The following is an 86,868-nucleotide window of genomic DNA, read 5'->3' as shown; positions in this document are numbered from 1 at the left end:
GATGGGCGGAAGAGTGTTCAGCGCTTCCCGCTGGGCCGGCGTCAACGCCTGGTACTGCGACTTGACGATCTCGATCTGCACCTGCAGCTGACTTTGCTTGGATTGCAGGTCGGCGCGCACTGCGGCGGCCTGCTCGGCGGCGGTCTTGGCCTCGGCGGCCGACTTCGCGGACTCCTTCTCGGCCGCTACGGCCTTCGCACCAGCGGAGCGGAAGTTCTTCATCTGCGTGGACATTTCGGTCGCCATCACCCGCTGCACGGCGAGCTGATCGATCAGCTGCTGTGGCGAACCGGCCGTCAGGATGGCGTCCACACCCGAAGTGCGGCCACCCATGTATTGGGCTGCAGCAACCTTGTTGACCGAACCTTGAAAGGTTGCCAGCTGAGATTCGGCAGCGCCGACCGCCGCGGCGTCATCGGCATGCTTCTTTTCCGCAGCTTCTTGTGCAGCAAGCTTATTGTTCAGATCCAGCTGCGCCGAGTGCATGGCCTCGGTGGTCTGCTCGGCCTGGCGCGACAGTTCATTGAGCTTTGCCAGCGCGTCATCCGCGGGATCCGCGTGCGAACTGGCGGCGAGAAATCCGGCGAACAGGGTCAAGCCCGCAATTGCACCTGCAAAAGGTCGCTTGACACGACTTGTGGGCCGATGCGCGCGGTCGTGCCTCAAGTGTTTGTCCTTACAACTGGCGATGGCGAGCCGCCTCGAACTGCTCGAAGGTCTCAGATAGGTTACGAAACGGCATCGGCCTTGTCCAACAGAAGCTGCCAATTTAACAGCCCGGTCTGGGAATTTTCCTGTGCGCCAGCGGATGCGTGTCGTCAGGCGACGCCGGACCTGCCGTCCCGGTGAATCGGCACGAGCCGCAGCCGCGGCGCAAGGCCCACGTCAGCCAGCACTTCCAGGGCCCGACGCTCGTCATCGAGCAAAGTTTCCGGAACGCCGAGCAGCACGCTGACGACACAGTCCTGACAACCCGGGCCACGTACCGCGCAATCGTCGCAGTCGATGGTCACGCTTCCCGCGCGCGGCTCGCCGGTGTCGGGCTCGTCGGCGTAGGACCAGTTGTCCCGCCGCAGTCCGCTCATGTTGACCGTCCTCTCGATCGGTGTTGGGCGCACCGTATCGCCGGGTACCGACAAGCCCCACGCGTAGCGCGTGGCAGCCGCACCTTGTCGGTGCCAGTACCTACGGTCACTGCCATGGGCCAGCGCACCACTGCCGACGCCGAGCAGCTGGCGCTGAGTTTCGACCCCACCTTCGATTCGGTGTCACTCGCTGACACCACCTTCGTCGTGGTGGACCTGGAGACCACCGGTGGCCGGGCCACCGCCAAGGCCCCGGGTGCGGGCTACGACGCCATCACCGAGATCGGCGCGGTCAAGGTCCGCGGCGGCGAGGTACTCGGTGAGCTGGCCACCCTGGTCGACCCGGGTCGGGCGATTCCACCCCAGATCGTCGAGCTCACCGGGATCACCACGGCGATGGTGCGCAACGCGCCGCGCATCGAAGCGGTGCTGCCGTCGTTTCTGGAATTCTCCCGGGGCGCAGTGCTGGTCGCCCACAACGCCGGGTTCGACATCGGCTTCCTACGCGCGGCGGCCCAACGTGCGCAGCTCGGCTGGCCCCGGCCACCTGTGCTGTGCACGGTGAAACTCGCCCGCCGTGTGTTGACCCGCGACGAGGCGCCCAGTGTGAAGTTGTCGGCGCTGGCCCGGTTGTTCGGTGCGTCCACCACGCCGACCCACCGCGCGCTCGACGATGCCCGCGCCACCGTCGACGTCCTGCACGCACTGATCGAACGCGTCGGCAACCAGGGCGTCCACACCTACGCCGATCTCCGGTCGTACCTACCCGATGTCACGCCGGCGCAGCGTCGTAACCGTTCTCTGGCCGACGGGCTGCCCAACCGCCCCGGCGTCTATCTGTTTCGCGGGCCCTCCGGCGAGGTCCTCTATGTGGGTACCGCGGTGGATCTGCGCCGGCGGGTCCGGCAGTACTTCACCGGTGCGGACCCGCGGGCCCGGATGAAAGAGATGGCCTCGCTGGCTGTCGCGGTCGATCACGTCGAGTGCGCGCATGATCTGGAGGCCGGGGTTCGCGAGCTCCGCCTGCTCGCCGCCCACGCGCCGCCCTACAACCGGCGCTCCAAAGCCCCGCAGCGATGGTGGTGGGTGGCAGTCACCGACGAAGCCTTCCCACGACTGTCGGCGGTGCGGAACCCGGGCCCCCGCAGCGCTTTCGGACCGTTCTCGGCCCGATCCGACGCCGTACAGTCGGCGGCTCTGGTGGCCCGTTTCACCGGCCTGCGCACCTGCACGGCCCGCTTCGGGGCGGCCGGTCGGCACCGCTGCCCCGAGGTGGAGCTGTCACCGTGCCCGGCGCCCCAAGACATCGATGCCCACGCGTACGCGGCCGCAGTCGAGCGTGCCTGCGCACTGATCGACGGCACCGACCACGCCGCGATGACGGCCGCGCTCGACCACATCGGTGAGGTGGCGGCCGCCAGACGGTACGAGACCGCCGCCCGGCTCCGCGATCATGCCGCGGTTGCCATCGAGGCGCTGTGGCGCGGGCAACGGCTACGCGCGCTGGCCGAGGTGCCCGAACTGGTGGCCGCCCGCGGCGATGGCCGCGGCGGCTGGCATTTCGCGGTGATCCGACACGGCCAACTGGCCGGGGCGGGTACGGCACCGCGCGGGGTGCCGCCGATGCCGGTGGTCGACGCGATCTGCGCGGCTGCCCAGGTGATCCTGCCGACCGCAACGCCTTTGGGCGGCGCACTGGTGGAGGAGACCGCACTCATCGCCCGGTGGCTGGCCACCCCGGGCGTCCGCATCGTGCGCACCGACATCGGATACGCCACCCCGATCGGCTCGGCCGGTCGCTTTGCGGCGTGGGCGGCCACCGCCCGTTCGGCCCGGCTGGCCGCCGACCAACAGCAGAACTCAGAACTGCAGGCTGAACCGCACCCAACGCGCGAGCAGTTGTTCGGCCGCACCGGAGTCGATCGCCTCGGTGGCCCGCGCCAAACCGGCCTCCCACGCCGGAACCCACTGGGCGTCGCTGGCTAGCCCCGCATGGGCGACCATCGCCCCCGCCGCGTTGAGCACGACGGCGTCGCGTACCGGTCCCTTGGCCCCGCCCAGGACCGCCCGCGCCTCCGCCGCGTTGGCGGTGGCGTCGCCGCCCACGAGCTCACTGATGTCGGCCCGCTTGAAACCGAAGGCCGCCGGGTCGAACTTCAACCGGTCCACGGTGCCGGCCTGCACGCGCCAGATGGTGCTGGTGGTCGTCGTGGTCAACTCGTCCAGGCCGTCGTCACCGTGCACCACCAACACACTGGAACCGCGGGCGGCATACACGCCGGCCATCACCTCGGCCAGATCGTCGAACGCACAACCGATCAACCCGGCACGCGGTGAGGCCGGATTGGTCAGCGGCCCGAGCAGATTGAACACCGTCGGAACGCCGATCTCCCGGCGCACCACCGAGGCGTGCCGGTAGGACGGATGGAATTGCGGCGCGAAGGCGAACCCGATCCCGACCTCGGCGACGCTGCGCGCCACTTCTTCCGGCCCCAGGTCGATCCGCACCCCGAGCGCCTCCAACGTGTCGGCACCGCCCGACAACGACGACGCGGCCCGGTTGCCGTGCTTGATCACCGGGACACCGCACGCGGCCACCACGATGGCCGCCATCGTCGACAGGTTCACCGTGTTGGCGCCGTCGCCGCCGGTGCCGACGATGTCCACCGTCGCGGTCCCGATCTGATCGGTGGGCACCCGGCGGGCATGCGACAGCATGATGTCGGCCAACTCGCCGACCTCACCCGAGGTCGGCCGTTTCATCTTCATCGCCACCGCGAAGCCGGCGATCTGAGCCGGGGTGGCCACGCCGGTCATGATCTGGTCCATCGCCCATCCCGCGTAACCGTTGGGCAGGCTCTGCTCGGTGGTCAGGCGTCCGAGGATGAGCGGCCACGTCGGCTCAGGATGAGAGCGCGACGCGGAGCCGGACGGGGACGGGGACTGCGGTGAAGATCCAGAAGACACCGCCGAATGCTATCGCTGTGACCATCCGAATCCAGGGTCGCGGGGAACCGAACGCGACACGTTTACGACCAATTGCTCGACCCGGGTGGAGATCGACAACTACAAAGCGTCATACTTGCGGATGTGACGAGCGCTGTAGGTACCTCGGGAACGGCAATCACGTCGCGCGTTCATTCGCTGAACCGGCCGAACATGGTCAGTGTCGGCACCATCGTGTGGCTTTCCAGTGAACTCATGTTCTTTGCTGGACTGTTTGCGATGTATTTCACGGCGCGCGCCCAAGCTGGTGGAGACTGGCCGCCCGAGCCAACCGAACTCAATTTGGCCCTTGCCGTACCGGTGACGCTGGTGCTGATCGCGTCATCCTTCACCTGCCAGATGGGCGTGTTCGCCGCCGAGCGCGGCGACGTGTTCGGGCTGCGCCGGTGGTATGTGATCACGTTCCTGATGGGCCTGTTCTTCGTACTGGGCCAGGGATACGAGTACATCCACCTGGTGGAGCACGGCACCACCATCCCGGGCAGTGCCTACGGATCGGTCTTCTACCTGGCCACCGGTTTCCACGGACTGCACGTGATCGGCGGTCTGGTTGCCTTCATCTTGCTGCTGGCCCGCACCAAGATGAGTAAGTTCACGCCCGCGCAGGCCACCGCAGCGATCGTCGTCTCGTACTACTGGCACTTCGTCGACATCGTCTGGATTGCGCTGTTCGCCACCATCTACTTTGTCCGATGATCGGCTCGCCAAAGCGTCCGATGATCGACTCGATGAGAAGGGGTTCGATGACCAGCAAGTCGCGCCGACGGCTGCGCCGGCGATTGTCAGCAGGTCTGCTGCTGTTGATCGGCCTGTCAGTCGCAGGTGGTGTTGCGGCCACGCTGACACCTACACCGCAGGTTGCGGTCGCCGACGAATCGCAGTCGGCGCTGCTGCGCACGGGTGAGCAACTGTTCGACACGTCGTGCGTCTCGTGCCACGGCGCCAACCTGCAGGGTGTGCCCGATCGCGGGCCCAGCCTGATCGGCACCGGCGAGGCCGCGGTGTACTTCCAGGTGTCGACGGGGCGGATGCCCGCAATGCGTGGTGAGGCCCAGGCACCGTCCAAGCCGGAACACTTCGACGAGTCGCAGATCGATGCACTCGGCGCCTTCGTGCAGGCCAACGGCGGCGGCCCGACCGTGATCCGCGACGAGAACGGCGCGGTGGCCCAGGAGTCCCTGATGGGGTCCGATGTGGCCCGCGGCGGCGACCTGTTCCGGTTGAACTGCGCGTCCTGCCACAACTTCACCGGCAAGGGCGGCGCGCTGTCCTCCGGTAAGTACGCCCCCGACCTCGGGGACGCCAACCCGCAACAGATCTACACCGCGATGCTGACCGGGCCGCAGAACATGCCCAAGTTCTCCGACCGGCAGTTGTCGCCGGAAGAGAAGCGCGACATCGTCGCCTATGTCCGCGAATCGGCCGAGACGCCCAGCTACGGCGGCTACGGGCTCGGCGGCTTCGGGCCGGCTCCCGAAGGCATGGCGATGTGGATTATCGGAATGGTGGCCGCCATCGGTGTGGCCATGTGGATCGGGGCACGCGCATGAGTCAGGACGACCCGAACAACAAGGGTGATATGAAGGGCACCGACACCCCGGGTCAGACCGGTGTGCCCGGGCAGCCCACCGACGCCGAACTGGCGAACATGTCGCGTGAGGAACTCGTCGACCTCGGCGGCAAGATGGACGGCGTCGAGACCATCTTCAAGGAGCCGCGCTGGCCGGTTCCCGGCACCAAGGCCGAGAAGCGCACCGAACGGATGGTCGCGTACTGGCTTCTGCTGGGCGGGCTTTCGGGCCTGGCGCTGCTGCTGGTCTTCCTGTTCTGGCCGTGGGAGTACAAGCCTTTCGGTTCCGAAGGTGAGTTCCTCTACACGCTGGCCACCCCGCTGTACGGCCTGACCTTCGGTCTGTCGATCCTGTCGATCGGCGTGGGGGCGGTGCTGTTCCAGAAGAAGTTCATCCCCGAGGAGATCTCGGTCCAGGAGCGTCACGACGGGCGCTCCCCCGAGCTGCACCGCAAGACCATCGCGGCCAACCTGACCGACGCCCTGGAGGGCTCGACCGTCAAGCGCCGCAAGCTGATCGGTCTGTCGCTGGGCATCGGCCTGGGTGCATTCGGCGCCGGCACCCTGGTGGCCTTCATCGGCGGGTTGATCAAGAACCCGTGGAAGCCCGTGGTGCCCACCGCCGAAGGCAAGAAGGCCGTGTTGTGGACCTCGGGGTGGACGCCCCGATTCCACGGCGAGACCATCTACCTGGCGCGCGCGACCGGACGTCCCGGCTCGTCGCCGTTCGTCAAGATGCGGCCCGAGGATCTCGATGCCGGTGGCATGGAGACCGTGTTCCCCTGGCGTGAGTCTGACGGCGACGGCACCACCGTCGAGTCCGAGCACCACTTGACCGAGATCGCCATGGGTGTGCGTAACCCGGTGATGCTCATCCGCATCAAGCCGGCCGACATGCCCCGCGTGGTCAAGCGGAAGGGCCAGGAGAGCTTCAACTTCGGTGAGCTGTTCGCCTACACCAAGGTCTGCTCGCACCTGGGCTGCCCGTCGTCGCTGTACGAGCAGCAGACCTACCGCATCCTTTGCCCGTGCCACCAGTCGCAGTTCGACGCGTTGCACTTCGCAAAGCCCATATTCGGTCCGGCTGCGCGCGCGTTGGCGCAGCTGCCCATCACCATCGACAAAGACGGCTACCTCGTCGCCAACGGCGACTTCGTCGAACCCGTCGGACCGGCATTCTGGGAGCGCAAATCATGAGCCCTGACCTTGCCAAGATCGCTGCCGCACAAGGCGATGCGATCGATTCCCGTTACCATCCGTCGGCGGCGGTGCGCCGGCAGCTGAACAAGGTGTTCCCCACCCACTGGTCCTTCCTGCTGGGTGAGATCGCGCTGTACAGCTTCATCGTGCTGCTGATCACCGGTGTCTGGCTGACGCTGTTCTTCGATCCGTCGATGGCACACGTCACCTACGACGGTGTGTACCAACCCCTTCGGGGTGTACAGATGTCGCGGGCCTACGAGTCCGCACTCGACATCAGCTTCGAGGTGCGCGGCGGTCTGTTCGTCCGCCAGATCCACCACTGGGCCGCACTGATGTTCGCCGCGTCGATCATGGTGCACATGGCGCGCATCTTCTTCACCGGTGCGTTCCGCCGTCCGCGTGAGGCCAACTGGGTGATCGGCTCGCTGCTGCTGATCCTGGCGATGTTCGAGGGTTACTTCGGCTACTCGCTGCCCGACGATCTGCTGTCCGGTATCGGTCTGCGTGCCGCGCTGTCGTCGATCACCCTTGGCATGCCGATCATCGGCACCTGGCTGCACTGGGCGCTGTTCGGCGGGGACTTCCCCGGCGAGATCCTGATCCCGCGCCTGTACGCCCTGCACATCCTGTTGATCCCGGGCATCATCCTGGCCCTCATCGGTGCCCACATGGCGCTGGTGTGGTTCCAGAAGCACACCCAGTTCCCCGGCCCCGGCCGCACCGAGACCAACGTGGTCGGTGTGCGCGTCATGCCGGTGTTCGCGGTGAAGTCGGGTGCGTTCTTCGCGATCATCACCGGCGTGCTCGGCCTGATGGGCGGCTTGCTGACGATCAACCCGATCTGGAATCTGGGTCCCTACAAGCCGTCTCAGATCTCGGCCGGTAGCCAGCCCGACTTCTACATGATGTGGACCGAGGGTCTGGCGCGTATTTGGCCGGCCTGGGAGTTCTACCCGTTCGGCCACACCATCCCCGCGGTGGTCTGGGTCGCGTTGATCATGGGCGGCGTGTTCGCGCTGCTGATCGCCTACCCCTTCATCGAGAAGAAGGTCACCGGCGACGACGCGCACCACAACCTGCTGCAGCGTCCGCGCGACGTTCCGGTGCGTACGGCGATCGGTGCCATGGCGATCGCGTTCTACATGGTGCTGACCCTGGCCGCGATGAACGACATCATCGCCCTGAAGTTCCACATCTCGCTGAATGCGACCACCTGGATCGGTCGTATCGGCATGGTGGTGCTGCCGGGCATCGTGTACTACATCGCCTACCGCTGGGCCATTTCGCTGCAGCGCAGTGACCGTGAGGTGCTGGAGCACGGCATCGAGACGGGCATCATCAAGCGCCTGCCGCACGGGGCGTACGTCGAGTTGCACCAGCCGCTGGGACCGGTCGACGATCACGGCCACCCGATCCCGCTGGAGTACCAGGGTGCTGCCCTGCCGAAGCGGATGAACAAGCTCGGCTCGGGTGGTGCACCCGGCACCGGCAGCTTCCTGTTCGCCGATCCGGCCGTCGAGCACGATGCGCTCACCGAGGCGGCCCACGCCTCCGAGCACAAGGCGCTCACCGCGTTGCGGGAGTACCAGGAGCAGGACGGTAACGGGAAGCCCAACGGTCACCACTGACCACTCCCCTACCCTGAACAATCGCCGCAGCTCTCTTCGGAGAGTTGCGGCGATTGTCTTATGTGAGGTGTGCCGGTATTGGTCTAGGGCTGATCTCGGGCTGATCTAAGGCTGACGGTCCACCGAGATTGCAGACAGGGACAAGATTGGCGACGATCTTGTCCCTGCGTGCAATCTCGGTGCTGCCGGACCCTCACGGGAGGTAACAGCCAGAGCAATTCACGCGATCCTGGATCTCAGCTGGGCGGATCCGCCGCACCGCGATCGGCAACGCCGGATGTGGGCAGAAAGAATTGAGAAAGAACTACGCCGAGAGACGGTCGAGCTCGCGCAGCGCCACGATCAGCAGCGCCACGACGCCCGCGGTGACCACACCGACCAGGCCGTAGAGGCACCAGGCCAGCGCATTGCTGCCGGTGGCCATCAGGTAGGTGGCCAGCCCGACGGCCGCGGTCCCGATGCCCAAGGCGCAGGTGACCGCCAAGGTGAACCGCAGCCACACCACCGCGGCCGCGGCGGTCGGCGCCCCGTTGTCTGCGGCGTAACGGCTCATCGAGACCGGTGCGGCGCGGTAACTGCCACCGATGGGACGCGGTGAGCGGGCCGGCGGCTGCGGCCGCCGTCCTGGCTGACGGTTGTCGGCCTGGGCTCGCGCCCGCAGCAACAGCGGCACCGCCGCAGCGATCACCACTACGGACAACCCGATCACGGTGTAGAGCACCCACGGGGTGTCAGCGCCTTCGGAGCCTTGCGGGTGGCTTCGGCCCAAGTCGACAAGGGCGACCACCGCGGCCACCCCGGCTCCCAGGGCAGCGAGCCAGACCGCGGCGCACGCGCCCAGCAAGACCCGGTCGGTGTTCTCGAGTTCGCTGATCGGACTGGTCATCAGCAGGCTGTCTGTGCCGAATTGTTGGCATTGGAGGAAAGCACGGTCCCGTCACTGGCCGTGATCGAGCAGTTCAGCCTGCTGACCAGAAAGAGGCTGGAGGCCTCGACCGAACCCACGTCCGAATTGGAGATCGGCGTCATCGTGAAGGTCCACGGGATATAGACGTTGCGCAGCGTGCGCCGGTTTCCGTTGCCGTCGACATAGGTGATCGTGATGATGTCACCCGGCGCCTTGGTGCCCGTCACCGAATACGTGACCTGACGCGGTCCGGCATGCGTCGTGGTCGTGGTGGGCGGCGGAGTCGTCGTACTCGGAGCCGGCGGCGGGGCCTCACTGGTCGGGGCCGGCGGAGGCGGCGGCGGCTCGGTCACGGTCACCGTCTCGGGCGGCGGCGGAGGCGGCAGCTCCTCCGATGTCGGCGGGGGCGGCGGCGGAGGCGGTGTGGTGGTGGTGATCTCGTCTTGCACCGGCGGCCTCGACGTCGTCGTACTGGGCTTGGGCGTCGCGAGGTTGTCGGTTTCGCTGTCGCGGGTCACCAGCGCAGCCACCGAGGCTACGAGCGCCACCGCTGCGATGATGGCCGTGATACCGACCACCCACGGCCAGCGCGGCGGCGGGGCGGTGTCGACGAGTTCGGTCGCCGGGTCGTAGTCGTCGTAGTCGTAGAGCGCCACGTCGGCGGGCACGTACGGCCCGCTGGTGAACTGCTCGGACTCCGGCGCGGAGTACGCCTGTGAGTAGAACTCCGTCTCACCGGCATCCGCGTCGGCACCCGACACCTGTGTTGCGTCCTCGGGTGCCGAATGCTTTCCGGCTTGCTGATCCGGCACGTCAGAACCGGAGGCACCCGGTTCCGGGGGATTCGGCCCGCTCATCTACGCCTATCCTTCTCGACAACTTCGCTGCCACGCGGATCGAACGGAGCCGTTCGCTGGTGACAGCGCCCCGGCAACATTACCCAACGGGGAGAGGCCGGTCAGTCCGGCGCTGCCGGTGGCGGATGAAGTGACGACCCGATTGTGACCTTGATCAGGCCACAATCGGCACGTCGTCGGACGGGTCAGTGCTTCTCAGGACCCCAGTAGTACTCGAAGACCAGGCCACCGACTGCCATCAGCACCAGGCAGATGCCGGCGACCATCAACCAAGGCAGCCACAGGGCGGTGCCCACCGCAACGACCGAGAAGGCCAGCGCGATCAGGATCGGCCACCAGCTGTGCGGCGAGTAAAAGCCCAGTTCGCCTGCGCCGTCGCTGATCTCGGCGTCCTCATAGTCCTCGGGGCGGGTGTCGAGGCGACGGGCCACGAAGCGGAAGAACGTTCCGGTGATCAGGGTCAGACCGGTGGTGAGCGCCAGGGCGGTGGTACCGGCCCACTCGACGCCACCAGTGGCGAACATCGCCGTCAACACGCCGTACACGACCGCCGACAACGCGAAGAACGCCGTCAGGATCTCGAACAGTCGAGCTTCAATATGCATTGCGTGTAGCCCCTACTTGCTCGCCTGCGGTGCCTGCTCACCGCGTCGGGTGTCGAACGGGTGAGTGGTGATGGCCAGCGGCGGCTGGTTGATTGCCGCCAACGCCTCAGCATTGGTCTTGCCCGCGCTGCGCTGATCGATGTAGGCCTTGAAGTCGTTGGGCTCGACGACCCGGACCTCGAAGTTCATCATCGAGTGGTAGGTGCCGCACATCTCGGTGCAGCGCCCGACGAACGCGCCGGTCTGCTCGATCTTGCTGACCTGGAAGATGTGATCCGAGTGGTTGGCCACCGGCTCGGGCATCACGTCACGCTTGAACAGGAACTCCGGCACCCAGAAGCCGTGGATCACGTCCGCGGAGTTGAGCTGGAATTCGACGCGCTTGCCGACCGGGAGCACCAGAACCGGGATCTCGTTGGAGGTGCCCAGCGTCTCGATCTTGTCGAAGTTCAGGTAGGTGCGATCCTCGGGGTTGAGGCCACGCACAGCGCCGACGCGCTCGTGACCGTGCTCGTCCTTGCCCTCCGGCTTGGAGGTCATCGCGGCCTTGCGCTCCGGATCGGCACCGTCGTAGTCGAACGACCCGTCGGCGAAGTCGATCTTCTGGTAACCGAACTTCCAGTTCCACTGGAAGGCGGTCACGTCGATGACGACCTCGGGGTTGGGATCCTTGTGCAGCATGCGCTCCTGGACCACCACGGTGAAGTAGAACAGCACCGAGATGATGAGGAACGGGATGACCGTCAGGGCCAGCTCGAGCGGCATGTTGTAGCCGAACTGGCGCGGAAGCTCGGTGTCACCCTTCTTCTTCCGGTGGAACGCACTCGACCAGAAGATCAGAGCCCACACGATGGCGCCCACGACGAAGGACGCAATCACGGAGCCGATCCACAGCTCTCGGTTGAGTTTGCCCTCCGGGGTGATACCCGTCGGCCAGCCGAGCGCGAGTGCGTCCTGCCAGCTGCAGCCGCTCAGCAAGAATGCCGAGCCACCCAGGACGATTGACAACAACGCCGCTCGGGCCACCGCCTTAAGCCCGCGAGGTGTCACGTTGGCGCCTCCTAGATCGGTATTTCGCGACCGCGACCGGTCGTTGTTTTGCGAATACTACGCAGCGTAGACCACGCCCGTACACGGGAGCGAAGCGACTGGCGCAACAGCGCGGGTGGTGGTCTACCGAACCCGTCGGATCAGACATACTGGCGCGGTGTGCGGACTGCTCGCCTTGGTAACTGCCCCCTCCCACTCGACCCAGGCTGACGCCTCCCCCAGCCCCATATCGGAAGCCGAATCGCGGCTGGTCGACGCCGTGGCGAACGCTTCGCACCTGATGCGTCACCGCGGTCCCGACGAGCCGGGCACCTGGGCGGACCCGGCCGGCGCCGGAGCGGACGGCTCCGGGGACGGCACCGTGGTGCTCGGCTTCAACCGGCTGTCGATCATCGACATCGCCCACAGCCATCAACCGTTGCGCTGGGGCCCGGCCGATGCGCCGGACCGGTACGTGCTGGTGTTCAACGGCGAGATCTACAACTACCTCGAACTCCGCGAAACGTTGACCGCCGAACACGGTGCGGTGTTTCACACCGACGGTGACGGCGAGGCCATCGTCGCGGCGTACCACCATTGGGGTCCCGACGCGCTGCACCGGCTGCGTGGCATGTTCGCGTTCGCGCTGTGGGACACGAAAGAGCGCGAGTTGTTCTGCGCTCGGGATCCCTTCGGCATCAAACCGCTGTACCTGGCCACCGGCCCGGGCGGGACCGCGGTCGGCAGCGAGAAGAAGTGCCTGCTGGACCTGGCCGGCCTGCTGGGGCTCGACCTGGGCATCGACGAGCGGGCCGTGCAGCACTACACCGTGCTGCAGTACGTGCCCGAACCCGAGACGCTGCACCGCGGGATCCGCCGGTTGGAGTCCGGTAGTTACGCGCGGTTGAAACCCGGTGGGCGCCCCGAGGTGACGCGCTATTTCGTCCCGAAGTTCAACGCCGTGCCGTTCGTCAAGGGCGCCGAGCAGTCCCGCTACGACGAGATCACCGCCGCGCTGGAGGATTCGGTCGCCAAGCACATGCGGGCCGACGTGACGGTCGGTGCGTTCCTGTCCGGCGGGATCGACTCGACGGCGATCGCCGCGTTGGCGATGCGCCACAACCCCCGGCTGATCACGTTCACCACCGGATTCGAGCGCGAGGGCTTCTCCGAGGTGGACGTGGCGGTGGCCTCCGCCGAAGCGATCGGCGCCCGGCACGTCACCAAGGTGGTCAGCGCCGCGGAGTTCGTCGAGGCGCTGCCCGAGATCGTGTGGTACCTCGACGAGCCGGTGGCCGACCCGGCGTTGGTGCCGCTGTTCTTCATCGCCCGTGAGGCGCGTAAGCACGTGAAGGTGGTGCTGTCCGGTGAGGGCGCCGACGAGTTGTTCGGCGGCTACACGATCTATCGGGAACCGTTGTCGCTCAAGCCTTTCGACTATCTCCCCCGGCCGGTGCGCAAGTCGTTGGGCAGGGCGTCCAAGCCGCTGCCGGAAGGGATGCGCGGCAAGAGCCTGCTGCACCGCGGCTCGCTGACGCTGGAGGAGCGCTACTACGGCAACGCCCGCAGTTTCTCCGACGACCAGTTGCGCGCGGTGCTGCCGCGGTTCCGGCCCGACTGGACGCACACCGACGTCACCGCCCCCGTGTACGGCGCGTCGCAGGGCTGGGATCCGGTGGCCCGCATGCAGCACATCGACCTGTTCACCTGGCTGCGGGGCGACATCCTGGTCAAGGCCGACAAGATGACCATGGCCAACTCGCTGGAGTTGCGGGTGCCGTTCCTGGATCCCGAGGTGTTCGCGGTGGCCTCGCGGCTACCGGTCGATCAGAAGATCACCCGCTCGACCACCAAGTACGCATTGCGGCGCGCGCTGGAACCGATCGTCCCGGCGCATGTGTTGAACCGGCCCAAACTGGGCTTCCCGGTGCCGATCCGGCACTGGTTGCGCGCCGGTGAGCTGATGGACTGGGCCTATGCGATGACGGCCTCGTCGGGGGCCGGCCAGTATGTCGACTTGGCTGCGGTGCGCACCATGCTCGATGAGCACCGCAGCGGCGTCAGCGATCACAGCCGCCGGCTGTGGACGGTGTTGATCTTCATGCTGTGGCACGCCATCTTCGTCGAGCACAGCGTGACCCCCCAGATCAAGGAACCGCACTACCCGGTCCAGCTGTAGCCGGGCCGACAGTCCGGCCCGGCCCTGACCGGGGCCGGGTCAGCCGGCCAGCGCCTTGCCGATCTCGGCACCGGCCTCGGCACCGTAGGCGTCGGACAGCCGCTGCACCGCCTCGGCGGCGTCCCAGGTCCATTCCTGCGGGCCCGTCGCCTCCAGCACCAGCACCGCCACCAGGGAGGCCAGCTGGGCGGAGCGTTCCAGGCCCAACCCGGCACTGCGCCCGGTCAGGAAGCCGGCACGGAACGCGTCGCCGATGCCGGTGGGGTCGGCCTGATGCTTCTCGGGCACCACGTCGACGTGCACAAACGTGCCGTCGGAGCTGACCAGGTCGACGCCCTTGGCGCCCAGGGTGGTCACGCGCATACCGATCTGGCTCATCACCTGCGCCTCACTCCACCCGGACTTCTGCAGCAGCAGGTCCCACTCGTAATCGTTGGTGAACAGGTAGGCCGCGCCGTTGATGAGCTTGCGGATCTCCTCACCCGAAAGCCGGGCCAGCTGCTGGGACGGGTCGGCGGCGAAGGCCAGGCCGAGCTTCCGGCACTCCTCGGTGTGCAGGAACATCGCCTCGGGGTCGTTGGCGCCGATGATCACCAGCTCCGGCGTGCCGATCCGCTCGACCAGCGCGGCCAGGGAGATGTTGCGTGCCTCGGACATCGCACCCGGGTAGAACGAGGCGATCTGGGCCATGTCCTCGTCGGTGGTGCAGACGAAACGTGCGGTGTAGGCGGTCTCGGAGATCAGCACACTGCCGCAGTCCACGCCCGCGTTCTGAAGCCAGGTCCGGTATTCGTCGAAATCCTGTCCGGCCGCACCGACGAGGGCGACGTCGCCGCCGAGCGCGCCGATCGCGAACGCCATGTTTCCCGCGACACCGCCACGGTGGATCACCAGATCGTCGACCAGGAAGCTCAGCGACACCTTCTGCAGGTGGTCAGCCAGCAGCTGCTCGGAGAACTTCCCCGGGAACCGCATCAGATGGTCGGTCGCGATGGATCCGGTCACTGCGATGGTCACGAATGTCACCCTTCATTTTGTTAAGTCGGCTACATAAACCCTACTCACGCAGCCCGGTGGCCAGTCTGAGCCACGGTCGCACTTTTCGGGTTGCGCTAACCTGCGTATAACCGTATTCCCGGTCACCGTAGACGGCTGACCCACCTCCAGATCACGCGGGAGCGCCCATAGATGACTGGTTCATACCAGTACCCCGAGCACATTCCGCCCCAGCAGTATCCCGAGCAGATACCGTCCGTTCCTCCGGTCTACCCGGGGACGATGCCGCCGCCTGTTCCATACCCCAGGCGTCGGTGGCCCAAAATCCTGGCGGCAGTGCTGGCGGTGGTCGCGCTGGCAGGCGTGCTGATCGCGGTGTTGACCTCACGAGGCGGCCGTTCTGCGGCGCCGGAGGCGGTCTCGGACGCCAAAGCTCAGGCGGCGATCCAGGAATATCTAGACGCCCTGGTCGAAGGGGATGACGAAACCATCGCGCGCCACACGTTGTGCGGGCTGTACGACGGGGTGAAGGACCGCAAGGCAGATCTCGCGGTGGCCGGCCTGGCCAGCGACGCTTTCCGCAAGCAGTTCAGCCACGTCGAGGTGACCGGCATCGACAAGAACGTGCCGTGGTCCACCACGCAGGCGCAGGTGCTGTTCACCATGAAGGTGGCCCCGGCCAGCGGATCGGCACGCGGGCAGCGCCCCATGGACGAGGAACAACAGGGCGTGGCGCAGCTGCTGGTACAGAGAGACGGAAAGAACGAGCAGGTGCTGGTGTGCTCGTACGTGCTGCGGACCGGCGGTCAGTACTGACCGCCGGTTGTCAGCTCACGTCAGTTGAAGGAGTCGCCGCAGGCGCAGGAGCCGGTGGCGTTGGGGTTGTCGATCGTGAAGCCCTGCTTCTCGATCGAGTCGACGAAGTCGATGGTGGCGCCCTGCACGTACGGAGCGCTCATCCGGTCGACGGTCAGATTGACGCCGCCGAACTCAGCGGTCAGATCACCGTCGAGCGTCCGGTCGTCGAAGAACAGGTTGTAGCGCAGGCCGGCGCAGCCGCCCGGCTGCACCGCGATACGCAGCGCGAGGTCGTCGCGGCCTTCCTGGTCCAGCAGCGCCTTCGCCTTCGACGCCGCGGCGTCCGTCAGGGTCACACCGTGGGTCTCGGTGGAGGTGGCGTCCTGAACAGTCATAGCTCTCCCTAAGCATCCCTGGGCATCTCTGATGCCGGTACAGCTGAAGTACGTCGCAAACACGTGGAGGAAACCGCGCGTCTACTACCTCAACGGTACCTTGTTCCGCCGCTATTCCCGACTTATCCACAGGCCGGGGCATGTGGCCAGCACACATTCGACGGGCAGTAACCTGGCTGGCGTGAAGCTGCTGGGCCGTAAGAAGGACAACGAAGGCGAACCTGCCGGGACCGACGAGGTCACGGGCACCGTGTCCGCCGAATCGACTTCCGCATCATCGTCGCCGGCAGGCGGCACCGCGCCCAAGGGCAGGCCGACACCCAAACGCAGCGAGGCCACCAAGCGACGCGGGCCGGTTGCCCCCGCTCCCCTGACCGCCGCCGAGGCGCGGCAGCGTCGCAAGGAACTGCGTGGGCCCAAGCTGTCGAAGGAAGAGCGCAAGATCGAGCGGATCACCCGTCGCGCCGACATGGCCGACCGCCGCGAGAAGATGATGGCCGGCGACGAGGCCTATCTGCTGCCGCGGGACAAGGGCCCGGTGCGCCGCTATGTCCGCAACATCGTCGACGCCCGTCGCAACGTGCTGGGCCTGTTCATGCCGGCCGCGCTGGCGATGATCTTCTTCATGCTCGCGCTGCCCTCGCTGAAGTTCCAGCAGATCCTGTCCTACGCCATGCTGATCCTGGTGGTCATCATGCTCATCGACGGACTGATCGTGGGCCGCAAGGTCAACCGCATGGTGGACGAGAAGTTCCCCGACAACACCGAAAGTGGTTTCAAACTCGGGCTTTACGCGGCCAGCCGGGCGTCGCAGCTGCGCCGCATGCGCGCGCCGCGACCGATGGTCAACCGCGGCGACAAGATCTCTTGATGGCCGTTGGGGCGGCCTGAGGCGTGCGGACCCTGGTGCTCGGCGGTATCCGGTCGGGAAAATCACAGTGGGCCGAGGCGGCCGTGACGGACGCGGCCGGGGACCACGTGCCCGTGCGATACCTGGCCACCGGCCCGGCCGTAGACAGCGACGGATCCTGGGCTCAGCGCGTGCGCGCACATCAGGTCCGCCGGCCGGCGCACTGGCGCACCGTGGAGACCACCGACCTGGCGACTGACCTGGCCGGTGATCCCGATACCGCGACGCTTGTCGACGACATCGGCGGTTGGCTGACAACGGCCATGGACCGCCTCGGCGCCTGGGCGGGAGCACCGGTGCACGACGAGGTGGATGCACTTCTGGAGGCGGTCGAGGCATTCGCCGCTCCCCTGGTCCTGGTCAGTCCCGAGGTCGGGCTCACCGTGGTGCCCGCCACCGAGGCGGGCCGCCGGTTCGCCGACGAATTGGGCACGGTCAACCAACGCCTGGCCGCGGTGTGCGACCGGGTGGTACTGGTGGTGGCCGGCCAGCCGCTCACGGTGAAGGAGCCGTCATGACCGAATTCGATGCGTCCTTCGCCCCGATCGCCGAGCCGGATCCCGAGGTGGCCGCCAGCGCACGGGCCCGGCAGGCGCTGCTGACCAAACCGCCCGGCTCGTTGGGCCGGCTCGAAGATCTCTCGGTCTGGGCGGCCGCCTGCCAGGGCGTGTGTCCACCGCGCGCCCTCACCCGGCCCCGGGTGGTGGTCTTCGCCGCCGACCATGGGGTCACGGCGGCGGGCGTCTCGGCGTTCCCCTCGGCGGTGACCGGGCAGATGGTGGCCAACTTCGACGCCGGCGGTGCCGCGATCAACGTCATCGCCGAGGTGGCCGGGGCGTCCGTACGGGTGGTCGACATCGCCGTCGACTGCGACGAGCCACTGTCTGCCGCGATCGGCGCGCACAAGGTCCGGCGCAGCTCGGGCAACATCGCCGTCGAGGATGCGCTCAGCCGCGAAGACGCGCTGGCTGCACTCACCGCGGGGCGCCGGATCGCCGACGACGAGGTGGACGGCGGCGCCGACCTGCTCATCGCAGGCGATATGGGTATCGGAAACACCACGGCGGCAACGACTCTGGTGGCCGCGCTGACCGGGGCCGAACCGGTGGTGGCGGTGGGCCGCGGCACCGGGATCGACGATCCCGGGTGGATGCGTAAGGCCGCCGCGGTGCGCGATGCGCTCTACCGGGCACGGGATGTGACGCGCGATCCGTTGGGTCTGCTGCAGGTATGCGGCGGTGCCGATCTGGCCGCGATGGCGGGTTTTCTGGCCCAGGCAGCGCTGCGACGCACCCCGGTGTTGCTCGACGGTCTGGTGGTGACGGCCGCGGCCCTGGTGGCCGAACAGTTGGCACCGGGCGCACGGGCGTGGTGGCAGGCCGGTCACCGGTCGACCGAACCAGCCCACAGTCTGGCGCTGTCGCACCTGGGGCTGGAGCCGATCGTCGACCTCGACATGCGCCTGGGCGAAGGCACCGGCGCGGCGGTGGCGCTGCCCATCGTGCGGGCCGCGATCGCCACGCTGGCCTCGATGGCCACCTTCGCCGAAGCCGCAGTAGCCGGACCGCCTGAATCAACACCATGATCACCGCGCTCGGCGGGGCCTTCGCGTTCGGCACGGTGCTGCCGGTGCGCACCTCGGCCGGCATCGGTCGGGGCGCGCTGACCGCGCTGCCGGTGGTGGGCCTGATACTCGGCGCGCTGGCGGCGGCGGTGGTGGCCGGTGGCCAGTGGGCCTTCGGCACCGGCACTGCACTTCCCGGTCTGCTGGCCGTGGCCGTCCTGTTGCTGGTCACCCGTGGACTGCACATCGACGGGTTTTGCGACACCGTTGACGGCCTGGGTTGTTACGGCCCGCCGGAGCGGGCACTTACGGTCATGCGCGAGGGGTCCGCCGGGCCGTTCGGTGTGGCTGCGACGATCATCGTGATCGGTTGCCAGGCAATGACTTTCCATCAGATCAGCGCCGTTGCCACCGTAGTCGCCGTCGCCGCGGGACGGGTCGCGGCGGTGGCCGCATGCCGACGGTCGGTGCCGGCAGCGGCAGGTAGCTCACTCGGCGGTGCGGTGGCAGGCACCCAGCCGGTTGCGGTGGTGATCGCCTGGCTGGTCGTGGTCGCGGCGCTCGCCGCCTGGGCGGGGCCGCGGGTGTGGCAGGGCCCGGTGGTGGTCCTGGTCGCGGTGGGCGCTTCGGTGCTCTTGGTCGCCCACTGCGTGCGCCGGTTCGGCGGCATCACCGGCGATGTCCTCGGCGCCGCAGTCGAGGTGACGACGACGTTGACCGCGCTGGGGCTGGCGGTCGGCTAGTTCAGCCGGGCCATCCAACCGTGCGTGTCGGCGAAGGTGCCGCGCTGGATCCCGGTCAGGGTGTCGCGCAGCGCCATCGTGATCTCGCCGGGTTGCCCGTCGGCGATGGTGAACTCCTCCGGCGAATCGGAATTGCCGTACTTCACCTTCGACACCGGGGTGATCACCGCGGCGGTGCCACACGCGAACACCTCGGTGATCTCGCCCGCGGCGGCCTTCTTCTGCCATTCGTCGACGTCGATCTTGCGTTCCTCGACGGCGAAGCCGGCATCGGTGGCCAACTGCAACAAGGAATCTCGCGTGATGCCCGGCAACAGCGAGCCGGACAGCTCAGGGGTGACGAGCCGGGCTGAGCCACCGCTGCCGAACACGAAGAACAGGTTCATCCCGCCCATCTCTTCGACGTAGCGGCGTTCGAGCGCGTCCAACCACACCACCTGATCGCAGCCGTTCTCGGCGGCTTGGGCCTGCGCCAGCAGCGAGGCCGCGTAGTTGCCGCCGAACTTGGCCGCACCGGTGCCCCCGGGTGAGGCCCGCACGTACTCGTGCGACAGCCACACACTGACCGGCTTGACGCCGCCCTTGAAGTAGGCCCCGGCCGGGGAGCCGATGACCAGGTAGCGGTACTCGTTGGCCGGACGCACGCCGAGCCCGGGCTCGGTGGCGATCACGAACGGTCGCAGATACAGCGACTCCTCGCCGCCGGCGGCGGGCACCCACTTCTCGTCGACCGCGATGAGCCGGCGCAGCGAATCGATGAACACGTCCTCGGGCAGTTCCGGGATGGCCAACCGCCGCGACGAGGCACGCAACCGCGCCGCGTTGGATTCCGGCCGGAACGACACGATCGAGCCGTCGGCCCAGCGGTACGCCTTGAGCCCCTCGAACACTTCCTGCGCGTAGTGCAGCACGATGGCCGACGGATCGAGCTCGATCGGCCCATACGGGATCACCCGCGGGTCGTGCCAGCCCTGACCGTCGGTGTAGTCGATGGCCACCATGTGGTCGGTGTGGTACTTGCCGAAACCGGGGTTGGCCAGAATGGATTCGCGTACCGCATCGGTCGCCGGATTCGCGTTGGCAGAAACCGTGAACTCGAGCTGGCCGCTAGTCATGCAGCGATTGTATCGCCCGAGCGCCAGCCGATTTACCCGCGGGAGCGGGGCCTCAGCGGGTGTGCGGGGTCACGAACGGTGGCTTGACCACCTCGCATTCGACGGCGCGGCCGCGCACGTCGACGCTCACCCGCTGCCCGTCGGCGATGTCGTGGTCGGTGTCGATGAGGGCCAGCGCGATACCGACTTTCAGGGTGGGCGAGAACGTCCCCGACGTCGTGGTGCCGATCCGGACGTCCTCCGTTACCCCAGGACCCAGCACCGCGAGATCCGCACGCAACACCCCGCGACCGACCGCCTTCAGCCCGCGCAACACCCGGGCCGGCCCGGCCTCCTTCTCGGCCAGTAGTGCCTCGCGTCCCCAGAAGGCGTCCTTCTTCCACCCGACCGCCCAACCGGTGCGGGCCTGCAGCGGCGAGATGTCCAGCGACAGCTCGTGGCCGTGCAGCGGATAGCCCATCTCGGTGCGCAGCGTGTCACGGGCGCCCAGGCCCGCGGGTTCTCCCCCGGCCTCGCGCACCGCCGCCAGCAGCGCGTCGAACACCACGCCGGCGCGGTCCCAAGCCGGCAGCAGCTCATAGCCATGCTCGCCGGTGTAGCCCGTACGGCAGACCCGAACGAAGACGCCGTCGTATTCGGCGTCGGCATACCCCATGTAGTCCATCTCGGTGGGCAACCCGAGCGCGGCGAGCACCTCGGCGGATTTCGGCCCCTGCACAGCCAGGACCGCATAGGACCGGTGCTCGTCGGTGATGGTCAACCCGTCCGGGGCGTGCTTGCGCAGTTCGGCGACCACGGCCGCGGTGTTGGCGGCGTTGGGCACCAGGAAGATCTCGTCGTCGGAGACGTAGTAGGCGATCAGGTCATCAATAACCCCCGCCACGCCTCCGTTGTCTTTGCAGCACAGCGTGTACTGCGCCTTGCCGGGGCCGATCCGGTTCAGGTCGTTGGTGAGGGCCGAGTTCACGTAGGCCGCCGCACCGGGTCCTTTGACCAGCGCCTTGCCGAGGTGACTCACGTCGAACAGGCCGACGGCATCGCGGGTGGCGTTGTGCTCGGCGACGGTCCCGGCGTACGACACCGGCATCAACCAGCCGCCGAATTCGGCGAAGCTGGCGCCCAGTTCGCGGTGGCGGTCTTCCAGGGGTCCGTGCAGCAGGTCGTCACTCACGAGATCACCCTAAACCGCGGGCCGGACCGGGCCGTCGGACTGCACACTTGTCTGGTGGTCGATTTCGATGCCCTTGAGGCCGCCGGGATCGCCGGCGCCCGGGCGCGGGCCGGCCTGATCGAGTATCTGGACGGGCTCGGTTTCACCGCGGAGGAGATGGTGGAGGCCGAGAAGCGCGGCCGGCTGTTCGGGCTGGCCGGAGACACGCTGCAGCGGTCCGGCCCGCCGGCCTACAGCCTGCGGACGGCTGCCGACGCGCTAAGGCTGCCGCTGGACGACGTCACGCACTTCTGGTCAGTGCTCGGGCTCACGGCCGCCGATCCCGATCAGCGGACGCTGAGCGAGGCGGACGTCGAGGCGCTGGCGACGTGCGCCGCGATGAGGGACGGACTGGGCGACGACGCGGCAGCCGGCCTGCTGCGGGTGGTCGGTGCGGCCATGGCCCGACTGGCCGAGGCCGAATCCGCGGTAGTTCGCACCGGCCGGCCCGATCTCTGGATCACCCACAGCCACGACGAGCTCACCACGGCGCGGACCTACCACGCGGTCGCCCAGCTAATCCCCCGCATCGGCACGATGATCGACGCGGTGCACCGGCACCATCTGTCCGGCGCGCGAACATACTTCGAGGGTGTCCAGCCTGACCCGTCGGCCACCGTCGTGTGCGGTGTCGGATTCGTCGACCTGTCCGGTTTCACCGCACTGACCCAGCTGCTGACGCCCGCCGAGTTGTCGATGCTGCTCAGCGAGTTCAGCGCCACCGTCACCGACGTCGTCCAGACCGACGGCGGCCGGGTGGTGAAGTTCATCGGCGACGCGGTGATGTGGGTCAGCGCCACCCCGCAATTGCTGGCCCAGGCCGCGGCCGACCTGATCAACCATCCCCGTGCCCGCGAGAGCGGGATGGGTGTGCGCGCGGGCCTGGCGTTCGGCGCGATGCTGGCAATCAACGGGGACTACTTCGGCAGCCCGGTCAACCTGTCCGCACGGCTGGTCGCCGCGGCCCGGCCGGGCCAGATCCTGGCTGACGCCGGATTGCGCGACGAGCTGCCCGACTGGCCGGCCGTCGAGCAGGACCCGTTGACGCTCAAGGGTTTCAATGCACCGGTCCTGGCCTACGATCTACAGCGGGCGCCGCCTACCGCATGAGCCGCGGTTGGCGTGGCTAGGCTGAGGCCTGTGAGTCCTGCAGATCCCGGTTACCAGACACCCACCGTCACCGTCAGCTCCTCGCTGCCCCGCGAGGGGGTGGCCGAGGCCGTCCTCGTCATCGGCGTCGTCAGTGACGAGGCGGGCCCGAAGATCCTGTCGCCACAGCCCTACCTCGACGACGAGGCGGTGGCGGCAGTCGAATCCGGCCTGCAGGCGCTGGGCGCCACCGGCGGTGAAGGCCAGACGCATCGGCTGGTCGTCGCCTCGCTTCCGGTGGCCAGCGTGCTCACCGTGGGTCTGGGCAAGCCGCGCGACGAGTGGCCCGCCGACGTGATCCGCCGGGCCGCCGGTACCGCCGCGCGCGCCCTCGACAAGGTCGCCACGGTGGTGACGTCGCTGTCGGCGATCGATCCCGAGGCCGCCGTCGAGGGCCTGATCCTGGGCGCCTACCGCTTCGACGACTTCCGCAGCGAAAAGACCGCGCCCAAGGATTCCGGCCAGACCGCCATCACCGCGCTGACGGCCGACGAGAATGCCGAGCAGTCCGTGCAGCGGGCAGTCGATGTGGCGTCGGCGGTCGCGACGGCCCGGGACTTCGTGAACACTCCCCCCAGCCATCTCTTCCCGGCTGAATTCGCCGATCGGGCAAAGGCTTTGGGTGAAGCGGCCGGTCTCGAGGTCGAGGTGCTCGATGACGAGGCCCTGGCCGAGGCCGGGTACGGCGGCATCGTCGGGGTGGGCAAGGGATCCTCCCGGCCGCCGCGCCTGGTCCGGTTGATCCATCGTGGCGGTGCGGGCACCAAGAGGGTCGCGCTCGTCGGCAAGGGCATCACGTTCGACACCGGCGGCATCTCGATCAAGCCGGCCGCCAACATGCACCACATGACGTCCGACATGGGCGGCGCGGCGGCGGTCATCGCGACCGTGGTGCTGGCCGCCAAGCAGAAGTTGCCGATCGAGGTGATCGCGACCGTGCCGATGGCCGAGAACATGCCGTCGTCGACCGCGCAGCGTCCCGGCGATGTGCTGACCCAGTACGGCGGGATCACGGTCGAGGTGCTCAACACCGACGCCGAGGGCCGGCTGATCCTGGCCGACGCGATCGTGCGGGCCTGCGAGGACGACCCGGACTACCTGATCGAGACCTCGACGCTGACGGGCGCGCAGACAGTCGCGCTGGGTGCCCGCACGCCCGGGGTGATGGGCAGCGACGAGTTCCGCGACCGGGTCGCGACGCTGTCGCAGTCCGTGGGCGAAAACGGTTGGGCCATGCCACTTCCCGAGGAGCTCAAGGATGAGCTCAAGTCCACGGTGGCCGATTTGGCCAACGTCAGCGGATCCCGCTTCGCCGGGATGCTGGTGGCGGGCACCTACCTGCGTGAGTTCGTCGCCGACGGGGTCCAGTGGGCGCACATCGACATCGCCGCACCGGCCTACAACACCGGCGGCCCGTGGGGTTACACCCCCAAGGGTGGCACCGGTGTGCCGACGCGGACGATGTTCGCCGTGTTGGAGGATATAGCCGCGAACGGCTGATTGAGCTTGAGCCGTGAACGGCTGATCCCATGCCCCCGCCGAATGTGAACACGATGGCGCGATATCTCGGCAATCTCGCCATCGTGTTCACGTTGGGCGTAGGTCTCGTCGGGTGCGCGGAATCGTCGGACACCGCAAGCCCCGCTTCCTCGAGGGCACCGTCGCCGACGACCACCACGCAGCCCTCCCCCGGCGGCGCGCAGCCGCGGCTCGCGACAGACCCGGCGCAACTGGCGGACGATCTGGTATCCGACGAGCGGGCCCTGCGCAATCGGTCGACGCCGGAGCCTGCGCTCACCCAAGCTGCCCGGCGTCAGCAGGTGGCCTACCGGGCCATCGGCCGCCATCCTGAGTGGGACGGCATCATCCGGCCGCGTATCCCCGCCGATCTGATCGCGTTCTACGACCACAACGTCGACGCGCGGCGGCAGCTCGCCACGCTGGCCGAACCGCGAGACACGTTGCCCGCCTGGCGCATCGAACCGCCGCCGCCGGCCGAACTGCTGCTTGATTGTTACCGCGAGACCGAGGCAGCCTCCGGCGTGGGCTGGAACTACCTGGCCGCGATCAACCTGATCGAAACGCATTTCGGCAGCGTGCGAGGAACCAGCCTCGCCGGGGCGCAGGGGCCGATGCAATTCATGCCCTCCACGTTCGCGGCCTACGGCGCGGGCGGCGACATCAACGCGCCCCGCGACAGCATCCTGGCGGCCGGTCGTTACCTGGCCGCCAACGGATTTGCCAACGATCCGGACCATGCCCTGTTCCGGTACAACAACGCCGACGCGTACGTGCGTGCGGTCCACGCCTACGCCGCGGCGCTCGCAGCCGATCCGGCGGCGTTCGGCGCGTTCTACCGTTGGGACGTCTACTACGTGACCACTGCCGGCGACGTCCTGCTGCCGATCGGGTATGCGACCGAATCACCCATTCCGGTAGGCGAATACCTCGCCACCCATCCGCAGTAGCGGCTAGAGCGACCCGGACCGCGCCACCCGGCGCAGTGCCGAGGGCACGAGCCGCGCCAGCCCATAGGCCGCATAGGCCTCGGGGGTGACGGGGCGGATCGCCTGATCCTTGACGACGGCGGCGACGATGGCCTTGGCCACCTTCTCCGGACCGTAGCGCCGCGCGGCGAAGGCCTTCTTGGTCCTGGCCCGCAACTGGTCGATCTGGCCCTGCTGCTCGGCCGGGACGTCGAAGCGGGTGGTGTCGATAATGTTCGTGTCGACGACGCCCGGGCAGATCGTGGTCAAACCGATTCCGGCCGAATCCAATTCGGCACGCAGGCAGTCCGAGAACATGAACACCGCCGCCTTGCTGGTGGCGTAGGCGTTCATCGACGCCGACGGTGAATAGGCGGCCATCGACGCCACGTTGACGATGTGGCCGCCGGTGCCGCGCTCGACGAGACGCCGGGCGAAAGACCGGCAGCAGTTCACCACACCGCCGAAGTTCACCTCCAGCACGCGGTCGTACTGATCGGCGGGGGTGTCGAGGAATTTTCCCCCATGGCCGATGCCGGCGTTGTTGACCACCACGTCGGGCACGCCGTGGGTGATGCAGACCTGTTCGACGAAGGCCTCGACCGCCTCGGCGTCGGCCACGTCGAGCTGGTAGGCGTGTGCCACGCCGCCGGCCGCGATGATCTCGTCAACTGTGGCCGCTGCGGCATCTTTGTCGATGTCGCTGACCACCAGTTCGGCACCCTGGGCCGCGAACGCCAGCGCGGTGGCCCGGCCGATGCCGCTGCCCGCCCCGGTCACGGAAACCAGTGTGTCGCCGAAGGGTTCGCGGGCCCGCCCGATCTGTGCGCGGCGCAATGCGCGGGCCGCCGGGGCCCCCTCGATGTGGTCGATCAGCTCGGCCGTCGCGTTGGCGATGGCACGCCAATGCGAGAACGGTGCCCAGTGACCGGCTTTGAGGTCGCGGCGCCACAGCAGCGGCACCCAGGTGGATTCCTCGTCGTAGCCGTGGCCTCGCACCACCGGGTCGTGGTCGTTGCAGATCAACTGCACCGGCACTGTCACGTAGTGATCTTTGCGCAGCGTGGTGAACGATCGGATTGCGTTGGCGGGGTAGATCTTCAGCGAGTTCGCCGCATCGGTGTCGAGTGTCTCGGACTGGTACTTGGGGCCGGGGGTGTCGATGGCCTGCAGTCGACGCGCAGCCCCACGGCGCATCAGAGCCGGCGCGATCACCGGCACCGAGAACGGGATCCAGTAGCTGAACCGCGAGGCCAGATCCAGCGCCCTGGCGAACTGGATGGGCCGGTACGGCCGGGCCAACCGACGGCGCACGAACGACCCGTAATGGTCGGTGCTGGGACCCGACACCGAGGTGAAGGACGCCACCCGCTCGGCAGCACCCGGGCGGCTGAGGTACTCCCATGCCCCCACCGATCCCCAGTCGTGCGCCAGCAGGTGGACCGGACGGTCGGGGCTGACCGCGTCGATGACCGCGGACAGGTCATCGGCGAAGCGGTCCATGCGATAGGCGGCGACGCGTTTGGGTACATCCGAGGCGCCGGCACCGCGGTTGTCGTAACGGACGATGCGGTAGCGGTCGCCCAGTTCGCCCGTCACCCCGTTCCACAACACGTGCGAGTCGGGCCATCCGTGGGCCATCACCAACGTGGGGCGCTCCCGATCCCCTTGTTCGTAAACCGCGATACGGGTCCCGTCCGAGCTGACGACGAAGCGCTGCATGTCCACCCCTCCACGAGGTAACTGTGACTAACAGTATCCAATACCTCAGGTATCGGCTGTCTTGACTCTAACGGTCGTCGAGCTCCTGCCGCAGCGCGCGTTGCCGTTCGATGCGTCGCCGCGCGTCGTAGTCGCGCATGCGTTGGGGATAACCGACCTTCTGCACGTCGTAGACCGGGATCTGCAGCCGGTCACTGAGGCGACGCGCGCCGGCCTCACCTCCGGCGCGGCGCCGGGTCCACTCCCCGTCGGCGGCGACGAGGACGACGGTCACCTCGGTGACGGTGGTCCGGGGCTCGACGAATGCCTCGACGCCGACGTGATCGGCCACCCACTGCTGCAGATATCGCAGATCCTCAGCCCGATCTCCGCCGGATCGGCGCGCCGGGCGACCGCGGCGAAACGCGTCGAACAGCCCCAACGCAACACTCTCCTCAATTCTGCGGAAGTTCGGCGAACTGCCCTGCACACCTACATCCGATAGTGCCAGAGCTCGCGGTAACCCTGAGTGCGTGCGAATGGTGCTGCAGTGACAGGATGGTTCCGACAATCCAGTTAGGTGCCGCACCCAGTGCACCCAGCTGTGGTAAGCCAGAGTTCGAGTCGTCACATGACCGTCTGAGGAGTCAATACACATGGCCATCTCCGTCCAGATGCCCGCGCTAGGTGAGAGCGTCACTGAAGGGACCGTCACCCGTTGGCTTAAACAGGAGGGCGACACCGTCGAACTCGACGAGCCGCTGCTGGAGGTGTCCACGGACAAGGTCGACACCGAGATCCCGTCCCCGGCCGCCGGCGTCTTGACCAAGATCGTCGCCCAGGAGGACGACACCGTCGAGATCGGCGGGGAGCTCGCAGTCATCGGCGAGGCCGGCGAATCGTCGGGGGCGTCGGCGTCCGCAGAGCCGGAATCCAAGCCCGAGCCCGAGCCCGAACCGCAGGCCACCCAGCCGTCGGCCGCTCCGTCCGAGTCCCCCGCGCCGGAGCCTGCCGCCCCGGCCAAGCCGGCCGCGTCGGGATCGGCCACCACGGTCACCATGCCCGAGTTGGGCGAGTCGGTCACCGAGGGCACCGTCACCCGGTGGCTCAAGAAGGTCGGTGACTCCGTCGGCGTGGACGAGCCGCTGGTGGAGGTGTCCACCGACAAGGTCGACACCGAGATTCCGTCCCCGGTTGCCGGCACCCTGCTGGAGATCACCGCCGAAGAGGACGACACCGTCGCCGTCGGTGGCGAGCTCGCCAAGATCGGGGAGGCCGGTGCGGCCCAGGAGCCGGCTCCCGAGCCCAAGCCCGAACCGAAATCCGAGCCGAAGCCGGAACCCAAGCCCGAACCGAAGCCGGAGCCGAAGCCCGAGCCCAAGCCGGAGCCCAAGGCCGAGCCCAAGCCCGAACCCAAGGCCGAGCCCGCCGCAGCCGGTGACGGCTCGCCGTATGTCACGCCGCTGGTGCGGAAGTTGGCCTCGGAGAACGGCGTCGACCTCGCCCAGGTGAAGGGCACCGGCGTCGGTGGTCGTATCCGCAAGCAGGATGTGCTGGCCGCCGCGGAAGCGAAGAAGGCTCCCCCGGCCGCGTCGGCGCCCGCCGCTGCGGCCCCTGCCGCCGCCGCACCCGCGGCCTCGGCCACGCCGGCCCCGGCGCTGGCGCATCTGCGCGGAACCACGCAGAAGGCCAACCGAATTCGCCAGATCACGGCCAAGAAGACGCGCGAATCCCTGCAGGCGACGGCGCAGCTGACGCAGACCCACGAGGTCGACATGACCAAGATCGTGGCGTTGCGTGCCCGGGCGAAGGCCGACTTCGCCGAGCGCGAGGGGGTCAACCTCACGTATCTGCCGTTCATCGCCCGCGCCGTCATCGATGCGCTCAAGGCGCACCCGAACGTCAACGCCAGCTACAACGAGGACACCAAGGAGATCACCTACTACGACGCCGAGCACCTCGGCTTCGCGGTCGACACCGAACAGGGTCTGCTCTCCCCGGTGATCCACAACGCCGGTGACCTGTCGCTGGGCGGGCTGGCGCGCGCCATCTCCGACATCGCGGCCCGTGCCCGGTCGGGCAACCTCAAGCCCGACGAGCTGGCCGGTGGCACGTTCACGATCACCAACATCGGCAGCCAGGGTGCGCTGTTCGACACGCCCATCCTGGTGCCGCCGCAGGCGGCGATGCTGGGCACCGGCGCGATCGTCAAGCGCCCGCGGGTGATCTCCGATGAGTACGGCAACGAGTCGATCGGTGTGCGGTCGGTGTGCTACCTGCCGCTGACCTACGACCACCGACTGATCGACGGCGCCGACGCCGGCCGATTCGTGACCACCATCAAGCGCCGGCTCGAAGAAGGTGCATTCGAGGCCGACCTCGGGCTGTAAGGGCCGTTAGGAGGGGCTCCCCACTGTGGCGGACGCCGTCATCGCGATAGCGGGATCGTCCGGTCTGATCGGTTCGGCGCTGGTTGCCGCACTGCGCGCCGCCGATCACCGGGTTCTCCGAATCGTTCGCCGGGCACCGTCGAACGGCGACGAGTTGTTCTGGAACCCCGATACCGGAGAGTTCGATGCCGACGCCATCCGCGGCGTGCACGCGGTGGTGAACCTCTGCGGCGTCGGGGTCGGCGACAAGCGGTGGTCGGGCGCGTTCAAACAGAGCCTGCGCGACAGCCGCATCGGGCCCACCGAGGTGCTCGCCGGCGCCGTCGCCGACGCCGGGGTACCGGTCCTGGTCAACGCCAGTGCCGTCGGCTACTACGGCGATACCCGCGGTCGGGTGACCGACGAGACCGCACCCGAGGGACAAGGTTTCCTGGCCCGGCTGTGCGCGGACTGGGAGGCGGCCACCGCTGGGGCCGTGGCCGCCGGCGCCCGGGTGGTGCTGCTGCGCACCGGTCTGGTGATGTCGCCCTCCGGCGGCATGGTGAGCCGCCTCAAGCCGCTGTTCTCGCTGGGCCTGGGCGCGCGGTTGGGCAACGGCCGGCAGTACGTTCCGTGGATCAGTCTGGAGGACGAGGTCCGTGCCGTGCTGTTTGCGATCTCGAACGAAAGTCTCTCGGGCCCGGTCAATCTCACCGGCCCCGCGCCGGTCACCAACGCCGAGTTCACCGCGGCGCTGGGCCGGGCGGTCAACCGGCCCGCTCCGGCGATCGTGCCGGGTTTCGCCTTGCGTGCCCTGGTCGGCGAGATCGCCGATGAGGGCCTGCTGGTGGGCCAGCGGGCGATCCCGGCCGCATTGGAGCGCGCCGGTTTTACTTTCCACCACAACACCGTGGGTGAGGCGCTGGCGTACGCCACCGCACCCAAAGACGCATGACCCGGGTCGCCGCGCAGCGGGGGCGTACGGTCGAGCCTGTGACGTCCATCCGCTCAAGCGCCGGGCCGGTCGAGGTGCGGCGGATGGGCGTGATCAAATACCAGGACGCTTGGGCGCTGCAGCGTGAGATCGCCGACGCCAGAGTCGCCGGCGGGCCCGACACCCTGTTGCTGCTGCAACACCCCGCGGTGTACACCGCCGGCAAGCGCACCGAGCCGCACGAACGCCCGGTGGACGGCACACCCGTCGTCGACACCGACCGCGGCGGCAAGATCACCTGGCACGGTCCCGGCCAACTGGTGGGCTACCCCATCATCGGGCTGACCGAGCCGCTGGATGTGGTGAATTTCGTTCGGCGCCTTGAGGAAGCACTCATCCGGGTATGCGCAGACCTCGGTCTGAAGACCGGCCGGGTCGAGGGACGCTCCGGGGTCTGGGTGCCAGGCGATGAACTGCAGCCGGCCCGCAAGGTCGCCGCGATCGGTATCCGGGTATCCCGCGCCACGACTCTGCACGGCTTCGCACTGAACTGTGATTGCGACCTGTCCGCGTACTCCTCGATCGTGCCGTGCGGCATCGCCGATGCGGGAGTCACGTCGCTGACGGCCGAGTTGGGCCGTCACATCACGGTCGAGAACGTCACCGATCGCGTCGCCGCCGCGGTGTGTGACGCGCTCGACGGCCGTCTCGAAGTTGCCCTGAACGTAGGATGAATCTGTGAGTGTCGTTCCAGAAGGTCGAAAGCTGCTGCGTCTGGAAGTGCGGAACGCGCAGACGCCCATCGAACGCAAGCCACCGTGGATCAAGACGCGGGCCAAGATGGGGCCCGAGTACACCGAGCTGAAGGGTCTGGTGCGACGCGAAGGCCTGCACACGGTGTGCGAGGAGGCCGGCTGCCCCAACATCTTCGAATGCTGGGAGGACCGGGAGGCGACGTTCCTGATCGGTGGCGAGCAGTGCACCCGCCGCTGCGACTTCTGCCAAATCGACACCGGCAAGCCGGCCGAGCTGGACCGTGACGAACCGCGCCGGGTGGCCGAGAGCGTGCAGGCGATGGGCTTGCGTTACTCCACCGTCACCGGGGTGGCCCGCGACGACCTGCCCGACGGCGGAGCCTGGCTGTATGCCGAGACCGTGCGCTACATCAAGCGGCTCAACCCGAACACCGGCGTGGAGCTGCTGGCGCCGGACTTCAACGGCAACCCCGACCAGCTCGAGGAAGTGTTCGAGTCACGCCCGGAGGTGTTCGCGCACAACGTCGAAACGGTGCCGCGCATATTCAAGCGCATTCGTCCGGCCTTCCGTTACGAGCGCAGCCTGGACGTCATCACCGCGGCCCGCAACTTCGGCCTGGTCACCAAGTCGAACCTGATCCTCGGCATGGGCGAGACCATCGACGAGGTGCAGACGGCATTGCAGGACCTCCACGAGGCCGGCTGCGACATCGTCACCATCACCCAATACCTGCGGCCGTCACCGCGGCATCACCCGGTCGAACGCTGGGTGCATCCCGACGAGTTCGTGGAGTTGTCGAGCTACGCCGAGGGCCTGGGATTCGCCGGCGTCCTGGCCGGACCGCTGGTGCGTTCGTCGTACCGTGCGGGCCGGCTCTATGCGCAGGCCGCACGGGTTCGGTTCGCGGATCGTCCCCCCGTATCCTGAAGTAATGGCGAAAACCCGCACTGCCGCAGAAACGAAAGCGGCAAAGGCCGAGGCGAAGGCTGCCCGTAAGGCGGCCTCCAAGCAGCGGCGTAGTCAACTGTGGCAGGCATTCCAGATGCAGCGCAAAGAGGACAAGCGCCTGTTGCCGTACATGGTCAGCGCCTTCGTGCTGATCGTGGCTGCCGCGGTGGTCGCCGGTGTACTCATCGGTGGGTTCACCATGTACACCCTGATCCCCCTCGGTGTGGTGTTGGGCGCGCTGGTGGCGTTCATCATCTTCGGCCGCCGGGCCCAGAAGTCGGTGTACGCCAAGGCCGAAGGCCAGACCGGCGCGGCCGCCTGGGCACTGGACAACCTGCGCGGCAAGTGGCGTGTCACGCCGGGCGTCGCGGCGACCGGGCACTTCGACGCCGTGCACCGGGTGATCGGCCGGCCCGGCGTGATCTTTGTCGGCGAGGGTTCGGCCAACCGGGTCAAACCTCTGCTGGCCCAGGAGAAGAAGCGCACCGCACGGCTGATCGGCGACATCCCGATCTACGACATCGTGGTCGGCAACGGCGAGGGCGAGGTCCCGCTGTCCAAGCTGGAGCGTCATCTGAACAAGCTGCCGGCGAACATCACGGTCAAGCAGATGGATTCCGTCGAGTCCCGGTTGGTGGCGCTCGGCACCAAGACCGGCCCCGCCGGGTTGCCCAAGGGCCCGATGCCCGCGGGCGCGAAGATGCGCGGTGTCCAGCGCACCGCGCGCCGGCGCTAGCCAGTTCTGCACCGCCGAGTGTGACGAAGATCGCGAGGATTCCGAAGAATCTCGCGATCTTCTTCACGTTCGGGTCGCGCTAGCGGCGCACCACGGCGGTGTGACTCGCCAGGTCGTGCAAGCCACGCAGATCGCGGTCGGAGACCAGCGGCGGGATCACCAGGGCGATCAACACCACCCGCAGGAATGCCCGCACGATGCCGATCCGGTCGCGGCCGTCAGCAGGCACCACCGCCAGCCCGACGGCGAGCTGCCCCGGCGTGAACGAGAACAGCCGCACCGCGATCGTGCCGATCACCATCCAGACCACCAGCACCGCCGTGGACAGCATGGGAAGCGATACCAGCCCCATCGCCATGGCCAACCCGGCCAGCCCGTAGGCCACCAGCCAGTCGATGCAGAGCGCGCCGACGCGCCGCCCCATCCGGGCCAGCGACCCGGACCCGGACTCGGGCAGGCCGAGCCGCTCACCGGGGTATTTACCGCGGCCGTCTGGTGCGTCATTCCCGTCGCCGGCGTCGAACGGACCGGGTCCGGATAGCCAAGTTCCCATGGTGCGGGCCATAGGGTCAGAATAGGCGTGACCGGTTACGTGCCCGTCGGTAGCTCATGTCACACATGAACGTCATTGCGTAACTTGCGCGCAACATATGGTTGACGACTGCGCAACATCGTGTCCTTAGCGTCAACCCGCGGGTTACCAGTAAAGGAGAACACTGAAGTGGCAGAAAAGACGTCCGACGACATCTTCAAGCTGATCAAGGACGAAAACGTCGAATACGTCGACATTCGCTTCTGCGATCTGCCCGGAGTCGTCCAGCACTTCTCGATCCCGGCAACGGCGTTCGACGAGAGCGTTTTCGAGGACGGCCTCGCGTTCGACGGCTCCTCGGTCCGCGGCTTCCAGTCGATCCACGAATCCGACATGATGCTGCTGCCGGACCCCGACACCGCGCGCATCGACCCGTTCCGCGCCGCCAAGACGCTGAACCTCAACTTCTTCGTGCACGACCCGTTCACCCGTGAGGCCTACTCGCGTGATCCGCGCAACGTGGCCCGCAAGGCGGAGAACTACCTGGCCAGCACCGGTATCGCGGACACCTGCTTCTTCGGGGCCGAGGCCGAGTTCTACATCTTCGACTCGGTGCAGTTCGACTCGAAGATCAACGGCACCTTCTACGAGGTCGACTCGGAGTCGGGCTGGTGGAACACCGGAGAGCCCTTCGAGGCCGACGGCAGCGCCAACCGTGGCTACAAGGTGCGCCCCAAGGGCGGCTACTTCCCGGTCGCGCCGTATGACCACTACGTCGACCTGCGCGACGAGATGGCGACCAACCTGATCAACGCGGGATTCACCCTCGAGCGCGGTCACCACGAGGTGGGCACCGCCGGTCAGGCCGAGATCAACTACAAGTTCAACACCCTGCTGCACGCGGCCGACGATGTGCTGCTGTTCAAGTACATCATCAAGAACACCGCCTGGCAGAACGGCAAGACCGTCACCTTCATGCCCAAGCCGCTGTTCGGCGACAACGGGTCGGGTATGCACGCCCACCAGTCGCTGTGGAAGGACGGCCAGCCGCTGTTCCACGACGAGTCCGGTTACGCCGGCCTGTCCGACATCGCGCGCCACTACATCGGCGGCATCCTGCACCACGCCCCGTCGCTGCTGGCGTTCACCAACCCCACGGTGAACTCCTACAAGCGTCTGGTGCCCGGCTACGAGGCGCCGATCAACCTGGTCTACAGCCAGCGCAACCGCTCGGCGTGTGTGCGTATCCCGATCACCGGCAACAACCCGAAGGCCAAGCGCCTGGAGTTCCGTTGCCCGGACAGCTCGGGTAACCCGTACCTGGCGTTCGCGGCCATGCTGATGGCCGGCATCGACGGCATCAAGAAGAAGATCGAGCCGCTGGCCCCGGTCGACAAGGACCTCTACGAGCTGCCGCCGGACGAGGCCGCCAACATCCCGCAGGCCCCGACCTCGCTGGCCGCCGTCATCGACAAGCTCGAAGAGGACCACGAGTACCTCACCGAGGGCGGCGTGTTCACCGAGGACCTGATCGAGACCTGGATCTCCTACAAGCGGGAGAACGAGATCATGCCGATCCAGATCCGGCCTCACCCGTACGAGTTCAGCCTGTACTACGACGTGTAAGTCAGGCACCTCGTAGCCCGAGCAGACGCAGATGTCCCCGCACGCCCGGCGTGTCGGGGACATCTGTGTCTGCTCGCCGGGTCGCACCGCACAATGGGCCAATGCGTGTTCTGGTGCAGCGGGTGTCCTCGGCAAGTGTCACTGTGGACGGCGAGGTGGTCGGGCGCATCGACCCCGACACCCAGGGGCTGCTGGCGCTGGTCGGCGTCACCCACGACGACGATGCGGCCAAGGCCCGCCGGATGGCCGAAAAGTTGTGGCAGTTAAGGATTCTCGATGGCGAGAAGTCTGCGTCGGACCTTGCCGCACAGATTCTGGTGATCAGTCAGTTCACGCTCTACGCCAACACCGAGAAGGGCAGGCGGCCGTCCTGGAACGCGGCGGCTCCGGGCTCGATCGCCGAACCACTGGTGGCCGAATTCGCCGCCGCCCTGAGCACGCTGGGCGCCACTGTGCAAACGGGAGTTTTCGGTGCGCACATGCAGGTGGAACTGGTCAATGACGGGCCGGTAACAGTGCTCCTCGAGCTGTGAGATTCCTGGCCGTCAACAAGTATCGTCACATCATGACGTCCAACCTCGACTCCCGGCTCGCCTCGTACGCGCCCGCCGCCATCGGGATCTTCCGCATCGTGTTCGGCCTGCTCTTCACGATCCATGGCACGTCGAAGCTCTTCGCCTGGCCCGTCGACATGGGGAGCGGCGCAGCCGCGGTCGGCTCCTGGCCGGTCTGGTATGCGGGCGTCCTCGAACTCGTCTTGGGCCTGCTGATCCTGATCGGCCTGTTCACTCGGATCGCGGCCTTCATCGCCGCCGGGCAGATGGCCGTGGCGTACTTCTGGCAGCACCAGCCCCAGGGGCTGTGGCCTTCGGAGAACGGCGGTGAGCTTGCGGTGCTGTACTGCTTCGGCTTCCTGCTGTTGGTCGCGATCGGCAGTGGGGCGTTCGCAGTGGATGCCGCGCGGAACAAGGCCTAATCCAACGCGAGATCCTTGCGGAAGCGCGTCATCCCGTCGATCTTCTCGGCCAGCGTGGCGTGCGGACCGGAGTAGAACATCCACGGCATGGTGATGACGCCGCGGATACCGCCGGCTTCCGCGCGCGCGTAATGCTCGGCGGTGAAGGCATCGGTCAATGGCGTGATGATGGTGAAATCGTCCATCGTCAAACCACTTTCGGTGCGAAGCCGACGGAGCTGCTCAACCCGCTGTAGTGCATCCTCAGTGGAGATCAGATCGCCGATCCAGCCATCGTGGCGCGCCGCGCGACGCAGTGCGATGTCGGACAATCCCCCGACGTAGATCGGGATCGGCGGCGGCGTGGGCTCCATTTCCAACCGCGGTGTCGAGTAGTATTCGCCGTCGAACTCCGTCCACCCCGGCGCCCACAGCTCTTTCATCAACTCGAGCATCTCGTCCGTGCGCTTGCCGCGTCGCGCGAACTGCTGGCCCAACAGGTCGAACTCATCCTCACACCAGCCGACGCCGACGCCCAGTTCCAGCCGCCCGCCGGCCAGATAGGCGGCGGTACCAATGGCTTTGGCCGCCGAGTACGGATCGCGCATCGCCGGCAGGTAGACCGTGGTGACGAACTTCAGCCGCGACGTGACGAGCGCCAACGCCCCGATCATCACCCACGGGTCCGGCCAGTCAGTGAACGCCTCCCAGCGCCGCTTGCCGTCCTTGGTGTAGGGATATGGGGTTCTCAGCGTCTCCAGATTCACCACGTGATCGGGGATGCCCATTCCGTCGTAGCCCAGATCGTCTGCGGCCCTGGCCACTTCGATGGCCTCACGGGTGTCCATGAAGGCCGTACTGACGTAGAACCTCACCCGGCGTTCCGGGCCCAGGCCGGGGTGATGAAGACGCCTTCGGCCTCGACCGTGATTCCGTCTGCGTCGCTGATATGGCCGCGCGCAAAGGTTTTGACGCCTTCGGTCCGGTCGATGTAGGCCTCGGCGCGCAACGGCCCCAAGGGCGTGCCGCGGCGGTACCGGCAGGTGATGGTGCCCGTGTAACGCGGTTCGTTCAGCCCGCCGCTGGCCACCTCGCCGAGAATGTGGTCGAGCACCAGAGCGCAGATGCCGCCGTGCACCCACCCCAACGGCCCCTCATAGGCCGCACCGAGCACGAATTCGCTCCAGCAGCTGCCGTCTTCGGCATGCTCGATCACCAGTGGCGGGGCCAGCGCGTTGCGCAGTCCGACAACCGGATTCGCCCACACCACCGGCCTGCCGGTGTCGGCGTGCACCACCGCCTGCGGACCGTCCCGCTGTTCGGCACGCAGGCTCGCCGCGATGGCCTCGACGGCGGCGGTGGCCTCGGCGATGGTCTGCGGGTCCACCTCGGTGCGCACGCCGGCGTCGACGAGCTCGCGCATCGCCCGGGCGAACGGCACGTAGACGGCCTCGAGTCGATCGTGCTCGGCGGCGGAGAGGACGTCGAACGTATGGTTCATAGACGTACTTACTATCAGGTGTTCCAGCGCGCCAACACTCACCCCCTCCGGCCCCCTGGGCGGCTCAGCCGCTCCGGCCCCTCTGGCGGCTCAGCCGCCGAAAATCTTGAGGACCACACCCTTCGCCCGCCGAGTCACCCTCAGGTAGTTGTCCAGGAACTCGCCGCCATCGTCGCTGCCCCACCCGGCCGCCAAGGCCACGGCGTTGAGCTGACGGCCCGGCCCGGGTAGCTGATCGGTCGGCTTGCCGCGCACCAGCACCAGCGCGTTGCGGGCGCGGGTGGCCGTCAACCAGGCGTCGCGCAGCAATTCCACGTCACTTTCGGCGACCAGCTCGGCCGCGCCGATGGCATCGAGGGTCTGCAAGGTCGAGGTGTTGTGCAGCGCCGGTACTTCGTGCGCGTGGCGCAGCTGCAACAACTGCACGGTCCATTCGATGTCGGCCAGCCCGCCGCGTCCCAACTTGGTGTGGGTGTTGGGATCCGCGCCGCGCGGCAGACGCTCGGCATCCACCCGCGCCTTGATCCGGCGGATCTCCTGCACCGCTTCCGCCGATACCCCGCCCGAGGGGTAACGGGTTTTGTCGGCGATGAGCAGGAAGCGCTCCCCGAGTTCCATGTCGCCCGCGACGCTGTGAGCCCGCAGCAGCGCCTGGATCTCCCACGGCTGCGCCCACTGCTCGTAGTAGGCCGCATATGAGGCCAGCGTGCGGACCAGGGGCCCGTTGCGCCCCTCGGGGCGTAACCCGGTGTCGACCTCCAGCGGCGGGTCGGCGCTCGGCGTGCCCAGCAGGGCCCTGACCTGTTCGGCGATGCTCACCGACCAGCGCACGGCAGCCGAGTCCTCCACACCGGGCTGCGGCTCGCAGACGAACATCACGTCAGCGTCCGAGCCGTAGCCCAGCTCCCCGCCACCGAGCCGGCCCATGCCGATCACCGCGATGCGGGCCGGCACACCGGATTGCGGGGTGTTGGCCCGGATCACGGCGTTCAGGGCGGCCTGCAGCACCGCCACCCACACCGCGGTCAGCGCCTTGCACACATCGGTGACGTCGAGTAATCCGAGCACGTCGGCCGAGGCGATGCGGGCGAGTTCCCGACGCCGCAGCGTGCGCGCCGCCGCGATGCCGCGCACCGGGTCGGAGTGCCGCCCGGCCGAGGCCACGAGTGCCCGCGCGACACTGTCGGGTTCGCCGTCGAGCAGTTTCGGTCCGTTGGGGCCGTCCGCGTAGAGCTGAATCACCTCGGGGGCCCGCATCAACAGCTCGGGGATGTAGGCCGAGGTACCCAGCACCCGCATCAGCCGCTTGGCCACCGCGCCTTCGTCGCGCAGGGTGGACAGATACCAGCGCTGCTCGGCCAGCTCCTCACTGATGCGGCGGTAGGCCAGCAGGCCGGCATCCGGATCGGGCGCATCCGACAGCCAGTCCAGCAGCGTCGGCAGCAGCACCTGTTGTACCCGGCCGCGGCGTCCGCTCTGCCCGGTGAGCGCGGCCAGGTGGGTCAGCGCGCTCTGCGGCCCTTCGTAACCCAGTGCGGCGAGCTGGCGTTCGGCGGCCTCGGTGCTCATCCCGGTGCCGATCCCCACCGCGGGCTGGCCCACCGATTCCAGCAGGGGCTGATAGAAGAGCTTGGCGTGCAAGCGTGACACCCGCATGCTCTGCCGCTTGAGCTCTTCGCGCAGCACGCCTTGGGCATCGTGGCGGCCGTCGGGCCGGACGTGCGCGGCCCGGGCCAGCCAGCGGTATGCCTCGTCATCGTTGTCGTCGGGCAGCATGTGGGTCCGCTTGAGCCGTTGCAGCTGCAGGCGGTGCTCGAGCAGACGCAGGAACTCGTAGGAGGCGGTCATGTTGGCGGCGTCGTCCCGCCCGACGTATCCGCCGTCGCCGAGAGCGGCCAACGCATCGACGGTGGAGGCCACATGCAGCGCGTCGTCGTTGCGACCGTGCACCAATTGCAGGAGCTGTACGGCGAATTCGACGTCCCGCAGGCCACCGGTGCCGAGTTTGAGTTCGCGGGCGCGCACCCCGGCGGGGACGAGTTCTTCGACGCGGCGACGCATCGCCTGGACCTCGGGCACGAAATCCTCGCGCTCGCAGGCGGTCCACACCATGGGCATCAAGGCGTCGATGTAGGCCTGGCCCAGCTCGGGATCGCCGGTAGCCGGTCGCGCTTTGAGCAGGGCCTGGAATTCCCAGGTCTTGGCCCACCGCTGGTAGTAGGCGACGTGGGAGTCGAGGGTCCGGACCAGTTGGCCGCGTTTGCCTTCCGGACGCAGCGCGGCGTCGACCTCGAAGAAGGCGTCGGCAGCGAAGCGCATCATCTCACCGGCGACGCGGGTGGCGGTGGCCAGGTTGTCCCCTGTCGAATCGTCGGCGTCATCGATCACGGGTTCCCCGACAAAGATGACGTCGACGTCGCTGACGTAATTCAGTTCGCGCGCACCGCATTTGCCCATCGCGATGACGGCCAGGCGAGGTTCGGGCCCGTCCCCGCACACGGCGCGGGTGGCCACCGTCAGCGCCGCACCCAGTGCGGCGTCGGCCAGGTCCGACAGGTGTGCGGCGACCTCGACGAACGGCAGCACCGGCTCGTTCTCGACGGTCGAGGCAACGTCGAGGGCGGCCAGCACCAGCAACCGGTCGCGGTACAGATCGCGCAGTGGGGGTACGGCAGTGCCTGTGCCCCGGTCGATTTCGACGTCGCGGGCCGCAGTGGTGAAGGTCTCGCGCAGCTCGCCGGCACCGGGCAGTGTCACCTCACCGGCCAGCAGCCGCCACGACTCGGGATGGGCCACCAGATGATCGCCCAGGGCCAGTGAGGATCCCAGGACGCCGAACAGCCGGCCACGCAGGGCGCGGTCCGTCAGCAGCGTCCGGTTGAGCTCATTCCAGTCCGCCTCGTCCAGCTCGTCGGCCAGGCGGACCATGGCCAGCAGCGCGATGTCGGCGTCTGGTGCGCGCGACAGGGACCACAGCAGCTCGACGTGCGCCTCGGTGTTCCAGCCGAGTCGATCAAGTTCGGCGGTGGCCTGCGGATGCACCAGCCCGAGCCGACCGACGCTGGGCAGTTTCGGGCGATCGGTCGCAGGTTTGGGCACGTTCACGACGGTAGCGCACGAACGGCCCCCAAACGCCCCCTGGTCAGAGCGACAGGTAGTTCTTCAACTCGTAGGGCGTCACGTGGCTCCGGTAGTTCTCCCACTCGGCGCGCTTGTTACGCAGGAAGTAATCGAACACGTGCTCCCCCAACGCTTCCGCGACGAGCTCGGAGCCCTCCATGGCCTCCAGCGCGTTGCCGAGGCTGGACGGCAACTCCCGGTAGCCCATGGCGCGCCGCTCCTCGGACGTCAGGCTCCAGACGTCGTCCTCGGCCTGCGGGCCCAGAACGTAACCCTTCTCGACGCCGCGCAGACCGGCCGCCAGCAACACCGCGAAGGTCAGATACGGGTTGCAGGCCGAATCGGGGCTGCGCACCTCGACGCGTCGCGACGAGGCCTTGCGCGGGGTGTACATCGGAACCCGCACCAGCGCCGAGCGGTTGGCCGCTCCCCAGGACGCCGCGGTCGGCGCTTCGCCGCCGTGGATCAGGCGCTTGTAGGAGTTCACCCACTGGTTGGTGACGGCGCTGATCTCGCTCGCATGCTCCAGGATGCCCGCGATGAAGGACTTGGCGACATCGGAGAGCTGCAGTGGATCGTCAGGGCTGTGGAAGGCGTTGGTGTCGCCTTCGAACAGGCTCATGTGCGTGTGCATGGCCGAGCCGGGATGCTCGGCAAACGGCTTGGGCATGAACGATGCGCGCACCCCTTCACCGAGGGCCACTTCCTTGACCACGTAGCGGAAGGTCATCACGTTGTCGGCCATCGACAGTGCGTCGGCGTAGCGCAGGTCGATCTCCTGCTGGCCCGGCGCGCCCTCGTGGTGGCTGAACTCCACCGAGATGCCCATCTGTTCCAGGGCGTCGATGGCGTGGCGGCGGAAGTTGGGGGCGGTGTCGTGCACGGCCTGGTCGAAGTAGCCGCCGTTGTCCGCCGGAACGGGCGGGGTGCCGTCGTCTTCGCCGGGCCGGAGCAGGAAGAACTCGATCTCGGGGTGCACGTAGCAGGAGAACCCGAGGTCGCTGGCCTTGGCCAGCTGCCGGCGCAGCACGTGCCGCGAATCGGCCCACGACGGCGAGCCGTCGGGCATGGTGATGTCGCAGAACATGCGCGCCGAATGGTGCTGGCCGCCGCTGGTGGTCCAGGGCAACACCTGGAACGTGGACGGGTCGGGACGCGCCACGGTGTCGGATTCCGACACCCGGGCGAAGCCTTCGATCGACGAGCCGTCGAAACCGATGCCCTCCTCGAACGCGCCCTCGAGTTCGGCGGGTGCGATCGCCACCGACTTGAGGTAGCCGAGCACGTCGGTGAACCACAACCGAACGAACCGGATATCGCGTTCCTCCAGGGTGCGCAGCACGAATTCCTTCTGGCGGTCCATGCCCGCAGCGTAGGCATCGGCTGTTAAATCTGTGTTACGGCCCTGCAAGAGTTAGCAGGAGAGGTTGCCCGGCGAGGCTTGGTTGACGAAGAAGTTCAGCACGGCGGTGTCGACGCAGGCGTCCCCGTTGAACACCACGGTGTGTTGAGTGCCGGTGAACGAGATCAGCGCGGCACCCATTTGCCGGGCCAGGTCCACACCGGCCTGGTACGGCGTGGCCGGGTCGCCGGTGGTGGACACCACCACGACCTTGCCCGGCCCCGGCCCGGTGACCGGGTGAGGCACCGAGGTCGCGGGCACCGGCCACAGCGCGCAGATGTCCCGCGGCGCATACCCGGTGAACTCGCCGTAGGCCAGAAACGGCGCCACGGCACGGATTTGTCGATCCGCGTCGGCCCACACCGCCGGATCGGTCGGGAACGGCGCGTCCACACATCGAATCGCGGTGAATGCATCCTGCAGATTCCGGTAATGCCCGGATTCGTCGCGGTGCCAGTAATCGTCGGCCAGCAGCAGCAGGTCACCCGGGTCGGTGCCCCGGGCCAACCCGAGCAGGCCGCTGGTCAGGTACGGCCAGTACCGGGCCGAGTACAAGGCATTGCCGGTCCCGGTGATGGCGTCGGCATAGCCGAGCCCACGGGGATCCGACGTCGGGCGCGGGGCCGCCGCCAGCGGATCCACCAGGCGCTGGAAGCGGCTGGTGAACTGGGCGGGATCGGTGCCGAGCGGGCAGTCCCTCGATTTCGCGCAGTCCGCGGCGTAGGTCTCGAACGCCTTCTGGAACCCGGCCAACTGGCGGATGTTCTTGGTGACCGGATCCAGGCTGGGGTCGATGGCACCGTCGAGCACCATGGTGCGCACCCGCTCGCCGAACTGTTCGGCGTAGGCGCCGCCCAACTCGGTGCCGTAGGAGAAGCCCAGATAGTTGATCTGCTCTTCGCCCAACGCCGCCCGCACCGCATCCATGTCCCGCACCGCCGACGCGGTGCCGATGTTGGCCAGGAACGGTGCGCCCATGCGGTCCAGGCACTGCTGGGCGAATCGCCGGTAGAGGGACTCGATGTGGGCGACGCCGGCCGGGCTGTAGTCGGCCATCGGTTCGCGGCGGTAGGCGTCGATCTCGGCGTCGGTGCGGCAGCGCAACTGCGGCGTGGAGTGCCCGACACCGCGCGGATCGAACCCGATCAGATCGAACCGATCGGTCAGCGGCGACCCGGCCAGCGCGGCCCCCATGCCGGCCACGGTGTCCACTGCCGAGGCACCGGGACCGCCGGGGTTGATGAACAGGGCACCGATCCGCTGCCCGCTTGCCGGTATCCGGATCACCGCCAGCTGTGGTTGTGCGCCTTGCGAATCCGGTGAATTCCAGTCCAGTGGAACGGTCACAGTGCCGCATTGTGCGGTGGGGATCGCCGCCGGATCTTGCACCCATCGGGCGCAACTTCCCCACTCCGGCGCCGATCCCGGCGATGCCTGCGCGACCGGTTGTCCGATCGGACCCACCACGGCGGTCATCCCGAGCAGGGCGGCCCAGAACACTCTTGCCGCTCGACCACCCGCCCACCGCACGGCAGCCATGGTCGCACGGCGCCCACCGCGAGGTCTGCTGCTGAGGCCGACCGGAAATCGGCCGGAGACCAACCGGTGACCTTCTCGGCCGGGCGCGCTCAGCAGCGGGTTCCGGCCGGCGGCACCGTCACGTCGATCAGGTAGGTCGCGGCGATGTCGTCGATGCACTTGTTGCCCTGGAACACCACGGTGTGCTGGGTGCCCTCGAAGGTCACCAGGGTGCCGCCGAGTTGGCGGGCCAGGTCGACACCGGCCTGGTACGGGGTCGCCGGGTCGTTGGTGGTCGAGACGATCAGCGTCGGCGGCAGCCCCTTCACCGAGATCTCGTGCGGCGTGCTGGTCGGCGGCACCGGCCAGAAGGCACAGGTGCCGAGCGGCGCGTGGCCGGTGAATTCGCCGTAGCTCATGAACGGGGCGACCTCACGGGCCCGGCGGTCCTCCTCGACGACGGTGGCCCGGTCGGTGATGGCGGGCTTGTCCACGCAGTTGACCGCGACCCGCACGTCGGTCGAATTGTTGTAGTGGCCCTTGGCATCCCGGCCCATGTAGAGGTCGGCCAGCGCCAGCATCACATCGCCGTTGCCCTTCTTGAGCCCGTTGAGGCCCTCGGTCAGGTGGCGCCACAGGTTCGGCGAGTACAGCGGCAGGATTGTGCCCACGGTGGCGTCGCTGTAGCTCAGGCCGCGGTCGTCGCGCGTGGGGGCCGGGTGTTCCACGAGCGGGTCGACCAGGCTCTTGTACACCTCGACGGCCTTGGCCGGGTCGGTGCCCAGCGGGCAGTCGGGGCTCTTTGCGCAGTCCGCGGCGTAATCGTCGAAGGCCTTCTGGAACGCCGCGGCCTGCCGGATGTTCTCCTCGACCGGATCGGCATTGGGGTCGACGGCGCCGTCGAGGATCATGGCGCGGACCTTCTGCGGGAACTGCTCGGCGTAGGTGGCGCCGATGCGGGTGCCGTAGGAGTAACCCAGGTAGGTCAGCTTGTCGTCGCCGAGCGCGGTCCGGATCGCGTCCAGGTCTTTGGCGACGTTGTCGGTGCCGACGTTCTCCAGGAACTCGGTGCCCATCTTGTCGACACAGCGCTGGACGAAGCCCTTGGTTTCGTTCTCCAGGTGCTCGACGCCTTCGGGGGTGTATTCCACGGTGGGATCGGCACGCAACCGGTCGTTGTCCTCATCGGAGTTGCACCACACCGCCGGCATCGAGGAGCCCACGCCGCGCGGATCGAACCCGACGATGTCGAAGCGGTCCTTGACCGACTGCGGCAGGCTCGGCAACAGCGACACCGCCGATTCCACGCCCGATTCACCGGGGCCACCCGGGTTGATCACCAGGGAGCCGATCTTCTGACCGGCGGCCGGGAAACGGATCATCGCCAGCCGCGCGACCTCGCCGTCGGGCGCGGCGTAGTCGACCGGCACCGACAACATGCCGCATTCGGCACCGTCGGGGATCTGTACGTGGTCACCGGCACCGGCGTTGCACGGCAGCCACTGCACCGGCGTGCCGGGCCGGGGCACCGCGATCTGTGCCTGCCCGTCGATCACCTGGGTGCAGCCTGCCGCTGCCAGCGCCGTCAACGCCAGCAGCGCGCCGAACCTCGTCCTGACCTTCATGGCTGACCATGCTGCCATGACGTGACATCGTCGCAGGCCCGGCCTACTCCCCAGGTACGGCGAGGCTACCGTTGCTCTCGGGTGGCGGCCAGGAGTTCGTCGAGGGCGACGTGGAAGTCGTCGGCCATATCCCACAGGTCAGGCAGCAGATCGGGGCACGACATGATGCCCACGTCGAGCATGCCGGTCAACGACATCACGGTGATGTTCAGCCCGGACCCGTGGAAGATCGGCCCGAGCGGGTACATGGCCTTGACCTCGCAGCCCAACAGGTACAGCGGCACCTGCGGGCCGGGCACATTCGAGATCACCAGGTTGTGGACGGGTTTGGCCCCGGACAACCGGCTGGCCGCGTACACGCGCATCGCGGCGCCGAACACCGCAGGCGCGGCGAACTGGGTCCAGTCCTGCAGCAGCGTGGCACCGATCGCGGAACTGTGTTGCTTGGCAACGGAATTCGATGCGGCGATGGCGCGCAGCCGTTCGGCCGGGTCGGCGATGTGGGTTTCCAGTTTCGAGAACATCCCCGACACCTGGTTGCGGCCGGGCCGGTCGGAGCGGTCGTGCACCGACACCGGCACCATTGCCACCAGGGAGTTTTCGGGTAGTTCGCCTCGCTCGTCGAGGAAGCGGCGCAGCACCCCGGACACCAGGGCCATCACCACGTCGTTGACCTTGACGTCGAAGTGGTTCTTGACGGTCTTGATGTCCTCGAGGTCCATCTGGGCGAAGGCGACGTTGCGAGCGCCGGTGATGTTGGTGTTGAAGGCGGTTTTCGGCGCGTTGAACGGCGCGGCCATGGCTTGCCCACTGAACGCCCGCCGCACCGTGTCGATGACGGTGTTGGCGGTGGACGGCAGCACGTCGGCCAGCCTGAGCGGACGGGCCGCAAACCTCAGCGCACCGCTGATGGCGATCTCGGCCTCGGTGGCGCCGCCAACTCCCTCCACCGGCTCAGGCGGCGGGGCGTCGGCTTCGGTGGTGCACAGCTGCGACATCAAGTTGGCGCCGGTCACCCCGTCGACAGCCGAGTGGTGCACCTTGGTCATGAGCGCCAGCCGGCCACCGGCGCGGGCATCGGTGCCCGCGACGTTCTCGATCACCCACATCTCCCACAGCGGGCGAGTCCGGTCCAGTGGCAGTGAGGCGATGTGGCCACAGATCTCCGACAGCTCGGCGCGTCCGCCCGGGGCGGGTAAGCCGATCCGGTGCAGGTGGCGGTTGACGTCAAAGTCGTTGTCCTCCACCCGCACCGGGTGATCGAGGTTGAACCGGCTGTCGGCGAGCTTCTCGCGGAATTGCGGCATCGCCTTGATGGTCAGCGAGAGTGCGTCACGCAGCCGGTCGAAGGTGTAGCCGCCCGGCATGGTCGACGTGTCCAGTTCCAGCACCGAGCACACGTGCATGGGCTGTGCGGGGGTTTCGAGATACAGGAAGCTGGCGTCGAGTCCGCTGAGCCGTTGCATGCCGCTGATGTTAAGGCCCGGTGTCGTGACTGTGAGGAAATCCACTCAAACCCTGCTTTTGCCGGTATCGACGGCAGTGGCAGACTTGGCATGTCAGCCGAACCCGGGGACCGCGAGGCGGCCTCGAGGCTTCGAACCGACCATCACAAAGGACGATGATGTCTGAACAGTCTGTTTATGGTGCCACCGAGTCAGCCAAACCCCGCACCAAGGTGCGCACGCTGACGCTGCAGAAGTGGAAGTCCGAAGGTCACAAGTGGGCGATGCTCACCTGTTACGACTACTCCAGTGCGCGAATCTTCGACGACGCCGGCATTCCGGTGCTGCTCGTCGGCGACTCGGCGGCGAACGTGGTGTACGGCTACGACACCACGGTGCCGATCAGCATCGACGAGTTGATCCCGCTGGCTCGCGCGGTCGTCAAGGGCGCCCCGCACGCCCTCGTGGTGGCCGACCTGCCGTTCGGTAGTTACGAATCCAGCCCGCAGCAGGCCCTCGCGACGGCCACCCGCTTCATGAAGGAGACGGGCGCGCAGGCGATCAAACTCGAAGGCGGCGAGCGGATGGCCGATCAGATCGCCACGCTGAGCGCTGCCGGCATCCCGGTGGTGGCCCACATCGGTTTCACCCCGCAGAGCGTCAACGGCCTGGGCGGGTTCCGCGTGCAGGGCCGCGGCGACGCCGCCGAGCAGACCATCCACGACGCGATCGCGGTGCAGGAGGCCGGCGCGATCGCGGTGGTGCTGGAGATGGTGCCGGCCGAGTTGGCCACCCAGATCACCGGCAAGCTGACCATCCCGACGGTCGGCATCGGCGCGGGGCCCAATTGCGATGCGCAGGTCCTGGTCTGGCAGGACATGGCCGGGCTCACCAGCGGCAAGACCGCCAAGTTCGTCAAGCGGTTCGGCGACGTCGGCGGTGAATTGCACCGGGCGGCAAGCCAATACGCGAGTGATGTGGCAGCCGGAGTGTTCCCGGCCGAGGAGCACTCTTACTGATTCAGCGTGTCGGCGAGTTTGTCGAGAAGCTGAGTCAGCAGCGACTTATCGTCGTCGGTGAAGCCGGCGAACATCTCCTGCGCGGCGGCGATGTAATCGGCCCGCCAGCTACGGGCTTGTTCACTCCCGGCCGCCGTCGTCGTCAATTGCACTGCGCGACGGTCGTTTTCGTCGGGAGCCCGGGCCACCAAGCCTTCCCGGACCAGCGCATCGACCAGGGTTGACGCGGTGGCCTGGGTAACGCCCACGGCCCGGGCCACCTCCGCCGACCGCACGGGCTGCAGCCGATCGATCTCGGCCAGCAGCTTGGACCGCGGGGTCGATACCCCGCGGTCGCCAAGCCGTTCGTCGAATGCCCGAACCACGGATTTGGCCGCGCGGCCGAAGGCGTCGGCAAGCGCTGCCGCGGCCTGCTGCTCGTCCACGAATCGGCCCCCTTCGTCTCGTTGACAGAGAATATCAGCGCTCATATAGTTCGATCTCATATAGTTAGACATCTAACGAAAGGTCGGACATGTCTCTGCCTCAGACGTTCCAGATCGGTTCGCACACCGTTCACCGGGTCGGATTCGGTGCCATGCAGTTGCCCGGACCAGGCGTTTTCGGGCCACCGCGTGACCATGACCGAGCCATCGCGGTGCTGCGGCGCGCCATCGAACTCGGCGTCGACCACATCGACACCGCGCAGATCTACGGCCCTGCGGTGGCCAACGAACTCATCCGGGAGGCGCTGCACCCCTACCCCGAGAACCTGGCTCTGGTCAGCAAGGTCGGCGGTAAACGTGACGATCAGGCCAACTGGCTACCGGCCCAGCAGCCCGACGAGCTGCGCCGAGACCTCGAAGAGAACCTGCGCACCCTGGCCGTCGACCAGCTTGCCGCGGTCAACCTGAGGGTCTTCGGGGCCGGCCTCGGCGCTGCCGCCGACGTCGACCGTCCCTTGTTCGAACGGCAACTGGACACCATGATCGCCGCGCGCGACGAGGGCCTGATCGCCGGGATCGGGCTGAGCAACATCTGTCGCGAACATCTGGAGATCGCGCTCAAACGTACCGAAATCGCGTGCGTGCAGAATGCCTACAACCTCGCCGACCGCAGCTCGCAACCGGTGCTCGAGCTGTGCAGCGAACGCAACATCGCGTTCGTCCCGTTCTTTCCGCTGGGTTCGGCGTTCGCCCCCGACAATCCGGTGCTGGGCCACCCGGAGATCCGGCGGGTCGCCGGTGAGCTGGGTCGGACGCCGGCGCAGATCGCGTTGGCCTGGACGCTGAATGTCGCGCCCAACGTGCTGCTGATCCCGGGCACCTCGTCGGTCGAGCATCTGGAGGAGAACCTGGCCGTGGCCGAGATCGAGCTGCCGGCGGATCTCGCGATCTAAGCGAACTCCGCCCGTCGCTTGGCCAGGAACGCATCCACGCCCTCGCGGCCGTCTGCGGAGTTGGCTCGCTCGGCGATGAACCGGGCTTCGGCCACCATCTGCTCTTCGAGGCTGTTCTTGAACGAGGACACCAGCAGTGACTTGACCGCGCCGTTGGACCCACCGGATCCGGCGGCCACCTGCTCGGCCAGCTTCGCTGCCCGGCTGCCCAGTTCGTCGTCGGCGACGACGTCGGTGAGCAGTCCCCACTCCAGGGCCTCGGTGGCCGAGAGCGTGCGGTTGGTCAGGATGAGTTCCTGTGCCCGACGCAGGCCGACCAGGCGCGGCAGGTGGTAGGAGGCGCTGCCGTCGGGGCTCAGCCCCACCTTGGTGTAGGCCATGGTGAAAGTCGCGGATTCGGCGGCCACCACCAGGTCACCGGCCACCGCGAGGCTGAATCCGGCGCCGGCCGCGGTGCCGTTGACCGCCGTGATCAGCACGGCATCCATCCGGGCGAACGACGAGATGGCCTGGTGCAGATCGTCTGCGACGCCCTTGATGAACCGACCCCGGTCCGGAGCGGTGGCGAATGATTTGAGATCGCCGCCCGCGCAGAAGAAACGACCGGCACCGGTCAGCACCACGGCCTTCGTCGCGGGGGTGTCGCAGCGGCGCGCGGCGTCGGCGAGCTCGCGAGTCATGGTGTCGTTCATGCCATTCGCGGCGTCCGGCCGGTTCAGCGTGATGTGCGCGACGGCGCCGGACTGCTCGAACGAGATGGCTTCATACGTGGGCTCGGTCACGTCCGCACTTTAGCGGGCCGGCCGTTGAGGTGGTTGCACACCCAGCCGAACCGCCGTGGCGCGCACCAGCGGGGCGAAATCGCCGTCGAACCCGAGGAGGCGCAGCGCACCCTCCCCGATCACCCACGGCTGCGCGGGTGTGCTCTCGACGTCGTCGGAACGGCAGTTGATCACCGATTCCACCAAACGGAACGGCAGGTCGGCGGCGTCGGGCGGGCCCGCGCATTCGGCGATCACCGCCTCGGACAGGCTGCGGTAGACCGCACGCAATTCGGCCCGGCGGCGGCGGAACGGCTCGAACCGGTCGGTGCGCAGCTCGGGCAGCAGATACAGCGCGCCGAGGTTCCACCGGCCGGCGCAGAGTTGGTGGGCATCGGCGATGACGAGCGTGTGCAGGCGCTGGACCGCCGGGCCCTGAGCTTCGAGCATTTCGGTGCCCAATCGCAAGGCCTCGTCGACCGTTCCGCCCAGCAGTGCGTCGAGGATGTCGTCCTTGGTGGCGAAATGGTGGTACAGCGACGCCTGCCGCACCCCGACCGCGTCGGCGATCCGCCGGGTTGAGGTGCTGGCGTAGCCGTGGTTGGTGAACAACTCGGCCGCGGCGTCGAGGATCTCCTCGCGGGCGGTGCGGCCCGGGCGGCGCGGCTGCTCCAGACGCGGACGTCCGCGTCCGGCACCGGCGTTCGGAGTCGTGCCATCCCCCATGCAGCAACCCTAAGAGATGTATCGGTCGTGACGCCTGAGGGGATGTGGCACGCTGGTGCCATCCGATTTCCCGCCTCCGGCGCAAGCGAAGGTGACTATGGCCCCCGGCAAGCCCAAGACCGCCAGGTACACCGAAATCGAACGCAAGTTCGCGGTCGCCGAGGACACGGTATCGCCGTCGTTCGACGGGTTGTCGGCCATCGCCGAGGTGATCCGTTCGGGCGCACAGCAACTCGATGCGGTGTACTTCGACACCCCCGGTCGGGACCTGGCGGCGCACCGGATCACGCTGCGGCGCCGCACCGGCGGCAGTGATGCCGGCTGGCATCTGAAGCTGCCCGCCGGCCCCGACACCCGTACCGAGGTGCGCGCTCCTCTCGGTACGTCGACAGACACGGTGCCCGAGGATCTCCGCGACATCGTGCTGGCGATCGTGCGGGACCGCCCGCTGGCCCCGGTGGCCCGGATCAGCACCGAGCGGCGGATCGAGGTGCTGCACGGGGCCGACGGCACGCCGCTGGCGGAGTTCTGCGATGACCGGGTCACCGCCTCGGCCGCCGGAGCGGACGCCGAGCAACAGAGCTGGCGCGAGTGGGAGTTGGAACTGCTGCCCGCGTCGACCAGCACGGCACCCAAGGACCTGATGGATCGGCTGGCGAACCGGTTGGCCGACGCCGGAGCGGCTCCCGCCGGGCACGGCTCGAAGCTGGCCAAGGTGCTCGGCACCGATCAACTGCCGGCACCGCAGCCGCCGGCCGACCCGGTGCACCGAGCCATCGCCGAGCAGATCGAGGCGCTACTGGTCTGGGACCGGGCCGTGCGCGCGGACGCCTACGACTCGGTGCATCAGATGCGGGTGACCACCCGCAAGATCCGCAGCCTGCTGCAGGCCTCCAAAGACTCGTTCGGACTCGACGAACACGGATGGGTGCTCGACGAACTGCGTGCCCTGGCCGCGGTGCTCGGCGTGGCACGCGACGCCGAGGTGCTGGCCGAGCGCTATCAGCGCGCACTCGACGAACTGCCTCCCGAACTGGTCCGCGGCCCGGTGCGCGAACGGCTGGTCGAAGGCGCCAACCGCCGCTACACCGCCGGCCTGCGGCGCTCCCTGCTGGCGATGCGCTCGCCACGGTACTTCCGGCTGCTGGACGCCCTGGATGAGTTGGTGACCGCCGAGCAGCCCGAATCCGCCGACCGGGCACGGCCTTCGGTGAAGATCGACGCGGCGTACAAGAGGGTGCGCAAGGCCGCCAAGTCCGCAGCCAAGGTGGCGGCCGAGGATGCCGACGCCGCGGAGAAGGACGAGGCCCTGCATCGAATTCGCAAGGGCGCCAAGCGGCTTCGCTACACCGCGGCCGCCACCGGGGCAGACAAGGTGTCCGAACGCGCCAAGAGCATCCAGACCCTGCTCGGCGACCACCAGGACAGCGTGGTGAGCAAGGCCCACCTGAGCACCCAGGCCGACGCCGCCCACGCCGCCGGCGAGGACACTTTCACCTACGGACTGCTCTACCGGCAGGAGGACGAGCTGGCCCAGCAGTCGCGGGCGCTGCTGGCCGATGCGCTCAAGAAGCTGGACAAGGCGGTCCGTAAAGCCCACTAGGGCTGGGGCGAACGAGTTGGCCTGTAAGCCGGATTCTGTCTCTCACCCCTGAGGGTAAGACGGCGACCATCCATCTGGACACACCGTCACCGGGTGCCTCAAGCGGCCTACCCGCAGGCTCGGGCGAGCAACCCTCGGGCGCCTGCGCGACCGCAACCAGGTTGCGGCCTTCTTGGCCTTGCTTCGGGTGGGGTTTGCCTAGCCACCCCGGTCACCCGGGATGCTGGTGCGCTCTTACCGCACCGTTTCACCCTTACCATTGCTGGCGGTCTGTTTTCTGTGGCACTTTCCCGCGAGTCACCTCGGATTGCCGTTAGCAATCACCCTGCTCTGTGAAGTCCGGACTTTCCTCGACGCCGGATTTCTCCGGTGCCGCAGCCGCCCAGCCAACTCGTTCGCGCTGATCACCGTACCGCGACGGGCCCACCGTTTTCGACATCATGGTTGTTCCTCGTCGAAAGTTACCGCCCTGGGGTCGAAAACGGCGGGCGATCGGGGCCTATCCCCGACGGCGCAGCACCATCACGTTGTCGATCAGGGTGCCCGGTTGCCCATCAGGCCCGGTCGCCTCCCGCTCCTCGCTGCCGACCCGGACCCGTTCCCATTCAGCGTCGTCGAGGTCCAGCGAGTCGACCACGTCCTGAGCACTCGGGAACGGGAACGTCCGGACGTGTTCGGGCGCCCAGGGCGGTGCGGCTCCGTGGTCGACGACAACGAGACGGCCACCGCCGGCCACCGTACCGGCTGCGCGACGCAACATGTCGACGCGATCCATGAAAAGCGGCGATTGCAGGAACTGCGCGGAGACCAGGTCGAAGGGCCCGTCCGGCAAGCTCTCGGCCAGATCGTGCCGTTCGAACGTGACGCGGTCCGCCACGCCCCGTTTCCGGGCTTCGGCAGCGGCGCGCGTGAGGGCGGTCTCCGAGACGTCGACGGCGGTCACCTGCCAGCCCTGTTCGGCCAGCCAGACGGCGTCGCCACCCTCCCCGCAGCCCAGATCCAACACACGGCCGGCCGGCAGGTCTGCGGCGATCTTCGCCAGTTGGGCATTGACCCGGCCGCTCCAGATCTGACCGCGCTGACCGTAGTGCCGTTCCCAGAATTGGGCGGTGACGGCGGTCTGCGCCGGCCACGGCGGCACGGGAAGGCCGACGTCTTCACCGAGCAGATGCTGGACGATGGCGGCGGCGGCCTGGCTGCCGGAGGCCACCGCGGCGGCCACCTGCGGCATCTGGGCGCACAGGTCGCCGGCGGCGAACAGACCCGGCACCGAGGTGCGGGCGAACGCGTCGACGATCAGGCCGTCGGCGACGATCGGTCCGGGCGCCGAGACCGCGCCGAGCTGCGCGGCCAGCGGCGAACGTTGGTGCAGGGTGGCGGCCACCAGCGCGCCGCGTCGGTCCAGCCGGGTGCCGTCGGTGAACTCCACGGCCACCAATTCACCGTCCTGAGCGATCAATTCGGTGATCGCCCGTTCGTCGACGCCGATTCCGGCCGCGTCCAGCTTCTTGGCCTGCCCTTCGTCCAAGCCACGGTCGCCGTCGGTCAGGACCACGACATCGTCTGTCCAGCCCCGCAGCATCAGCGCCATGTGCACCGCGCGATCACCCTGGGCGATCACCGCGAGCGGCTTGTCGCGGTTCTCCCAGCCATCGCAGAACGGGCAATGGAAAACCGAGGTGCCCCAGAGCTTTTCGAGGCCGGCAAGCCGCGGCGGCCGGTACTCCATGCCGGTGGCCAGCAGTACGGTCCTGGCCCGCTCGCGGGTGCCATCGCCGAGCTCGAGTTCGAAACCCGCATGCCCGTGCACCACCTCACCGGTGCGCACCTCGACGCTCGGATAGGCCACCAGCTCAGCGCGGCCGGCCGCATAGAGTTCGGCGGGCGGACGGCCGTCGTGGCCCAGCAGACCGCCGATCCCGTGGGCAGTCAGGTTGCTTTGCGTTCCCGCGTCGACGAGCAACACCCGGCGCCGGGCCCGGCCCAGTACCAGCGCGGCGCTCAGACCGGCCGCTCCCCCACCGACGACGATGCAATCCCAAACGTTTTCCATGCCATCGAGCTTGCCGAACATGCGCCAAAGTGCCAAGCTAATTTGCCATGCAGGCAAATGCGGCCGAGTCCGGCGACATCGACGCCCTGGTCCGGCGCCGATTGCGCGAATTGCGCGCCGAACGGGGCCTCACCCTGGAGGACGTCGCGCGGCGCGCCCAGATCGACGTCTCGACGCTGAGCCGGCTGGAATCGGGCAAGCGCCGGCTGGCGCTGGATCACTTGCCCCGGTTGGCCACCGCCCTGTCGGTCACCACCGACGAGTTACTGCGCCCGCCGCAAGCCGAAGATCCCCGGGTGTCCGGTGCCTCACACACCCACCACGACATCACCTACTGGCCGTTGACCCGCCACGGTCCGGCGGCCGGGCTGCACGCCTACAAGATCAGGATCAGCGCCAGACGCCGCAAACCGCCCGCGGAGTTTCCCGTACACGAGGGCCGCGACTGGATGTACGTGCTGTCCGGGCAGCTGCGGCTGATCCTCGGCGAACAGGATTTCATCGTCAAACCCGGTGAGGCCGTGGAGTTCTCGACGTGGACACCGCACTGGTTCGGAGTGGTCGACGGACCGGTCGAGGCCATCACCATCCTGGGGCCGCACGGCGAGCAGCTACACCTGCACGCCTGATCTACAGGTAGGCGGTCTGGTTCACCAGGCGCACCGACGAGCCGCCGTCGGCGTAGAACTCGGCGATGGACAGGGACGCCAGGTCCAGATGCAGCCGGTACAGGATTCCCTCGCCGGCATCCAGGGCCAGCCGCAGGATGGTCTTGATCGGTGTCACGTGCGAGACCACCAAAACCGTTGCCGCACCGTACTCGTCGATGATGCGGTCGCGAGCCCGGCGCACCCGGTGCGCCACCGCGTCGAAGCTCTCCCCACCCGGCGGCTCGACGCTGGTATCCCGCAGCCAACGCCGGTGCAGTTCCGGATCCCGTTGCGCCGCTTCGGCAAAAGTCAATCCCTCCCACTCGCCGAAGTCGGTTTCGATCAGATCGTCATCGACTCGGACGTCGACCCCGAGAGCCTTGGCCGCGGCCGTCGCGGTGTCATAGGCGCGCTCCAGTGGGGAGGTCAGCACCGCCGCGACGCCGCCTCGGGCCCCCAGATACCGTGCTGCGGCGTCGGCCTGCCGGCGTCCCTCCTCGGTCAGTACCGGGTTCCCGCGGCCCGAATAGCGCCGCGCGATCGACAGTTCGGTCTGGCCGTGACGCAGCAGCAGAAACCGCGTGGGTGCGCCGGTGGCGCCGGTCCATCCGGGTGCGGACAACATCGGCTTCTCGGCGGCAACAGGTTCGGCCGCCGGCGGGTCGGTCACGATGCCGGCCGCGGCGTCCATGGCCTCATTGGCCAACCGGTCGGCATGGCTGTTGCGGGCCCGCGGGATCCACGTGTAGCTGATCCGCTCGAAACCCTCGGCCACCTCGACAGCCCGGCGCTGCAACGGAACCAGATCGGGATGCTTGACCTTCCAACGTCCCGACATCTGTTCGACCACCAGCTTGGAGTCCATCGAGACCGCCACCTCGACGGCGCCCAATTCGGCGGCCGCCTCCAATCCGGCGATCAGGCCCCGGTATTCGGCGACATTGTTGGTGGCCCGGCCGATCGACTCCTTGCGCTCGGCCAGTATCGCGGCATGCTCGGCGTCGAACACCACCGCGCCGTAGCCCGCCGGCCCCGGGTTGCCTCGGGAACCGCCGTCGGCTTCGACCACTACCTTCACGGCTTGATCCGCAACAGGATTGCCCCGCATTCGGGGCAGCGCAGCACGTCGTCCTCGGCGGCGGCGGCAATGCGGGCGCTCTCACCGCGGTCGATCTCGATGCGGCAGGCACCGCAGCGCCGGCCCTGCAGCAACCCGGCCCCCGGGCCGCCACGGGCCCGCTGACGTTCGTAGAGCTCGACGAGTTCGCCGTCGATGAGGTTCACCAGACCGTCGCGGCGCGTCACTGCCTGGTGGCGGGACTGGTCGATCTCCACCAGCGCGGCATCCCGGGCCTGCTGGGCCGTCGACAACGCGGTCTGCAGTTCGTCGATGCGCTGCAACGCCTCGGCCTGCCGGCCCGCCAGCTCTTCGCGGCGTTCCATGATCTCCAGCAGAGAGTCCTCCAGGCTGGATTGCCTGCGCTCCAACGTTTCCAGCTCGTGTTGAATCTCGGCGACCTGCTTGGCGCCCACCGTGCCACCGTCGATCAGCTTCCGGTCGCGATCTTCGCGCTGACGCACGGAGTCGATCTCGTTTTCCAGCTTGGTCACCTGGGCATCCAGATCCTCCAACGCGATGCCCAGGACGGCCAGGCCGTCGTTCGCCGCGGCGTGCTCGGCCTGTGCCTCATCCACCTGTTTCTGCTCGGCCAGATGTTTGGCCCGATGGTCGAGACGCCCGAGTTCGGCATCGACCTCGGTCAGCGCGAGAAGCGAACGTTGTTGTTTTACTTCGGCTTTCATGCCCTGACTTTCATGTAGCTACTAGTTTTCCTGCGTTGCTGCGTCTTTGCGTTCAACACTCGACGTTCCACGGGTCGGTACGCACCGAGCTCACCCGGACGTCCACGGCGTCACCGAACCGTCCGCGCAGCACCCCGGCCGCCTGGGCACACCACGGGAACTCACTGGCCCAGTGCGCCACGTCGACGAGGGCCACCGACGAGGCCCGACGATGCTCGTCGGCGGGGTGGTGACGCAAATCCGAGGTGACATACGCCTGTACGCCGGCGCGGGCCACCGCGCCCAACAGTGAATCACCCGCTCCCCCGCAGACCGCAACCCGCGACACCATCGCGTCGGGATCGCCGGAGGTCCGTACTCCCCACGAGGTGGCCGGCAACGCGGCACGCACCCGGGAGGCGAAGACGGACAACGGTTCCGGACGATCCAGTACCCCGATCCGGCCGATACCCACGTCGCCGGGGATCGGTGCCAGCGCGACGATGTCGAAGGCCGGCTCCTCATAGGGGTGCGCGCGTCGCAGCGCGGCCAGCACCGCGGCACGCAACGCCGACGGCGCGATCATCTCCACCCGGTCCTCGGTCACCTGTTCGACAGTGCCCACCACACCGATCGTCGGGTCGGCGCCGTCGTGCGGCAGGAACTGCCCGGTTCCCGTCGTACTCCAACTGCAGTGCGAGTAGTCACCGATGCGCCCGGCTCCGGCGTCGAACATGGCGTCGCGCACCTTCTCGGCATCGGAGCCCGGCACGAACACCACCCACTTGTCCAGATCCGGGCCCGGCGTCGCAGGCGAGAGCACCGCCTCGACGCTCAGGCCGAGGGCCTGGGCCAAGGCGTCGGACACCCCCGGCGAGGCCGAATCGGCGTTGGTGTGCGCGGTGAACAGGGCGCGGCCGGTGCGGATCAGCCGGTGGATCAGTGAACCTTTGGCGGTATCGGCAGCCACGGTGTCCACCCCGCGCAACAGCAGCGGATGGTGGGCCAGCAACAGCCCCCGTTCGGGCACCTCGTCGATCACGGATTCGGTGGCGTCGACGGCGATCGTCACCGATTCCACCGGTTCGTCGGGATCGCCGCACACCAACCCCACCGAGTCCCAGTCGTGGGCCAGATGTGGCGGGTAGGCCGCGTCCAACGCCGCGATCACCTCGGACAGGCGGACCCCATTCATTGCAGCACCTCCGTCATGGCGTCGACCAGCACCGGCCATTCCGGCCGCACCGCGGCACGCAGGTAACCAGCCGGCAGGCCCACGAACGTATCGCAGCGGCGCACCGCAATACCCTTGCTTTCCAGATGTTTTCGCATCAACTCGGCGTCGGGCACGGTGAACAGGACAAACGGCGCGGCCCCGGATACCACGTCCAGCCCGAGGTCACGGAGGCCGGCAGTCATCGCGGCGCGCAGGTCGGCGAGCCGGCGGGCCCGGTCGTCGGCCTCGGCCACGGCCTCGGGGCTGCTCGCCGCGGCGATGGCCTCCAGTTGCAGGGTCCCCAGCGGCCAGTGCGCGCGCGGCGCGGTCAGCCGGGCCAGCACGTCCGGCGCGCCGAGGGCGTAACCGACGCGCAGCCCGGCCAGCGCCCAGGTCTTGGTGAGACTGCGCAGCACCAGCACGTCGGGTAGCGATTCGCCGGTCAGCGTCTCGGCCTCGCCCGCGACGGCGTCGGCGAAGGCCTCGTCGACGACCACCAGCCGGCCCGGACGGCGCAGGGCCAGGATCTCCTCGCGACGGTGCAACACCCCGGTCGGATTGGTCGGGTTGCCGATCACCACCAGGTCGGCCTCGTCCGGCACGACTCCGCCGGTCAGGGTGAACGGCGCGGGCAGCACGACGTGGTGGATCGGCACCCCGGCCGTCTCCAGCACCGCTTCCGGTTCGGTGAACGACGGCGCGATCAGGGCGGCCAATTTCCAGCGAGTAGCGGAGGCGGATCGCGCATGAACCGGCCGCAGCCCGGCCAGCAGGGCAAAGCCTTCGGCTCCGCCGGCCAGCAGGGCCACCTCGTCTCTATCGCGACCGTGGCGCGCGGCGACCGCCTCAACGGCCCGGCTCTGATCGGCCTGGCTCGGGTAGCTGCCCAGATCAGGCAGCCGCGCGGCCAACCGGTCGGTCAGCCAGGCCGGTGGACCGCCCGGGCGGACGTTGACGGCGAAGTCCAGCATGCCCGGCACGGCGGCCTGGTCGCCGTGATAGCGGGCCGCGGCACGGGTCCCGCCGGAGGGTGGGCACAGCACAGCACGACCCTAATGGTCGGGCCGCCCAGCTGGGCATCCGGAGGACTGCGGGAGAATGGGCACGTGACTGACACGCTGGAGCTCACTCGACCGCAGCTGGTGCTGTTCGATCTCGACGGCACCCTGACCGATTCTGCGGCCGGAATCGTGTCGAGTTTCCGCCACGCCCTGTCCCACGTGGGCGCCGACGTCCCGGAAGGGGATCTGGCCGGTCGCATCGTCGGCCCGCCCATGCACGAGACGTTGCGGCTGCTGAGCGCGGGTGAGACGAGCTTTGACGCCGACGCCGCCATCGCGGCCTACCGGTCCGACTACACCAGCCGCGGCTGGGCAATGAACAGCCTGTTCGACGGGGTCGACACACTGCTGGCCGATCTGCAGGCCTCGGGGGTGCGGTTGGCGGTGGCCACCTCGAAGGCCGAGCCCACCGCACGGCGCATCCTGGAGCATTTCGGGCTCGACGGCTACTTCGAGGTGATCGCCGGGGCCAGCCCCGACGGTGTCCGCGCGGCCAAGGCCGACGTGGTGGCCTACGCGCTGGCGCAGCTGCAGCCGCTGCCGCAGGGGGTGCTGATGGTCGGTGACCGGCTGCACGACGTCGAGGGCGCGGCCCAGCACGGCATCGACACCGTGGTGGTCGGCTGGGGCTATGGGGCCGGCGATTTCACCGGGCCCTCGGCGGTGGTCGCCCATGCCCACGTCGACTCCATTTCGGCGTTGCGCGAGGTGCTCGGTGTCTGAGCCATTGCATGTGACGTTCGTGTGCTCGGGCAACATCTGCCGGTCCCCGATGGCCGAGAAGATGTTCGCCCACCAGATCCGTGAGCGCGGGCTTTCCGAGGTGGTCCGGGTGAGCAGCGCCGGCACCGGCGGCTGGCATGCCGGCGACGGCGCCGACGAGCGTGCCTGCCTGGTGTTGCGCGAGCGCGGCTATCCCAGCGAGCACGTCGCCGCGCAGGTGTGCGACGACCATCTGGGCGCCGATCTGGTCGTGGCACTGGGCCGCAACCATCTGCGCATCCTGACCGATCTCGGCGTGGCAGCAGACCGGGTGCGGATGCTGCGCTCCTTCGACCCGCGCTCGGGTGCCCACGTGCCCGATGTGGAGGATCCGTACTACGGCGCCAAGTCCGACTTCGAGGAGGCGTTCACCGTGATCGAGGCCTCGCTGCCCGGCTTGCATGCCTGGGTCGACGCCGAGCTGGCCGCCCGGGGGATTCTGGTCTGATGCGACGCCTGACCTTCCTGCTGCGGCCCCAGTGGGTGGCGTTGTTCATCGTGGTGGCCGCGTTCGCCTATCTGTGCTTCACGGTCCTGGCGCCCTGGCAGTTGGGCAAAAACACCAAGACCTCGCGGGAGAACAACCAGATCAGCCACTCGCTGCAGGCCGATCCGGTTCCGGTGACCAGCCTGCTGCCGCACCAGGATTCGGCTGCACCCGACGCACAGTGGCAACGCGTCACCGCCACCGGCCACTACCTACCCGAGGCGCAGGTGCTGGCCCGGCTGCGAGTGGTCGACGGCGAGCCGGCCTTTGAAGTGCTCACCCCGTTCGCGGTGGACGGTGGCCCGGTGGTGCTGGTGAACCGGGGCTACATCCGTCCGGTCGAGGGAAGCAAGGTGCCCGAGTTCGCCCCGCCACCGAGCACTCCGGTGACCATCACTGCGCGCCTGCGCGATTCCGAGGCGCTGGCCGTCGGCAAGGAACCGTTCCGCAGCGAGGACGGTGCGCAGCAGGTGTATTCGATCAACACCGGCCAGATCGCCTCCCTCACCGGCGTGGCGTTGACCGGCTCGTACCTGCAACTGGTGGGCGGTCAACCCGGCGGGCTCGGGGAGCTTTCCCTGCCCCACCTCGACGCCGGGCCGTTCCTGTCCTACGGCATCCAGTGGATCGCGTTCGGCATCGTCGCCCCGCTCGGGTTGGGCTATTTCGTCTACGCGGAGCTTCAGCAGCGCCGTCGGGAACGGGCGGCCAAGCAGGCCGAGGCGGCCGCCCCGCCCCGCGAACTCACCGCCGAGGAGAAGATCGCCGACCGCTACGGCAAGCGGCGCTGAGCGCGACGGCGACCAGGGCCGCGCCCAGTTGTACGGCGCGCGAAAGACGGACCGCGCGGGCCACATCGGCCACGTCGGGGACGCGTCCGTCGCCGAGGGTGGGCCGGATCTCCAGCTGATGCGCGTATTGCGTCGGCCCGCCCAGGCGCAACCCGAGCGCGCCGGCGAAGGAGGCCTCGGCCACTCCGGCGTTGGGGCTGGGGTGACGGGCGGCGTCGCGTCGCCAGGCCCGTAGCGCCGCGCGGGGCGACCCGTCCACGGTCGGCGCGCACACCGCGGCCAGCACCCCGGTCAACCGGGCTGGCAGGTAGTTCAGCACGTCGTCGAATCGGGCTGCGGCCCAACCGAATCGGGTATACCGCGGCGAGCGGTGTCCGATCATGGCGTCGAGCGTGTTGGCACCCCGGTACACCAGCACGCCGGGAACCCCGGCGATCGCCGCCCAGAACAGCGGGGCCACCTGCGCGTCGGAGGTGTTCTCCGCCAAGGACTCCACGGTGGCCCGGGTCAGGCCCGAGGCGTCCAGGGCAGCCGGATCGCGTCCACACAACGAGGGCAGCAGGGCGCGTGCCCCATCGATGTCGTCGCCCTGCAGCAGCGTGGCCATCTGGCTGCCCACCCGGTTCAGGGAGGTGCCGCCGAGGGCGACGTAGGTGGCCGCCGCGGTCACCCACGCACGGTCACCACGGCCGGCCGCCCAGCCCAGCGCGGCCAGCGCACCCAACAGCAACCCGGTGTGCAGCACGCCGGCGCGCCGGTTGTCGGCGTAGGTCAGCGCTTCCAACCGTGCGGCGGCCGTTCCGAAACCGGCCACCGGATGCCCGCGACGCGGATCACCGAGCAGCGCGTCGGCCACGAACCCCAGGGCGATGCCAACGGTTCGGTGGCTTCTCGGCGCAAACACCCCGGCAGCGTCTCATAGGTGGTCTACTCGAATTCATGAGGCTCGGTCCACCACGACGGCCACGACGGGTCACCGATCTGCTCAATCCGGCGGCGGCGCTGCTGCCCGCGGCCAACGTCATCATGCAGCTGTCCTCCCCCGGCGTCGGTTACGGCGTCCTGGAGAGTCCGGTGGACAGCGGCAACGTCTACAAGCACCCGTTCAAACGGGCCCGCACCACCGGCACGTATCTGGCCGTGGCCACCATGGGCACCGATGCCGACCGCGCGCTGCTGCGCGCCCAGATCGACAAGGTGCACGCGCAGGTCCGGTCGCAGGCATCAAGCCCGGTGTCCTACAACGCTTTCGACCCCAAGCTGCAGCTGTGGGTGGCGGCCTGCCTGTACCGCTATTACGTCGACATGCATGAGTTCCTCTACGGCCCGCTCGACGAGGAGTCGGCCGACGCGGTCTATGCCGATGCGCGCACGCTGGGCACCACCCTGCAGGTGCGCGACGAGATGTGGCCGGCCGACCGCGACGCCTTCGACGCGTACTGGAAGCAATCCCTGCAGGAGCTGCGGATCGACCCGCCGGTGCGCGAGCATTTGCACGGGGTGGCCGCGATGGTGTTCCTCCCCGCGCCGCTGCGGTTGCTGGCCGGCCGGTTCAACCTGTTCGCCAGCACCGGGTTCCTGTGCTCCGAGTTCCGCGACCATATGCGGATGTCCTGGACACCCGAGGACCAACGGCGCTTCGAGCGGTTGTTGACGGGCCTGCGGGTCGCCGATCGGGTGATCCCGCGTGAGGTGTGGCGGTTCGGCTATCAGGTCTACTTGTGGGACATGCGGATCCGCGACCGGTTCGGTAAGCGGGTGGTCTGAACGCGCGGATATGATCCGACGCGGAGGTCCCCTGTTGAAAGACGCCATTGTCCTGGTTGCCGTTTCGCTGGCAATCGGATTCGCGCTAGGTGGCCTCAGGTCATCCGGCCCACCGGTCGCGCCGCCCGAGTTGCCCGCTCCGCCGCTGCCGCGCGCCGGCGTCTACACCGTCACCGAGACCTCGTCGGAAACCGCACCCGAGCCCTATGACTGGACGCTGTCCGGCTGCGGTTCACGCTGTCTTCGCGTGTTGTCCACCGACGTCGACGGCTCCTGGCAGCTGGACCTGTTGTGGGATACCGCCGCCGACCGACACAAGGGCGCCTGGGTCGGTGAGCGCATCAACCCCGGCATGCAGTGCGAGGCCGGCAGCCTCCAGACCACCACCGGTCCGGTTCCGTACAAATACGTCATCAGGGCCGATCTCACGGGATTCGTGAACATGAAGTTCTCCCCGGAAAGCCCGTCCTGCTCGGGCGATACCGTGATGCGCGGCCAGGAACTCACACTCACACGCGCGAAGGTGGTCTGGTCCTAAGGCCATGGCGGCGACTCATGCCATCAGAGGATCCATCGTCAAACATTCACCGGCGCAGCCTGCTTCGCACTCAGCAGCTGGCGGGGGTGCTCATCGGGCCATCGGCGAACTCGGCGATGCGCCGCGTCGGCGGGAAGTGTGGCCGTCATCGGCCCGGAATGCGGCAAGCAGTTCTTCAAGCACCCGTTCTCCGGCAGCGGCTTCTCGGGTGTCCAGCGACTCGGAGAGATCCACGGCTACCGCGGCGACGAGCCGGCGGTCGACGGCGTAGCCGGCGTCGTCGGGGACGACCCGCACAGTGACGTCGCCTGCGATGTCGTCGAAAAGCCCGAGGCGAGTGACCACATCGTCGACGTCACGGGCCGCGACGTAGCCGTCGAATCCTCGATCGACCGGGGACAGGTCGAACAGCGCGGCCATCTGCGGGTCGCGCAGCGCGCTCACACCGGTGGTCAGGAGGCCAGTGTCCCGGCCCCAACCCCGCATCTGACGCACCTCGGCGCGCCGGCGGGCCAACCATGCCACCTCGGTCGCGCGTGCACCCCGCAGGCGGTGACGCAGACGCGACAACACCGACGGCTCCAGCCAATCCGCACCCTCGCCCGACAACAGCGCAAGCGCACCCCACGCCGTCGCCGATGCCCACGGTCGGCCGTTGTGCCGCGCCCGCCCCGCCAGTCGATGTACCGAAGCCGCGTCCAGCAGCAACGTGCGTCCGACCACGCGACTCACGGTCAGCACACCGTTGTTCGCCAACCGCCGCACCTGACGCTCGGAAATCTCCAACTGCTCCGCGGCGGCAGCTGCCGACATCTCCGCCATGCACATATGGTCCCCCGAGGGACCTATTGAGGCAATAAGGCCAGTTCACTTCACTCCCGGCAGAATCGCGAGGAGGGAGACGTCCGCGATCGCGCGGGCATTCTGATCGTTACCGAAATTACGGGTTGAAGAGTGGGCGCGGACGGTATCGAACCGCCGACCGCTGGTGTGTAAAACCAGAGCTCTACCACTGAGCTACGCGCCCCGTCGCAGGCACGGTACACGCCGTGACCGCGAGACCGGAAATTCAAGGCCCCCGCACGGCCTCCAGTGCGTGCTGCCACACCGTCTGGTCGCGCACCTGGCCCGGTTCCATCATCTCGGCGAACCGGATCACGCCGGCCCGGTCGACGACGAACGTGCCGCGGTTGGGGTATCCGAGATCGGCGTTGAACACCCCGTAGGTCTGGGTGACGGCACCATGGGGCCAGAAGTCCGACAGGATCGGGAAGGTGAATCCGCTTTCGATGGACCAGATCCGGTGGGTCGGAGGTGGGCCGACGGAGATGGCCAGCGTGGCGATGTCGTCGTTCTCGTAGCGCGGCAGGTTGTCCCGGATCTCACCGAGTTCGCCTTCGCACACACCGGTGAACGCCAGGGGAAAGAACACCAGCAGCACATCTTTGACGCCGCGATACCCGCTGAGGGTGGTCGGCCTGCCGTTCTGGTCCCGGAGCGTGAAATCGGGCGCCGGCGCCCCGACAGCCAACACTATTGCCGCTTTCCGGCGGCCTTCGATTTCGGCTGCACCAACCGGCTTGCCGTCCAGTCCCCCAGCTTGGCCGACGAGGTCTGCATCAACCCGGCCGTCGGCGCCGATTCGGCGATCTCGGCCGGCAGCACGTGCCCGGGCTTGCCGGTCTTGGGTGTCACCACCCAGATCACGCCGTCCTCGGCCAGTGGGGTGATGGCGTCCATCAACCGATCGACGAGATCCCCGTCGTCGTTTCTCCACCAGAGCAATACGACGTCGACGACTTCGTCCGCATCCTCATCGAGCAGCTCGGAGCCGCACGCTTCTTCGATGTCGGCCCGGATGTCGTCGTCGCTGTCCTCGTCCCAACCCAGTTCCTGGACTATCTGGTCTTTTTGAATGCCCAGTATGTGAGCGTAGTTCGGGCTAGAGTCCGTCCCCGCCGCCGCGACCACCGTCGATCCTCCTTCGTCTTTCGTCGAGCCTCTCTCAAGACTTGTCCGTTGCCCGCCCTCATGCGCGCGTGATGCGTGTGTGCCTATCGTCGCACGACAGTGCACCAGCGCGGGCGTCCGGCGGGCGTGTTTGTCGGCCTGCTCATCGGTAAGCCTGGTCGCATCGGGTCAATGCGTTCTCCCGGGCGTCGTTCGAACGCGACGAGGCCGCGTTGAACTGATCCGGGCCGACGTTGCCGGATATGGCCGCCACCAGGGCCCGCGCCGAGTCGATCCACTCGGTCAGCGCCGCGCGCAGATCCGGTGACAACGCGTCGGACAAACCGGAGCTGACCAGGTCGGCGCTGCGGTTGAGCCCGTCGATCGCCGGACCGGCCTTGGCCTGGGTGTCACCACCGTTGTTGACCGCCTCGACATAGCCGTTGACCGCGTTGACCGCGTCCACGGCCGACGTGCTGAGGTCCTCGCACACGGTGTGGATGGCGCGGGTGGTCAACGAGGCCTGGCGTTCGGATTCGCGGGTCACCGAGCTCGCCGACGACTCGGCAATGGAGGCCGACACCGATGCCCGGTACGCCGGCGCCACCGCGGAATCGACCTGCGCGGTACCCCCGGTAACAGAGGTACAACCCACCACGACCATGGCGATCACCGCCGCACCCCCCAGCGCGCCCGCGGCGATCCGCCCCCTTGCCCCAAACTGCCCATCAACCGGCACGATCTGCAGACGTTACCGCTTCACAAAGCAACCGATGGGTAACTTACGCACCACCACCCCCAGCGGGGCGCGGGCGGCAGGATGGGTGGACGATAGAAGGTGCCACAAGCACTGTCAGTTGTTACCGCCTAACAAGGAGCGGATGTTGACCACCGAGTTCGCGCGCCAGGATCTGGCCCAAAACTCCTCCACCGCAGCAGAACCCGACCGGGTCCGGGTGATCCGGGAGGGGGTCGCCTCGTACCTGCCCGACATCGACACCGACGAGACCGGCGAATGGCTCGAATCGTTCGACGAATTGCTCGAGCGATCCGGCCCGGCGCGGGCCCGGTATCTGATGTTGCGGTTGCTGGAACGCTCGCGCGAGAAGCGCGTCGCGATCCCCGCGCTGACCTCGACCGACTACGTCAACACCATCCCCACCGAGTTGGAGCCCTGGTTCCCCGGTGACGAGGACACCGAGCGTCGCTACCGGGCCTGGATCCGGTGGAACGCGGCCATCATGGTGCACCGGGCCCAGCGGCCGGGAGTCGGTGTGGGCGGCCATATTTCGACGTACGCCTCGTCGGCGTCGCTGTACGAGGTCGGCTTCAACCACTTTTTCCGCGGCAAGTCCCACCCGGGCGGCGGTGATCAGGTCTTCATCCAGGGCCACGCCTCCCCCGGCATCTACGCCCGCGCGTTCCTCGAAGGCCGTCTGACCACCGACCAACTGGATGGTTTCCGCCAGGAGCACAGCCATCCCGGCGGCGGCCTGCCGTCCTACCCGCACCCCCGGTTGATGCCGGACTTCTGGGAGTTCCCGACGGTGTCGATGGGCCTGGGCCCGATGAATGCGATCTACCAGGCCCGGTTCAACCACTACCTGCACGACCGCGGCATCAAGGACACCTCCGATCAGCACGTGTGGGCGTTCCTCGGCGACGGCGAGATGGACGAGCCGGAGAGCCGCGGCCTGATCCAGGTGGCCGCCAACGAGGCGCTCGACAACCTGACGTTCGTCGTCAACTGCAACCTGCAGCGTCTGGACGGCCCGGTGCGCGGCAACGGCAAGATCATCCAGGAGCTGGAGTCGTTCTTCCGCGGCGCGGGCTGGAACGTCATCAAGGTGGTGTGGGGCCGCGAGTGGGATGCGCTGCTGCACGCCGACCGCGACGGCGCGCTGGTCAACCTGATGAACACCACACCCGACGGCGATTACCAGACCTACAAGGCCAACGACGGCGCCTACGTGCGGGATCACTTCTTCGGTCGCGACCCGCGCACCAAGGCCCTGGTCGAGCCGATGACCGATCAGGAGATCTGGAACCTCAAGCGCGGCGGGCACGACTACCGCAAGGTGTATGCCGCCTACCGCGCCGCCATGGAGCACAAGGGCCAGCCCACGGTCATCCTGGCCAAGACCATCAAGGGCTACACCCTGGGCAGCCACTTCGAGGGCCGCAACGCCACGCATCAGATGAAAAAGCTTGCGCTGCAAGACCTCAAGGACTTCCGCGACGTTACCCGGGTGCCGATCTCCGATGCCCAGCTGGAGGAAGATCCCTACCTGCCCCCGTACTACCACCCCGGCCCGGAGACCCCGGAGATCCGCTACCTGCTGGAGCGTCGCCGGGCGCTGGGCGGGTTCGTGCCGTCGCGACGCACCAAGAGCGCCGCATTGCCGCTACCGGGCTCCGACACCTACAAGGCGCTGAAGAAGGGGTCGGGTCAGCAGGCCGTGGCGACCACCATGGCGACGGTGCGCACGTTCAAAGAACTGTTGCGGGACAAGAACATCGGGCCGCGGATCGTGCCGATCATCCCGGACGAGGCCCGCACGTTCGGCATGGACTCGTGGTTCCCGAGCCTGAAGATCTACAACCGCAACGGGCAGCTCTACACCTCGGTGGACTCGGAGCTGATGTTGGCCTACAAGGAATCCGAAGTCGGCCAGATCCTGCACGAGGGCATCAACGAGGCAGGCTCCACCGCATCGTTCACCGCGGTCGGCACGTCGTACTCGACGCACAACGAGACGATGATCCCGATCTACATCTTCTATTCGATGTTCGGGTTCCAGCGCACCGGTGACGGCCTGTGGGCGGCGGCCGATCAGATGGCCAAGGGCTTCGTGCTCGGCGCGACCGCCGGGCGCACCACGCTGACCGGTGAGGGCCTGCAGCACGCCGACGGCCATTCGCTGCTGCTGGCCTCGACCAACCCGGCTGCGGTGACCTACGACCCGGCGTTCGCCTACGAGATCGCCCACATCATCGAGCACGGGCTGCAGCGCATGTACGGCGAGCATCAGGAGAACGTGTTCTTCTACATCACCATCTACAACGAGCCCTACGTCCAGCCGGCCGAGCCGGACGATCTGGACACCGAGGGTTTGTTGCGGGGCATGTACCGGTACCGGCGGGCGGCCGAACCGCGCGCGCACACCGCGCAGATCCTGGCGTCGGGGGTGTCGATGCCCGAGGCACTCCGGGCGGCGGACCTCCTCGCCGAGAAGTGGGACGTCGCCGCCGACGTGTGGTCGGTGACCAGTTGGGGTGAGCTCAACCGCGAGGGCGTCGAGATCGAGAAGCACCGGCTGCGTCATCCTGATCAGCCGGCCCGCACCCCGCACGTGACCACGGCGCTGGCCGATGCGGCCGGCCCGGTGGTGGCGGTCTCGGACTGGATGCGTGCGGTGCCCGAGCAGATCCGGGCCTGGGTTCCGGGCACGTACATCACGCTGGGCACCGACGGTTTCGGCTTCTCCGACACCCGGCCCGCGGCGCGGCGGTACTTCAACACCGACGCCGAGTCGGTCGTGGTGGCGGTGCTGGAGGGCTTGGCCCGCGACGGCGAGATCGATATGTCCGTGGCGATCGCGGCGGCCAAGGAGTACAAGATCGACGACGTATTCGCCGCGGCGGTCTCCTACGTCGATACCGGGAGCGCCTGACCCGCACGACGGACACTTGGAGGAATCCACCAGAAAGTTGGCGTAGCTTTTAGGAGTGCCCGACAACAATCGGTTCGTCCCGCCCCGGTCGACCGTCGAGGTCCTCGAGAGCGTGCCCGACTCGGTGTTGCGCCGGCTCAAGCAGTATTCGGGCCGGCTCGCCACCGAGGCGGTGCACGCCATGGCCGAGCGGCTGGATTTCTTCTCCGATCTCGACGCGTCGCAGCGGGCCAGCGTGCAGCTGGTGGTCCAGACGGCCGTGGTCAACTTCGTCGAATGGATGCGGGATCCGACCAGCGACGTCAGCTACACCGCGCAGGCGTTCGAGGTGGTGCCCCAGGATCTGCGTCGTCGTATCGCGCTGCGGCAGTCGGTCGAGATGGTGCGCACGTCGATGGAGTTCTTCGAAGAGGTGGTGCCGCTGCTGGCCCGCTCCGAGGAGCACCTCAGCGCCCTGACCGCCGGCATCCTGCGCTACAGCCGGGATCTGGCCTTCGCCGCGGCCAGTGCCTACGCCGACCAGGCCGAGGCCCGCGGAGCCTGGGACCTGCGGATGGAGGCCAACGTGGTCGACGCGGTGGTCCGCGGCGACACCGGACCCGAGCTGCAGTCGCAGGCCGCGGCGCTGAAATGGGATGCCACGGCGCCGGCCACGGTGATCGTCGGGCTACCGCGGCCGGACCGGTTGGACCTGGCCCGCGACGACATCCATGAGGTCGTCAAACGCAATGACCGGGCCGCGCTGTCGGATGTGCACGGCACGTGGCTGGTGGCGATCGTGTCCGGACCGTTGTCGGCAACCGACCGCTTCCTGGCCGACCTGTTGACGGTGTTCGCCGACGGCCCGGTGGTGGTCGGCCCCACCTCGCCCACGCTGACGGCGGCTCATCGCAGCGCCACCGAGGCGATCTCCGGGATGAACGCGGTGGCCGGGTGGCCAGGCGCACCGCGACCGGTGTCCGCGCGTGAACTGCTTCCCGAACGGGCCCTCCTGGGTGACGCGACGGCGATCGCGGCGCTGGAGACCGAGGTCATGCGGCCATTGGCCGATGCAGGTCCGGCCCTCACCGAAACCCTCGACGCCTTCCTGGATTCCGGAGGCGCCATAGAAGCTTGCGCTCGCAAATTGTTCGTTCATCCAAACACGGTCCGCTACCGGTTGAAACGGATCGGCGACTTCACCGGGCGCGATCCGGCGCTGCCCCGCGACGCCTATGTACTGCGGGTGGCCTCGACAGTGGGTCGGCTGAGCAAACAGGCACACCAGTCGAGCACGCCAAACGGCGGCCCCGGCGCGGTGCCGGCCATCCGCCCGGCGCATACCGGTATTCAGCGGTCACTGAACACCCGGTGATCGACGGATCGGTCACTGTGACAGATTTCGCTGCGGTGTAGGCAACGTCGCATCACATGCACTTTTGTGGGGAACCTACAAAAACATAAGACGAGGTTCATAATCTCTTACATCCCGCAAAACCGTCTTCACAGTGTTCTCTTAATGACGTGCCTCAACCCGTGCTCGCATTGCTCGCCCCTGGACAGGGGTCGCAGACGCCCGGAATGCTCGCCGCCTGGCTGGAGCTTCCCGGCGCGGCCGATCGTCTCGCCACTTGGTCGGAGATCAGCGGCCTGGATCTGGTGCGTCTGGGGACCACTGCCACCGCCGAGGAGATCACCGATACCGCGGTGACACAGCCGCTGGTGGTGGCCGCCACCCTGCTGGCCTATGAGGAACTGACCAAGCGTGGCCTGCCCGCCACCGCGGAGACCATCGTCGCGGGTCATTCCGTCGGCGAGATCGCTGCCTACGCCATCGCCGGCGTCATCTCCTCCGACGATGCGGTCAAGCTGGCCGCCACCCGCGGCGCCGAGATGGCCAAGGCCTGCGCCGTCGAGCCGACCGGTATGTCGGCGGTGCTCGGTGGCGACGAGGCCGAGGTCCTGGCCCGGCTCGAATCCCTCGACCTGGTCCCGGCCAACCGCAACGCCGCCGGCCAGATCGTGGCCGCCGGCGCGATCGCCGCGCTGGAGAAGCTCGCCGAGGATCCGCCGGCCAAGGCCCGCGTCCGCCAACTGGCCACCGCCGGTGCGTTCCACACCCACTACATGGCCTCTGCGCTGGACGGATACGCCGCGGCCGCAGCGTCTGTAACAACATCGGAGCCGACGGCGACACTTCTGTCGAATGCGGACGGACAGCCGGTCACCTCGGCTGCCGATGCAATGGAGAAGCTGGTGTCCCAGCTGACCAAGCCGGTGCGCTGGGATCTGTGCACCGCCACCATGCGGGACCGCTTCCAGAATGCGGAGCGGGCCGGGATCGTCGAGTTCCCGCCGGCCGGCACCCTGGTCGGCATTGCCAAGCGTGAACTGAAGGGCACACCGACGCGTGCGGTGAAGGCCCCCACCGATCTGGACGGCTTGGACGAGCTGTAAGTCCAGCAACAACCGAATAGCACGAACAACCCGAACGTCCCTGAATCGACCTCCGCATCCGGAGGCCGGTATCAACAACAAGAAGGAGCCATCGTGGCCGCCAGTCAAGAAGAAATCATCGCCGGTCTCGCCGAGATCATCGAAGAGGTCACCGGCATCGAGCCGTCCGAGGTGACCCCGGAGAAGTCGTTCGTCGACGACCTGGACATCGACTCGCTGTCGATGGTGGAGATCGCCGTGCAGACCGAGGACAAGTACGGCGTGAAGATCCCCGACGAGGATCTGGCCGGCCTGCGCACCGTCGGTGACGTGGTCTCCTACATCCAGAAGCTCGAGGAAGAGAACCCCGAGGCTGCTGCCGCCCTGCGCGAGAAGTTTGGCTCGGAATGAGCAAACCTTCCACTGCTAACGGAGGCTTCCCGAACGTCGTGGTGACCGCCGTGGAGGCAACCACGGCGCTCGCTGCTGACATCGAGAGCACGTGGAAGGGCCTGCTGGCCGGAGAAAGCGGCATCCATGAGTTGACCGACGACTTCGTCACCAAGTGGGACCTTCCGGTGCGGATCGGTGGTCACCTGGTCGACGACATCGACAGTCACCTGACCCGCATCGAGCTGCGCCGTAACTCCTACGTGCAGCGCATGTCACTGGTGCTGGCTCGCCGGCTGTGGAAGAACTCGGGTGCGCCCGAGGTCGATCCGGATCGTTTCTCGGTCGTGATCGGCACCGGTCTCGGTGGTGGCGAGAAGATCGTCGAGACCTACGACGCGATGAACGAGGGCGGGATCCGCAAGGTCAGCCCGCTCGCCGTTCAGATGATCATGCCCAACGGTGCGGCCGCGGTCGCCGGTCTTGAGCTCGGCGCCCGCGCCGGGGTCATCACACCGGTGTCGGCGTGTTCGTCGGGATCTGAGGCCATTGCTCACGGCTGGCGTCAGATCGTCATGGGTGACGCGGACTTCGCCGTCGTCGGTGGCGTGGAAGGCGGTATCGAGGCCCTGCCGATCGCGGCGTTCTCGATGATGCGCGCCATGTCGACCCGCAACGACGATCCCGCGGGTGCGTCTCGGCCGTTCGACAAGGATCGCGACGGCTTCGTGTTCGGTGAGGCCGGCGCGATGATGATCATCGAGACCGAGGAGCACGCCCTGGCCCGTGGCGCCAAGCCGCTGGCTCGGCTGATGGGTGCCGGTATCACCTCGGACGCGTTCCACATGGTGGCCCCGGCGGACAACGGTGTCCGGGCCGGTGCAGCCATGAAGCGTGCACTGGAAACCGCGGGCCTGGAAGCCAAGGACATCGACCACGTCAATGCCCACGGCACAGCCACTCCGATCGGTGATACCGCCGAGGCCAATGCCATCCGGGTTGCCGGATGTCAGAACGCCGCGGTGTACGCGCCGAAGTCGGCTCTGGGCCACTCGATCGGCGCGGTCGGCGCGCTGGAGTCGGTCTTGACGGTGCTCGCGTTGCGCGACGGGGTGATCCCCCCGACGCTCAACTACGAGACGCCGGATCCGGAGATCGATCTCGATGTGGTTGCGGGCGAGCCTCGTTATGGCGACTACAAGTACGCCGTCAACAACTCGTTCGGGTTCGGCGGCCACAATGTGGCCCTGGCCTTCGGTAAGTACTGAGGCCTGACACCCGGCCCCTCCCTAAGTAATCCCGGAAGGTAAACACCGAGGGAAAGCACGGAAGGAAGAACTCCGTAAATATGGCGGGATTGTCCACTGGGAACGGTCTTCCCAATGTGGTTGTCACCGGCGTAGCCATGTCGACGGCGCTGGCAACCGATGCTGAGAACACCTGGAAGAAGCTGCTCGACGGTCAGAGCGGCATCCGGAGGCTCACCGATTCGTTCGTCGAGGAGTACGACCTGCCGGTTCGCATCGGCGGCCACCTCCTCGAAGAGTTCGATTCGGAGCTGACACGCGTCGAACTGCGCCGGTTGTCATATTTGCAGAAGATGTCGACGGTCATCGGCCGTCGGGTGTGGGCCAATGCCGGCTCCCCCGAGGTCGATGCCCGCCGCCTCATGGTGTCGATCGGCACCGGTCTGGGTTCTACCGAAGAACTCGTGTTTGCCTATGACGGAATGCGGGCCAAGGGCCTGCGTGCGGTGTCGCCGCTGGTGGTGCAGATGTACATGCCCAACGGCGCGGCAGCCGCGATCGGGCTCGAGCGCAAGGCCAAGGCCGGGGTGTGTACCTCGATCTCGGCCTGCGCCTCGGGTTCCGAAGCCATCGCCAACGCATGGCGCCAGATCGTCCTCGGTGAGGCCGACATCGCCATCTGCGGTGGCGTCGAGACCAAGATCGAAGCCGTGCCGATCGCCGGCTTCGCTCAGATGCGCATCGTGCTGTCCAACTCCAACGACGATCCCGAAGGCGCCTGCAAGCCCTTCGACAAGGATCGCAACGGCTTCGTGTTCGGCGAGGCCGGCGCCCTCATGGTGATCGAGACCGAGGAACACGCCAAGGCCCGCGGCGCCAACATCCTGGGCCGTCTCATGGGCGCGAGCGTGACCTCGGACGGCTACCACATCGTGGCGCCGGACCCCAACGGTGAGCAGGCCGGCTATGCCATGACCCGCGCCATCCAGCTGGCGGGTCTCAAGCCCACCGACATCGACCACGTCAACGCCCATGCCACCGGCACCAACGTCGGTGACGTGGCCGAGAGCAAGGCGATCAACAACGCCATGCTCGGTCACAAGCCGGCTGTCTACGCCCCCAAGGGCGCGCTCGGCCACTCGGTCGGCGCAGTCGGCGCGGTCGAGTCCATCCTGACCGTGCTGGCCTTGCGCGACGGCGTCATCCCGCCGACGCGCAACCTGCACAACCTCGATCCGGAGATCGATCTGGACGTGGTGGCCGGCGAGCCGCGGCAGGGCGATTTCCAATACGCAATCAACAATTCGTTCGGATTCGGTGGGCACAACGTCGCGCTCGCCTTCGGAAAGTACTGATACCCAAGGCTTTCCACTAAGGAGACCTACATGACGATCATGGCCCCCGAGGCAGCCGCCGAATCACTCGATCCGCGCGATCCGCTGCTGCGTCTGCAGACGTTCTTCGACGACGGCACTGTGGAACTGCTCCACGAGCGGGACCGCTCTGGCGTGCTGGCCGCGGCCGGCACCGTCAACGGCGTTCGTACGGTGGCGTTCTGCACCGACGGCACCGTGATGGGCGGGGCCATGGGCATCGAGGGCTGTGCCCACATCGTCGACGCCTACGACACCGCGATCGAGGAGCAGAGCCCGATCGTGGGCATCTGGCACTCCGGCGGTGCGCGGCTGGCCGAAGGCGTCAAAGCGCTGCACGCCGTCGGTCTGGTCTTCGAGGCGATGATCCGCGCGTCGGGTTACATCCCGCAGATCTCGGTGGTGGTCGGATTCGCCGCCGGTGGTGCGGCCTACGGGCCGGCCCTGACCGACGTGATCATCATGGCGCCCGACAGCAAGGTCTTCGTCACCGGTCCGGACGTGGTGCGCAGCGTGACCGGTGAGGACGTCGACATGGTGTCGCTCGGCGGCCCGGACGCCCACCACAAGAAGTCCGGTGTGTGCCACATCGTGGCCGACGACGAGCTGGACGCTTATGAGCGCGGCCGTCGCCTGGTCGGATTGTTCAGCCAGCAGGGCCATTTCGACCGCAGCAAGGCCGAGGCCGGCGACACCGACCTGGCCGCGCTGATGCCCGAGTCGGCGCGCCGTGCCTACGACGTGCACCCGATCGTCGAGGCACTGCTCGACGAGGGGGTGCCCTTCGAAGAGTTCCAGGCCAAGTGGGCCCCGTCGATCGTCGTCGGCCTGGGCCGACTGGCCGGTCGCACGGTCGGCGTGATCGCCAACAACCCGCTGCGCCTGGGCGGCTGCCTGAACTCCGAAAGCGCCGAGAAGTCCGCGCGTTTCGTGCGGCTGTGCGACGCATTCGGCATCCCGCTGGTGGTCGTCGTCGACGTGCCCGGCTACCTGCCCGGCGTGGACCAGGAGTGGGGCGGCGTGGTGCGTCGCGGAGCCAAGCTGCTGCACGCCTTCGGTGAGTCCTCGGTCCCCCGCGTCACCCTGGTGACCCGCAAGATCTACGGCGGCGCCTACATCGCGATGAACTCGCGGTCGCTGAACGCCACCAAGGTGTTCGCCTGGCCGGACGCCGAGGTCGCCGTCATGGGCGCCAAGGCGGCGGTGGGCATCCTGCACAAGCGCAAGCTGGCCGCGGCTCCCGATCACGAGCGCGAGGCCCTGCACGAGCAGCTGGCCATCGAGCACGAGAAGATCGCCGGCGGTGTGGATTCGGCGATCGAGATCGGTGTGGTCGACGAGAAGATCGATCCGTCCCACACCCGCTCCAAGCTGACCCAGGCGCTGGCCGAGGCCCCGCACCGGCGCGGCCGGCACAAGAACATCCCGCTGTAACTGTTCCTTTCTCCCGCGGGTTTCTCCCGCGGGTTCTCCCGCGAGCAGACGCAAATGTCCCTGAAATCAATGGATTTCAGGGACATTTGCGTCTGCTCGCTCAATCAAAATCCGCAGCTACCGAGCCAGGTGTGCATCCGATCGGCCACCTCCCGCCAACCTGGCTCCAACATCAGGTCGTGCCCTACGTTCGGGACGACCTGTGCCACAGTGTGATACGTCGCGGCAGTCGACCGCAGATCCGATCGGGTGACATTGGGATCGCTGGCTCCGCCCATGACCAGGACGGGCGCAGTTACCCCATTCCGTAACGTGGACACAGGAAGCATCATCTCCGCGAGCGCGCGGGCGGGCGTTTCCATGGACAAGCGCTGCACGCAGTTGGTGACGAGAGCGTCCGGCGTTGCGGGGTCGAAGAACAACACTCTGAGGTAGTCGGCCATCTCGACGCGACGCCCGGGATGCGTCATCCGCATACGCATGCGGATAGCCGTGGACCGTCGTAACGCGCCGGCAATTCCGGTTGGGGGTAGCGAGGCCAACAACACGGCCGCAGCTGCCGGGTAACGCTGCAGGTAACGCTGGACCACATATCCACCCATCGAATGCCCGATCAGCACCGGTGCGGTGGGTAGCTCGTCGCTCACGCTCCGGATGTCCTCGACAAAGTCGGCAATCGAGCAGTCACCCACCGGCTTCGAGTTCGACGCTCCGTGTCCGGTCAAGCTCAGCGCCACGGACCGGTAGCCGTGTTCGGCAAAGTAACCGAGAAAATGGTCGTCCCAACACCACGCGGCGTGCTGGGCGCCGTGGACGAAGACCAGCGGCACCGGATGCGCGTCGGTGGCAGCGCCCCGCTCCAGGATTTCCAAGCTCATGGACCGCCCCCTTGCCGCACCGGTTCGTCAGCACCTGGGAGTCAGTGTGCGCCGGCGCCGCGCACAGGCGATGCGTAGTCGACTACCCGACTTGTCCGTAATCCGCGATCATCTCCTCGGCCGCCTCGACGGCTCGGGCCCGGTCGGCAGCGACGAGCCCGATGCGGGTACGCCGGTCGAGGATGTCGTCGACGGTGAGGGCACCTTCGTGGGTGACGGCATATTCGAATTCCGCGCGGGTCACATCGATTCCGTCGGCCACCGGGTCGGCGGGGCGCGCGCAGCAGGCCTGGGCGATCACGTTGGGCGCCTCGGCGCCGTACCGGGCCACCAGTGACGACGGCAGCGGGGCTGCAGATTTCAGGGTGGCCACGGGGTTGGCCGGTGCGCCCACCAACGGCAGGTTCGTGGTGCGGCAGGCTCCGGCGGACAATCCGCGAAGCGCCAGTGCCCGATCCAGGACGTCCTCGGCCATGTACCGGTATTCGGTGAGCTTGCCTCCGATGATGCTGATCACGCCGCTCGCCGACTCCACCACGGCGTGCTCGCGTGACACGTCGGCGGTACTGCCCGCTCCGGTGTCGATCAGGGGCCGCAGACCGGCATAGCTGCCTCGGACATCGGCTGTGGTCAGCTCGGTGGCCAGCGCGGTGTTGACGGTGTCGAGCAGGAAGTCGATCTCGGCCGGAGTGGGTTGCGGCACATCGGGAATGGGCCCCGGCGCATCCTCGTCGGTCAGGCCCAGGTAGACCCGGCCGAGCTGCTCGGGCATCGCGAAGACAAATCGGTTCAGCTCCCCCGGTATCGGAATGGTCAGCGCCGCAGTCGGATTGCCGAATGCCGCGGCGTCGAACACCAGATGCGTGCCGCGGCTGGGACGCAGCGTGAGCGCCGGGTCCAGATCTCCGGCCCACACCCCGGCGGCGTTGATGACGATCCGGGCGGAGGCGTCGAAGGATTCCCCGGTGAGCTCGTCGGTCAGGCATACCGAGGTGGCGTCCACCGCTCGGGCCGACACCCGGGTCAGGATGCGTGCCCCGTGCTGGGCGGCGGTCCTCGCGACGGCCGTCACCAAACGGGCATCGTCGATGAGTTGGCCGTCGTAGGCCAGGAAGCCGCCATCGAGACCGTCGGTGCGCACTGTGGGCGCCAGTTCGACCGTACGACGCGCGTCCACCCGGCGCGACCGCGGCAGGGTCGATGCACTCGTGCCGGCCAGCCGGCGCAGTCCGTCCCCGGCGATGAATCCGGTGCGTACCAGCGCGCGGGAGGTCCGCCCCATCGACGGCAGCAGCGGCACCAGTTGGGGCATGGCGCTGACCAGATGAGGGGCATTGCGGGTCATCAGGATTCCGCGTTCGATGGCGCTGCGGCGGGCGATCCCGATGTTGCCGGTGGCCAGGTAACGCAGGCCGCCGTGCACCAGCTTCGAGCTCCACCGGCTGGTACCGAAGGCCAGATCGTGTTTCTCCACCAACGCGACACCGAGCCCGCGGCTGGCAGCATCCAGCGCGATCCCGGCGCCGGTGATCCCGCCGCCGACGACGATCACGTCGACCCGCAGACCGTCGGCCAGTTCGGTCAATTCGGTGGTGCGCCTGGCGCTGTCGAGCGCGGTCGGTGCGGTCATGGGGTCAGGTATCCGTTCAGGGCGTGGGTGAGTTCGGCGGCCAAGTCGTCGGCGTCGAGGATCGGCTCGACCATCTGCGCGGACTGGATGGCCGACTGGGTGATCAGCAGGCACATGGTGGCCAGCTGACGGGGATCCCCCGCCCGGACCCGGTTTTCGGCCATGCCCTCCTCCTGCGCGAGCTTGAGTTCACCGGCCAACGCGTCGATCAGGATCTGCTGGCTGGTACCAAGCCGCTCGGCGATGTAGACCATCGCCAGCTCGGGCGCAGAGTGCAGCACCGCCATGATCACCTCGTCGTGGCGCAACCTGCCGGCCGCCGTGACGATGCGCGCCACGAGCGCCGCGCGTCCCGCCCCCCGACCGGCGGTCTCATCGAGAACACCGACAATCCGGGCGGTGAGCAGCGCGGCCAGGATCGACTGGGTGTCGGGAAAGCGCCGGTACACGGTCGGGCGGCTGACCCCGGCCCGGCGGGCGATCTCGGCCAGGGTCACCCGGTCCACACCGAAGGCCAGCACGCAGCTGGCGGCGGCATCCAAGATCTGGTCGCTCAGCGATCCTTCGTTACTGATTGACATCATGTGTAATACTGTAACGCATGACTCAGCCGGTTGCGCCGTTGTTGCCTCCGATGAAATGGGACGCCTGGGGTGACCCGCAGTCCGCCAAGCCACTCTCCGAGGGCATTCGCTCGCTGCTGCAGCAGGCCCTGGGTATCGACGCCGCACCGGCCGCGGCAGTGCCGCAGGATCAGGTGCAGCTGCGGCCGTCGGCACTGTCGGATGACGATCTGCAGGCACTGTCGGCCATCGTCGGCACCCAGCACTGCGGCACCGACACCGCATCCAGACTGTTGCACGCCGGCGGAAAATCCACATTGGACCTGTTGCGCCGCAAGGACTCCGGCATCCAGGACGCGCCGGATGCAGTGCTGCTCCCGGGTTCCGAGAACGAAATAGCCGAAGTGCTCCGCATCTGCAGTGACCGCCGGATCGCGGTGGTGCCGTTCGGTGGTGGGACCAGCGTGGTTGGCGGTCTCGATCCACTGCGCGGTGATTTCGCCGCGGTGGTAGCCCTCGACCTGCGCCGGTTCGACGCGCTGCACAGCCTCGACGAGGTGGCCGGTGAGGCCGAACTGGGCGCCGGGGTCACCGGCCCGCAGGCCGAGGCGATGCTGGGCGCACACGGCTTCTCGCTCGGGCATTTTCCGCAGAGCTTCCAGTTCGCCACGATCGGCGGGTTTGCCGCCACCCGGTCCTCAGGCCAGGATTCGGCCGGCTACGGGCGCTTCGATGACATGGTCCGCGGCCTGCGCGCCGTCACGCCGGCGGGGGTTCTCGACCTCGGCCGCGCTCCGGCCTCGGCGGCCGGGCCGGATCTACGCCAACTGCTCATCGGTTCCGAAGGCGTGTTCGGCGTGATTACCCGGGTGCGCGTCCGGGTCCACCCGATCCCTGAGGCGACGCGCTACGAGGCCTGGTCGTTCCCCGATTTCGCCACCGGGGCCGACGCATTGCGTGCGGTGACCCAGACCGGCACCGGGCCGACGGTGATCCGGTTGTCCGACGAAGCCGAGACCGGGGTGAACCTGGCAACCACCGAAAGCATTGGGGAACAGCGCATCACGGGTGGCTGCCTGGCCATCACACTGTACGAGGGTACCGCGGCACACGCAGCCAGTCGACATGTTCAGACCCGCGCCGTACTGGAACAACACGGCGGCACCTCACTGGGCGAGACGGCGGCCCGGGATTGGGAACACGGCCGGTTCAACGCGCCGTACCTACGTGATTCACTGCTGGCGGCGGGCGCACTGTGCGAAACCCTGGAGACGGCCACCACGTGGTCCAACCTCGCCGCGCTCAAAGCCGCGGTCACCGAGGCCCTAACCACCTCGCTGGCCGAATCGGGGACCCCGGCGCTCGTGATGTGCCACATTTCGCATGTGTATCCCACGGGCGCCTCGCTGTACTTCACCGTCGTCGCGGCCCAGCGCGGCAACCCGATCGAGCAGTGGCGCAACGCCAAGTCCGCGGCCTCCGACGCGATGGTGCGTACCGGAGGAACCATCACCCACCACCACGCGGTGGGGGCGGATCACCGCCCGTGGATGCGCGACGAGATCGGCGACCTCGGCGTCGAGGTGCTGCGTGCGGTCAAGGCCACGCTTGACCCGGCCGGAATCCTCAACCCCGGCAAGCTGATTCCGTGAACAGGGTCACGGTCCTGACCAATCCTCTGTCGGGGCACGGCAATGCGCCGCACGCGGCCGAGCGAGCCGTCGCGCAGTTCCAGCGCCGTGGTATCGATGTGTGCGAGATCGTCGGGACCGACGCCGCGCATGCCCGCCGGCTGGTCGACGACGCCCTCGACCGCGGTACCGATGCGCTCGTGGTCGTCGGCGGCGACGGCGTGATCTCCCTGGCACTGCAGGCACTGGCCACCGGCGATGTCCCGCTGGGCATCGTGCCCGCCGGCACCGGCAACGACCACGCTCGCGAATATCGTCTGCCCACAGGCGATCCGGAGGCGGCCGCCGACATCGTGGTCGAGGGGCACACCGAGTCCGTGGACCTGGGCCGCATCGTGGACGCGTCGGGCGCGGCCAAATGGTTCGGCACGGTGATGGCCGCCGGGTTCGATTCCCTGGTCAGTGACCGCACCAACCGGATGCGTTGGCCTCATGGCCGGATGCGCTACAACGTCGCGATGCTCGCGGAGATGTCGAAGTTGCGCCTGTTGCCTTTCCGGTTGACGTTTGACGACGGCCCCCAGCTGTGCACCGATCTCACCCTGGCCGCGTTCGGCAACACCCGCAGCTACGGCGGCGGCATGTTGATCTGCCCGGGCGCCGACCACTCCGACGGTCTGCTGGACGTCACGATGATCACCTCGGCGTCGCGCACCCGGCTGATTCGCCTGTTCCCCACGGTGTTCAAGGGCACCCATGTCCATCTCGACGAGGTGAGCACGCGACGGGCGCGCACGGTGCACGTCGAGTGCCCGGGGATCAACGCCTACGCCGACGGTGATTTCGCCGCCGCCCTACCGGTGACGGTGTCGGCGGTGTCGGGTGCCCTCCAGATCCTGGTCCCCGGCCCGGCACGTTCGACCGACACCGATTAGCAGGCCAGGTGATGGCGCCGGCCCCGCGCTGTTCACCACCGCGTTCAGGCAATCGGCGTGTTTGCCCGACGCCATGATCGGCGCACGGTAGGTTGCCTGTGGGCCGGGGTTGTGGATTGAGACACGGAGCGTCATGGATTCAACCAAGTACATCGGTCGCGTCGGCGCGCTTGCTGTCGCACTCGGCATCGGCACCGCGCTGACATCCGGAACCGGCATCGCCTGGGCCGATGACACCGGCGGCAGCTCGAGCAAGACCAGCTCCAGTAGCGACAAGGCAAGCGCGTCATCCCCAGGCCGCACCAGCGACCGCTCCAAGAGCTCCAGAGGCTCAGCCGGCGCGCCGAAGGTGAAAAAGCCCGGCCCGTCGGCTTCGGCGTCCAGCTCCAAGCCCGATTCCGAGTCCAGTTCCACCTCCAAGTCGACGTCGCCGAGCCGGCAAGGCCCGCTGTCGAAACTCGCCGACCGCGTCCGCAACGATGTCGAGTCCAGCCTGGACGACGTCGGGAACGCCTTGCAGCGCACCGAAAGTAGACTCGAGCAGGCCCGCACCCAACTGAGCACCAAGCCGACCCGCAACCGCACGTCGGTGATCACCGGCAAGACGGAATCCACGCCACAGTCCACCGCGTCCAACCCCGAGCCCGCGACCACCGCACCGACGCCACGGGTGCACACCATCGTCGGGAAAATCCAGGACTCGGTCGACAACGTCGGCCGACTCAGCGACGACATCGTCGCGACTGTGCGCACCCCGGACACGTCCGTTGCCACCTCCGACACTGCGCCGGTGAACATCATCGCGCCGATCAAGACCAAGGCCCCCGAACCGGTTACGCCCAAGATCACCGCACCGCCGGTGGTCTCGGCGTTGCTGAGCGTGGCGGGGCTGACGCCGTTCGGCGCGGGCACCAGCCCGGTGGCACCGGCACAGTCCCCCGCCCTGTGGGCCATGGCGGCTTGGGCCCGAAGGGAATTCGATCGGACGGTCAACCCGGCCGGTGCCCGCGTGGTGTCGCCCAACGAGGCCGCCTCGGTGGTGGCCGAGGGTGAGATCCAGCCGATGGCCGCGGTGAATCCCACTGTCGCCGTGCAAACCGACGACTTGACCCCCAAACCGTCGGTTCCGTCGTCGTTGACCCAATTCACCAAGAAGCTCGGTTGGGTCACCGGCACCGGCTACACCGACCACTGGTACGTCGCGGGCACCGACCTCGGGATCATGTGGAACAGCGGCTACGTCGACCCGGAGACCGGAAAGCCGATCATCTACACGTTGTTCGGCGACACCTACAGCCAGCCGGGCATGTCCGGTGACTGGCGCAACAACGTCCTGTTCCGCACCAGCGATTTCGATCTGTCCGACGGTCTGCAGTTCAGCGATGCGTTGATCCACGCCGGCGCGCAGCCCGGGAACCCCGGCACGCCGACGTGGTACGGCCCCGACGGGCCTCCGGCCGGCGCCGCGCAGATCATCTACGATCCGGGCGGCCTCAACGGCCTGTTCGGCACCACCTACACGATGATCCCCACCTCGGCGATCGCGATCGAAAACCCGGACGCCGTGGGCGGTTACACGCAGTACGCCACGGTCATGTCGGTCCGCACGTGGGACAACCCGGGCAGCTGGACGACGAACTATTCGGCGATCGCCTACTCCACCGACGGTGGCAAGACCTGGACCGTCGACAAGGAGACGGTGCGGTCGTCGGGGTGGTTCCGCACCAGCACGGGCTACGTTCCCGGTGACGAGCACTTCCAGCAGAACGCCCTGGTGATGTCGGACGATCCGGAGGACCCGTACGTCTACGTATACGGGACCCCCTCGGGCCGGCAGGGTTCGGCGTATGTGGCGCGGGTCAGGAAGGACCAGATCACCGATCTCGACGCCTACGAGTACTGGTCGGGTGAGAACTCCGCCGGCGACGGCCAGTGGGTCAGCGGTGATCCGTCGGTGGCGGTTCCCGTCTTCGGTTCCAGCAGTACAGATTTCCTGCCGCAGCTGTACAAGGTCGCGGACTTCTTCACGTTCGGCTTGTTCACCAAGATCGCCAACGGCATCTGGGTCGGCGGCCTGCCGACCAATGGCAACGTCAGCGAGATGTCGGTGCAGTACAACGAGTACCTGGGCAAGTACGTGGTGCTCTACACCGACGGCGGCAACAACGTGGTGATGCGGGTGTCGGATTCACCGCAGGGTGAGTGGTCGGACACCACCACGCTGGTGAGCAACAACCTCACGTCGAACAGCGGCATGTACGCGCCGATGGTCCACCCGATGTCGGGCACCGATTACTTCAACAAAGTGGACGCCAATGGCAATGTGGTCGAGGACAACTCGCAGTACCTGTACTACAACCTGTCCTATTGGGGTGACTACAACGTCCGGCTGATGCAAACGGATCTGTCATCGATGAAGACGGTCTCGGTGTAACCGGATGTCCCGAGCGCTTGCGGTGGGTGTGGCGGCCGTCGTCGTGGCCACCGCACTCACCACGAGCGCCTGCGCACACGCCGATCCCGAACCAATCCCACCCGGACCGCCCGAAACCGCGGCGCCTCAAGCGGACTCAGCGTGCGCCGAAAACCTCAGCGATGCGTTGACTCCGGCCGAGCCGGGACAGACCGCCAATAACCGTCGCCTGCTGCTGTGCGACGGCGGTACGTGGCAACCGTTCGGCAGCCCGTATCCTGCCTCGGACCGGTGGCTGACCACCGGACCGCCACTGGTCCTGCATGGGCAGGGCCGACGGAACCCGGAGGCCAAGGCAGGCAACTGGGTGGGGACGCCGCAGACGACCGAAGCCCGGTGCAGCGTCGAGGTTGTCGACGTCCTGGGAGCCGGCCGGACATCGGAACCCGAAACCGTCAGCGCCGAACCGGGGCAGACGCTGACCTTTCAGGTCAGCGACCACATGTTCACGACGACGCTGAGCGGCTACTGCCTCTGGTCGCGTAGCTGAGGAGCTAGCCCACGCCCCGGCTCAGCCAGGACACCTCGGCGCCGTCACCGCCGTTGCGGTAGGGCTCCAGGGATTCGTCCCAGGCGGTGCCGAGCACGGTGTCGAGTTCGGCCGCCAGCATGTCGGCGCCGCCGGCCATCAGGGCGCGCAGTCGCATCTCGCCGACCATCACGTCGCCGTTGGCGCTCATCGCACCGCTCCACAGCCCCAGTTGCGGGGTGTGGCACCAACGGTGGCCGTCCACTCCGGCGCTGGGATCTTCGGTCACCTCGAAGCGCAGCACTGACCAGGAGCGCAGGGCATTGGCCAACTGCGCCCCGGTGCCGACCGGGCCGACCCAGTTGGTCACCGCACGCAACTGGCCAGGCATGGCCGGTTGCGGGGTCCACTTCAGGTTCGCCCGCGCCGACAGGGTCGACGACAACGCCCACTCAACATGCGGGCATACCGCCGCGGGTGAGGCATGGACATACACCACACCCGTCGCCGCGTCGGCGAACTGGTTCGACGCACGCATCTGCTACTCCTTCGGCTCACGAGGGACGTCTTCCCCAACGACCTAGTGATTCCGATCGAGCATGCAGTTGTGTGTGCCGCGCGTGTCTATTGTGCCCTGTGAGGCTGGTGTTGCGCTAGTCTGTGGCGTTTTCTCTCAGCACACCATCAGATATGGCCGGCCACAGCGGGTAGGTCCAGTCGCCGAAGTCGCGGTCGGTGAGCACCACCAAGGCCAGGTCAGCGGCCGGATCGACCCATAGGAACGTGCCCGACTGGCCGAAATGCCCGAATGTCCGCGGGGAGTTTGCCGAGCCGGTCCAGTGCGGCGATTTGCCGTCCCGGAGCTCGAAGCCCAGCCCCCAGTCGTTGGGACGTTGCGCGCCGAAGCCCGGCAACACGCCGTTCAGACCGGGAAACTGGACCGTCACCGCCTCGCCGTGCAATTGCTCCGAGACCAAAGCCGGCCGCAACAGGTCGACGGCAAACGCCGCGAGATCGGCCACGGTGGACGACACGCCGAACCCGGCCGCCTCCGCCCCGCCCGACAGGTTCGTCGCCGTCATCTGCAGCGGCTCGAACACCGCCTCGGTGAGATAGCCGGCGAACTCGATGCCCGCCGACTCCTCGACCGCGCGAGCCAACAACTCGAACCCGTAGTTGGAGTAGATGCGACGCTGTCCGGGCCGGGCGAGCACGTCGGCCGAACGCATCGACACGCCCGAGGCGTGCGCGAGCAGGTGGCGAACGGTCGACCCAGGCGGGCCGGCCGGACTGTCGAGTTCGATCGCCCCCTCTTCGACGGCGACGTGCACGGCGCGGGCCACGAGCGGTTTGGTCACCGAGGCCAGTGCGAAGGTCTTGGCGGTGTCGCCGTGGCTGGCCAGCACGCCTGAGGGGCCCACCACGGCAGCCGCAGCCGAGCCGACCGGCCAATCGTCAATGACCGAGAGGACATCCGTAGCGCTCATCGCGCGTAAATCTATCGGGCCCGCCCCAGATTCCGGGACAGCAGTTCCTCGACCATCCCGGCGGCCACCGCATCCACCTCGGCAACCAGGCGACGCAGCCCGACCACTCGCCGAACCAGGTCCTGCGGATCTGCATTCGGCGCCGCCGCCAGCCGGTGCACGTCACACACCGCGCGATAGGCGGATTGGGCCGATTCGGGTTCGATGGCCTCACACCACCGCTGCATGGATTGCCTCCACGACTCTGACCGCGCGGTGTCGCGGACCTGCGCCAAGGTCAATGCCCTCCGGTACACGTCGCCCGCCCATTCCACCGGCACGGCGTCGCCGAGCACCGGAAGCAGCGCCTCGTCCAAGGCGAGATAGCCCTCCGGGTCACCGGCGGTCACCGCGGCCACACCGGTCAGCGCCCGCGCGAGCGTCTTCAGGGCGGGGTCGTCGAGATTCTCCGCAATCGTCGCCAGCTGCCGTGTCATCTCCGAGAATCGCGCGGTGTCGCCGGCATCGGCCGCGGTCACCGCCAGGAGGTAGGCCACGTAGCCGTGGGCCGCGGTCTCCGGGACACCGTCGAGCAGTGCCCGGGCGCGCTGGGCCCAGCTGTCGGCCGGCGCCGGGTGACCGCGGGACAGCCAGGCCAGACCGAGTTCGGCGGCCTTCATCGCTGCCATCACCGGGTCGGTACGCAGCAATCGGGTGTGCACCTGCTCGTTGATCCGCACCGATTCGCGTCCATGCCCCTGACGCCAGGCGGCCGAGGCGTACACGGCCAGATCATCGGTGTCGAGGCCTTGCACACCGACGACGCGGCTGAAGGATTCGTAACTGGTGCGCCAGTCATTTCGCCGGTATGCCGACCGTGCCACCACCAGTAATTGAGTTCGATCATCGACCACAACCCACGGTAACGCGGCAACGCGCGGGCACGCCGAGATTCGGCCCGCGGCGACACCCGATTCAAATTGGACACCTGTCCGGTTTGCATTAGGTTGTAGGCATGAGCCAGACGGTGCGTGGAGTGATTTCTCGGTCCAAAGGCCAGCCGGTGGAGCTGGTCGACATTGTCATCCCCGATCCGGGGCCCGGTGAGGTGGTGGTCGACATCATCGCCTGCGGCGTGTGCCA

81 protein-coding genes, 1 tRNA gene, 1 other RNA gene and 2 pseudogenes are annotated in these 86,868 nt (G+C 67.8%); 43 read left to right on the top strand and 42 right to left on the bottom strand.

Going from position 1 to position 86,868, the window contains the following annotated elements:
- Both A5733_RS24670 and A5733_RS24665 read right to left on the bottom strand, forming a co-directional pair.
- Positions 1–666 (bottom strand): coiled-coil domain-containing protein (locus A5733_RS24670; protein WP_369830966.1); only part of this gene is annotated, 666 nt, incomplete at its 3' end.
- A gap of 152 nt (positions 667–818) precedes the next feature.
- Positions 819–1,085: a hypothetical protein gene (locus tag A5733_RS24665; RefSeq protein WP_067774336.1), complete on the bottom strand. Its 267-nt coding sequence runs from the start codon at positions 1,083–1,085 to the stop codon at positions 819–821.
- 114 nt (positions 1,086–1,199) lie between these two features.
- Here A5733_RS24665 and A5733_RS24660 point away from each other — a divergent pair.
- Positions 1,200–3,008: pseudogene (locus tag A5733_RS24660) on the top strand (DEDD exonuclease domain-containing protein); the annotation flags it as partial.
- Here the strand turns inward: A5733_RS24660 and trpD are convergent.
- A complete protein-coding gene (gene trpD / locus A5733_RS24655; RefSeq protein WP_233152780.1) occupies positions 2,946–3,971 on the bottom strand; it encodes an anthranilate phosphoribosyltransferase in 1,026 nt (341 codons plus the stop codon). The pseudogene A5733_RS24660 and the gene trpD overlap by 63 nt on opposite strands.
- 204 nt (positions 3,972–4,175) lie before the next feature.
- Between trpD and A5733_RS24650 the strand changes: the two genes are divergently transcribed.
- Genes A5733_RS24650 through A5733_RS24635 form a run of 4 tightly spaced genes read left to right on the top strand, consistent with a single transcriptional unit; the run spans position 4,176 to position 8,492 of the window.
- Positions 4,176–4,787 carry a heme-copper oxidase subunit III gene (locus A5733_RS24650; RefSeq protein WP_003885537.1) on the top strand — a complete coding sequence of 204 codons (612 nt, stop codon included), beginning with the start codon at positions 4,176–4,178 and terminating at the stop codon, positions 4,785–4,787.
- Between the two features lie 20 nt (positions 4,788–4,807).
- A complete protein-coding gene (locus A5733_RS24645) occupies positions 4,808–5,641 on the top strand; it encodes a c-type cytochrome (protein WP_067774330.1) in 834 nt (277 codons plus the stop codon).
- A gap of 29 nt (positions 5,642–5,670) precedes the next feature.
- Entirely contained in the window at positions 5,671–6,858 is a 1,188-nt protein-coding gene (locus A5733_RS24640) for a ubiquinol-cytochrome c reductase iron-sulfur subunit (RefSeq protein WP_197508372.1), read from the top strand.
- Positions 6,855–8,492 (top strand): cytochrome bc complex cytochrome b subunit, encoded by a 1,638-nt coding sequence (locus A5733_RS24635; protein WP_067774324.1) that lies wholly within the window; start codon positions 6,855–6,857, stop codon positions 8,490–8,492. The genes A5733_RS24640 and A5733_RS24635 overlap by 4 nt, the downstream gene beginning before the upstream one ends.
- 304 nt (positions 8,493–8,796) lie before the next feature.
- Here A5733_RS24635 and A5733_RS24630 read toward each other — a convergent pair whose 3' ends face one another.
- The 4 genes from A5733_RS24630 to A5733_RS24615 form a co-directional block, all read right to left on the bottom strand.
- Positions 8,797–9,378: a DUF2561 family protein gene (locus A5733_RS24630; protein ID WP_067774321.1), complete on the bottom strand. Its 582-nt coding sequence runs from the start codon at positions 9,376–9,378 to the stop codon at positions 8,797–8,799.
- Positions 9,378–10,256: an MmpS family transport accessory protein gene (locus A5733_RS24625; protein ID WP_076241984.1), complete on the bottom strand. Its 879-nt coding sequence runs from the start codon at positions 10,254–10,256 to the stop codon at positions 9,378–9,380. The genes A5733_RS24630 and A5733_RS24625 overlap by 1 nt, the downstream gene beginning before the upstream one ends.
- A 185-nt stretch (positions 10,257–10,441) precedes the next feature.
- A complete protein-coding gene (locus A5733_RS24620) occupies positions 10,442–10,861 on the bottom strand; it encodes a cytochrome c oxidase subunit 4 (RefSeq protein WP_076241983.1) in 420 nt (139 codons plus the stop codon).
- Between the two features lie 12 nt (positions 10,862–10,873).
- Positions 10,874–11,911: a cytochrome c oxidase subunit II gene (locus A5733_RS24615; RefSeq protein ID WP_067774312.1), complete on the bottom strand. Its 1,038-nt coding sequence runs from the start codon at positions 11,909–11,911 to the stop codon at positions 10,874–10,876.
- A 226-nt stretch (positions 11,912–12,137) separates the two neighbouring features.
- Here A5733_RS24615 and asnB point away from each other — a divergent pair, with 226 nt between their 5' ends.
- Positions 12,138–14,069 (top strand): asparagine synthase (glutamine-hydrolyzing), encoded by a 1,932-nt coding sequence (gene asnB / locus A5733_RS24610; protein ID WP_369830968.1) that lies wholly within the window; start codon positions 12,138–12,140, stop codon positions 14,067–14,069.
- 39 nt (positions 14,070–14,108) lie between these two features.
- Here asnB and A5733_RS24605 read toward each other — a convergent pair whose 3' ends face one another.
- A complete protein-coding gene (locus A5733_RS24605) occupies positions 14,109–15,086 on the bottom strand; it encodes a carbohydrate kinase family protein (RefSeq protein WP_067774438.1) in 978 nt (325 codons plus the stop codon).
- 171 nt (positions 15,087–15,257) lie between these two features.
- Between A5733_RS24605 and A5733_RS24600 the strand changes: the two genes are divergently transcribed.
- The gene (locus tag A5733_RS24600) at positions 15,258–15,881 is read left to right on the top strand and encodes a hypothetical protein (protein ID WP_076241981.1); all 624 of its coding nucleotides are present in this window, start codon (positions 15,258–15,260) and stop codon (positions 15,879–15,881) included.
- Between the two features lie 20 nt (positions 15,882–15,901).
- On the opposite strand, the gene A5733_RS24595 is transcribed toward A5733_RS24600, so the two are convergent.
- Positions 15,902–16,258 (bottom strand): iron-sulfur cluster assembly accessory protein, encoded by a 357-nt coding sequence (locus A5733_RS24595; RefSeq protein ID WP_067774303.1) that lies wholly within the window; start codon positions 16,256–16,258, stop codon positions 15,902–15,904.
- A gap of 181 nt (positions 16,259–16,439) precedes the next feature.
- Between A5733_RS24595 and A5733_RS24590 the strand changes: the two genes are divergently transcribed.
- Genes A5733_RS24590 through A5733_RS24575 form a run of 4 tightly spaced genes read left to right on the top strand, consistent with a single transcriptional unit; the run spans position 16,440 to position 19,475 of the window.
- Positions 16,440–17,129 (top strand): DUF3043 domain-containing protein, encoded by a 690-nt coding sequence (locus A5733_RS24590; protein ID WP_076241980.1) that lies wholly within the window; start codon positions 16,440–16,442, stop codon positions 17,127–17,129.
- Between the two features lie 23 nt (positions 17,130–17,152).
- Positions 17,153–17,686, top strand: a complete 534-nt coding sequence (locus tag A5733_RS24585; RefSeq protein ID WP_076241979.1) for a bifunctional adenosylcobinamide kinase/adenosylcobinamide-phosphate guanylyltransferase — start codon at positions 17,153–17,155, stop codon at positions 17,684–17,686.
- The gene (gene cobT / locus A5733_RS24580; RefSeq protein ID WP_067774295.1) at positions 17,683–18,753 is read left to right on the top strand and encodes a nicotinate-nucleotide--dimethylbenzimidazole phosphoribosyltransferase; all 1,071 of its coding nucleotides are present in this window, start codon (positions 17,683–17,685) and stop codon (positions 18,751–18,753) included. The genes A5733_RS24585 and cobT overlap by 4 nt, the downstream gene beginning before the upstream one ends.
- Positions 18,750–19,475 (top strand): adenosylcobinamide-GDP ribazoletransferase, encoded by a 726-nt coding sequence (locus tag A5733_RS24575; RefSeq protein ID WP_076241978.1) that lies wholly within the window; start codon positions 18,750–18,752, stop codon positions 19,473–19,475. The genes cobT and A5733_RS24575 overlap by 4 nt, the downstream gene beginning before the upstream one ends.
- Here A5733_RS24575 and A5733_RS24570 read toward each other — a convergent pair.
- A complete protein-coding gene (locus A5733_RS24570) occupies positions 19,472–20,590 on the bottom strand; it encodes a branched-chain amino acid aminotransferase (protein WP_067774289.1) in 1,119 nt (372 codons plus the stop codon). The two genes, A5733_RS24575 and A5733_RS24570, sit on opposite strands and share 4 nt — an antisense overlap.
- A 52-nt stretch (positions 20,591–20,642) precedes the next feature.
- The gene (gcvT, locus tag A5733_RS24565) at positions 20,643–21,761 is read right to left on the bottom strand and encodes a glycine cleavage system aminomethyltransferase GcvT (RefSeq protein ID WP_067774286.1); all 1,119 of its coding nucleotides are present in this window, start codon (positions 21,759–21,761) and stop codon (positions 20,643–20,645) included.
- Positions 21,762–21,815: 54 nt separating this feature from the next.
- On the opposite strand from gcvT, the gene A5733_RS24560 reads away from it, so the two are divergent.
- Genes A5733_RS24560 through A5733_RS24550 form a run of 3 tightly spaced genes read left to right on the top strand, consistent with a single transcriptional unit; the run spans position 21,816 to position 25,417 of the window.
- Positions 21,816–22,910 carry an adenylate/guanylate cyclase domain-containing protein gene (locus A5733_RS24560; RefSeq protein WP_142254192.1) on the top strand — a complete coding sequence of 365 codons (1,095 nt, stop codon included), beginning with the start codon at positions 21,816–21,818 and terminating at the stop codon, positions 22,908–22,910.
- Positions 22,911–22,940: 30 nt separating this feature from the next.
- Positions 22,941–24,449, top strand: coding sequence for a leucyl aminopeptidase (locus A5733_RS24555; protein ID WP_067774283.1), 1,509 nt, complete (start codon positions 22,941–22,943; stop codon positions 24,447–24,449).
- Positions 24,450–24,502: 53 nt separating this feature from the next.
- Entirely contained in the window at positions 24,503–25,417 is a 915-nt protein-coding gene (locus tag A5733_RS24550; protein WP_067774434.1) for a lytic transglycosylase domain-containing protein, read from the top strand.
- A gap of 3 nt (positions 25,418–25,420) precedes the next feature.
- On the opposite strand, the gene A5733_RS24545 is transcribed toward A5733_RS24550, so the two are convergent.
- Together A5733_RS24545 and A5733_RS24540 are read right to left on the bottom strand one after the other, a co-directional pair.
- A complete protein-coding gene (locus A5733_RS24545) occupies positions 25,421–27,157 on the bottom strand; it encodes an SDR family oxidoreductase (protein ID WP_067774432.1) in 1,737 nt (578 codons plus the stop codon).
- A 67-nt stretch (positions 27,158–27,224) separates the two neighbouring features.
- On the bottom strand, positions 27,225–27,578 hold the full coding sequence (locus A5733_RS24540) for an oxidoreductase (RefSeq protein ID WP_067774280.1): 354 nt from the start codon (positions 27,576–27,578) through the stop codon (positions 27,225–27,227).
- Positions 27,579–27,792: 214 nt separating this feature from the next.
- On the opposite strand from A5733_RS24540, the gene sucB reads away from it, so the two are divergent.
- From sucB to A5733_RS24515, 5 genes are read left to right on the top strand one after another with little or no spacing between them, the layout of a single operon-like run.
- Positions 27,793–29,526 carry a 2-oxoglutarate dehydrogenase, E2 component, dihydrolipoamide succinyltransferase gene (gene sucB, locus A5733_RS24535; RefSeq protein WP_076241977.1) on the top strand — a complete coding sequence of 578 codons (1,734 nt, stop codon included), beginning with the start codon at positions 27,793–27,795 and terminating at the stop codon, positions 29,524–29,526.
- Between the two features lie 25 nt (positions 29,527–29,551).
- Complete coding sequence (locus A5733_RS24530; protein ID WP_076241976.1) at positions 29,552–30,460, top strand: TIGR01777 family oxidoreductase; 909 nt, start codon at positions 29,552–29,554, stop codon at positions 30,458–30,460.
- A complete protein-coding gene (gene lipB / locus A5733_RS24525) occupies positions 30,457–31,173 on the top strand; it encodes a lipoyl(octanoyl) transferase LipB (RefSeq protein WP_198938924.1) in 717 nt (238 codons plus the stop codon). The genes A5733_RS24530 and lipB overlap by 4 nt, the downstream gene beginning before the upstream one ends.
- Before the next feature lie 4 nt (positions 31,174–31,177).
- A complete protein-coding gene (lipA, locus tag A5733_RS24520) occupies positions 31,178–32,122 on the top strand; it encodes a lipoyl synthase (RefSeq protein ID WP_067774272.1) in 945 nt (314 codons plus the stop codon).
- 4 nt (positions 32,123–32,126) lie between these two features.
- Positions 32,127–32,879 carry a DUF4191 domain-containing protein gene (locus tag A5733_RS24515; RefSeq protein ID WP_076241975.1) on the top strand — a complete coding sequence of 251 codons (753 nt, stop codon included), beginning with the start codon at positions 32,127–32,129 and terminating at the stop codon, positions 32,877–32,879.
- A gap of 79 nt (positions 32,880–32,958) precedes the next feature.
- On the opposite strand, the gene A5733_RS24510 is transcribed toward A5733_RS24515, so the two are convergent.
- A complete protein-coding gene (locus A5733_RS24510; RefSeq protein ID WP_197508369.1) occupies positions 32,959–33,444 on the bottom strand; it encodes an RDD family protein in 486 nt (161 codons plus the stop codon).
- A 156-nt stretch (positions 33,445–33,600) separates the two neighbouring features.
- Between A5733_RS24510 and glnA the strand changes: the two genes are divergently transcribed.
- The 3 genes from glnA to A5733_RS24495 all read left to right on the top strand — a co-directional run bounded on the left by glnA (position 33,601) and on the right by A5733_RS24495 (position 36,013).
- Entirely contained in the window at positions 33,601–35,037 is a 1,437-nt protein-coding gene (gene glnA, locus A5733_RS24505; RefSeq protein WP_067774266.1) for a type I glutamate--ammonia ligase, read from the top strand.
- Between the two features lie 101 nt (positions 35,038–35,138).
- Positions 35,139–35,570: a D-aminoacyl-tRNA deacylase gene (dtd, locus tag A5733_RS24500; RefSeq protein WP_076241974.1), complete on the top strand. Its 432-nt coding sequence runs from the start codon at positions 35,139–35,141 to the stop codon at positions 35,568–35,570.
- 32 nt (positions 35,571–35,602) lie between these two features.
- Positions 35,603–36,013: a DoxX family protein gene (locus tag A5733_RS24495; RefSeq protein WP_067774414.1), complete on the top strand. Its 411-nt coding sequence runs from the start codon at positions 35,603–35,605 to the stop codon at positions 36,011–36,013.
- Here the strand turns inward: A5733_RS24495 and A5733_RS24490 are convergent.
- The 7 genes from A5733_RS24490 to A5733_RS24460 all read right to left on the bottom strand — a co-directional run bounded on the left by A5733_RS24490 (position 36,010) and on the right by A5733_RS24460 (position 46,564).
- Complete coding sequence (locus A5733_RS24490; RefSeq protein WP_076241973.1) at positions 36,010–36,867, bottom strand: TIGR03619 family F420-dependent LLM class oxidoreductase; 858 nt, start codon at positions 36,865–36,867, stop codon at positions 36,010–36,012. The two genes, A5733_RS24495 and A5733_RS24490, sit on opposite strands and share 4 nt — an antisense overlap.
- On the bottom strand, positions 36,864–37,493 hold the full coding sequence (locus A5733_RS24485) for a PaaI family thioesterase (RefSeq protein WP_076241972.1): 630 nt from the start codon (positions 37,491–37,493) through the stop codon (positions 36,864–36,866). Before A5733_RS24485 ends, A5733_RS24490 begins: the two co-directional genes overlap by 4 nt.
- Positions 37,494–37,583: 90 nt before the next feature.
- Positions 37,584–40,598 carry a bifunctional [glutamine synthetase] adenylyltransferase/[glutamine synthetase]-adenylyl-L-tyrosine phosphorylase gene (locus tag A5733_RS24480; protein ID WP_142254191.1) on the bottom strand — a complete coding sequence of 1,005 codons (3,015 nt, stop codon included), beginning with the start codon at positions 40,596–40,598 and terminating at the stop codon, positions 37,584–37,586.
- A gap of 37 nt (positions 40,599–40,635) precedes the next feature.
- Complete coding sequence (locus A5733_RS24475) at positions 40,636–41,976, bottom strand: glutamine synthetase family protein (protein WP_067774255.1); 1,341 nt, start codon at positions 41,974–41,976, stop codon at positions 40,636–40,638.
- Positions 41,977–42,027: 51 nt separating this feature from the next.
- Positions 42,028–43,554, bottom strand: a complete 1,527-nt coding sequence (locus tag A5733_RS24470) for an alpha/beta hydrolase (protein ID WP_076241971.1) — start codon at positions 43,552–43,554, stop codon at positions 42,028–42,030.
- An 89-nt stretch (positions 43,555–43,643) separates the two neighbouring features.
- Positions 43,644–45,158, bottom strand: coding sequence for an alpha/beta hydrolase (locus A5733_RS24465; protein ID WP_198938923.1), 1,515 nt, complete (start codon positions 45,156–45,158; stop codon positions 43,644–43,646).
- Between the two features lie 65 nt (positions 45,159–45,223).
- On the bottom strand, positions 45,224–46,564 hold the full coding sequence (locus tag A5733_RS24460; RefSeq protein WP_369830967.1) for a wax ester/triacylglycerol synthase family O-acyltransferase: 1,341 nt from the start codon (positions 46,562–46,564) through the stop codon (positions 45,224–45,226).
- Between the two features lie 218 nt (positions 46,565–46,782).
- On the opposite strand from A5733_RS24460, the gene panB reads away from it, so the two are divergent.
- Positions 46,783–47,622: a 3-methyl-2-oxobutanoate hydroxymethyltransferase gene (gene panB, locus A5733_RS24455; protein WP_067774406.1), complete on the top strand. Its 840-nt coding sequence runs from the start codon at positions 46,783–46,785 to the stop codon at positions 47,620–47,622.
- Here the strand turns inward: panB and A5733_RS24450 are convergent.
- A complete protein-coding gene (locus A5733_RS24450; RefSeq protein WP_076241969.1) occupies positions 47,616–48,047 on the bottom strand; it encodes a MarR family winged helix-turn-helix transcriptional regulator in 432 nt (143 codons plus the stop codon). The two genes, panB and A5733_RS24450, sit on opposite strands and share 7 nt — an antisense overlap.
- An 89-nt stretch (positions 48,048–48,136) precedes the next feature.
- On the opposite strand from A5733_RS24450, the gene A5733_RS24445 reads away from it, so the two are divergent.
- Complete coding sequence (locus tag A5733_RS24445; RefSeq protein ID WP_076241968.1) at positions 48,137–49,000, top strand: oxidoreductase; 864 nt, start codon at positions 48,137–48,139, stop codon at positions 48,998–49,000.
- Here the strand turns inward: A5733_RS24445 and A5733_RS24440 are convergent.
- Both A5733_RS24440 and A5733_RS24435 read right to left on the bottom strand, forming a co-directional pair.
- Positions 48,997–49,782 (bottom strand): enoyl-CoA hydratase/isomerase family protein, encoded by a 786-nt coding sequence (locus A5733_RS24440; protein WP_076241967.1) that lies wholly within the window; start codon positions 49,780–49,782, stop codon positions 48,997–48,999. The two genes, A5733_RS24445 and A5733_RS24440, sit on opposite strands and share 4 nt — an antisense overlap.
- 9 nt (positions 49,783–49,791) lie before the next feature.
- Positions 49,792–50,487, bottom strand: coding sequence for a TetR/AcrR family transcriptional regulator (locus A5733_RS24435; protein ID WP_076241966.1), 696 nt, complete (start codon positions 50,485–50,487; stop codon positions 49,792–49,794).
- A 97-nt stretch (positions 50,488–50,584) separates the two neighbouring features.
- Between A5733_RS24435 and A5733_RS24430 the strand changes: the two genes are divergently transcribed.
- Complete coding sequence (locus A5733_RS24430; protein WP_076241965.1) at positions 50,585–52,090, top strand: CYTH and CHAD domain-containing protein; 1,506 nt, start codon at positions 50,585–50,587, stop codon at positions 52,088–52,090.
- A gap of 8 nt (positions 52,091–52,098) precedes the next feature.
- Here A5733_RS24430 and rnpB read toward each other — a convergent pair.
- Both rnpB and A5733_RS28255 read right to left on the bottom strand, forming a co-directional pair.
- Positions 52,099–52,484, bottom strand: an RNA gene (gene rnpB, locus A5733_RS24425) — RNase P RNA component class A.
- A 105-nt stretch (positions 52,485–52,589) separates the two neighbouring features.
- Positions 52,590–54,143 (bottom strand): bifunctional NAD(P)/FAD-dependent oxidoreductase/class I SAM-dependent methyltransferase, encoded by a 1,554-nt coding sequence (locus A5733_RS28255; RefSeq protein WP_076241990.1) that lies wholly within the window; start codon positions 54,141–54,143, stop codon positions 52,590–52,592.
- A 47-nt stretch (positions 54,144–54,190) separates the two neighbouring features.
- On the opposite strand from A5733_RS28255, the gene A5733_RS24415 reads away from it, so the two are divergent.
- Positions 54,191–54,772 (top strand): helix-turn-helix domain-containing protein, encoded by a 582-nt coding sequence (locus tag A5733_RS24415; RefSeq protein WP_076241964.1) that lies wholly within the window; start codon positions 54,191–54,193, stop codon positions 54,770–54,772.
- Position 54,773: 1 nt separating this feature from the next.
- On the opposite strand, the gene A5733_RS24410 is transcribed toward A5733_RS24415, so the two are convergent.
- Genes A5733_RS24410 through cobC form a run of 4 tightly spaced genes read right to left on the bottom strand, consistent with a single transcriptional unit; the run spans position 54,774 to position 58,834 of the window.
- The gene (locus tag A5733_RS24410) at positions 54,774–55,871 is read right to left on the bottom strand and encodes a bifunctional RNase H/acid phosphatase (protein ID WP_076241963.1); all 1,098 of its coding nucleotides are present in this window, start codon (positions 55,869–55,871) and stop codon (positions 54,774–54,776) included.
- A complete protein-coding gene (locus tag A5733_RS24405) occupies positions 55,868–56,596 on the bottom strand; it encodes a zinc ribbon domain-containing protein (protein WP_067774225.1) in 729 nt (242 codons plus the stop codon). The genes A5733_RS24410 and A5733_RS24405 overlap by 4 nt, the downstream gene beginning before the upstream one ends.
- Before the next feature lie 52 nt (positions 56,597–56,648).
- Positions 56,649–57,770, bottom strand: a complete 1,122-nt coding sequence (locus A5733_RS24400; RefSeq protein ID WP_076241962.1) for a Nif3-like dinuclear metal center hexameric protein — start codon at positions 57,768–57,770, stop codon at positions 56,649–56,651.
- On the bottom strand, positions 57,767–58,834 hold the full coding sequence (gene cobC, locus A5733_RS24395) for an Rv2231c family pyridoxal phosphate-dependent protein CobC (protein WP_255376518.1): 1,068 nt from the start codon (positions 58,832–58,834) through the stop codon (positions 57,767–57,769). Before cobC ends, A5733_RS24400 begins: the two co-directional genes overlap by 4 nt.
- Before the next feature lie 63 nt (positions 58,835–58,897).
- Here cobC and A5733_RS24390 point away from each other — a divergent pair, with 63 nt between their 5' ends.
- Genes A5733_RS24390 through A5733_RS24380 form a run of 3 tightly spaced genes read left to right on the top strand, consistent with a single transcriptional unit; the run spans position 58,898 to position 60,892 of the window.
- Positions 58,898–59,575: an HAD-IA family hydrolase gene (locus A5733_RS24390; RefSeq protein WP_076241961.1), complete on the top strand. Its 678-nt coding sequence runs from the start codon at positions 58,898–58,900 to the stop codon at positions 59,573–59,575.
- The gene (locus tag A5733_RS24385) at positions 59,526–60,062 is read left to right on the top strand and encodes a low molecular weight protein-tyrosine-phosphatase (protein WP_369806754.1); all 537 of its coding nucleotides are present in this window, start codon (positions 59,526–59,528) and stop codon (positions 60,060–60,062) included. The genes A5733_RS24390 and A5733_RS24385 overlap by 50 nt, the downstream gene beginning before the upstream one ends.
- Positions 60,062–60,892: an SURF1 family protein gene (locus A5733_RS24380; protein ID WP_067774213.1), complete on the top strand. Its 831-nt coding sequence runs from the start codon at positions 60,062–60,064 to the stop codon at positions 60,890–60,892. The genes A5733_RS24385 and A5733_RS24380 overlap by 1 nt, the downstream gene beginning before the upstream one ends.
- Here A5733_RS24380 and A5733_RS24375 read toward each other — a convergent pair.
- Complete coding sequence (locus A5733_RS24375; RefSeq protein ID WP_076241960.1) at positions 60,846–61,796, bottom strand: cobalamin biosynthesis protein; 951 nt, start codon at positions 61,794–61,796, stop codon at positions 60,846–60,848. The genes A5733_RS24380 and A5733_RS24375 overlap by 47 nt on opposite strands.
- Positions 61,797–61,831: 35 nt before the next feature.
- Here A5733_RS24375 and A5733_RS24370 point away from each other — a divergent pair, with 35 nt between their 5' ends.
- Complete coding sequence (locus A5733_RS24370) at positions 61,832–62,659, top strand: oxygenase MpaB family protein (protein ID WP_076241959.1); 828 nt, start codon at positions 61,832–61,834, stop codon at positions 62,657–62,659.
- A gap of 34 nt (positions 62,660–62,693) precedes the next feature.
- Entirely contained in the window at positions 62,694–63,197 is a 504-nt protein-coding gene (locus tag A5733_RS24365) for a hypothetical protein (RefSeq protein ID WP_076241988.1), read from the top strand.
- 90 nt (positions 63,198–63,287) lie between these two features.
- Here A5733_RS24365 and A5733_RS24360 read toward each other — a convergent pair whose 3' ends face one another.
- The 5 genes from A5733_RS24360 to A5733_RS24340 all read right to left on the bottom strand — a co-directional run bounded on the left by A5733_RS24360 (position 63,288) and on the right by A5733_RS24340 (position 65,811).
- Positions 63,288–64,019, bottom strand: a complete 732-nt coding sequence (locus A5733_RS24360; protein ID WP_198938922.1) for a DNA-binding protein — start codon at positions 64,017–64,019, stop codon at positions 63,288–63,290.
- Positions 64,020–64,152: 133 nt separating this feature from the next.
- A tRNA-Val gene (locus A5733_RS24355) sits at positions 64,153–64,224 on the bottom strand.
- A gap of 42 nt (positions 64,225–64,266) precedes the next feature.
- Positions 64,267–64,731: a peroxiredoxin gene (locus tag A5733_RS24350; protein ID WP_067774198.1), complete on the bottom strand. Its 465-nt coding sequence runs from the start codon at positions 64,729–64,731 to the stop codon at positions 64,267–64,269.
- Positions 64,731–65,168, bottom strand: a complete 438-nt coding sequence (locus A5733_RS24345) for a DUF3052 domain-containing protein (protein ID WP_067774196.1) — start codon at positions 65,166–65,168, stop codon at positions 64,731–64,733. The genes A5733_RS24350 and A5733_RS24345 overlap by 1 nt, the downstream gene beginning before the upstream one ends.
- Before the next feature lie 142 nt (positions 65,169–65,310).
- Entirely contained in the window at positions 65,311–65,811 is a 501-nt protein-coding gene (locus tag A5733_RS24340; RefSeq protein WP_067774395.1) for a hypothetical protein, read from the bottom strand.
- Between the two features lie 220 nt (positions 65,812–66,031).
- Here A5733_RS24340 and aceE point away from each other — a divergent pair, with 220 nt between their 5' ends.
- The 7 genes from aceE to A5733_RS24305 all read left to right on the top strand — a co-directional run bounded on the left by aceE (position 66,032) and on the right by A5733_RS24305 (position 75,680).
- On the top strand, positions 66,032–68,821 hold the full coding sequence (aceE, locus tag A5733_RS24335; RefSeq protein ID WP_067774392.1) for a pyruvate dehydrogenase (acetyl-transferring), homodimeric type: 2,790 nt from the start codon (positions 66,032–66,034) through the stop codon (positions 68,819–68,821).
- Positions 68,822–68,876: 55 nt separating this feature from the next.
- Positions 68,877–70,175 carry a CdaR family transcriptional regulator gene (locus tag A5733_RS24330; protein WP_067774193.1) on the top strand — a complete coding sequence of 433 codons (1,299 nt, stop codon included), beginning with the start codon at positions 68,877–68,879 and terminating at the stop codon, positions 70,173–70,175.
- Positions 70,176–70,336: 161 nt separating this feature from the next.
- Positions 70,337–71,257, top strand: a complete 921-nt coding sequence (locus A5733_RS24325; protein ID WP_142254194.1) for an ACP S-malonyltransferase — start codon at positions 70,337–70,339, stop codon at positions 71,255–71,257.
- 93 nt (positions 71,258–71,350) lie between these two features.
- On the top strand, positions 71,351–71,647 hold the full coding sequence (gene acpM / locus A5733_RS24320) for a meromycolate extension acyl carrier protein AcpM (RefSeq protein WP_003884427.1): 297 nt from the start codon (positions 71,351–71,353) through the stop codon (positions 71,645–71,647).
- Positions 71,644–72,894: a 3-oxoacyl-ACP synthase KasA gene (gene kasA / locus A5733_RS24315; RefSeq protein WP_067774183.1), complete on the top strand. Its 1,251-nt coding sequence runs from the start codon at positions 71,644–71,646 to the stop codon at positions 72,892–72,894. The genes acpM and kasA overlap by 4 nt, the downstream gene beginning before the upstream one ends.
- Positions 72,895–72,974: 80 nt before the next feature.
- Complete coding sequence (gene kasB / locus A5733_RS24310) at positions 72,975–74,228, top strand: 3-oxoacyl-ACP synthase KasB (RefSeq protein ID WP_067774180.1); 1,254 nt, start codon at positions 72,975–72,977, stop codon at positions 74,226–74,228.
- A gap of 30 nt (positions 74,229–74,258) precedes the next feature.
- A complete protein-coding gene (locus A5733_RS24305; RefSeq protein WP_076241956.1) occupies positions 74,259–75,680 on the top strand; it encodes an acyl-CoA carboxylase subunit beta in 1,422 nt (473 codons plus the stop codon).
- 104 nt (positions 75,681–75,784) lie between these two features.
- Here the strand turns inward: A5733_RS24305 and A5733_RS24300 are convergent, their stop codons facing one another.
- From A5733_RS24300 to A5733_RS24290, 3 genes are all read right to left on the bottom strand, one after another.
- The gene (locus tag A5733_RS24300) at positions 75,785–76,558 is read right to left on the bottom strand and encodes an alpha/beta hydrolase (protein WP_076241955.1); all 774 of its coding nucleotides are present in this window, start codon (positions 76,556–76,558) and stop codon (positions 75,785–75,787) included.
- An 82-nt stretch (positions 76,559–76,640) separates the two neighbouring features.
- Positions 76,641–78,188, bottom strand: coding sequence for a glycerol-3-phosphate dehydrogenase/oxidase (locus A5733_RS24295; protein ID WP_076241954.1), 1,548 nt, complete (start codon positions 78,186–78,188; stop codon positions 76,641–76,643).
- Complete coding sequence (locus A5733_RS24290) at positions 78,185–78,772, bottom strand: TetR/AcrR family transcriptional regulator (protein ID WP_076241953.1); 588 nt, start codon at positions 78,770–78,772, stop codon at positions 78,185–78,187. Before A5733_RS24290 ends, A5733_RS24295 begins: the two co-directional genes overlap by 4 nt.
- Before the next feature lie 50 nt (positions 78,773–78,822).
- Between A5733_RS24290 and A5733_RS24285 the strand changes: the two genes are divergently transcribed.
- The 4 genes from A5733_RS24285 to A5733_RS24270 all read left to right on the top strand — a co-directional run bounded on the left by A5733_RS24285 (position 78,823) and on the right by A5733_RS24270 (position 84,280).
- Entirely contained in the window at positions 78,823–80,403 is a 1,581-nt protein-coding gene (locus A5733_RS24285; protein ID WP_076241987.1) for an FAD-binding oxidoreductase, read from the top strand.
- The gene (locus A5733_RS24280; RefSeq protein WP_076241952.1) at positions 80,400–81,317 is read left to right on the top strand and encodes a diacylglycerol kinase; all 918 of its coding nucleotides are present in this window, start codon (positions 80,400–80,402) and stop codon (positions 81,315–81,317) included. The genes A5733_RS24285 and A5733_RS24280 overlap by 4 nt, the downstream gene beginning before the upstream one ends.
- A gap of 133 nt (positions 81,318–81,450) precedes the next feature.
- Positions 81,451–83,751, top strand: a complete 2,301-nt coding sequence (locus tag A5733_RS24275; RefSeq protein WP_076241951.1) for a DUF4185 domain-containing protein — start codon at positions 81,451–81,453, stop codon at positions 83,749–83,751.
- Positions 83,752–83,755: 4 nt separating this feature from the next.
- Complete coding sequence (locus A5733_RS24270) at positions 83,756–84,280, top strand: hypothetical protein (RefSeq protein ID WP_076241950.1); 525 nt, start codon at positions 83,756–83,758, stop codon at positions 84,278–84,280.
- A 4-nt stretch (positions 84,281–84,284) separates the two neighbouring features.
- Here the strand turns inward: A5733_RS24270 and A5733_RS24265 are convergent, their stop codons facing one another.
- From A5733_RS24265 to A5733_RS24255, 3 genes are all read right to left on the bottom strand, one after another.
- Positions 84,285–84,797, bottom strand: coding sequence for a DUF3145 domain-containing protein (locus tag A5733_RS24265; RefSeq protein WP_067774154.1), 513 nt, complete (start codon positions 84,795–84,797; stop codon positions 84,285–84,287).
- A 115-nt stretch (positions 84,798–84,912) separates the two neighbouring features.
- Positions 84,913–85,746: a serine hydrolase gene (locus A5733_RS24260; RefSeq protein WP_076241949.1), complete on the bottom strand. Its 834-nt coding sequence runs from the start codon at positions 85,744–85,746 to the stop codon at positions 84,913–84,915.
- 11 nt (positions 85,747–85,757) lie between these two features.
- The gene (locus A5733_RS24255) at positions 85,758–86,609 is read right to left on the bottom strand and encodes a chemotaxis protein CheY (protein ID WP_233152776.1); all 852 of its coding nucleotides are present in this window, start codon (positions 86,607–86,609) and stop codon (positions 85,758–85,760) included.
- Positions 86,610–86,740: 131 nt separating this feature from the next.
- Here A5733_RS24255 and A5733_RS27330 point away from each other — a divergent pair.
- Positions 86,741–86,868: pseudogene (locus tag A5733_RS27330) on the top strand (S-(hydroxymethyl)mycothiol dehydrogenase); the annotation flags it as partial.

Origin of the sequence: Mycobacterium sp. NS-7484, from assembly GCF_001953975.1 — a bacterium.
Lineage (GTDB): Bacteria > Actinomycetota > Actinomycetes > Mycobacteriales > Mycobacteriaceae > Mycobacterium.
The sequence above is the reverse complement of the archived record's forward strand: the minus strand, read 5'-3'. Positions and strand labels throughout refer to the sequence as shown.

What these genes read in the sequence shown, in the direction of transcription:
- A5733_RS24515 (WP_076241975.1), top strand. Translation starts at nt 32,127, where the DNA reads ATGGCGAAAACCCGCACTGCCGCAGAAACGAAAGCGGCAAAGGCCGAG.
- A5733_RS24635 (WP_067774324.1), top strand. Translation starts at nt 6,855, where the DNA reads ATGAGCCCTGACCTTGCCAAGATCGCTGCCGCACAAGGCGATGCGATC.
- A5733_RS24260 (WP_076241949.1), bottom strand. Translation starts at nt 85,746, where the DNA reads ATGAGCGCTACGGATGTCCTCTCGGTCATTGACGATTGGCCGGTCGGC.
- A5733_RS24625 (WP_076241984.1), bottom strand. Translation starts at nt 10,256, where the DNA reads ATGAGCGGGCCGAATCCCCCGGAACCGGGTGCCTCCGGTTCTGACGTG.
- A5733_RS24545 (WP_067774432.1), bottom strand. Translation starts at nt 27,157, where the DNA reads ATGCAGCGCTTCGTCGTCAGCTCGGACGGGACCCGTATCGCGGTTTAC.
- kasA (WP_067774183.1), top strand. Translation starts at nt 71,644, where the DNA reads ATGAGCAAACCTTCCACTGCTAACGGAGGCTTCCCGAACGTCGTGGTG.
- A5733_RS24400 (WP_076241962.1), bottom strand. Translation starts at nt 57,770, where the DNA reads ATGAATGGGGTCCGCCTGTCCGAGGTGATCGCGGCGTTGGACGCGGCC.
- A5733_RS24495 (WP_067774414.1), top strand. Translation starts at nt 35,603, where the DNA reads ATGACGTCCAACCTCGACTCCCGGCTCGCCTCGTACGCGCCCGCCGCC.
- A5733_RS24290 (WP_076241953.1), bottom strand. Translation starts at nt 78,772, where the DNA reads ATGATGTCAATCAGTAACGAAGGATCGCTGAGCGACCAGATCTTGGAT.
- A5733_RS24275 (WP_076241951.1), top strand. Translation starts at nt 81,451, where the DNA reads ATGGATTCAACCAAGTACATCGGTCGCGTCGGCGCGCTTGCTGTCGCA.
- A5733_RS24305 (WP_076241956.1), top strand. Translation starts at nt 74,259, where the DNA reads ATGACGATCATGGCCCCCGAGGCAGCCGCCGAATCACTCGATCCGCGC.
- A5733_RS24285 (WP_076241987.1), top strand. Translation starts at nt 78,823, where the DNA reads ATGAAATGGGACGCCTGGGGTGACCCGCAGTCCGCCAAGCCACTCTCC.
- A5733_RS24510 (WP_197508369.1), bottom strand. Translation starts at nt 33,444, where the DNA reads ATGGCCCGCACCATGGGAACTTGGCTATCCGGACCCGGTCCGTTCGAC.
- A5733_RS24600 (WP_076241981.1), top strand. Translation starts at nt 15,258, where the DNA reads ATGACTGGTTCATACCAGTACCCCGAGCACATTCCGCCCCAGCAGTAT.
- A5733_RS28255 (WP_076241990.1), bottom strand. Translation starts at nt 54,143, where the DNA reads ATGGAAAACGTTTGGGATTGCATCGTCGTCGGTGGGGGAGCGGCCGGT.
- A5733_RS24595 (WP_067774303.1), bottom strand. Translation starts at nt 16,258, where the DNA reads ATGACTGTTCAGGACGCCACCTCCACCGAGACCCACGGTGTGACCCTG.
- A5733_RS24380 (WP_067774213.1), top strand. Translation starts at nt 60,062, where the DNA reads ATGCGACGCCTGACCTTCCTGCTGCGGCCCCAGTGGGTGGCGTTGTTC.
- A5733_RS24385 (WP_369806754.1), top strand. Translation starts at nt 59,526, where the DNA reads ATGCCCACGTCGACTCCATTTCGGCGTTGCGCGAGGTGCTCGGTGTCT.
- A5733_RS24445 (WP_076241968.1), top strand. Translation starts at nt 48,137, where the DNA reads ATGTCTCTGCCTCAGACGTTCCAGATCGGTTCGCACACCGTTCACCGG.
- dtd (WP_076241974.1), top strand. Translation starts at nt 35,139, where the DNA reads ATGCGTGTTCTGGTGCAGCGGGTGTCCTCGGCAAGTGTCACTGTGGAC.
- sucB (WP_076241977.1), top strand. Translation starts at nt 27,793, where the DNA reads ATGGCCATCTCCGTCCAGATGCCCGCGCTAGGTGAGAGCGTCACTGAA.
- A5733_RS24470 (WP_076241971.1), bottom strand. Translation starts at nt 43,554, where the DNA reads ATGGCTGCCGTGCGGTGGGCGGGTGGTCGAGCGGCAAGAGTGTTCTGG.
- A5733_RS24640 (WP_197508372.1), top strand. Translation starts at nt 5,671, where the DNA reads ATGAAGGGCACCGACACCCCGGGTCAGACCGGTGTGCCCGGGCAGCCC.
- A5733_RS24460 (WP_369830967.1), bottom strand. Translation starts at nt 46,564, where the DNA reads ATGCACGTGTGCTCGGTGCTGGAACTGGACACGTCGACCATGCCGGGC.
- cobT (WP_067774295.1), top strand. Translation starts at nt 17,683, where the DNA reads ATGACCGAATTCGATGCGTCCTTCGCCCCGATCGCCGAGCCGGATCCC.
- A5733_RS24620 (WP_076241983.1), bottom strand. Translation starts at nt 10,861, where the DNA reads ATGCATATTGAAGCTCGACTGTTCGAGATCCTGACGGCGTTCTTCGCG.
- A5733_RS24475 (WP_067774255.1), bottom strand. Translation starts at nt 41,976, where the DNA reads ATGGACCGCCAGAAGGAATTCGTGCTGCGCACCCTGGAGGAACGCGAT.
- A5733_RS24340 (WP_067774395.1), bottom strand. Translation starts at nt 65,811, where the DNA reads ATGGTCGTGGTGGGTTGTACCTCTGTTACCGGGGGTACCGCGCAGGTC.
- A5733_RS24485 (WP_076241972.1), bottom strand. Translation starts at nt 37,493, where the DNA reads ATGAACCATACGTTCGACGTCCTCTCCGCCGCCGAGCACGATCGACTC.
- A5733_RS24645 (WP_067774330.1), top strand. Translation starts at nt 4,808, where the DNA reads ATGATCGACTCGATGAGAAGGGGTTCGATGACCAGCAAGTCGCGCCGA.
- A5733_RS24575 (WP_076241978.1), top strand. Translation starts at nt 18,750, where the DNA reads ATGATCACCGCGCTCGGCGGGGCCTTCGCGTTCGGCACGGTGCTGCCG.
- kasB (WP_067774180.1), top strand. Translation starts at nt 72,975, where the DNA reads ATGGCGGGATTGTCCACTGGGAACGGTCTTCCCAATGTGGTTGTCACC.
- A5733_RS24270 (WP_076241950.1), top strand. Translation starts at nt 83,756, where the DNA reads ATGTCCCGAGCGCTTGCGGTGGGTGTGGCGGCCGTCGTCGTGGCCACC.
- lipB (WP_198938924.1), top strand. Translation starts at nt 30,457, where the DNA reads ATGACCCGGGTCGCCGCGCAGCGGGGGCGTACGGTCGAGCCTGTGACG.
- A5733_RS24465 (WP_198938923.1), bottom strand. Translation starts at nt 45,158, where the DNA reads ATGAAGGTCAGGACGAGGTTCGGCGCGCTGCTGGCGTTGACGGCGCTG.
- panB (WP_067774406.1), top strand. Translation starts at nt 46,783, where the DNA reads ATGTCTGAACAGTCTGTTTATGGTGCCACCGAGTCAGCCAAACCCCGC.
- A5733_RS24630 (WP_067774321.1), bottom strand. Translation starts at nt 9,378, where the DNA reads ATGACCAGTCCGATCAGCGAACTCGAGAACACCGACCGGGTCTTGCTG.
- A5733_RS24665 (WP_067774336.1), bottom strand. Translation starts at nt 1,085, where the DNA reads ATGAGCGGACTGCGGCGGGACAACTGGTCCTACGCCGACGAGCCCGAC.
- A5733_RS24405 (WP_067774225.1), bottom strand. Translation starts at nt 56,596, where the DNA reads ATGAAAGCCGAAGTAAAACAACAACGTTCGCTTCTCGCGCTGACCGAG.
- A5733_RS24435 (WP_076241966.1), bottom strand. Translation starts at nt 50,487, where the DNA reads ATGGGGGATGGCACGACTCCGAACGCCGGTGCCGGACGCGGACGTCCG.
- A5733_RS24550 (WP_067774434.1), top strand. Translation starts at nt 24,503, where the DNA reads ATGGCGCGATATCTCGGCAATCTCGCCATCGTGTTCACGTTGGGCGTA.
- A5733_RS24430 (WP_076241965.1), top strand. Translation starts at nt 50,585, where the DNA reads ATGGCCCCCGGCAAGCCCAAGACCGCCAGGTACACCGAAATCGAACGC.
- A5733_RS24360 (WP_198938922.1), bottom strand. Translation starts at nt 64,019, where the DNA reads ATGGCGGAGATGTCGGCAGCTGCCGCCGCGGAGCAGTTGGAGATTTCC.
- A5733_RS24415 (WP_076241964.1), top strand. Translation starts at nt 54,191, where the DNA reads ATGCAGGCAAATGCGGCCGAGTCCGGCGACATCGACGCCCTGGTCCGG.
- A5733_RS24370 (WP_076241959.1), top strand. Translation starts at nt 61,832, where the DNA reads ATGAGGCTCGGTCCACCACGACGGCCACGACGGGTCACCGATCTGCTC.
- A5733_RS24300 (WP_076241955.1), bottom strand. Translation starts at nt 76,558, where the DNA reads ATGAGCTTGGAAATCCTGGAGCGGGGCGCTGCCACCGACGCGCATCCG.
- A5733_RS24295 (WP_076241954.1), bottom strand. Translation starts at nt 78,188, where the DNA reads ATGACCGCACCGACCGCGCTCGACAGCGCCAGGCGCACCACCGAATTG.
- A5733_RS24265 (WP_067774154.1), bottom strand. Translation starts at nt 84,797, where the DNA reads ATGCGTGCGTCGAACCAGTTCGCCGACGCGGCGACGGGTGTGGTGTAT.
- A5733_RS24570 (WP_067774289.1), bottom strand. Translation starts at nt 20,590, where the DNA reads ATGACTAGCGGCCAGCTCGAGTTCACGGTTTCTGCCAACGCGAATCCG.